The sequence below is a fragment of the Tabrizicola soli genome (assembly GCF_015999335.1).
GTDB lineage: Bacteria > Pseudomonadota > Alphaproteobacteria > Rhodobacterales > Rhodobacteraceae > Tabrizicola > Tabrizicola soli.
Window position 1 is genome coordinate 1 of record NZ_JAEACP010000010.1, and the last position, 111,996, is coordinate 111,996.

Genomic DNA, 111,996 nt, shown 5'->3' on the forward strand with positions numbered 1-111,996 from the left:
TCGACTGTAGACGGTAAGGCGGGCACCTTGGTGCGGGTTGTTCATCCTGCGGGGTCCTCGGCTGGAGTTTGGCGATTGCAGCCTAACCCCGCCTCGGGTGAACAACCTCCTGAGAATTCACAGCTAGCGACGCACCCCGCTCCGGGCCAGCCGGTCATCTCGCGCAATTCCATCCACCGCCTTCCGCCCGGCAGAACAAGCCGCTCAGGGGCGGCAACGTCAAGGTCCGGTCGGCAAACTGCAATTCCACCTCGCGCGGAGTGGCATTGTAGGCCACCAGCCCACTGGCAAAGAGCCGATACCCCACGCCGGGCGCGACCGGGGTCGCGCCGCTGGTCGGCTGCCCCAGATCGGTGCGGTAGATGTCATAGTAGAAATGGCCATGGTCGTCCGAGTCGCGGTCGCGGGCGTTGTCGGTGTAGATGACATAGCCGTTGCGCGGCACCACGGCCGCCATCGCCGCGAACAGCCCCGCCCAGCGGAGATTCGCCGCGGTCTTGCGGTCCGCCGCGCTCGATCGGCGGGTCTGGCGCCAGGGCTCGAACACAATCAGCTTCGGCTGGGCCAGCTTGCGGTCGTGGAGGGCCAGCAGGTCCTCCATCAGCAAAAGCTCCGCGCAACTGTAGCCGCGCTTGCTGGGCTGCTTCCACAGCTCGATGAACACGCCGTTGAGATAGGCATGGGTCGATGCATCGCGGCTCCAACCGACATTGCCCATGATGATCGCGCCGGGACCCACGCGCTCGCGGATCGTCTTGGCCAGCGCCACGCGGGCCTTGCGGACCCGCTCGGCCGGAAAGGCGGGCTGCTTGTCGATCCAGAGGTCCAGAAGGATGCCGTCCGCGCCGGTCTCGGCCAAGGTGCGTTCGACGGTATCGGCGATGTAGGTCGGGAAGTCCGGCCGTTCGAAGGCCATGCGGAAGGTCGGGCCGTATTCGGCCAGCGTCGGCCAGGGTTCGCTGGTCAGGTAGCGGTCGAGGTTCGGGCCGTGGAACCGGAACGCCTCGCTGCGGGGTTGCCAGGGCCTGTAGGCCCAGTAGACCTCGCGCAGGAAGATCACGTTTCCGCCGGGATGGCGCGGCAGGCTGTGCCAGACGATCCCGTAATCCGCCAGGGAATGCGCCGACTGGTCCAGCCACGGGCCGGCCACGTTGACGGTCTTGCGATGGCCCAGGGCAGTCTTGATCCGGCCTGTCGCCTGCGGCCTTTCCTCAAGCGGACGGGCGGGCGGGGCGTTCAGTTCCTGCCGCTTGCCCGCCGGCTCGCATGTCGCTTGCGGCAGGCCCGGCTCGGCCCGGGCCGGCGGGCTTGAGAAGGCCAGCGCGGCATAGAGAAAGGCCGGAAGGATCCCCCTGCCTTGCAGGCCCGACCGGCGACGTCCGGTCTCTGCCTGCAAATCCGGGCCCTGCCGAAGCTTCCAACGCATCTGAACGTGCCTGAATCAATCACCGATATGGCGGAAGGGGGCCCTTGATCGCCCCGCGGTGTCAAGCCGCTTTCACCACCTTCCCGGACCGCCTGCGATCTCTCGAAGCAAAGCAACGCGCCCTCACGCCTTCCGCGCCAACCTGCGGTAAAGCGCAGCAAGCCGCGCTGCGGTCACGTCGATGCTGTAGTTCTCCTCGACCTTCCTGCGCAGCGCCCGGCGGCGGTCGGGGCCGGACCCGGTGTCGGTCAGCGCCTCGGTCAGCGCCCGGATCAGCGCCGGCCCGTCATCGACCGGAACCAGCCAGCCGCGCCGGTCGCCCAACAGTTGCGGTGCCGCGCCCACCGCGGTCGCCACACAGCCCAGCCCGGACGCCATCGCCTCGAGCATCGCATTCGACAGCCCCTCGGCCTCGGAAGGCAGCACGAACAGATCAGCCGCCGCGAAGAGCCGGGGCATGTCGGTATGCCGGCCCAGGACCCGCACGCCCTCGCCCGCCGCGCGCCGCACCGCCGCTTCGCGCGCGCCGGTGCCCGCGATCAGCAGTTCTGCCCCCGGCGCCGCGGCGCGGACCTGGGGCCAGAGCGCAGCCAGCTGCTCCGCCCGCTTCTCGGGCTCCAGCCGCCCGGCGAACAGCGCGACCGGCCCCTCGCCCAGGCCCAGGGCGGCGCGGGCAGCGGCGCGCTCCCCGGCGGTGGCCGGGCGGTAGCGGTCGGTGTCCACCCCGTTCGGAATGAAATTCCGGCGCGCGTCCTCGACCCCGAAGGCGGCCAGTTCGCCGTCGATTTCGTCGCTGATCACCGCGAAGGCATCGATCGAGCGCAAGAGCCGGTTCAGCCGCAGCCGGCCCAGCCGGTTCCGCGACAGCGCCGCCACATCCCCCAGCGACCCGCCGCGCAGGACCTTGGCGACGACCGGCGTGCCGGTCAGCATCCGATAGGCGATCGCAGTGGTCGAGGGCGAACGCAGCTCGTGCGCGTGGACGACGTCGGGGCGAAAGCGCCGCAGGACCGGCAGAGCGCGCGCGGTATAGGTCAGCGAGGCCAGTTCGCGCGACGTGCCGACCGGAATCCGGTGCACCGGAATGCCGTTCACCACGTCGTCGACCGGGCTGCCGTCGTGCCGACGGGCGATGACCATCGCTTCGATCCCCAGCGCCGGAAGCCGTTCCAGAACCGAAGACAGCTGTTTTTCCGCCCCACCCAGGAAGGGCAGGTAAAGCTGGCTCAGCATTGCCACGCGCACAGGTTTCAATCAGCTTGTCCCTTCCGTGGGCAGCCAGGTCCGGGCCCAGGCATCCAGCACCAGCAACCGCCAGATCAGCTGGGCGGCATGGGTTCCCATCGCGCCCGCGTCCTGCAACAGCCGCTCCGCCCCCGGGCGCGACCAGAGGCCGGCGGTCAGCGCATTGCGCTCCAGCAGCCGCTCGCGGGCGAAGGCCAGGCCCCCCGGGGCGCGCAACCACTCCTTCAACGGCACCCCGAAGCCCTTCTTCCGCCCCGCCCAGACATCGCGCGGCAACCGCTCGCGCGCAAGGTCGCGCAGGATCAGCTTGCCCTGCCGGTCCGAGACCAGCAGCCGGTTCGGCAGCCGCGCCGCGAATTCGACAACCCGGTAGTCCAGGAAGGGCGACCGCAGTTCGGTGGAATGTGCCATCGAGGCCCGGTCGGACTTCACCAGCACATCGTCCGGCAGGTAGAGCCCATAGTCGAACTGCCGTTGCCGCGACAGGATGTCCCGGCCTCGGCTTGCCGACCAAAGCCGCGCGACCTCGGCCGGAACGTCGCCTGCGGTCCCGGCAAGATCCGACGGCAACAACGCCCGCACCCCGGACTCACGCAAGAGGCCAAGCCCGTCGAAGACCGCACCGATCAGCCCGTCGGGCAGGGTCGCCTTGGCCAGGCGGTATTGTCGCGACGGGCCAAGCCGGCCGCGCAGCCCCGTCCAGGCCGCCCTGCGCAGCCAGTTCGGCAGCATGAGCAGGGACTGGTGGCGCTGCATCTCGACATAGCGGCGATAGCCCCCGAAGGCCTCGTCCCCGCCATCGCCCGACAGAAGCACCGTCGCTTCACGCCGCGCCGCCTCGCAGATGCGGAACATCGGAATCGCCGAGGGGTCGGCAAAGGGCTCGTCATGGATCCGGGCCAGCTCGTCCACATCCGCCAGGCTGGCGGCATGGATCGGCAACTCGCGCAGCGTCAGGCCCAGGTGGCGCGCGACGGTCCGGGCGAGGGCGGTCTCGTCCTCGTCCGCCCCGGCAAAGCCCGCGGTCAGCGCGACCGGAGTCGCGCCCGATGCCTGCGCAAGGGCGGCGACCAGCGTGCTGTCCACCCCGCCCGACATCAGGATCGCCACCGGCACGTCGCTGCGCATCCGCAGCCTGACCGCATCGGCCAGCAGTGCCTGCAACTCCTCGCGCGTGGCGGCGTCGGTCTGCGGCGGGCGGTCGTCCGGCGCGACCGTCACCGACCAATAGCAGCGCGGCTCGGCCCGGCCGGCGTTGTCGAGGTCGCCCTCGAGGCAATGCCCGGCAGGAAGCTTGGCGTAGCCCTGGAAGATGCAGGTCGCATTCGGCAGATAGCCCAGCGACAGGAAATCCAGCAATGCCGGCCGATTCAGGCTCCGGCCCGCGCCCTGCCAGGCCAGCAGGGCCTTCAGTTCGGATGCGAAGCGCAGGCCGCCGCCCTGGCGGCAAAGGTACAGCGGCTTGACCCCCAGCCGGTCGCGCACGATCAGGAAGCGCCGCGCCAGCTTGTCGATGAAAACGAAGGCGAACATGCCGTTCAACCGTCCCAGGGCGGCCGCGCCCTCGCGCATCAAGAGGCGCAGCACGACCTCGGTATCCGTACCGCTGCGGAACCGTTCGCCCTGCGCCAGCAGTTCCTCGCGCAGTTCGAGGTAGTTGTAGACCTCGCCGTTGAAGGCGATGACATAGCGGCCGTCCTCGCTGTGCAATGGCTGGTGGCCCGCTGCCGACAGATCCAGGATCGCAAGCCTGCGGAACCCCAGCATCCAGCCCGGCCCCGTTTTGCTGCCGCCGTCATCCGGGCCACGGTGGTGGATGGTGCGCGAGATCGCCTCGATGTCCGCGGGATCGCGCAGCGCCTCCGGACCGAACTCACCGAACAGGCCGCACATGCGCCCGCCTTCCTCCCGACCCTGCGCTCCCCTGCGGACGCCCGGCGCCAGCTTGCTCCGGTCCGGTGCGGGTCGTCCGGCCGCCGGCGATGTTCTCGGCCGGCACCCCGACCAGAACCGCCCCATCGGGAAACGAGCGGTTGACCACCGCGCCGGCGCCGATCTTCACGTCATTGCCCAGAGTGATTCCGCCGATGATGCTGGCATTGGCCCCGATGAAGCAATTGTCTCCGATCACCGGCGACCGATCCTTCGACCGGCCGATCGTGACGCCCTGATGGATGCGGCAGTTCCGGCCGATGCGGGCCTGGCTGTCCACCGCGATCGTGCCCCAATGGGCGATGGACAGGCCTGGCCCGAAGGTGTGCAGCGGGATGCTGAACCCCAGCCGGATGCTGTTGCGCCGGTGCAGGTACTTCAGAAGATGGAAGATCACCTTCCGGACGCCGGTCTTCCGGCTGTGGTCCATCCGTTCCAGCTGCCGCTGCCGTCTCTGCCAGGCAAGGACCGGATATCGTACTGCATACCGCCACTTCCACGAGGACAGCGGCGGTTCATGGGTCTGCATGTCTGTCTGAAAGACCAGGTCGGGCATCCGATCGAGAAACCCTCTGCAGATTCTCCCGCTGACTCTCGCCCCAATCGCGGCGCAGGCCAAGCGGAAAGGAAGCGCCTGGCAGATCCGCAAGCGTCTCGCTGCGCCGGTCCGCACTGCCCCCGGACAGGCACCGCCGAATAGCGTCCGATGGCCATCCCGACCTCGGGCGACGCTTCAGGGTCTCGCCATTGTGCTTTGGGATCGGACGGATGGGGCGTACTCTTGGCGCTTCAGTTCAAAGGAGGACCCGATGAAACAGCTGAGGGACCGCATGACCGCGAAGGACTTCGCGCCTGAACTTCTTGAGCTTTACGATTTCTATGCGCACGGCAGGATCACCAAACGCGAGTTTCTGGATCGAGCCGGGAGATATGCGGTCGGCGGCCTCACGGCGACCGCGATCCTGGGGATGATGAGCCCCGACTATGCCCTGGCCGAACAGGTCAGCTTCAATGACCCGGACATATTGGCCGAATACGTCATGTACCCCAGCCCGAACGGCCATGGCGAGGTGCGGGGGTATCTTGTCCGTCCCGTTGCCGCGGACGGAAAGCTGCCGGCGGTAGTGGTGGTGCACGAGAACCGGGGACTGAATCCCTACATCGAGGATGTGGCGCGACGCCTTGCCAAGGCGGGTTTCCTCGCTCTTGCCCCCGACGGCCTGACCAGCGTCGGCGGTTATCCCGGGAATGACGAAGCGGGACGGGAGCTGCAGTCGACAGTGGACAGCGCCAAGCTCATGAACGACTTCTTTGCCGCCGTCGAATGGCTGATGGACCATGAGATGTCTACCGGAAGGGTGGGCATCACCGGGTTCTGCTATGGCGGAGGTGTCGCCAACGCTGCCGCAGTTGCCTATCCGGAACTGCGAGGCGCAGTCCCCTTCTATGGCCGCCAACCCGCATCGGAAGACGTCGCGAAGATCAAGGCGCCGCTCTTGATCCACTATGCCGAACTGGATCAGCGGGTGAATGAGGGCTGGCCGGCTTTCGAAGCGGCGCTCAAGGCGGCGGGCGTTCGGTATGAAGCATTCATCTATCCCGGCGTGAACCATGGTTTCCACAACGACAGCACGCCGCGTTACGATCAAGCGGCCGCGGAACTGGCCTGGGAGCGGACCATCGCGTTCTTCAAGGAAAATCTCGCCTAACCGACGCCACCATCAGCTGCGACAGGGCGGGCCGGCGCAGAGCCCGAGGTCACACCTTCGCCGCCCAGACGCGGAACCGCCCCTGCCCGGTGACCTCGCGCGCCGGGAGAGGAGCGGAATCGCATGAAGGCGAGCAAGTTTTAGGATGCCCAAAAGTCGTTCATCCTGAAGCAGGGCGAGGAGAGAACGCCGGCCACGGAGATCTGCCGCAAGACGGGAATCAGCCAGGCGACCTACTTCAGCTTGAAGAAGAAGTATGCGCTGGCGACGGGCAGGTTCTGACCGCCGTCGACACCTTCTCGCGCTTCGTTCCGGTGCTCGCTACAGTTACCGCGGCGAGGATGTGGTTGCGACGCTCGACCGGGTTTGCCGGAAGGTCGGCTATCCGCCGCACCACCGGGTGACTGCATGATCCGACCAATCTGCCTTGACCCGTTGCACTCTCCGAAACATAAGCGGGGCACAGGTCCACCGCCGCCCGAATGCCCAAGATCTTCTGGCGTGGACATGGATATCAGACGCCCGGTTGGAATTGCCCGTGCAGCCATGCATCGCCACAGTGTCGCTTTCGGGCGACCTCCAGCAGAAGATGACCGCCGCGGCGGCGGCTGGCTTCGAAGCCATAGAGTTGATCGAGCAGGACCTGCTTGCAAGCGGCTTGAACGTGACGAGCGTGCGGCAACTGGCGGCTGACCTCGGGATCGAGATCGCGGCGTTCCAGCCTTGTCGTGATATCGAAGGCATGCCGGAGCCGCACCGCAAGGCGGTGTTCGACCGGGTGGCCCGACAGCTGGACATTGCCGCATCGCTTGGCGCGAGGATGCTGCTGGTCTGTTCCGCGGTCTCGCCGGTGGCACTTGCGGATCAGGGACGCGCGGCCGCCGATCTTGCCGCGCTGGCGGATCTGACACAAGCACGGGGCTTGAAAGTGGGATACGAGGCCCTGTCCTGGGGGACGCATGTCGCAAGCCACAGCTCCGCCTGGCAGATCGTGCAGCGGGCCGACCATCCGGCCCTTGGCCTGGTGCTTGACAGCTTTCATTCCCTTGTCCTGGATATTCCGACGGATGATATCCCGGCCATCCCCGGAGACCGGATTTTCCTGGTCCAGATCGCAGACGCGCCGCGCCTGCAGATGGAGATCATCCGGCTGTCGCGCCACCATCGTCGCCTTCCGGGCCTTGGCGACCTTGACCTGACGCGGTTCATCGCCGCAGTCGAAGCCACCGGATACGCGGGGCCCCTTAGTGTCGAGGTCTTCTCCGACGAGCTGCGCGCAACCGAGCCGGTCGCAACTGCGCGCGATGCGATGCTGTCATTCGCCGGCCTGCGCGCCCGGCAGGCACCACAACGGCTTGGCACCAAAAGGATCGCGCTACCGGAAACCTTTCGCACCAGGCGGCCGGTTGAGGCCGCCCTGCGCTCTCTGCCAAGCGACCGGCTTCGGTCGCTTGGGGTCAGGCTTTCGATCGACCAGGCTCAAGGATCGGTCCGGATGATGCTGGATCCACAACCAGACCTGGCAATCAACGGCTCGAGACCAGCTGTGGAGGAGGTCCCACTACGGGGTCTGTTCCACAAGGCGGGGATCTCGGGCGTCGACCACCTGCTGGTGCAGGGCCCCCCGGGAGCATCACGCCGGGCAAAGCTGGGCTTGTCCGCAGCCCTGCGTCTTGGCTGGCGGGACCTGCCTGACCTGCCTGACCCTGATGGCCCCATTCACCTGTCGCGTCTGGACACCGAAGCCATCCGGTTCCTGATGGCCACGCCGGCGACCGAGCGTGCCGACGCCCATCTTCCGGCTGAACAACAGGACAGTCTGGACGCGGACCTGCTTTGCCTTGCAACTGCAGATATCCTTGCCGCCTCGGAAGCCCTGGTCGACGCCGGACATAAGCTCTTGCCGGTCCCGCAGGCGCATCTTGATGTTTCTGGGGCACAGTTGGGACTGTCCGACCTCCTTATGGCGAAGTTGGCAGCTGCAGAGGTCTTCCTTGATGCCGATGACAACGGCTGGTTTCAGCAGGTCTTTCTGGCGCGCCCATTTGACGGAACCGTGATTTCTGTGGCGCAGAGATGCGGAAGTTACGCGGGATACGGACTCGGCAACGCTGCGATCTGGCTTAGCCATCGGCGCCGGCTTGACCAAAACCGGCGCTGAGGAGCGCCATTGCCTAGAAGCGGATTTGGGGCCCGGTTGTATTCGCCTGGAAGCTGGACGAAACTGCCCCAGTCTGACCACCTTTGGACCTGACAGAGAGGACACGCATGACCCTCAAGGTGATCGGCGCCGGGTTCGGGCGCACCGGAACGTTGTCGCTGAAACTGGCGCTTGAGCAGTTGGGGTTCGGGCCCTGTTATCACCTGTATGAAATCCGGGAGCACCCCAGCTTTCTGGCACCCTGGATGGCGGCACTTGGCGGACAGACTCCGGACTGGTCAAAGGTTTTCGAAGGCTACGTCTCGCAGGTGGACTGGCCCGCCGCCGTCTACTGGAAGGAATTGCACGCAGCCTTTCCCGAAGCCAAGGTGATCCTTACCCTGCGCAACCCGGTGGCCTGGTTCGACAGCCTCCAGGCGACCATCGTGCCCTCGGTCACCATCGGCAGCGAGTACGGCGACAGCGAACATGCGCGGGCGGTGTCGGAAATGGTCTATCGACTCATCTACAAGGGCTTGTTCAAGGACCGGATGACCGACCGCGACTTCGTGCTCAAGGTCTGGCAGGACCATGTCGACGAGGTGCGCCGCACCGTTCCCCCGGAGCAACTGCTGGAATTCGACGTGCGGCAGGGTTGGGGGCCACTCTGCGATTTTCTTGGCGTGCCAGTCCCGGAGGCGCCGTTCCCGCGCACCAATTCGACCGAGGATTTCCTTGATCGCAAGCCCTACCTGCGCGAGCGGCTGGCTGGCGCTGCGAAACCGGGCTGAGCGCCGCGCGGAACGGAAAAGGCCGGACCATCGGGTCCGGCCTTTCGCTTCCCGGCAAGCCGGAAGATCAGAAGTGGAACGCACCGCGCAGCGAGACCTGCTGGTGATTGGTGGTGATGTCACCGTCCGAGCTGTCGTAGCTGTCGACGTTCCGGCCCATGAGCTCGAGGCCGATCGAGAACGCCTCGCTTACCTTCATTTCGGCGCCGAGGCCGTAGTTGTAGCCGGTGAAGCTGTAGTCGCCGTAATACATGGCGACGTTGCCCGAGCTCATCCCGGCGAAGCCGTAGAGAAGAATCGGCTTGCCGCCGGCGGCAACCTGGGTCCCGACCTTGGCCTTCAGGTCGATGACGTTCTTGATCGAGTAGGTGTCGTAGCTGGACCCGTCGTCGTCATCACCGCCCGTTTCGCCCTGGAAGGCAAGTTCGGCACCGACCACCAAGCCGCTGGCCATCGACTGGTTGTAGCCGACGAACATGCCCGGCGTGCCGTGCTTTTCAAGCTTGTACTGGTCGCTGGTGTAGCCGATCGGGGTATCGCCCGAGAGCATGCCGACCGACACACCCATGTAGAAGCCGTCGAAATCCTGCGCCTGTGCGGCCCCGGCCATCAAGGCAACGGCTGATGCCATGCCAGTCGTTGTAAGCGTTGCCTTTTCGAAAGTGTTCATGGTTCGCATTCTACAGATCCTTCAACTGTCCCAAGTTTCTTTTTTTGCCGACAAAGGTAGTCAGAGAGGGCGACTGAAACGGGATGGCCTTGGTAAACAGGCGATCCAGACTGTCCAGCCGCAAACTTCACTCGCCATCCTTTTGACCGCGACGCTGTTCTTCAAATGCCTTTGCGTCAAGTTCTATTGCGAAGCCGGCCGCTGGTGACGCTGAACCAGAAGAAGAAATCTGCACATAGTTGCATTCTTTCTACACTCGCCATGCGTCCGGCTTCTTGATTCCCAACAGCTTGCGGTATTAGTCAGCCGACTCCGCCGCGCGTGCGGCGGCCTCCAGGATCAGCGATTTGCAGGTTTCACGGTCGGGGGATCCATCGGGCAGTCTTGGCAGGTCTGCAATCGGTCGGATCACGGCCGGGGTCAGCCGGGCGCCCAGAACCTCGGTGCAGCGCTGACGGGCGCGCTCGACGACCTGCGGGCGGTTCACGTCCCCGTCGAACACGGCGAAGGCGATCAGCCTGCCCTCGGCCTCTGGCTTCGGGCTGGGAAAGACCACCGCCTCGCGGATGCCATCCACCGACGCAAGAACCCGGTCGATGCCGGGCAGGCCGATCTTGGAACCTTCGGCATTGACGAATTCGCCGGCGCGCGGCCGGATCACCAGCGCGCCGTCTTCACCCCACAGGCCGCGGTCGCCGGGGTGGAACCAGCTGTCGCGGAAGGCGCGGGCGGTCGCCTCGGGCGCGTCCAGGTAGCCGGTCGCCATATAGGCGTTGCGGATGCGCAGTTCGCCCTCTTCGTCGGGGCCTGCCGGCGTGCCGTCGGCGCGCAGAATCTGGATGATGCTGTCACGCGGATGGGGTGTGCTGACCACCTCGCCCGAGGAACTAAGCGTCTTGAAGTGGGAGAAGGTCTTGTTCGTCTCGGTGGCGCCGTAGGTATCGTCCACCCGTTCGAACGACCGCAGCAGCAGCGCTGCGTCGGCATCCGAAAGACGTGCGCCCGAAACCTCGATCTCGGGAATGCGCGGCACCAGAACGCGGTCGGTGCACAGCGCCTTGGCTTGGGCCAGAGATCCGGTCACGCGGGTGACGCCGGCGCGCGCCCAGACCTCGGGATCTCGGCTGTCGACCAGGGTGGCGCCGTTCCAGAACGTGGCCAGCATGCGGGCAAGGAAGGGACGGCTATCCGATGGAAACAGGGCGGCGATGCGTGCCTCATCGGGACGGAATTCGTCGGCCACGGCGGCCGAACGCCCGGCCATCATGCGCTGCGTCAGCGCGACGAACTTGGGCAGGCCGGTGGTGCCCGAGGTATAGACGATCAGCCACGGGGCATCGGGACAACGTGCGTCATCCTCGGGCGACCAGGCGAGCCCTTCGGCCCGCACGGTCGCAGGCGACCAGCTGGCGTCGATCGCGACCGCGTGTCCGCTGTCCTCAGCTGCATCCGGCCCACGCAGCGCATGGGTCACATGGGGCAGGCCGGTCTGGTCCAGCGTGCCGACATTCTGCAGGAACCTCGCGCCCAACAGGGCGGTCGCCAGCACGACCGGCACTACCACTGCGGTGTCACGGCTGTTCAGATGCACCGTCGCCTCTGGCCCGACGCCAAGACCGCGCAGGCGCAGGGCGAACGCCTCGGTCAGGGACATAAGCGCGCGGTAGGAAAACGCCTGGTCCGGGTAGACGATGGCCGGACGGTCGGGGGCCCGGGCGGCTATCGCGCGCAGCGCCGTTGCCGGATTGAGCGTGGACTCGAGCATGGTCTCTCTCTCCCTCTCCTGCCTACTGCGGTTAAGGTGCGTCAAGCCCGACCCCAGCCGCCTTGAGATAGAACTCCCGGCAGGCGCTGCGTCGGGGAACGCCATCGGCGGTCAAGGGCAGCGCCGCAACGACCATGATCTCGCGCGGGGTACTATCTGGTCCCAGCACCTGCACGCAGGAGACACGGGCACGGGCCACGATGGCATCCGCCGTCGCGATGTCGTGCACTTGCAGCAGCGCAGCAAGCTCGTCCTGCCGATCCTCGGCTGGATGGCGGAATGCCACGGCCTGCACCACCCCCGGAACTGCCGCAAGAAGCTGGTCCACATCGGTCAGCGAGACCTTGCGCCCGCCCAGGTTGACCACGTCGTTGGCCCGCCCGATCACGTCCAGCCGCCCGTCTGGTCCCCAGGTGGCAAGATCGCCGGGAAGGAACCAGCCATCCCGGAAGCTGCGCGCGGTCGCCGCGTCGTCGTCCACATAGCCGCTGGCCATGCAGGCCGTGCGGATGTGCACCGTCCCGATCTCGCCCTCGATGCAAGGTTGGCCATTCTCGTGCAGTATCTGGATCTCGGCCCCGGCGGGTTGGCCGCGGGTAACGACGGCGCGCCCCTCCAGTCTGCTGATGTTGACATGCGCCTTGATAGTCTCGCTGGAGCCGTAGACATCCTCGACCACGGTGAAGCTGTCGAGAAGCCGTCGGGTTTCCTCGGCCGAGAGCTTCGCCCCGCTGCACTGAAGGCGGGCGATTGGCGGGTCGATACGCCGGTTGCCCAGCCACTCACGCACCTGCCGCGGAGAGGCGCAGAGTAGCGTCACGTCCTGAGACTGCAGAAAGTCGATATCCATGCTGTCCACGATGGCGCAGCCGCTCAGAAGGGCAGCGGCGGCACGGATCAGGAAGGGCCGCGATCCGCTATGGAACAGCGCCGCCATGCGCGTTCGCTGGGGTTCGAACTCGGACATGACGGCGTGCACGCGGCGATGCACCAGCGCCTGTGACAAGCGCATGAACTTCGGCCGCCCGGTGGTACCCGATGATTGAACGATCCAGGCAGCAGCGTCGGGCCCAGCGTATCCCGACCAGGAAGCGCCGCCATGGGTAGAGCCGGAGCCCGAACGTGGCGACCAGGTTTCATCCAGTACCAGAAAGGGCATCCCGGGCATCCCTGCCGCCTCGGGCGAGCGCAGAAAATGCGTTGGCCGCAGCGCCGGAACCTGCATCAGATGGGGGTCCAGCGTCACAAACTCTGCCCCGACCAGGGCCGAAGCGAACATGGTGCAGATCGCAACTATTCGGTCAGTGGTTTCAAGAGCCACACGCGCGTGCTGATCGATGCCCGCCTCGGCCATGCGGCAGGCGAAGCAATCGACCAGTTGCCAGAGCTTGCCAAAGGGCAGGGTCAAGTCGGCGGCGATCAGCGCCGGCAAGTCGGGCGTGGCGGCAGCGCGAGCGCGCAGGTCGAGAGCGATATTTGCCTGCATGTTCAGCCCTGTTGCCGCTCCGCTGACAGAGTTGCGACCTTCTCAAGGATCATCTTCTGTGCGACCGCCCGCAACGGCTTGCCGTTCTCGTTGCGGGGAATGGCGTCGATGGCGTGGATATTCCGTATCGGAAGCATCACGCCAAACTTGTCGGTGATCGACTGGCGGATCCGCTCTATGCAGTCGGCACGATTGACCAGCGGGTCGAACTTGACAAAGGCCAGCAACTCATCAGCAGCACCGGCCTTAGGATTCTTGAAGCAGATCGCCTCCTGCACGCCGGGCACGACCGACATCATCAGGTCGATCAGAGTTGCATAGACCTTGACGCCGCCGACCGACATCAGATCGTCCTCGCGACCGATGACCTCGAGTGCGCCGCGCGGTGTCCAATGGCCGATATCGCCGGGATAAAACCAGCCGTCGCGGAAAACCTTCGCCGTCTGATCGGGCTGACCGATGTATCCCGGTACCATATAACCGTTGCGCACACGGACCGTGCCGGTCACTTCGACCGGACAGGGCTGTCCATTCCGGTCCACGACCTGTACCTCGCTGTCCAGTGGCCGCCCGATGCGCAGGATCGTCCCGTCCGGTCCGCGTTCGATCAACGTGGCGAATGTCTTGTTCGTCTCGCTGGCGCCATAGATGTCGATTACAGTCTTGAAATGGTCCAGGAGCACGGCGGCGTCCGGCTCCGATAGACGACCGCCGCTAGTTTCGATGCGTTGGAACTTGCGCGCGGGCTCGACGCTGCGGAAGAATTCCGCTGCCTGTAGCGGAGAACCGCAGATATAATTGACGCCGCATCGCCGCCACTGCGCAAGATCCGCTCCGGTCACGATGGTGCAGGCGTTCAGCAAGGCTCCAATCGCTCGGGCCTGGAAGGGCCTCGAGGTGGCGGAAAAGAGCATGGCAACGGTCGTGGCGGCATGCGGGAAGTCGCCCGCGATGGCAGCCGTGCGATTCAGGACTATCCGCTGGCTGAGAGACAGGTACTTGGGCGTTCCCGTCGTACCCGAGGTGTGCTGAGCCAGCCAGGGAGCATCCAGATCGACGGGCTCGAACTCAGCCACAGAGAAATCGGCCTCCTGCTCCGGCTCCGGCCACCATGTCTCATCGATCAGATGGTATGTTCTGCGCCGTCCCTCATCCATTTCGGCTGATCGGAGAAAGAGCGTCGGTTGAAGAGCCTTTGTACGAGCGAGATTGGGCCCCGCGACTACAAACTGACTGCCCAGTAGCGCGCTCGCCAAAAGCGCAGCGATCGAAACGAGAGGATCAGACGTGTTCAGAGCTACAATGCCGTGTCGATTCACGCCAAGTTCTTTCATCCGCAGCGCAAAACGCCGGACAACAGACCAGAGCTCTCGATAGCTTACACCTGCTCCCCGCAGCACGATGGCTGGAAACTCAGGATGCCGACGCGCCACCTCACAGAAGCAAGCGCCGATTCCTTTGTCCTTTTCCACTCTCAATCCTGATGTTGGCATCCGTTGCCGCCTGATGCGATGACCTTTCGAGACTGTCAGGTGGCATGTTGTCGACAGCTGAAACCAATTTTCGCAGATCATCACAGTGGTTGCAGAGTGTCAACGTGGCCTGCCCCTTACGGGTGGCGACGAAGGGCTTCCGTCTGCCCCGACAAGCCGGGCGTCAGACTGCGGCGCAGCCGGTCGTCGTAGAGGACCATCGTGCACGCGCCCCGCCCCGCCGCGGCGACGAGTTCGGCGCGCAGGGCATCGCCGGTTGCCACTTCGGTCACGGTCCAGCCGCAGGCGCGGGCGATCGCAGCAAGGTCGGGGGTCAGTATGTCCACACCGAGCGGAGGCACGTTCTGCGCCAGCATGGCCGACTTGATCTCGCCATAGCCCTTGTTGTCGTAAAGCATCAGGATGACCGGGGCCTTCGCCTCGATTGCGCTGGTCAGCTCGGCAAGCGAGAATTGCAGCCCGCCGTCGCCTGAAAGCGCGATCACCGGGCGGCCTTCGGCCAGGGCGGCGCCGATGGCGGCAGGCAGGCCATAGCCAAGTGTGCCGTATCCGGTGGCCGAGTTGAAATAGCCGCCCGGACGCGCGGCGGCAAAGCCCATGTTCCCGGCATAGACCGCCTGGGTCGAATCCCCCACGATCAGCGTGCCCGGCAGCGTGTCGCGCACAAGGCCCAACAACTCGAGGTCGTGGCGCAGCATCTCCGGCAGGGCCGCAAGCCCGGCTTGGGCCGCGGCGGCCCGCGCCGCACCGTCCCCCGGTGTCCGTGCCGGGATCGCAGCCCGGAGCGCCTCGGCCCCCAGGGCGGCATCCCCGACGATCCCGAGAGCCGGGACCGGGCCGCACATCACCTGCGCAGGGTCGATGTCCAAGCGGATAAAGGTGCCAGACAGGCGGAAACCGCCGTCCTCGTACATGTCGTAATCGGTCGGCCCCATCTCGGTGCCGATGGCGAGCACCACGTCCGCCCCGGCGACCAGCGCCCGGGTGGCGGGCATCGAGGCGGTCAGGGTCACGGCAAGCGGATGGCCCGGCGGCAGGATGCCGCGGCCGTTCGTCGTCATCACCAGCGGTGCGTCCAGCGCCTCGGCCAGCGCAGGCAGGGCGGACGCGCGGGTGGCGCCGCCCCCGGCCAGGATCACCGGCGCCTTCGCAGCCGACAGAAGCTCGACCGCCCTGGCGATCCGCGCGGGGTCGGGTGCCGGGCGCGACAGGCGGGCGGCGCGGTCCGGCAGCGGCAGGTGGCCGGCGGGCGCAAGCATCACGTCGATCGGCAGTTCCAGATGCACCGGACGCGGGCGGGCGCTGTCGAAGACGGCGAAAGCCTGCGCCAGGGCCGGGGCCAGTTCCTCGGGCCGGTGGATGGTGCGGCTGAAGGCGGCAACCCCCGCAACCATTGCCTGCTGGTTCGGCAGTTCGTGCAACCAGCCCTCGCCCGAGCCCATGCGGCCATGCGCGTTGACGGTCGAGATCACCAGCATCGGCACCGAATCGCCATAGGCCTGACCCATGGCGGTCAGGATATTGGTCATGCCGGGGCCGGAGATGATGAAGCAGACGCCGGGTCGGCCCGAGGCGCGGGCATAGCCGTCGGCCATGAAGCCCGCGCCCTGTTCGTGGCGCGGCGTGACATGGCGGATGCCGCTGCCGGAAAGCCCGCGGTAAAGCTCGATCGTATGGACGCCGGGAATGCCGAACACGCACTCCACGCCGTAGGCGCGCAGCAGATGGGTCAGATAGACCCCGGTCGAGATTTCAGTGGTCATCGGGCCTTCCTTCCGGTTGCGCGCCATTGCCAGAGGGTCTTGCCCAGGACGACCGTCACCACGATGACGATCAGCACGACCGAGATTGCGGCAATCGCCGGGTCGATATTGTCGCGCAGCCCCATCCACATCAGCCGCGGCAGGGTCACCGCATCGACCGAGGTGATGAACAGCGTCACGCCGATCTCCTCCCAGGACAGCACGAAGGTCAGGAACAGCGCGGTGAGCAGGGTGAATCGGATATTCGGCAGGATGATGCGGAAGACCCGCGTGCCGATCCCCGCCCCCATCGAGCGCGCGGCCAGGTCGATCCGTCGGTCGAGCTGCGACAGCGCGACCGAGATCAGCACCACCGCAAAGGGCGCGATCATCACCGCGTGGGCCAGCGCCACCCCGGCCCAGGTGTCATAGGCGACAAGGTCGTTCACCTTGCTGAGCGTGGTGAGGAAGAAATACAGCGTCAGCGCCGAGACCACCGGGGGCGCGACCATCGGCAGAAGCGCAAGCCCCATCAGCACCCCGGCAAAGCGCGGCTTCAGCATCCAGATCCCCAGGCTGAAAGCGGCGGCAAGCGCCGTGGCGACCAGCGAGGCGACGACGCCGATGCGGATCGACAGCCAGATACCCTGCGCCCAGGCGGGGTTCTCGATCAGCGCACGATAGTGACGCAGCGACCATTCGCCATCCGGAACCGCAAGATATCGGGTGGGCGTGAAGCTGACCGGGATCACGGCGACCAGTGGCATCAGCAGGAAGACCGCGATCAGCGCGGCCAGCGTGGTGGCCAGAAGGCCCGGACGAAGCTGGATCATCGCGCGGCCCCCCTGTTCTGCCGCATCATCACGCCCAGGAGCAGGCCGACCGTCACCATCAGGATGACGCTGATCGCCGCGCCAAGACCCCAGTCCGGACTTTGGAAGATGCGCAGGTAGATAAGCTCGGCCACCATCACGCTGCGTCCGCCACCAAGGATCGCCGGGGTCACGAAGAAGCCAAGCGCGAAGACGAAGACCAGCAGCGCCGCGCCGAGAACGCCGTTCTTCGTCATCGGCAGGAAGATCTGCCAGAAGATGCGCGTCCGCGATGCCCCCATGCCGCGCGCGGCCAGAAGCACGCGCTCGTCCACGCTGCGCATGGCGGTGGCCAACGGGAAGGCGGCGAAGGGGATCAGGAAATGCACCATGCCGACCACGACGCCGAATTCGTTGCGCACCAGCGTAAGCGGCTCGGACAGGAAGCCCAGCGATTGCAGCCAGCCGTTGATGATGCCCTTGTTCGACAGAAGCGCCAGCCAGCCGAAGGCGCGGGTCAGGACAGAGATCCAGAACGGGATCATGATGCAAAGCTCGACCAGGGTGCGCGCAGTCCTGCCGCCACGCACCCAGATCAGCGTCAGCGCGTAGGCGGCGGCCACTGCGATCACCGTCACGACCGCGCAGATCCGCACGGTGCGCCAGATCACCCCCAGCACCAGCGGATCGCTCAGTGCCGCGTGATACTGGCCGAAGCCGGGCTCAGGCAGGGTGACGCTCCAGCGCATCACGCCGAGAAAGGGCAGAAGATAGGCCGCGCCCAGAAGCATCAGAAGCGGGCCAAGCAGCAGGACATGGCGGGCGGTCATGCCGGAACTCCGGTCGGGTTGCCCCCCGACGGCACTCTGGCCGCAAGGGGGCAACGGATTGGTCAGGCCGAGATGATCTTCAGGTATTCATCCAGCGCGGCACCGTAGTTTTCCTCATACCACGGCATGTCGAGCGGGATCTGAAGCGCGAAATTCGCCGGATCCACCGGGTTGTAGCGCGCCTCTTCCGGCGGCAGCATGGCATCGGCGGCCGGGTTGGCGGGACCCTGCCCCAGCATCCGGAACATCACCAGCTGCTTTTCGGGATCCTGCGCCGAGGCGATGAACTGCATCGCCGCCTCCTTGCCGCCGGGGTTGCCCTTCAGCACGCCCAGGGCACCCGGCGCGATGAGGCCCTGATCCCAGATGAAGGCGATATCGCCGCCCGAATCCTGTTCGATCAGCTTGGCGCGGGTAGACCAGATCAGCGCCATCGACGCCTCGCCGTTCAGCAGGATCGACTGGCTTTCCGAGCCGCCGCCCCAATAGGCCACCACGTTGTCCTTGAACGCCGCGATCTTGTCATGCGCCCGCTTGAGGTCGAGCGGGTAAAGCTCGTCGGGTGCCACGCCATCGGCCAGAAGCGCGGCCTCCCACATGCCGGCGCCCCATTTGTAAAGCGAGCGTTTGCCGGGGAACTTCTCGACATCGAAGAAATCCGCCATGGATTTCGGCGGGTTGTCTTTGAACTTGGTCGCGTCATAGGCGATGATGTAGCTGTAGAAGTAGGACGAGGCGGAAAACTCCCAGCCGAAGCCTTCGCGCATCTTGGTCTTGTCGACCACGGCATAGTCGATCGGCTCCATCATGCCTTTCTTCCCAAGCGCCTCGGCCGAGAAGGGATCGACGTCGACGATGTCCCAGGCGGGCTTGCCGCTTTCGATCTGCGCGGCGATCGCACCTTCGGTCGGGCCCGAGCCGTCCTGCTTGACGGTAATGCCGGTGGCTTCCAGGAAGGCCTTGCAATAGGCCTCGTCATAGGCGGGTCCGGCGTCGCCACCCCAGTTGACCAGGACAAGCCCCTTGTCCTGTGCCATGGCGGGCGTGCTGCGCATCCCGATCGCCGAGGTGCCCAGAAGCAGGGCAAGGCCGGTGGTGAAGTCACGCCGCGAAATCTGGCCGCGCTTCAGCCTCGTATGAAGAATGTCAAGCGCATCGCGTTGGATGGGTCCGTTCATTGAAGCTCTCCCTATGGTCGTTTCATTATCGCGGCCCGATTGCCGTCGGCAGTCAAAGCAGAAATCCGCGCGCGGGGGCCCAGCCGGCCCAGACGGACGCGCCGGGGGCAAGCCCGTCGGGCAATGAGTTGGTGGGATGGTGCAGGATCAGTGGCACACCCCCCGCAGTCAGCAGGGTGAGCCGCGTCTCGGCGCCAAGATAGGTAAGATCGGTCAGCCGTGCGGGCAGGGCATTGCCCTCGGCGGGCTCGGTGACGGACAGCCCCATGTATTCCGGCCGGATCGCCAGATCGCCGGCGTTGCCGGTGCCGGGCAGGATGACCGGCCGCCCTTCGATCTTGCCACCGGCGACCGGCAGGATGTTGATGTCGCCCAGGAATTCCGCGACGAAGCGGTTGGCGGGGCGTTCATAGACTTCACGCGGCGGGGCCAGCTGTTGCAGGCGGCCCCTCTCGAAGATGGCGATCCGCGACGAGAGCGCAAGCGCCTCCTCCTGGTCATGGGTCACGAAGACGAAGGTGGTGCCGGTCTCGCGGTGGATGCGGCGCATCTCGTCCTGCATCTGCCCGCGCAGGTTCTTGTCCAGCGCCGAGAAGGGTTCGTCAAGCAGAAGGACCGGCGGCTCATAGGCCAGCGCGCGCGCCAGCGCCACACGCTGCTGCTGCCCGCCCGACAGGCCGGAGGGCAGCTTGTGGCCATGGCCGCCAAGCCCGACCATCTCGACCATCTCGGCCACGCGGGTTCTGATCTGCGCGGGGCTGCGGCGCTGCACCTTCAGCGGGAAGGCGATGTTCTCCTCGACCGTCAGGTGGGGAAACAGCGCATAGCCCTGAAAGACCATGCCGAAGCCGCGCGCCTCGGGTGGCTGGTCGGTCATGTCGCGGCCATCCAGTGTGAGGCGGCCGGTGGTCGGCGCCTCAAAGCCCGACAGGACCATCAGGAAGGTGGTCTTGCCCGATCCCGAAGGGCCGAGCAGCGTCAGGAACTCACCCCGCGCGATCGTCAAGGTGATGTCGGCCAGGGCCGTGAACTGCCCGAAAGTCTTGCCGATGGCTGTTGCGCCGATCTCTGCCGCCTGAATCAAAGGGACCGTCCTGCACAGGGATTACGGGACAGAGCCTAGGAACAGATGCGCCGTCGTGGCAATGGAAACTTATTCGCCCCGTCGGCAAATGCGATTTGTCAAAGATGCGACAGGACCTGTTCGGGGTGCAGCTCCGAGCGGATCCAGCCCCGGAAGGCGGCGCAGGCCGGATTTTCCGCCTTTTCAGGGGGAACGATCATGAAATAGGACCGCGCCGAGCGGATCGCCAGATCGAACGGCCGCACCAGTTGACCGGCCGCCATGGCGTCGTGGCAGATGAATTCATCCCCCATCGCCACGCCTTGCGAGCCAAGCGCCGCGGCATAGACAAGGTTCATGTCCGAAAAGACGATACCCGTGCGGCCGGTGCAGTCGCCAAGTCCGGCCAGCCGGAACCAGTTCTCCCAATCGTCGTGGTCGCCGAGGTGCAGAAGGACCGTCTCGCGCAGCATTGCGGGCTGGGGCAGACCGTCGAGCCGGAAAAGCAGCGCGGGGCTACACAGCGGGGTGAATTCCACCGCGCGCAGCAACTCCACCTCCATCTCTGGCTGGTTGCCGAATCCGAAAGTTATGAACACATCCACGTCGGGGTTGCTGACATCGTCAAGTCGGCGCGGGGTTTCGACCGACAGTGACACATCCGGGTAGGCCGCCACGAAAGCGCCGATCTTGGCGCAAAGCCAGCTTGAAGCAAAGCCGGGCGGGCAACTGACCCTCAGGCCGCCCGAGACGCCGCGCGCAGCATTGCGCGAGGCCGAGCCGGAAATCATCGCCAGTGCGCGCCGGACGTCGAGGGCATAGGCCAGGCCCTGCGGCGTCAGTTCCACCCGGGTGCCGATGCGCGAGGTAAGCCGGAAACCCAGGTCACGCTCCAGCAGGCGCAACTGGTGGCTGACTGCGCTGCGGGTCAGGTTCAGCTCGTCGGCCGCCTGCCAGACCGTGCCGTGGCGGGCAAAGCTTTCCAGCGCACGCAGCGCCTGGGTCGAGGGGATACGTGCCATCTGGGCCTCCGGTCCTGGCGAAAGCCTAGCGCAGCCGGATGGATTGTGACAGGGAAAGGTGAAATCCATTTCACGCTGAACGGAAAATGTTTCACTTTTCGCAACGGGGGCGGCGGCGCTAGCCCTGTTGGCAGAGACCCGAACCGAAAGGCGCGTCCTTGTCGCCCATTGCCCCCAACCCCGATCTGACGGCTGCGCAGCGCGACGCGCTGGCGGCGATCGCCGCGCGCCAAGGCGAGTTGTCGGACTGGTGCGCCACGATCTTCGACTTCGGCGAAACCGCATGGCGCGAGTACCGTTCTGCCGAATGGTATGTGGCGCGGCTTCGCGCCGAGGGCTTCACCGTCGAGGAAGGTTCCGGCGGCATGCCGACCGCCTTTTGCGCCGACTGGCGCAACGGCGACGGTCCGGTGATCGGGATGTATGCCGAATACGATGGCATCCCCGGCAACTGTCAGGCGGCCGACCCCCGGCGCGGACCGCGAAGCGGTCTGGGCTTTCAGGCGGGCGGGCATACCGACCCTCATTCCGGGCTCGGCATTGCCGGACTTGGCGCCGCGCTGGCGGTCAAGGCCGCAATGCAGAAGCATGGCATCCGCGGTGGCATCCGTTTCACCGGGGAACCGGCCGAGAAGGTGCGCGGATCGAAGCCGATCCATGCGGCCAAGGGCTATTACGACGGCCTGGCGGCGATCCTGTCCTTCCACCCGTTCTACATGCTGCCGATGTGCAACACGGTGCGCTGGGACACGCATTGCGGCGCCGGCTGGTCGATGATCTACCGCTTCATCTGCGACGCGCCCGAGGGTTGGGGCCGCCACGACGGCGCGCCCATCCCGCAATCGCACAGCGCGATCCGGGCTCCGGGCGGCAATGACGCGCTGAACCTGATGTTCATGACCTCGAAATCCCTGCGGGATTCGATGCTACCACATCAGGGCGGCTGGTCGATTTCCGAGGCGATCCTGACCGCCGGACAGGCCACGGCCGACAACCAGCCTGCGGGGCTGGCGGAAATCCAGTACATGATGCGGGTTCCGACGATCGCCATGGCCGAAGCGGTGACGGAGGCGCTGGACCGCAACGCCGCGGCCGCCGCGGCCATGACCGGCTGCCGCTGGGAGCGCCACTGGGTCTGCAAATCGCGCCCCGGTCTCGCCAATCACGCGATGGCGCGCGTCGTCTGGACCGAGTTGCAGCGGATGGGCGCGCCCGTCTGGGGCGAGGCGGCCTGTGCCGTGGCGCGCGAGATTCAGGCGAACCTGGGCCTTGCCCCGCTGGAAGATCCATTCATCCCCGAGATGTCGCGGTTGATCGACCCCGAGGAGGCCGAGGCGATCCTGCGGCGCGACCTTCCCCCCAGCCAGACACATTCGACCTCGGACGACTATACCGACATGTGCTGGCACGCGCCGACTGCGCGGTTCTATGTGGCCCGCCCGTCGCTGCGCGGGCCGGACGGCTATGCCTATCCTGCCTGGGTGATGAATGCGCTTGGCGGCATCCGGGCTACGATAGATCCGATGGTGGAACGTGCCGCACAGGTGCTGGCGCTGTCGGCGCTGCGGCTGATCGAGGACGGCTCCGCGCGCGAGGCCGCCTGGGCCGAGTTCCGCGAAAGGACCGGCGGCGGCGTGGGCGGCACGACCTGGACGCCGCCCCAGTGCGACTACGAACCGCCCATCCACTTCCGCTGGCCCGAATATGTCACGACACCGCGCGGGCGGGACTGGTGGATTCCCTCCGCCATGCCCGGCGCCTGATCGAAAAGGAGAGATCCGATGAACGCCCCCACCCGCCCCGAGCCCTTCAGCCTGCAACGCCGCGATCCGAAGGGCGGCACAAAGCCGCTGACAAGCTGGGGTTTCCGCAATGAAACCGACCGGCTGACCGACGTGCTGCTGGGCAGCCCGGCGCATCTGCGCCACCTGTCCACCTCCAGCCTGTCGCGCAAGCACCTGCGCGAGGCGCCCTGCAACATCCAGGTTGCGCAGGCCCAGCACAAGGAACTGGTGGCCGCCTATGAGCACTTCGGCGTCAAGGTGCACATGCACCAGCCCACGCCCGAACTTCCGATGCAGGTCTATGCCCGCGATTCCAGCGTGATGACCCCCTACGGCGCCTTCATCACCGCGATGGCCAACTGGTGGCGGCGCGGCGAGAACTATGCCGCCATCCGCACCTATGAACAGCTTGGCATCCCGATCTACGACATGGTGACCGCCGGCACCTTCGAGGGCGGCGATTTCAACGTGATCGAGGAAGGCTGCGTGCTGATCGGCTGTGGCGGCGCACGCACGCAGGAAGAGGGCGCGCTTCAGGTCAAGGACTGGTTCGACAAGGAAGGCTGGGAAACCCGTCTCGCCTTCATCGACGAATACTATGTCCACATCGACCTCATGGTGGTGCCGATCGCGCCCAGGCTGACCGCCGTCTGCCTGGCCTGCACCGACCCCGGCATCGTCGACTGGCTGAAGGCGAAAGGGCATGAGATCATCGATGTGCCGTTCCAGGACACGATGGCGCTCGGCTGCAACTTCATGTCGCTGGGCGGCGACCGGGTGATCGCGCCGACCTCCTCCAGGACGCTGATCGCCCAGCTCAAGGCGCGCGGCTTCGAAGTGGCGGCAGTCGACATGTCGGAGATATCGAAGACGGGCGGCGGCATCCACTGCATGGCGCAGGCGCTGAAGCGCGTGGCCTGACGGGGCCGCGCCATGCTTTCGGAACACGTGCTGGAGGAGTTGCGCGCGGCGCTCGGGCCACGCGGCTGCCTCACCGGGGCCGAGGTGCCCGAAGCCACCCGTTCGGACGCAAGCCGGACGGGACGCACCCTGCCCCAGGCGCTCTTGCGCCCGGCCACGGTCGAGGAGGTCTCGCAGGCCATGGCGATCTGCCACCGCCACGGCGTGCCCGTGGTGCCGCAGGGGGGCATGACCGGGCTTGCCGGCGGGGCCAATCCAGGCCCCGCTGCGGTGGCGCTGTCGCTTGCGCGGCTGACCGGAGTCGAGGAGATCGACCATGAGGCGATGGCCATGGTGCTGCGCGCCGGGACCGTGCTGGAAGTGGCGCAGAAGGCGGCCGAGGCCGAGGGACTGCTGTTCCCCATCGACCTTGGCGCGCGGGGATCGTGCCAGATCGGCGGCAACATCGCCACCAATGCCGGGGGCCTGCGGGTTCTGCGCGATGGCATGACACGCGACAATCTTCTGGGCATCGAGGTCATCCTGGCCGACGGCACGGTGCTCAGCCGACTGACGAAAGTGGTGAAGGACAACACCGGCTACGACCTGCGCCATCTGTTCGCAGGGTCCGAGGGAACGCTTGGCATCATCACCCGCGCGGTGATCCGGCTTCGCCCGCTGCCGGGGCCGCGTGCCACGGTGCTGGCGGCGCTGCCGGATTTCGCCGCCGTGCTGCGGCTTCTGGCGCTGGCGCGGAAAAGCCTGCCCGGCCTTTCCGCCTTCGAGGCGATGTGGGCCGATTATTTTGCCCTGAACCAGCGTCTGCTGGGCCAGACCTTCTTTGCCGACCCGCCCCCCTTCGCGGTGCTGATGGAAGCGGACGAGGGCGCGGCGCTGGAAGCCGTGCTGGAGGAAGCGCTGGTCGAAGGCATCGTCTCCGACGCGCTCCTTGCCCGATCGATGGCCGAGGCGCGACGGTTCTGGGACCTGCGCGAGGGCCATGCGATGGATGCGGCGCTTCCGGGGCTGATCAATCTCGACGTCAGCCTGGCCGTGGGGCAACTCGATGACTTCGCCACCGCCTGCCGGCAGGCGCTGCTGGCTCGGTTTGCGCAGGCGCATGTATCGTTCTTCGGCCACATTGCCGACAGCAACCTGCACGTTGCCGTCGCGCTTCCGGGTGGCGGCACCGAAGCCGAGGCGCATCAGGTGGACGACATCGCCTATGGGGTCGTACGCGATCTCGGCGGTTCCATCTCCGCCGAACATGGCATCGGGAACCTGAAGCGCGACTGGCTTGGCCATTCGCGCAGCCCGGCCGAACTGGCGGCGATGCGGGCGGTCAAGGCCGCACTTGACCCCAAAGGAGTGCTGAACCCCGGCAAGGTGCTGCCGACAGGCTGACCTTCAGGCCACCGATCCCCTGGCCGCGACGCAGCTCTGCCAGAGCCACCCGAGCGCGGCAGACCTGGGTGAGCCGGGGCACCTTCGCAAGGAACCAGGCGACCCTCGAGTGACCCGCCATAGCAAGCGTTGCGTTGCCGTGCGGCGATCAATCTCCTGACCGGAGACCAGGCCCTCGCAGCTGAATGCTTTTGCCCTGGACTTGCAGGGAAACCCAGCGCGCAGCCTTTTGGCTCCATGGTTGACTTCCGCCCGACGGCAACCAGTCACACCTTCGCCGCCCAGACGCGGAACCGCCCCTGCCCGGTGACCTCGCGCGCCAGACCGCGGGCTTCCAGCAGGTCGAGGTTGCGCTGCACCGCCGCCCGGCTGGCGCCAGTCTCGGCCTCGGCCTGCGCCGCGCCCAGCATGGGTTGCGCCGCCAGCGCCGCGATCAGCCGCGCGGGGGTGCGGCCTGACAGGTCCGCTGTTCCGGCCTCCGCCTTCGCCCGCCAGTCGGCCAACCGCTCCAGCCGCATCAGCGCCGCCAGCACCGCCCGCTGCGCGCCCTGGATCCAGCCCGCCAGCCGCCGCTCCGGCGGGCCCGCGGCGGTCAGCCCCCCGAAGCCGGTGAGGCTGAGCGGCAGGAAGGGCAAGGTCCCCTGCCCCGCTTCCCGCGCCCCCAGCACCGCCGCCTCCAGCCCGCGCAGATGCTCGGGCCGCTCGTCCAGGCTCTGCCAGAGATGAAAGAGCGCGCAGCCCCGGGTCGCCGCCGAAAGGCCCGCGACCGGCTGCAATGCCGCCTCCACCTCGCCGGCCAGAAACGGGTCGCCCCTGCCCTCGCCGCCCAGGACATCGGCCAGCGCCGCCTGCAGCGCGCGCCCGGCCGGAGCCATCAGCCGCCGCGCGGCCCAGGCGGTGCGGATCAGCCCGGCGCCATCCGCCTCGGCCGCGCCGATCCGGTACGAGGTCCAGAGCGCCAGCCGGTCGGCGGCGATCCGGTCCCCCGTCCACCAGCTGAGGGACGCCGCCTCCTCCAGCGCCAGCCGCTGCACCGCCCCCGGCCCGGCCATGCGCAGCCGCTCGGCCAGCCGCCCGGCATCGAAGCCAAGCTCGGCCAGCTCGCCCGCCAGCTCCGCCTCGGCCGCGCGCCAGGGGCCGGCCTCGACCAGACCGGCCGCAGGCGCGCGGGGCAGCGGGCCCTCCTCCTCCGGCCCTGCGGGCAGGAACCACGGCGCCTCCGCTTCCGCGCCGTCATAGGGGCCGGGCGGGACGAGGCACTCATCATCTGGCGCAGGGCATCGCTGCATAATATGTGCAGAATATCCGCATTTTGCACAGCACCCAAGCGGAAATCTTCCCTCCCCATCAATCACGATAAGTCCCGCTTATCATGGCTATTGAGTTTCCCCGCCTCCGCGCGCAGAATCCCCCGCGAAACCGCCTCGAAAAGGTCAGATCAATGGTCCGGATTCGCACCCAGAAGCCGCATTCCGGCGATGCCGGCGGCCTTGCGGTCGAAGGTCGCCGTTTCCCGGCAGCCCGCGCCCTGCCCGGCGAGCGAAATCATCTGATCGGCGAAGCCAGGCCCGCCCTTGCGATAGCGATCGGCCGCCACGGCCACCCGATCCGCGGCCTCCAGGGTCAACTCCCGCGCCTCCAGCAGCCCGTCCAGGGCCCGCACGATGTCGGCGCGGTCCAGGCCATAGGCGCGCTCCAGCACCCAGACCAGCTCGACCATCACCTCGCGGCAGACAAAGCCCGGCGCGGCTTCGGTCAGGCCGGAGATCAGCGCAGCCGCAGCGGCCGCCTGTTCGGGTTCATCCTGGACCAGGAAGCGCACCAGCACATTGGTATCCAGCCCGATCACTGCTCCGCCGCCCCTTCGGCGATCGCAGCCTCCATCTCCTCCAGGCTGACCACCCGCCGGGCCTTGTCCTTGAGAAGGCCGGCAAGCCCCGCCACCGGCTGCGAACGCACCAGCCGCACTTCGCCGCCATCCAGGATCAGGTACCGGACCCGGTCGCCGGGGTTGAGATGCAGAGCGGCCCGCACATCCCTGGGCAGGGTCGTCTGGCCCTTGATCGTCACCGTCGATTCCGGCATGACAGCCCCCAAGGTGAAAATACATCTTGCATTACATATAGGCAAAGCGCCTTGTTCTCGCAAGGCCCCCGGATGACCCTCCTCGCCCTGCCCGGCTATGCCCAGCTCTCCGAGGCCGACGAGGCCGCCCTGACCGAGCTCTACCGGCGCGGCACCCCGGCCAATACCCTGCGCGCCTGGGAGCGGGACCTGGCCTATGTCGCGGCCTGGAAGATGGCCGCCTTCGGCCAGCCCCTCGCCTGGCCCGAGGCCGAGAAGGTCGCGCTGCGCTTCATCCTGGACCATGCCCAAGACCTGACCGACAGGCCCGGCCCGGCGCAGGACGTGGCGCTCGAGCTCATCGCGATCGGCCTGCGCAACGCGCTTGCCTGCCCGGCCCCGGCCACGCTGGACCGGCGGATCGCCTCCTGGAAGGCATTCCACCGGATGCGCAACCTCGCCTCGCCCTTCACCTCTCCGCTGGTCCAGCAGGCCCGGCAAAAGGCCCGCCGCGCCAATGCACGGCCGCGCGTCCCGAAGTCGCCCAAGCCGGTCACCCGCGACATCCTCGAGGCGCTGCTTTCCACCTGCGACGACAGCAATCGCGGCATCCGGGACCGGGCGATGCTGATGCTGGCCTTTGCCAGCGGCGGGCGGCGGCGGTCCGAGGTCGCGGGCTTGAACGCCGAGGACATCGGACGCGACGACTTCAAGGCCAGGGGCCTGCTCTGGATCCGGCTCTTGGAGACCAAGACCACCCGCAAGGACCAGGCCCCGAGGCTGCCGCTGAAGGGCCGCGCCGCGCGGGCGGTGGTGCATTGGCTGGAGGTCACCGGCATCAGCCAGGGCCCGCTGTTCCGCCCGGTCTCCAAGGGCGACCGCCCCCTGCCCCGGCGCCTGGCTCCGGATGCGCTGCGGACGATCCTGCGCCACCGGCTGCGGCTGGCGGGACTGCCCGAGGATTTCGCCACCCCGCACGGCCTGCGCGCCGGCTTCCTGACCCAGGCCGCGCTGGACGGCGCCCCCCTGGCGGCGGCGATGAAGCTGAGCCTGCACCGCTCGGCCGTGCAGGCGCAGAAATACTATGCCGATGTCGAGATCAGCGAGAACCCGGCGACCGACCTGCTGGGAGACTGAAAACCTTCCCCGCGGGGAAGGTTCTAGCCGTCAAGCTGGTCCAGCATCAGCCGGACCGCCAGCTCCAGCTGGCGCCGGTCGATGGTGGTGAAGTCGCGGTCCAGCTGGATTTCCAGCTTGCCCACCGCCGCCACGCATTTGCCGCGCCCCTCGGCCCGGTCGAACTGAAAGCTCGTCCTGGCCCTCGCGGGCTTGCTGGGGCGGGCGGGCCGGGGGGCGGGCGCCTCCCCTGCCCCGGCCTCCTCGGCCGTCTCGCCGGCAAAGCGGCGCAGGACGGCAAGCTCGTCCATGATCGCGCGATTGTCCCAGCCCTTCAGCTCGGACTGGATCATCTGCACCAGGCCCGGCACCTCCTCCAGCCGCCGGGCAAGCGCCAGACCCAGCGCGCGCGGGATCTCCTGCGGGTAAAGCAGCGCGCCACCCAGCCGCTCCATCACCGCGATGAAGGCGCGGATGTAGCTGCGTTTCTGATAGCCGGCCGACTTGAACAGCAGCGCCACCGCCTTCTCGGGGTCGCTGACCCTTGTGCCGGGGTCGCGGGCATAGTCGAGCGCCAGGAGCGCCATCTCGGCAAAGGAGATGTCCTTCCGCACCAGGTTCTCGTCCACCATCTTGCGGTAGAGCGCGTCGAGGTCCTCGCCCGGCTGGCTGACGGCGGCGGGAATCCGGCCCCAGGTCTCGCTGTCGCCGGTCTCGGCCAGAAGCTCGCCAAAGGCGGCAAGGCGGCGGTAGCCCTGGATCAGCTCGAACCGGCCATCGGCGCGGGCCTCGAGCCGGATCGGGTTCGACAGGCCCAGGTCGGCGATCGAGGCCTTCAGCTCGGCCAGCTGGTCGTCGGGGCCGGGCTTGCGGTCGCGGACCAGCTTGTACATGTCGATCCGGTCCAGCGGCACCAGCTCCAGCACCAGGCCAAGGCGCTTCAGCCGGACATGCTCATGCGCGAGGTTGTCGTTCTCGGCCCGGATCCGCGCCTCGACCTCCTGCCGTTCGCGGGTGGCGTCGGCGGTCTCGGCGATCGCGGCGGCCATCGGGCCGCGCCGGGCCGGGGGATCGGAAACCTTCCCCGCGGGGAAGGTTTCGGGCACCGGCCCCTCGGGCAGGTCGATGTCGAACATGCGGCGCTTCCTGGACATGGCGGCCCCCTTCAGATCCGATCCCAGGCGGCGAGCACGCTGCCCCGGAATTCCTCATAGGCGCGGTCGAAGCTGGCGCGTGCGCGGCGCCAGGTCTCGCGCGTCATCTCGCGGTAGTCGATCTCGTAGACCGAGGAGAGGAAGCGGCCGGACTGTTCGACGGCGCGGGTCATCTCGATCGGGCTTTCGGCGACATGTGGGCCAAAGACCTTGCGGAAAGCTTCGAACATCGCGCGGTGCAGGTCGTTGCCGGGCTCGTAGCGCGTCATCAGGAAGCGGATGTCGGCGAAGGCCTTGGGCAGCGAAACCTTCCCCGCGGGGAAGGTCGGGCCGAAACCGGAGAGATCCTCCAGCGCCTCGGCGAGCTGGCCGATGAAGCTGGTGGTGGAATCGTATTCCCAGTAGCCGGGGCCGGAGGGGATGTAGAGCATGTCGGCCGCGAAGACCGCGTTCATCGACTGGTAGCCGATGGCGGGCGGGCAGTCGAAGAGGATGAGGTCGTAATCGTCGTCGCCGAGACCGTCGAGATAGCGCGAGACGGCGGCGAAGAAGGACCATTCGGGGTTCAGGTGGCGGTACTGGGCGCTGGCGAACTCCACGAAGGCGGCGTTGGCGCAGGAGGGGACGATGTCGATGGTGGACCAGGCGGTCGGCTTGATGAAGTCGCCGTGGCGCAGCTCGCCGAGGCCGAGGTCGCGGATCGAGCCCGGGATCTGGCGGCGGGGCAGGGCGGTCCCGCTGGCGGCCCCGGTGGCGGCGGCGTTCATCCGGTCGGTCTCGCGGATGAGGTCGCGGGCCATGATGCCCCAGACGGTATAGTCCTCGGCGACGTCGTTGAGGCCCATGGAATGCGAGAGCGTGGCCTGGGGGTCGAAGTCCACCAGGAGCACCCGATAGCCGTCCAGCGCGGCGGCATGGGCGAAGTGGAGCGCGACGGTCGACTTGCCGGCGCCGCCCTTGAAGTTGGCGACAGCCGCACGGAAGGCGCGCTTGCCCTGGGGGCGGGGGGGCATCAGGGTCTTGCGGTTGATCTTCATCTTGCGGCGCAGTTCGTTGATCTCGTCCAGGCTGAACCAGCGCTGGCGGCCGTCGGGCTCGACTTCCCCGCCGGGAAGGTCGGGCTCGGCCACGAGGCGGCCGCGGAAGGTGGACTGGTTGATGCGGAAGATCAGCTCGGCCACCTCCCACGAGGAGAATCGGCGCAGCGTCTTCTGGTTTTCGGGGCTGAAGGTCTGCTGGCGGATCCAGCTTTGCATCTTCAGCGACTGCGCCTGCAGGCGCGAGAGATCTTCGTGCGTGTACATGCCGCCTCTTGGAAACGTAAATTCCTGCCGCTTTCCGAAATACGCCGGATTTGCCAGAAATGCAAAAGCGAAGTTATCATCGGGCGAAACCTTCCCCGCGGGGAAGATTCCGGGCCGCGGGCAAGGGTTGCGCTGCGAATCGGCCGGGACGGGCGGGCAGGGGGTCGCGGGCGGGACGGGGCATAAAATGGGGGACATCCGGGGAGGCCCTACCGTATATTGGGGGACATTTCCCGGCAATTGGGGGACAGCCACAATGTCCCGCAATACCAGTGATACCCATTTTCTTCAAAATGGTTTCGGGTTGAACCGGCTTCCCGAGCCAGAGTGCTTGACAGAATCGGAAATGCGGACGCAAATGGCGATCATGCGCCAAAGAGCGTTGCGTTAACCGCTTGAGAACCCGATCACGGGCAGGATGACGAGGCAGGCCGGGACTTGAGGGAAGTCCTGGCGAGGGACAGGAGACGGTCATGCAGCTTCCCCGGCCGGTCGGGCGCGAGGCCGCATCGCGGAAATACGACATCCTGTCGGCGCTCATGGCCTTTGCCCTGTCGCAGGACAAGCATGTGCAGCGGCAGATCCTGCGGATCATGGCGCTGATCACGACGCGCTACAACTGGCAGCGCGACGAGCTGACCATGGGCCAGGCCGAGATCGCGCGGATGTGGTCGGTGGACGACCGGACGGTCAAGCGCGAGATGGCGCGGCTGCGGGCGCAGGGCTGGCTGGTGCTGAAGCGGCAGGGCGCGCGGGGGCGGGTGAGCGTCTATGGCATGGATCTGAACCGGATGCTGGAGGACACGCGGCCGGCCTGGCCGCTGATCGGCGAGGACTTCGTGGCACGGCTGGATCCGGCCGGGACGGCGCCGGCGGGGCAGGGGACCTCGAACGTGGTGCCGCTGCGGGCGGCGCCGTCGCCGGTGGCGGACGGCTCGGTCTGGGCGGCGGCGCAGGCCCGGCTGCATCAGGAGGATGCGGCGATCTACGGCGCCTGGTTCCACGCCCTGACCAGCGCGGGGCTGGAGGCCAATTGCCTGACGCTGGCCGCGCCGACGCGGTTCCACGCGACCTATGTCGCCACCAACCTGAAGGAGCGCCTTCTGCGGGCGCTGCGCCAGATCGACCCCAGCCTGCGCGACGTGCGGCTGCTGGGCTGAGCCGGGCGGTCGGGAAAGGCCCCTGGAAAGGCGGAAGGGCAGGATGCGGACGGCGACCAAGCCGGTCCAGCCGCCGGTCATCCGGGCAGGCGACTCGTGTGGTGCGGGCGGCGGGTGTGCGCCGCCCTTGGGGCTAGAGATACATGTGCCGGATCGTGTCGTCGCGCAGAAGGTCGGCGCTGGCCCCTTGCAGCGCGATCCGGCCGCGGACGAGGAGATAGCCCCGCTCGGCGATGGACAGCGCGGTCTCGGCGTTCTGCTCGATCAGGAGGACGGCCTTGCCCTGGTCGCGGATGCGGGCGACGATCTGGAAATACTCGTCGATCAGCTTGGGCGAGAGGCCGAGCGAGGGTTCGTCCATCACCACCAGCCGCGGCTCGCCGATCAGGGCGCGGGCGAGGGCCACCATGGCCTGCTCGCCGCCCGACATGGTACCGGAACGCTGGTCCAGACGCTCGCGGATGCGGGGAAAGAGCTGCGCCATCTTCTCGATCTGCGCCGCGAATTCCAGCGCGGGGGCGCGGGCGGCATCGAAGGCGAGGCGCAGGTTCTCGCGCACGGTGAGGGTGGGAAAGAGGCGGCGGCCCTCGGGGACGAAGCCGACGCCGAGACTGGCCAGCGCCTCGGTGCCGCAGTCGCGCACATCGCGCCCGGCGATGCGGACCTGCCCGCTTTCGGCGCGCAGAAGGCCGCAGATCGCGTTGAAGGTCGTGCTTTTCCCCGCCCCGTTCGGGCCGAGAAGGCAGACCATCTCGCCCTCGCCGACGCGCAGGGAGACCTCGCGCAGCATGGGCACGGTGCCGTAGCTGGTGTTGACCCGTTCCATCTCAAGCATGTTGTGCTGCCTTCTGACCAAGGTAGGCCTCCTGCACGCGCGGCATCAGCCGCACCTCGGCGAACTGGCCGTCGGCGATCTTGCGGCCGTAGTCGATGACGGCCACCCGGTCGGGCAAAGCGGCGACGAGGCGCATGTCGTGTTCGATGATCAGGAACGAGAGGCCCGGCCGTTCCGCCATCACGCGGCGGACATCGGCCATCAGCGCGTCGGTGTCGCGGTCGTCCATGCCCGAGGAGGGTTCGTCCAGCATGATGACCTTCGGTTCGGAGGCCAGCGCGCGGGCGATCTCCAGCCGGCGGCGGTCGGCCTGGGGCAGGGCGCCGGCGAGCATGTGGCGACGGGCGTAGAGATGCGGCGAGATTGAGCGGATCAGCTCGGTGGCGCGCTCGGCGGCCTCGGTGAGTTCCGCCCTGGCCTTGCGGGGGCGCAAAAGCGCGTCGAGCACGCCGGAGCGGGTGCGCGTATGCATCCCGATCACCACGTTGTCGACCAGCGTCAGGTCGTTGAACAGGCGGCTGGACTGGAAGGTCCGCGCGATCCCGGCCGCGGCGATCCTGTGCGCGGGCCAGCCGGTGATGTCGCGTCCGTCGAGTTCCACCTTGCCGGAGCTGGGCCGGTAGATGCCCGAGATCAGGTTGAAGAGCGTGGATTTCCCCGCCCCGTTCGGGCCGATGATGCACAAGACCTCGGACGGGTTCAGCGTCAGGTCGACATCGGCCACCGCGACCAGCCCGCCGAAGCGGATCGACAGGTTGGTGACCTGAAGGGCAGAGCGGGTCATTGCGGGCCTCCGTAATGGCGCGGACGCTGCGGGAACAGGCCCTGGGGCCGCAGGATGAGGAACAGGATCACGATGACGCCGACGAACAGGAGCCGGTAATCCGCGAAGATGCGCAGCTTTTCCGGCAGGAGCGTGAGCAGGAAGGCCCCGAGGATCACCCCCAGCGTGTTGTCCATGCCGCCGACGATCACCATGGTCATGATCGTGACCGAGACCAGGAAGGTGAAGTTGTCGGGCGAGATGTAGCTGACGTAGAAGGCGTAGATCGTGCCGGCGAAGGCGGCGAGGAAGGCGTCGACGCCGAAGGCCAGCATCTTGTACCAGACCACGTCGATCCCCTGGCAGCGCGCGGCCAAGGGGTCGGCCCGCAGGGCGTTCCAGGCCAGCCCGACCCGGCTGTCGTGCAGGCGCTTGGCCGAGAGGATCGAGAGCGCGACCAGGGCGGCCGAGAGGTAGTAGAAATTGGCCTGGCTGGGCAGGCGGAAGCCGAGAACCTCGATCGGCTGGGCGAAGGAATGGCCGAAGATCGTGGGCGCCGGGATGCCGACAAGGCCGTTCGGGCCGCCGGTCCAGCTGAAGTTGTTCAGAAGCTGGTGCACGACGATGCCGAAGGCGATGGTGACGAGGGCGAGGTAGCTTTCCCGCGTGCGCATCGAGGGAAAGCCGAGGAGGAAGCCGAAGATCGTGGCGACCACGGCGGCGACCGGCAGGGTCAGCCAGAACGAGACGCCGAAGTTCAGCGCCAAAAGCGCCGAGGTATAGGCGCCGATCCCGTAGGAGGCGCCGGTGGCGAAGTTCGGGATGTTGGCGCTGCCGAGCTGGAAGTTCAGCGCCAGCGCCAAGACGGAATAGAGAAGCGCGATGACCAGCAGGTGCAGGGCGTAGCTGGAGCCCTGCATGAAGAAGGGATAGGCCAGCACGATCCCCACGCCGAGGGCCAGGGCAGGGCGGCGTTGGGCGCGGAAGGCGGAGACGATGCGTTCCTCCAGCCCCGGGCGCAGTTGCAGCAGTGCGAAGATCGCGCCCATGACGGCGAGGAGGGCCACGACGACGGCGGTTTTCTCGCCCAGCAGGAAGGCGCCGAGCAGCGCCGCGCCGCCCAGCTGGACCCCGGCGACGATGGCGAGGTCAGGGCCGGTGGCCGGGCGCGGCTGGGCTAGCGAAAGCTCGTGGTTGGCCATGGTCACACCTTCTCGAACACGGGTTTGCCCAGGACGCCGCTGGGTTTCAGCACGAGGACGAGGATCACCAGGGCGAAGATGAACACCAGCCGGTAGGAGGCCCCGTCCGGGATCGTCATCTGCACCGTCGTGTCCACTCCGGCGATCAGCAGGCTGCCGAGGATCGCGCCCTGCATCGAGCCGAGCCCGCCGATGACGGCGGCGGAAAAGCCGATCAGGCCGAGCTGGACGCCGAAGTCGAAGCGGACCACGCCGGCGTGGCTGGCGAAGAACACCGCGCCGACCGCGCCGATGGCCGAGGCGATGAAGAAGGTGATGGCGAAGATCCGGTCGGGGCGGATCGCCATGAGGCGCGCCACGGCGCGGTCCTCGGCCACGGCGCGGATCCGCAGGCCGACGGGGGTGCGGTTCAAGAGCCAGAACAGCGCCGCGACCGTGGCCACCGAGACGAAGATCACGATCAGGCTGAAGACTGGGACCGCCACCTCGCCCAGGCGGAGGACCTCGGTCGTCAGCGCGGGGAAGGGCTTGGGGTTGGAGCCTTGCGGATAGAGCGTGCGGATCAGCTCGCGCACCACGGTGCCGAGGGCCACGGTCGCCACCAGCGCCATCATCGCGGGGGCGGCGCGGAAGCGGCGGATCACCAGCCAGTCGACCAGCACGCCGAAGAGGCCGACCACCAGCGTCGCGGCGAGGATCGCGAGGATCAGCGTCGCGGTGCCGCCGTCGGGCACCAAGGTCACGGTGACGGCCTGGATCACGGCCAGCGCCACGAAGGGCGCGGCCATCGACACGTCGCCATGCGAGAAGTGGATGACGTCCAGGACGCCGAACAGAAGACTGAAACCAAGGGCGACAAGGGTATAGATACTCCCGAGCACCAGCCAGTTGAGCAGGTGCTGCGCGACCAGTGCGTCCATCGGACTCCTCCCTGAATTTCGGTGGCGCGGTGCGTTCTGACCGGAATAGTCGGGCGGTCGTGTCCGGTGCAAAGGGAAAGCCCCCGACCTTGGCTAGGGTTTTCCGATGCATGATATCGGAAATTGCGACTTTCTGTCGCAGCGCGCTTCCAACAGCTTCCTTCTGGGCCCGGCACCCGCCGGCGGACCGCAAGAGAAGACTCAAAGGGAGTGATGGAATGAACGAACTGAAAACGCGGCGTCGTTCGGTGCTGGCCGGTCTCATGCTGGCCGGGGCGATGGCGGCCATGCCGGCGATGGCGCAGGACAAGCCCCTGATCAAGCTGGGTTTCATCGGCCCGATCTCGGGCGGGAACGCGGCGCAGGGCCTGGGCGCGCAGAACGGATTCCTGCTGGCGATCGAGCAGGCGAATGCGGGCGACTATCCCTACAAGGTCGAGCCGGTGGTGCTGGACGACGCCTCGGACCCGCAGACCGGCGTCGCGGCGGCGCTGAAGCTGGTCAACGATCCCGAGGTGATCGCGGCGACCGGCCACTGGAACAGCCCGGTGGCGCTGGCGACGATGCCGGTCTTCAACCGCTTCCAGATGCCGATGATCGTCTGGGGCGCGATCAGCCCGAAGATCACCGAGCAGAACCTGCCCGAGATCACCCGCGTCACGCCCACCCTCGTCACCGAGAACAAGCCCCTGGCGGAATGGGCGGCCACCGGCCTTGGCGCGAAGAAGATCGCGATCGTCGCCGATACTTCCGACTATGGCGTCGCCAATACCGAGGCCTTCCGCGGCTTCTTCACCGAGGCGGGCGGCGAGATCGTGTCCGAGGACCTGTTCCCGGTCGGCACCATCGACTTCCGCACCGCTCTGACCAAGCTGCGCGATGGCGGGGCCGAGGCGCTGTATTTCGGCGGCGTGATCGCCGAGGCGGGCATCCTGCGCAAGCAGATGGCCGAGGTCGGGCTGGACATCCCGATGATCGGGATCTCGGGCTTCTACGACCCCGAGTTCATCGCGCTGGCGGGCGACGCGGCCGAGGGCACGATGGTCAGCTATCCGGCGGCGCAGTCGAACCCGAAGCAGGATCAGCTGATGGCGGATTACGCCGCGCGCGGCTTTGCCGAGGAAAGCAGCCCCTATACGAAATACGCCTATGACGCGACCAACATCCTGCTGGAGTCGATCGCCGCGACGGGGATCGAGGACAAGGCGGCGCTGGCGGCGGCGATCCGGGGCATCAGCCATGACGGCGCCCTGGGCGTGACCACCTTCGACGCCAACGGCCAGACCCAGATCCCGGTCGAGATCGAGATCAAGGAGGTCAAGGACGGCGCCTGGGTGACCCGCGCCGAGTGACGCGCCTGCCGGTGCCGGGGGTGCGCCCGCGGCATCGGATTTCCTACGGCAGGGCCACGGAAACGCATATTTTCCCCGGCCCGCCGCAGCTTGCTACCAGCAGGGGACCCCGGGCCGCTGGCCTGACGGCAGAACCGAACATCCGAAACGAATGAGGGATCAGCGATGATCAGAACAGGTCAACAGTACAGGGATTCGATCCGGGATGGCCGGCGCATCTGGGTGAATGGCGAGCGGGTGGACGATGTCACCACCCATCCGCAGTTCAAGCCCCTGGTCGACATCCGCGCCCGCATCTTCGACATGCAGCACGAGGCCGCGCATCAGGAGCTGATGACCGTGGTCGAGGACGGCGAGCGCAACGCACTCGGCTCGGCCCTGCCTTACAGCCAGGACGACTGGTGGGCCAAGCGCCGGGCGACCGACCACATGCTGAACGAGATCGGCGGCGTCGTCACCCGCGTCGGCGACGAGACCGTGGGCGAGATGTGGTCGCTGTATGACGGCCAGGACGTGCTGAACGAGGTCGATCCGCAGTTCGGCAAGAACATCAAGGCGCATATCACCCGCGTCTTGCGCGAGGATCCGTTCCACGTCTCGGCCAATACCGACCCGAAGGGCGACCGTTCCAAGGCGCCGCAGGACCAGGACCCCGACATGCTGCTGCATGTGGTCAAGGAGACCGACGCCGGGATCGTGGTGCGCGGCGCGAAATACGAGACCGCGGCGGCCTATGCCAACCAGGCCTTCACCAAGCCGACCATCGCCAACTGGGGCAACAACGCGCTCTCGGACTATGCCGTGGGCTTCATCTGCGACCTGGGCAGCCCGAACCTGCGCTTCATCTGCCGCACCGGATTCGCCGGCCGGGCCGATGCGCGCGACTATCCGCTGGCGAACAAGTTCGACGAGGTCGACACCATCGTCATCTTCGACGACGTGCTGATCCCCTGGGAGAACGTGCTGTTCTACCGCCATACCAAGGCGGCGACCTTCATCCGCGCCACCCTGCACCGCTATTCGGCCTTCGCCTTCGTGCAGCGCAACCTGAAGCTCGCCGACATGATGATCGGCGCGGCGCTGTTCAACGCGCGGCAGACCGGCCTGGACAAGCAGCAGGCGGTGCAGGAGAAGCTGGCGCAGCTGGCGGTCTACCGCGAGGGGATCAACGCGCACCTCACCGCCGCCATCGCGCTGGGGGAGCGGTCCCCGGCCGGGCTGATGATGCCGAACCAGTCGCTGCTTTATACCGGGCGGGTGCTGGCCTGTTCGCAGCTGCACGAGATGATGCATATCGCGCGCGAGCTGTGCGGCGGGCAGATCTGCGTGACGCCGGATGTCGGGTCCTTCGAGAACCCCGAGACCAAGCCCTGGCTGGACAAGTACTATACCATCAACGACGAATGGCAGGCCGAGGATCGCCGCAAGCTTCTGGCCTTCGCGCGCGACATGCTGAACTCGGACTATGCCGGGCACCGGCTGACCTTCCAGCTGTTCGCCCAGTCCCCGCCCTTTGCGCATCTGGCGGCGGTCTACCGCAACTTCGGCTGGGACGGGCCCTTGGCTTTCGTCAAGGAAGCGGCCGGCCTGTCGGACCGGGTGATGGGCGGCAAGACCCTGTCCGCCGGCGACAGCGCGGTGTCGAGCTGGTTCTCGACCGACATCAGCACCCACGCCCGGCGCACCGCCGCCGAGTGAGCGAAACCGGCGGCGCCCGATGGGTGGCGCCGCCCGCCAATGGAAACGGAACGATGATTCACAAACGCCTTCGCCCCTTCAACACCAAAGAGACCTATCCCGAGCAGAAGCTGGACAACGACCTGAGCCAGGGCGTCGTCGCCCGCGGCACGATGGTCTTCCTGCGCGGCCAGGTCAGCCAGGACCTGGACACGCGCGCCTGCCTGCATGTCGGCGATGCCGGCAAGCAGACGGAAAAGACGATGCAGAACATCAAGATGCTGCTTGAGGAAGCGGGCAGCTGCATGGAGCACATCTGCCGCATCGTCGTCTACCTGACCGACATCCGCTATCGCGAGGCGGTCTATCAGGAGATGGGCAAGTGGATGAAGGGGGTGCATCCCTGCTCCACCGGGCTGGTCGTCCCGGCGCTGGCGCGGCCGGAATGGGTGGTCGAGATCGAGGTGACGGCCGTCATCCCCGATGCGGCCTGACGGGGGCACGCGATGACCTTCTCGATTTCGGCAAGATGCGAGCGGACGGGGATGCTGGGCATCGCCGTCTCGTCCTCCTCGCCCTGCGTCGCGGCGCGCTGCGCCCATGCCAGGGCCGGGGTGGGCGTGGTGGCGACGCAGAACATCACCGACCCGCGGCTGGGGCCGAAGGGCCTGGACCTGATGGAATCCGGCCTGTCGGCCGAAGCGGCGCTGGAGGTGCTGAAGCAGGATGCGCCGCATCTGGAGTATCGCCAGCTGGCGCTGGTCGATGCGCAGGGGCGGACGGCCTCGTTCTCGGGCGCGAACACGCTGGGCACGCATCGGGTGGTGACCGGACCGGGCGTCGCGGCGGCGGGGAACCTCCTGTCCAGCCGCGCCGTGCCCGAGGCCATGGTCGCGGCCTTTGCCGCCGCCGCGGGGCAGGGGCTGGGCGACCGGCTGCTGGCCGCGATGCGGGCGGCCGAGGAGGCCGGGGGCGAGGAAGGGCCGGTGCATTCCGTGGGGATGCTGCTGGTCCGCAAGGAAGCCTGGCCGATCGCCGACCTGCGGGTGGACTGGGCCGATGCGGACCCGATCGGCGCGCTGGCCGGGCTGTGGGAGCGGTGGAAGGGCGAGATGGAGGCCTATGTCTCGCGCGCGCTGAACCCGTCGCAGGCGCCGAGCTACGGCGTGCCGGGCGATCTGTGAGCCTGCCCCCGGCCGGGCGTTCCGGCCGGGGGATCGGGAAAGCCGAGGCCGAAGCTCTGAACTTGCGATTTTCCCGACGGGCCGAAAGGGCGCATGCTCGGGCCGCAACAACAAGGGAGCCATGCGATGAACGGGTTCGGACGTCTTGTGCGGCGTGTCATCGAGCGGGTCAGGATCGAGCGCGAGCTTGCCGCCCTGCCTGCGGAGGGGGCTGCGGATTTCGGCAGCACCGCGGGGGAACTGGCCGCGGCGTCGCGGATGAAGGCGGATGTGCCCGAGCGGATGGGCCGGATGGCCGAGAAGCTGGGCGCCGCCGGGGAATTTGCCGGGGTGGACCGCTACCGGGTGCTGGACATGGCGCGGGTATGCGACCGCTGCGGCGCGCGGCGGGTCTGCGGCCACGTGCTTTATGAGGACGGCGGGGCGGATCCCGCGGATTTCTGCCCGAACGCCGCGAATTACCGCGAACTGGTCGCAGGGCAGGCCTGAAGGCGGTCGCGCGCCTCCCTAACCTCGTGCAACATGGGGCCGGGGCCCCGCCCCGGTCAGGAGACGGCATGCGCTTTACCCTTCGCCAGTTGAGCTATTTCGTCGCCGCCGGCGAGACCGGCAGCGTCACCCGCGCCTCGGAGCAGGTGAACATCTCGCAGCCCTCGATCTCGGCCGCGATCTCGCATCTGGAGACGGAATTCGGCGTCCAGCTTTTCGTGCGCCACCATGCCCAGGGCCTGTCGCTGACCCCGGCGGGACAGCGGCTGATGGTGGCGGCCAAGGAGGCGCTGCGCAGCTCCTACAGCCTCTACGAGGTCGCGAGCTCGGCCATGGGCGCGGTGGCGGGGCCGATCAACGTGGGTTCGTTCCGCACCTTCGCGCCGCTGATCATGCCCGAGTTGTGGCGCGGCTTCGTGGCGCGCCATCCCGATGTGCGGATGCATGTGACCGAGGGCAGCGAGGCCGAGCTTCTGGAGGGCTTGCGCACCGCCCGCATCGACCTGGCGCTGACCTATGAGATCAGCATGACCCCGGAGATGGAATTCGTGCCGCTGGCGGAACTGCCGACCTATGTCCTGCTGGCGGCGGATCATCCGCTGGCCGGGCGGCCCAGCCTGAAGCTGGCGGATCTGGAGTCCGAGCCCTTCGTCCTGCTGGACCTGCCGCTGACCCGGCAGTATTTCCTGTCGCTGTTCGATCGTGCGGGCTGCGCCCCCCGGATCGCGGCCGAGACCAGCGCGCCCTCGGCGCTGCGGTCCTATGTGGCGGCGGGGATCGGCTATTCGCTGATGACGGTGCGGCCGAAGAACATGGCGGCCGAGAACGGCCTGCCGCTGGCCTATGTCGAGCTTCTGGAGGACTGCCCGCCGATGAAGGTGGGCCTGGCCTATCTGAAGGAGCTGCGCCGGTCGCGCGTGGCCGAGGAGTTCGAGACCTTCTGCCGCGAGCTGATCCGCGAGGGCGGGCTGCCGGGCATGGTTCCCGCCGGAGGGACCGCATAGCTTTTTCCGGTCCAAGGCAGCGGAAAAGCGTTCTTTCGCCGAAGCGGTCCCTGTTGGAAACATGGGCCGGAGGGGCGACGGGAGCCCCGGCGTGAAGGAGTCGCTATCGTGGACATGCAGCCCGACCAGGCCATCCGCAGCAAGTTCCTGGAAGGGATGAGCCACGCCGCCTGCACGGTGAACATCGTCACGACCGACGGGCCCGCCGGGCGGGCGGGGGTGACGGTCTCGGCCATGGCCTCGGTCTCGGCCGACAGCGCGCGGCCGACGCTGCTGGTCTGCGTCCACCACCTGAGCCCGGCGGCCGCGCGGATCGTCGAGAACGGGGTTCTCTGCGTGAACGTGCTGCGCGACGACCAGTCCTATATCTCGGACACTTTCGCGGGCCGCTTCAAGGACGAGGTGGGCGACAAGTTCGACTGCGCCGAATGGACCGCCATGCCGTCCGGCGCGCCGCGGATCGTCGATCCGCTGGTCGCCTTCGACTGCCGGCTGCTGTCGGCCGAACGGGTCGGCACGCACCACATCTTCCTGTGCGAGGTGCATGAGCTGCATGTGACGCGCGGCGGCTCGCCCCTGATCTATGCCAACCGGGCCTATGGCGCCTCGATGCGGATCGAGGGGGCGAGCAACCTTGCCGTGGGGCGGGCGCGGGCCGGGGCGGGGCTGACGGTGGGCTGTTTCCACACCTTCGCGCCCTATGTGATGCCCCGGCTGATCCGGCAGATGGAGACCACGCCCCTGCGCCTGATCGAGGGCGACCAGAGGCGGCTGCGGGAGAGCCTCGCCTCGGGGGAATGCGAGGTGGCGCTGCTGTATGACATCGACATCGAGCCGGAGTTCGAGCGTCTGCCGCTGGCCGAGCTGGAGCCCTATGTGCTTCTGCCCGACAATCACCGGCTTGCGCGGCAGTTCGAGGTGATGCCCGAGGACCTGGCCGAGGAGCCGATGGTGCTTCTGGATGCGCCGCCGAGCGCGGAGTATTTCCTGGGCCTGTTGCGCGCGGCGCGGGTCGAGCCGCTGGTGGCCTACCGCTCCGCCTCGTTCGAGATGGTGCGGGGCATGGTCGGGCATGGGCTGGGCTATGCGCTGCTGGTCACGAAGCCGGCGGCGGACATGACCTATGACGGGATGAAGCTGGTGACGCGGCCGCTGGTCGGGGGCAACGCGGCCTCGCGGATCGTGCTGGCCCATGCCAGGGGCGCGGAGCTTTCCCCGGCGGCCGCGCGGTTCGCCGCACTTTGCCGCCGGGTGTTCGGGCCGGAGATGCCGCAGGGCTGAGGGTCAGGCGGGCGCGACGGGGACCACCAGCGCGCGCGCCAGGGGGCCGGGCTTGGCCAGCACCTCGCCCGAGGCGATGGCGGTATCGCCCGGTTTCAGCGCCAGCGCCGCGGTGGCGCTGGCGAGGGTCCAGTCGCCGAGCGCATGGATCACCGTAAAGCCGCCGGGGTCGGGGCGGAGGGGGCCGGCGGCGTCCAGCATCCGGGCCGGGCCCGGCTGCCAGACCGCACGCGCGACCATCACGTTCAGCACCCGGACCATGCCGCCAAGCGGGGTGCCGACCGGGGTCAGGCCGGAATCGAAGCGGCAGGGTTCCCCGGGGGCCAAGAGCGTGGAATGGCCGGCGAAGTCCAGCCGCAGGCCGGCGCCTTCGATCACGGTGATGATCCGCTCCACCCCCGGAAAGGCCGAGAAGGGCGCCTCGGCGGCGATGGTGGCGCGGCTGATGCGCAGCTCGAACGCGTCGCGGTCGGCGGTCTCGGGCCTGAGGCAGATCTCGTCGGTGGTGCCGAGGCCGTTCTTCCAGGGCAGGGTGACATAGCCCGTGGCGGGCAGGGGATGCAGGGTCATGGCCGGTCTCCGTGGTCAGGGCCGCAGGCGGTTCGTTCAAGGCGGGCGAATTCGGCGGCGGACAGAAGCCCGGCCCCGGCCACCCGTTCGGCCAGCGGCGGCCCGCCCGCCAGCACCTCGGCGGCCAGCGCGGCGGCGCGGTCGTAGCCGATCACCGGGGCCAGCGGGGTGCACATGGCGGTCGAGGCGTCCAGATGCGCCCGGCAACGGTCGGGCCGGGCGGTGATGCCGGTCACGCAGCGGGTGGTGAGGGTGGTGATGCCGGCGGTCAGGAGTTTCAGCCCGTCCAGCAGGCTGTGTGCGATCACCGGCTCCATCGCGTTCAGCTGGAGCTGCCCGGCCTCGGCCGCCATGGTGACGGTGACGTCATGGCCGATCACGCGGTAGGCGATCTGGCTGACGACCTCGGGGATCACCGGATTGACCTTGCCCGGCATGATCGAGGAGCCGGCCTGCACCGGCGGGAGTTCGATCTCGCCCAGCCCGGCGCGGGGGCCGCTGGCCAGAAGCCGCAGGTCGTTGCCGGTCTTCGAGAGCCGGATCGCCAGCCGCCGCAGCGCCGCCGACAGGCCGACCAGGGCGCCCATGTCCGAGGAGGCGTCGATCAGGTCGGCAGCGCCCCGGATCGGCAGGCCCGAGATTTCGGCAAGATGCGCCAGGGCGGCGGCGCGATAGCCCGGAGGCGCGTTCAGCCCGGTCCCGATCGCGGTGCCGCCGAGGTTGACCGTGGCGAGGTCGGCCACCGCCTGCTGGAGGGCCAGCCGGTCCTGCTCCAGCCCGGCGGCAAAGCCCGCGAACTCGGCCCCGAGCGACATCGGCACCGCGTCCTGCAACTGGGTGCGGCCAAGCTTGATCACGCCCGCGAAAGCCTGTCCCCGCGCGCGCAGCGCGGCGGCAAGGGCGGCGATCGCCGTCAGCAGCGGGGCGGAGGCGAAGGTCAGCGCGAGGCGCAGCGCGGTGGGGTAGACGTCGTTGGTGGATTGCGAGCGGTTGACGTCGTTCAGCGGATGCAGCGCGGCATAATGGCCGCGCGGCTGGCCCATCGTGTCGAGGCCGAGGTTGGCGATGACCTCGTTCGCGTTCATGTTGGTCGAGGTTCCGGCCCCGCCCTGGATCATGTCCACCACGAAGGCGTCGAGATGCGCCCCGGAAAGAAGCCGGGCGCAGGCCGCCTCGATGGCGGCGTGGCGATCGGGGGGAAGGGCGTCGAGGTCGCGATTGGCCCGCGCCGCCGCAAGCTTGACCATTGCCAGGGCGCGGACAAGGTCGGGGAAGTCGCCCAGAACCACGCCCGAGATCGGGAAGTTCCGGACCGCGCGGAAGGTGTGGATGCCGTAGGGCAGATCGGCGGGAAGGGCCACCGCGCCCAGCATGTCGGTCTCGTGCCGCAGCGGGGCGGTCAGGGTCTTGTTCATCTGCGGTCAGCCTTTTGCGAGCAGGTGCCAGGGCGCCGGGCCTGGGATCTTCCGTCCCGGCAGGTGGAACTCTCCCGCCGCGCCGATGAGGACGGGAACCGGAGCCGTCCCCTCCTGCCGGGCAAGGTAGCGGCCGGGCCGCGGGCGGCAGAGGTCGGGGTGCAGGCCGGTGCCGTCGGCGGTGGTCTCGACCAGCCAGGGGGCGCCGAGAAGCCGGTTGGCCACCTGGATGTCGCCCGTGCGGATATGGTCGCGGATTGCGGTCGACGAGGCGCGAGCGCCGGCCAGCGTCACCTGCGCAAGGCTGCCCACGGCAAAGCCATGGGCGCGGCCAAGGGCGCGGAGCAGGGCCATGTCGCCGGAGCGGCGGTGACCGAAGCGGAAATCCGGCCCGGCATGGACCGCATGGATGCCAAGGCCCGCGACCAGCACCTGGTCCACGAAATCCTGCGGCGAGAGGCTGGCGAAGTCGCGGTCGAAGCGGGGGGCGAAGATGTAGTCGATGCCATGCGGCGTCAGCAGGAGGGGCTTGAGCCCGGCGGTGGTCAGGCGGAAGGGCCGGGACTCGCTGCCGAAAAAGCTGCGGGGATGCGGTTCGCAGGACATGACTGCCACGGGCCGCCCTCTGGCCTGGCGCCGCGCCGCGCGCAGCAGCGCCTGGTGGCCCAGGTGGAAGCCGTCGAAATTCCCCAAAAGGAGGACGGCCCCCCGCAGCGGATGCCCCAAAGGCAATGCCCCGGAAACCACTTGCGGCAGAAACGGGCCACAGGCGACCGGGGACGGGGCAGGCAGGGACATGGGCTGGACGCTCCTGGACAGGATCGCCCGACCCTAGGCGGCTTCCGGCGCGCGCCATAATCGGATGTTGCGTGGCAGTGGATCAGGAAGTCCGATCCGCCGCCAGCCAGTCCGGGAGCGTCCGGGACGCATGGCCGGTCAGGGCCGCCTCGGCGCAGGCGGCAAGGCCGCCGAAGCGGACGGCGCGGCCGGAGAGTCCGGGGCCGTAATGCGCGTATTTGCCCGAATTGGTCATCAGGGCGCGGGTTCCGGGGGGAAAGACGGGCTCGGAGATCGAGCACCAGCAGAGATCGGGGAGGACCTGCACGCCTGCCTCGGTCAGCCGGGCGAGGATGCCGTCGGCCTGCGCCTGCTGCATCACCGCGCGGCCGGCGGTGACGATGGTGGCAACCGCCACCTTGCGCCCGGCCAGGGCATCGGCCAGCGCGCGGCATTCCAGGATCGAGGCATGCGGGCTGCCGATCGCGATCAGTTCCACCTTCTCCGGCCCGTCGTTCAGGGTGCGCCAGCCCGCGGCCATGTCGGCGCGGGTGATGCGGGCATGGTCGGCATCCGGGGCGATGCGCCGCGCCTCGGGGGTGACGCCTTCGACATGCAGCATCGGCGCGGCGGACGTGGTGCCGAAGGCGGCGCAGAGTGCCTTGAGGTTTTCCGGTGAGGGCTGCGCCCCTGCCAGCCCGCGCAAGAGCGGGATGCGGTCGGGCGCGGCCTTGCCGGCCAGCCAGCCGATCAGGGGCCAGAAGGCGTCGTCGATCCCATCGGGCAGGTCGATGTCGAGGATCCGTGTGGCCTGCCGGTTCTCGTCCAGATAGACGCCGGACAAGGGCGCCCGGCCGGTCATCGCGCTGCAGAGGTCGAGGAAATCCGGGTGCTTGGCGGTACGGGCGCCAAGGACGCTGTTGGCATAGATCACCGCGTTGGATTCCGACCAGGCGATGGCCTCGCCCTCCGCAGGCGCGGTGTCGAGGAGATAGGGCGAGCAGGTGAAGGTCGGCTGGCAGCCCATGCGCACATAGGCGTCGGCCAGGCGCTGCGCCGGGCCGCCGAAGCTGGGCGGCACGCCCTGGACGCGCCAGTTGGCGTGATCGACCGAAATGGCGTTCATCGTGGTCGGGATGCGGACGCGGGCGCCCATGTCTGCCATCTTCTCGGCGAAGGTCAGGTTGGCGGGGCTGGCGTAGATGCAGCCGTCGATATGGCCCTGGGTCACGTCGATCAGCCGCGTCGCGCCCTGGTTCACCGCCATGGCGCAGAGAATGCGCATGGCCTGCGCCGTTGCCTCGCCCTGGGCGCCGTCCAGCATGGCGCGGTCATGCCCGGTCAGCGTGAGCGCCCCGGTGGCCGGGGGGGCGATGGCGAGGGTCATTCCGTCGGCTTCCAGCTCCGTCTCGGTGATGCGGGCGGTTTTCGCCGTGGCCAGCCGGGCATGGGCCTCGGGCGAGAGGCGCAGCACGGGCAGGGGCTTGCCGAACATCCCGGCCGCGATCAGCGCGCCGAGGGTCACCACATCCTCGGGCTCGCTGAAGACCAGCGCCGCCGGGGCCTTGCCGTTCAGCGCCATGTCGAGAAGGACGCCCGAGCCGGTGCAGGAGCCGCGGGTGCCCGGCATCACCAGGATGCGCCCGGCCATGCTTTGCCCGGCCAGCGGGTGATGCACGTCGATGACCTGGCCCGTCGCCGGATCGACCCCGCCCCAGAAGCTGAGGGGTTCGGTGGTGGCGAGGATTCCGGCCTCGGCCTGACCGGAGAGGATGAAGCGGGCGGAGAGGGTCATTTGACGACAAACCCGTGGGCGAAGGGGTCGCGGTCGTCGATGAAGATCGTGTTGTAGCCGGTCATCCGGGCCCAGCCGGCGACCGAGGGGATGATCGCATCGCGGCCCGCGACGGAGGCCGCCGCCTCGACCCGGCCCTTGAAGATCGAGCCGATGATGGATTCGTGGTGGAAGTCGTCGCCGACCTTCAGCCTGCCCCTGGCGGCAAGCTGTGCCATCCGGGCCGAGGTGCCGGTGCCGCAGGGGCTGCGGTCGATGGCCTTGTCACCGTAGAAGACGGCATTGCGGGCATGGGCGCCCTCGACCGTGGGCTTGCCGGTCCACAGGATATGGCTGAGGCCGGTGATCGCGGCATGTTCGGGATGGGTGAAGTCGTATTTCGCGTTCAGCGCCGCGCGGAGTTTCGGCGACCAGCCGATCAGCTCTCCCGCCGTGTGGTCGGCCATGTCGCGGAAATTCTTCTGCGGCTCGACGATGGCGTAGAAGTTGCCGCCATAGGCCACGTCGACCACGATCTCGCCCAGGCCCTCGACCTCGGCGGTCAGGCCTTCGGCGTAGAGGAAGGCGGGGACGTTGGTCAGGCGCACCTCCTCGACGAAGCGGCCTTCCTGGCGGTATTCGATGTCCACCTTGCCGGCCGGCGCGTCGATCGACAGGCGGCCGGGGGTGCGCGGGGTGATCAGGCCGTTCTCGATCCCCATGGTGATGGTGCCGATGGTGCCGTGGCCGCACATCGGCAGGCAGCCCGAGGTCTCGATGAAGAGGACGGCGACGTCGCAGTCGGGGCGCGTGGGTGGGTAGAGGATCGAGCCGGACATCATGTCATGCCCGCGCGGTTCGAACATCAGGCCGGTGCGGATCCAGTCGAACTCGCGCAGGAAATGGGCGCGGCGCTCCAGCATGGTCGCGCCCTCCAGCCGGGGGCCGCCGCCCGAGACGAGGCGCACGGGGTTGCCGCAGGTGTGACCGTCGATGCAGGAGAAGGTATGCGTTGCCATGGGGGCCTCAGAAGCGTTGCGGCGAGAAGGGGGTCAGGTCGATGGCGGGCGGCGCGCCGGTGACGAGGTCGGCGACCAGCCGGGCGGTCGCGGTGGCCTGCGTCAGGCCGAGGTGGCCGTGGCCGAAGGCATAGGTGACGCGCGGCGTGGCGCGGGCGGGGCCGATGGCGGGCAGCGTGTCGGGCAGCGAGGGGCGGAAACCCATCCACTGCTTGCCGCCGGTGGGCTTGAGGCCGGGCAGGAAGGCCTGCGCCTTCTTCAGCATCGCTTCGGCCCGGGCGAAGTTCGGCGGCAGCTTCAGCCCGCCGAGTTCCACGGCGCCGCCGATGCGGATGCCGCTGGTCAGGCGGGTGACGACAAAGCCGTGGCCGCCGAAGGTGACCTGGGTGCGCAGGTCGAAGGCATCGGGGGGCAGCGTCGTGTTGTAGCCGCGTTCCGTTTCCAGGGGGATGCGGTCGCCGAGGCCGCGCGCCAGATGGTGCGAATGGGCGCCGGCGGCAAGGACGACATGCCCGGCGGTGCGGGTTTCGCCGCCGGAAAGGGCGAGCGTCACGCCGTCGCCGGCGGGGGCGAGGGCCAGAACCTCGGCCCGGTGGATCTGGCCGCCGTTGGCCCGGAAGCGGTCGGACAGGGCCAGGGTGAAATCCTTCGGCTCGGTGACCGACTGCCAACCCGGCGTGAAGGTGCCGCGCAGGAAGCGGGGCGCGAGGCCGGGTTGCAGCGCGTCCATTTCGGCGCGGCCCATGTGGCGGACCTCGATCCCGTGGTCCAGGCGCACCTGCCAGCCGGGCAGGGCGGCGCGGAACTCGGCCTCGGATTCGTAGACCTGGAGGTTGCCCTCCTTGCGCAGCATCGGCAGGGTTCCGGTGGCGGCGAGAAAGGGTTCCAGCTCGGCGCGCGACAGGTCCATCAGCGCGGTCTGCGCCACGGTGGAGCGCCGCACCTGCGCCGGCGAACAGGCCCGCCAGAAGCGCAGCATCCAGGGTGCGATCCGCAGCGCATAGGCGGGCGGGACGCTGAGCGGGCCGAGCGGGTCCAGCAGCCATTTCGGCGCCTTGCGCAGGATGCCGGGCGAGGCGAGCGGCAGGATGTCGGAGAAGGCCAGCGCCCCGGCATTTCCCGCCGATGCGCCCGCCGCCGGGCCCTCGCGGTCGACGACCGTGACCGCAAGGCCGCGCATCTGCAGGGCCAGCGCGGCGGAGAGGCCGACGACACCGGCGCCGACGACGATCACTTCGGAGTTGGGAGACATGATCGGCCTAATGCGTGGCGGCGAGGAACTTCTGCAGCTCGGGGTCCTTCGGCGCGTCGAAGAGCTGCTCGGGCGCGGCGATCTCGGCCATGATGCCCTGATGGAAGAAGGCGACGCGGTCCGAGACCTCGCGCGCGAACTTCATCTCGTGCGTGACGCAGATCATCGTCATGCCTTCGGAGGCCAGCATCCGCAGCGTGTCCAGAACCTCGCCCACGAGCTGCGGGTCCAGCGCCGACGTCACCTCGTCGAAGAGCATGTAGTCGGGCGACATCGCCAGGGCGCGGGCGATCGCCATGCGCTGCTGCTGGCCGCCCGACAGGCGCGAGGGATAGACCTTGAGCTTGTCGCCGAGGCCGACGTGGTTCAGCTGTTTCGCCGCCTCGGCCTCGGCCTGGGCTTTCGACCGCTTCAGCACCTTGACCTGGGCCAGCATCACGTTCTCCAGCACGGTCAGGTGCGGGAAGGCGTTCCATTGCTGGAAGACGATGCCGATCTTCTGGCGCAGCTTGTTCAGGTCGGTGGACTTGGCGTGGACCTCGATCCCGTCCACCAGGATGCGGCCGGAATCGATCGGCTCCAGCCCGTTGATGCAGGTCAGTAGCGTCGACTTGCCCGAGCCCGAGCCGCCGATCACGGTCAGCACCTCGCCCTTGGCCACGGTCAGGTCGATCCCCTTGAGGACCTTCAGGTTGCCGAAGGACTTGTGGACGTTTTCGATTTCAATCATTGGACCACCGTTTCTCCAGATAGCCGCCGAAGCGGGCGATCGGGAAGGAGATGAGGAAGTAGAACAGGCCGCAGATCATCAGCAGGAACAGCGGTTCCTGCAGGCGGGTGATCAGGATCTGGGTGGATTTCAGCAGTTCGACCACCTGCACGATGAAGACCAGCGCGGAATCCTTCATCACGCCGAGCGCGAGCCCGATCCAGGAAGGCAGGGCGACACGGGTCGCCAGCGGCAGCACGATCGAGGTCATGTCCTGGCCCCAGGTCATGCCCAGCGACCGCGCGGCCCGGCGCAGGGTCTGCGGCACCGATTCGATCCCGCCGCGGACGATCTCGGCGCAATAGGCGGCGGTGTAGAGCGACAGGACCCCGCAGGCGACGGTGAAGCCGGAGATGCGCCAGCCGATGATCGTGGTGACGAAGGCATTGGCCAGCACCAGCTGGATCAGGAGTGGGATCGACCGGAAGATGTCCAGCACGAAGGTCAGCGGCGCGGCCCACCAGGGGCCGACCTGATAGCGGAAGACGCCGAAGACGATGCCCAGGATCGTGCCGAAGAAGACCGAGATGCCGGTGACGATCAGCGTCATCCCGGCACCCTTGGCCAGGAAGATCAGGTCGTTCGTGGTGAGGGCGGTATCGAACATCATTGCCCCCTCAGTAGCGGAAGAGCCGGGCCGCGAGCAGCCGGGCCGAGATGGTGATGACCTTGGTGATCACATAGAAGATCACCGCGGCGATGGCGAAAAGCTCGAAGGTGCGGAAGCTGCGCGCGTTCAGGTCGCTGGTCACGCCGTAGAGGTCGGTGTTCATCGCCACCACGGCCCCGAGCGAGGTCATCAGGATCGCCCAGACCATCTGGTTCGTCATCGGCAGGAAGGAAATCCGCAGCATCTGCGGCATGATCACGTTCTGGAAGGCCTGGATCGGGGTCATCCCCAGCGACCGGGCGGCGCGGGTCTGGGTGTCGGGGATGGCCTTCAGCGCGCCGCGGAAGTTCTCGGTCAGGTAGCCCGCGTTGTTGAAGGCGATGCCGATCAGCAGCGACAGGTAAGGCGAGAGATGGACGCCGAAGCCGCCCAGACCGAAATGCACCATGTAGATCTGGAACAGGGCGGGCGTGTTGCGCGCGATCTCGACCCAGGTGGTGGCGATGGCGGACAGGATGCGGTTGCCGGACAGCCGGAACAGGGTCAGCAGGATGGCGACGCCGATGCCGATGGCCATCGACAGGATCGCGATCTCCATGGTGACCAGCGCGCCCTCCAGCATCTGGGGCAGCGAGCTCAGCGCCTGGTTCCAGCGGAAGTTGTAATTGAACATGGCCGCCCCGGAGAGGATGCTGGAATGCGTGATGCGGGGAGTGCCCCCGCATCACGTCACGTCCGTATCAGCGGTAGACGCCGTCGATCGTCAGCTTGGCCGGCTCGCCCTCGCCGACCCATTTCTTGTAGAGCTCGGCATAGCGGCCGGTGCGGACCTGCTGGTTGATGAACAGGTTCATGTAGTTGATCAGGCCGTATTCCTCGCGCAGGGTGATCAGCGCGACATAGTCGGGCACCATCGGGGCCTTGTCGACGATCTTGATGCCGGGGAAGTTGCCGGATTTCACGTTGGCCTCGGCCACCTCGACGGTGGAGACGGTGGCGTCGAGCTGGCCCTGGCTGAGGGCGAGGAAGACGTCGGCCTGGTTCTGGTAGGGCCGGAATTCGCCTTCGCCCCATTCCTTGACCTTGCCTTCCAGCCAGATCGCCTCGTAGGTGCCGGCGGTGGCGCCCACGACCTTGCCCTTCATGCCTTCCCAATCCGCCATCTCGACGCCCTCGCTGGCGACGACGGCGTTCTCGAAGGCGTAGTAGGGGATGGAGAAGCCCACGGTCTTGGCCCGCTCCAGCGTGTCGGAGGTCGAGGCCACGGCCACGTCGACCGAACCGGACATCAGGGCCGGGATACGTTCGGGGAAGGTGGTTTCCACGACTTCGGCGGTCACGCCAAGGGCGGCGGCCAGGTCGTTGCAGTAGTCGACATCGAAGCCGATCGGGTTGTTGTCGGCATCGCGCGAGCCCATCGGCGGGAAGTCCAGCACCACCGCGCAGCGCAGGGTTCCGGCGGCGATGATGTCGTCCAGCTTGTCCGCCTGTGCGGGCATGGCCAGCGCGGCGGCCGCCAAGAGACCAGTCGTGAAGAGTGCCGGTTTCATGTTCTTCCTCCCATGGATGACGTTCTGATTCCAGTTGTTGCAACAATCGGGTCGCTACGCAAACAAATCAATCACAAAATACAGGCAATATACAAGACTTATTCAAGATTCCGGATTGCGGATCGGATCGGGCCGAAGGGGCTGGACCTCCCTGCCCTTTTGCATTCTTGTTGTATGCAGATATTCCGCCACATACCAGACAGGAGGCAGGCGCCATGGGCATGACATTCTCCGTCGCAACCCTTCAGGCCCGAGTCGAGGCCATCTTCCGCCGGGCCGGACTGAACCAGGTTCAGGCCGCGGCGCTTTCGCGGGTGATCGTCGCGGGCGAGCGCGACGCCTGCACCTCGCACGGGATCTATCGCATCGAGGGCGTCCTGCGGACGGTCAAGGCCGGGAAGGTCAAGGCGGATGCGCTGCCGGTGCTGGACCGGGGCGAGGGGGCGATCCTGCGGGTGGACGCGGGCGGCGGGTTCTCCAACCCGGCCTTCGAGCTTGGCCTGCCGGTGCTGGCGGAGCGGGCGCGCGAACTGGGGCTTGCGGCGCTGGCGGTGAACGATTGCACGCATTTCGCGGCCCTCTGGCCCGAGGTCGAGGCGATCACGGAACAGGGTCTGGCCGCGCTGGTCATGTGCCCGAGCTATGCCACGGTGGCCCCGGCGGGGGGCACGCGGCCGCTGCTGGGGACGAACCCGCTGGCCTTCGGCTGGCCCCGGCCGGGACGCGATCCCTATGTCTTCGACTTTGCCACCTCGGTGGCCGCGCGCGGCGAGATCGAGCTGCACCGGCGGGCGGGCAAGCCCCTGCCCGAGGGCTGGGCCATCGACGCGGAGGGGGAGCCGACCACCGATCCGGTTGCGGCGCTTGGCGGGGCGATGCTGACCTTCGGCGGGCACAAGGGCTCGGCGATCAGCACGATGGTCGAGCTTCTGGCGGGGGTGATGATCGGCGACCTGACCAGCCCCGAGGCGCTGGAGGCGCTGGGGACCACGACCCTCGCCCCCCGGCATGGCGAGCTGATCCTGGCGCTGTCGCCGGAGATGTTCGCCGCGGGCCGTCCGGGAGATCCGTTCGCGCGGGCCGAGGTGCTGCTGCAGGCGATCACGGGACAGGGCGCGCGCCTGCCCTCGGCGCGGCGCTATGCCGCACGGGCGAAGTCGGTGGCCGAGGGCATCGCGCTGATGGCGGCGGAGGTCGAGCTTCTGGACCGGCTGCAGGAGCAGGGCCTGGACGGGGTGGCCTGACGGGCCGGAGGAGCGGGGAAAGGCTTGCTTTCAATCGGGCCGGGTGTATATATTGATGTATATCCACGGAGGCGTGTCATGTTTGAAACCAGAATCCGAAAGGTCGGAAACTCGGCCGTCATGACCCTGACGACGGACATGCTCGCCATCCTCGACGTGAGGGAAGGGGACACGCTCTTCGTCTTGCGCGGAGACGACGGCAGTCTGAAAATCACGCCGCACGATCCGGCGGTCGCCGCCGCGCTGGCCGCAGCGGAGATCGTGATGGATGAAAACCGCGACCTGCTTCAGGCGTTGGCGTGAGGGAACCCGTCTGGGTTCCGCTTGCCGCCGTCCTTGCCATCCATGATCGACAGATCGCCCGGCATGGCGGCGCGTCCGGGATGCGTGACCGGGCCCTTCTGGAGATGGGCTGCGCCCGCGCGATGAACCTTGCGGCCTATACCGACCCGGGGCTTGCGGGGATCGCCGCGGCCTATGCCTTTGGGATATCGAAGGCGCATGCCTTCGTGGATGGCAACAAGCGCACGGGGTTCGTGACGGCGCTCACCTTCCTGCGGCTGAATGGCTACTCTTTCCGCCCCGATACCATCGAAGGCGTCAGGATGATGGAGAACCTGGCGGCCGGGGAGGTCAGCGAGGCGGATTTCGCCAGGTGGCTGGCGACCGGCATGAGCGCGGTCTGATTTCCACGAAGCGGAGATCAGGGCCCCGCTGGATCGCCAGCGGGGCCTTTCGTAATAGGCTCAGACCTTGCAGGCCTGCACGGCGCCGGGCAGCTTGCTCCATTCGGCATACCAGGTCTTGAACTGCGCCAGTTGCGCCTCGGCCCAGCCGCGCTGGCTGGGGGTCAGGGCGTCGGTCGGGTTCAGGTGCAGCGCATATTCGGCATCGCCCTGCAGGACCATCATGTGCTTGTAGTAGAGCACGAGATCGCCGCCCTCGTCCCAGGTGGACAGGACCTCCAGCGCCTCGCCCAGCTCCTGCGCGCGCTGGCGGGCATCGACGTCGCCCGCCGCGGCCGCCTTGGCCAGCGCAACGAAATGCAGGATCTCCTTCGGGATCACGTTGCCGATGCCGGTGATCGTGCCCGTCGCCCCGCATTTGACATAGCCGTGATAGACGCCGGTATCGACGCCGGCCATCAGGATCACGTCGTCATCGGCGCTGGTGATATGCTCGGCCGCATAGCTCATCGCCTTGGCGCCGCCGAACTCCTTGAAGCCGAGGAGGTTCGGATGCTCGGCCCGCAGCGCGAAGAACAGGTCGGCCCGGGTCTCGAAACCGTAGTGCGGGCTGTTGTAGATCACCGCCGGAAGCTCGGGCGCGGCGGCGAGCAGGGCCTTGAAATGGTTGCGCTGCGCCACGGGCGAGGAGCCGCGCGACAAGACGCGGGGGATCAGCATCAGCCCCGCCGCGCCGACCTTCTGGGCATGGGCGGCATGGGCCACGGCGGTGGCGGAGTTCACCGCGCCCGTGCCCACGATCACCGGGACGCCGGCCTTGACCAGGCGCTCCACGCCCTCCATCCGCTGGGCGTCGGTCAGGAGGGGCCAGTCCCCCATCGAGCCGCAATAGACCACGCCGGTCATGCCGGCGGCCATCAGCTCCTGCCCCTTGCGCACCAGCGCGTCGAAATCGGGGGTGCGGTCCGCCTTGCAGGGCGTCATCAGCGCGGGGATCACGCCCCGGAAAATCGCCGTATCCATATCGGAACTCCTTGTCATGCGCGTTGACCATGCGTCGGCCGGGGCCGAATCTCCCCGCCATGATAGCTTTTGCATTTTTCTTGTCGACAAGAATCCGCGGCGCTAGAGCGGAACCCTCTGGCGTTCGTCGCGGGCGAAGAGCTTCTGGATCTGGCGCACGATCTGGTCGGCATGGGCGCTGGCGATCCGGTCGCAAAGCGCCACGTCCCGCGCGGCGATGGCGGCGATCATCGCCTCGTGCTCGTCGACATATTCCTGGGGCAGGCGGTCGTCGAAGGATTGGTAATAGAGCCGCAGGATCCGCCGCCCCTCGTTCAGGAGCCGCAGCGTGAGGGTGGTGAAATAGGGATTGCGCCCCGCCTCGGCGATGGCGGCGTGAAGCTCGCGGTTGATGGCGATCATCGCCAGCGCGTCCTGCGCGGCGACGGCGGCGGCATAGTCGGCCTGGTGGGCGCGGATCCTCACAAGGTCTTCCGGCCGGTGATACTGGGCCGCGAGGCGGGTCGTGACCCGATACATCAGCGTGATCGCGTCATAGAAGGTGTGCAGGTTCAGCACGTCGATGGTCGCCACCATGGCCGAGCGGTTGGGCAACGTCTCGACCAGCCCTTCCCCTGCCAGGCGGACCAGCGCCTCGCGGATCGGGGTGCGCGACATGCCGAAACGCTCGGCCAGCTGGACCTCGTCGATATGGGTGCCGGGCGCGAGCTTCAGATTCAGGATCTCGTCGCGCAGCATCTCGTAGACGACTTTCACCCCCGAGCCGCGCTTGCGCTCGGGAAGGCCGCCCTCACCACCGTCAGTCGTCATGCGAACACCCAAGGCCGGGAAACATTTTGTCGACGCGGAAAATACAGCGTTGCCGGGTGGGTGGCAACCGCCGCCCCTCGGGTGGAGGACAGGGCCGTCAGCGCGGTTCGGCGGCCAGGCGTTCGGCCACGACCTCGTTGACGATGAGGACGGTGGGGCGCAGGAGCTTCATCGCGGCGCGGATCACGGTCAGCTTGTGCCAGCCGCCCGAGGCCAGCACGATCTGCCTTGTGCCGCGCAGCGACAGGGGATCGACGGCCAGCACGCGCCTGTTGACCGGATGGTCGATCACATTGCCCTCGGCGTCGATGAAATGGCACAGAAGGTCACCCACCGCGCCGGCGGCTTCCAGCGAGGCGATCTCGTCGCGGGTGAGAAGGCCGTATTCCGAAAAGACCGAATGGGGGGTCAGGTCGCCGACGGACAGCACGGCCATGTCCAGCGATTGCGCGCGGGTGAAGACCTCGGCGATGCCGGGATGGGCCATCAGCGCCTCACGCGTGCGGGGGTCGGGGGCGTAGACGGGCGCGGCGAGCATGTAACATTCGGCGGACAGCCGGTCGGCGACGCGCCAGGCGAATTCGGAGGGGTTGATCGCGCTGACCCGGGTCAGGCCGCCCAGCATCGACAGGACCTTCACCCCGTCCGCCGGGCGCGGCTCGATCGCGGGGACGCCGGAGGTGAGCGTCTTGCCCCAGCCGAGGCCCACGGTCATGTTCGCGGTCACGGCCTGAGACATGTAGGCGCCGACCTCGGCCCCGATGATCTCGCGCAGGCGGTTCGGATCCTGCGGCTCGGGGACGACGATGGCGCGGGTCAGGCTCCAGCGGCTTTCCAGCTCGCGCTCAAGCTCCACGCAGCGCGACATGCGGGTGGTGACGCGGATCTGCACGGTGCCGTCCTGGCGCGCGGCGGCAAGGGTGCGCAGGACGCGGGAACGGTTCATGCCGACGAGGTTCGCCACCTCGTCCTGGGTCATGCCTTCGACGTAGTAGAGCCAGGCGATCCGGGTTTTCACGTCGTCGTTCACGTCTGCCGTCGTCACTTTGGGCCTCCACGCGCAAGCCGGCGGCCAGCGGGGCCGCACATTTGTCGCAACATGGAAGGTTATGTCACGCGCCGCAAGGGCGCAGGGGATCAGGCCGCCTTGACCGAGCAGGCGCGCATGAAGGCGATGGTGTCGGCCAGCGAGACCACGCCCGCCTGGCTGCCGAGCCCGGTCGCGTTCAGCGCCGAGGAGGCCTGGGCAAGGCGGACCGAATCCTGCGGACTGAAGCCGTTCAGCAGGCCCGCCGCGAAGCCCGCGTTGAACACGTCGCCGCAGCCGCAGGTGCAGCGGACATCGACGGCGAAGGCGGGGATGCGGAAGCTCAGGCCGGTCTTGTCGCGGTAATAGGCGCCGTCGCCGCCCAGGGTGAAGATGCAGGCCCCGGCGCCGCGCTCCATGAAGAAGGCGGCCATGGCGTCGAGATCGGTCAGGCCGGTCAGGGCCTGCGCCTCCTCGACCGAGGGGATGAAATAGTCGGTATGGGGCAAGACGGCCGCGACATCGGGCAGGTCGGCGGGAGAGCCGGCGAAGATGTCCACGGTGGTGATGCAGCCGCGCGCCCTGGCATGGGCCATCAGCGCGGCGTTGGGCGCCCCGTCCATCGCATCCATCAGCCCGACGCCGCCAAGGTGGAAGACGCGGGTGTCGGTGACGCGGTCGAACTCCGCTTCCGGGACCACGAAATGCCCGGTCGCGCCCTTGAGGTGCAGTGCCGGGCGCGAGCCGTCGGTGCGGGTCAGCACGATGGAGGAAGAGGTCGGGATCCCCTCCAGCCGCTGCAGTCCCGAGGTGTCGATGCCGAAGCTTTCCAGCCGCGCCACGGCCCAGTCGCCCATCATGTCGCGGCCGTAGCCGCCGACGGCCAGCGTCTTCAGGCCAAGCTTCGCGCCGACGATGGCGGCGGTGCCCGCCGCGCCCGAGACGGCGAGGGTCAGGTCCTGGATGAAGCTGGTGCCACCGCCGGGCGGAATCCCGGACACCGGCCAACCCAGGCAGTCGAAGGTGTAGAACCCGACCGAGACGTAATCGTAGCGCATGGCAATTCCCCCCTTGGCCGCGCCAGTATTCTGAACATTTGCGATATTGTCAATAATTATGTGCAGCGATACCCGGGGAGGGTCGGCGGTTTCGATTGGCTGTGCGGGCCTTCGCGCGCAAGGGTCCGGAGTGGAGGGAAGGCTTTTGAAGTTTGGTGTTGCGCAAAAGTAAAATCTATGTGCATATTGTGCAAACCATGCAGGAGGCCGATGTGAAGGCTGCAATACTCCATGCCCCGAACCGGATGCTTCTGGACGTGGCGGCCGATCCGGTCACCGAAGCCGGAGACCTGGTGCTGCGGGTCAAGGCGGCGACGATCTGCGGCACCGACATCCGCGTCTTTCGCGGCCGCAAGACTGCCGGGATCCGCTATCCCTCGATCATCGGGCACGAGTTTTCCGGCGAGGTCGTCTCGGGCCCCTCGCCCTTCCGGCCCGGCCAGCGCGTCGGCGTCTGCCCGGCGATTCCCTGCGGCCGCTGCCCGCAATGCCTGCGCGGGCGCGAGAACCTGTGCCCGGAGCTGCAGGCCATCGGCTATGAGATCGACGGGGCCTTCGCCGAGTTCATCCGCATCCCGGCCCGCGCGGTGGAGCTGGGCAATGTGCATCTCCTGCCCGATCGGGTGAGCCATGACGAGGCGGCGCTGATCGAGCCCCTGGCCTGCGTGCTGAACGGGCAGAACAAGGTGGGGCTGCGGCAGGGCGATACGGTGGCGATCCTGGGGGCGGGGCCGATCGGGACGCTGCATGTCAAGCTTGCGCGGCTGCGCGGGGCGGGGCGGGTGATCGTCTCGGAGCCCAACGCGGCGCGGCGGGCGGCGGCGCTGGCGGCGGGGGCGGACGTGATGCTGGACCCGACGGCGGGCGACCTGAGCGCGGCCGTCCGGGCCGAGACGCGGGGGCTGGGGGCGGATGTGGTGATCTGCGCCATCGGGATCCCGGCGCTGGCCTCGCAGGCGGTGGGCCTGGCGGCGAAGGGCGGGCGGGTCAGCCTGTTCGCGGGATTCTCCAAGGGCGAAATGGGCAACCTGGACGTCAATGCGATCCATTATGAGGAATTGCGCCTGACCGGGGCCTTCGGCCTGTCGCGCAAGGACTACGAGGATGCGCTGCACATGATCGCCGATGGCCGGATCGAGGTGCGGGACATGATCACGCATCGCTATGGGCTGGATGAGGTCGGGGCCGCCTTCGACATGGCGGAAAGCGGGGCGGCGATGAAGGTGGCGATTGCCGATGGCTGAGGATTTCGACGTCATCATCCTGGGCGCGGGGATCAACGGCTGCGGCACCTTCCGCGACCTGGCGCTGCAGGGCCTGCGGGTGCTGATGCTGGAGCGGGGCGATTTCTGCCAGGGGGCCTCGGCGGCCTCGTCCCGGTTGATGCATGGCGGGCTGAAATATCTGGAGACGGGCGAGTTCCGGCTGGTGCGGGAATCGCTGACCGAGCGGAACATGCTGCTGGCGACCGCGCCGCATTATGTGCAGCCCCTGGAGTGCATCGTGCCGGTGCGGTCGACCTGGGGCGGGATCGCGGGCTCGGTCCTGCGGTTCTTCGGGGTGAAGGCGCGGCTGAACGACCGGGGGTTCCTGATCACCGCGCTGGGGCTGCGGCTTTACGACCTTTACGGCCGGGCGCTGCGGTCGATGCCGGCCTCGCGGATGCTGCGGCGGCGGGCGCTGCGGCGGCTGATGCCGGGGCTTGCGCCGGGGATCAGCGGGGCGGGCGTCTATCACGAGGGCCAGATCACCCATGCCGAGCGGCTGGGGCTGGAGCTGGTGCTGGACGCCGAGGCCGCCAATCCGGGCGCGCGGGCCGAGACGCATGTCGAGCTGCTGGGAGTCGAGGGGGATGTGCTGCGCTGGCGGCGGCCCTCGGGCGGGGTGGCCGAGGCGCGGGCGCGGGTCATCGTCAACGCGGGCGGGGCCTGGATCGACGCGGTGAACGCGCGGCTGGGGATCGAGAGCCGGGTGATGGGGGGCAGCCGCGGCTCGCATCTCATCGTGGAGAACCCGGAGCTGTTGCAGGCGCTGGATGGGCGGATGGTCTATTTCGGCACGCCGGACGGGCGGGTGAACCTGCTTTATCCGTTCCAGGGCAAGGTGCTGGTCGGCTCGACCGATCTGGCGCAGGACGACCCCGATCAGGCGCAGTGCAGCGCGGAGGAGGAGGATTATCTCCGCGCGGCGGTGGCCGAGGTGTTTCCGGGGATTCCCGTCACCCCGGGGCAGATCCTGCATCGGTTCTGCGGGGTGCGGCCCCTGCCGCGGGCGGGGGGCGACGTGGGGGCGGTGACGCGGGACCATTCCATCGTGACGCTGGCCCTGCCGGGCGCTTCGGTGCCGGTGCATTGCCTGGTCGGCGGGAAATGGACGACCTTCCGGGCGTTTGCGGAACTGGCGGCCGAACGGGTGCTGGCCGACCTGGGCCGGGAGCGGACGGTTTCCACCGCCGGGCTGGCCATCGGCGGCGGGCGCGATTTCCCGCGCGATCCGGTGGCGCGGCGGGCGCTGGCCGAGGCGCTGGCCCGGCGCGGCGGGATCACGCCGGGGCGGGCAGGGGTGCTGCTGGCACGCTATGGCACCAGGGCGGGCATCTATGTCGAGGCGCTGGCGGGGCAGGGCGAGACGATGCTGGCCAGCGCGCCGGATTATGCCCGCGAGGAGATCCGCCATATCGCCGCGACGGAACGGGTCGGCGGGCTGGAGGACATCCTGTACCGCCGCACGCTCCTGGCGCTGACCGGGCGCGACCGGCCCGAGGTGCGGGCGGAACTCTCGGCCCTGCTGGAGGCGCGCGCCCTGCGCGAAAGCGCGTGAACCTGCGCGGGCAGGGCTTTGCCGCCGAGGCCGATGGCGCGCGCCGCCGCTCCTCGCGCCTCAGGCTGCGGGTGGCCTGGATGTATTATGCCGAGGACATGACCCAGGGCGCGATCGCCGAGAAGCTGGGCATCGGCCGGGTGACGGTGACGCGGCTTCTGGCCGATGCCCGCGCGCTGCACGAGGTGTCGATCACGCTGTCGCGCGAGATCTCGGACCTGCCCCGGCTGGAGATCGGGCTGGAGCGGCGGTTCGGCCTGCGCGAGGCGATCGTGACCCCGCTGTCTTCGCCCGAGGCCGACCCGACCGTGGCGATCGGGGCGGCGACGGGGGCCTTCCTGTCGGGTTTCCTGCAGCCCGAGACCCGGATCGGGGTGGGCTGGGGGCGCACGCTCTACAGCTCGCTGGATTTCGTCGGGGGCGGTCAGGCGGATACCGTGGTCTCGCTTCTGGGCGGCGTCTCGGCGGTCGAGCATTACAACCCGGCCGAGTTCGCCTGGGCCTTCGCGCGGCTGTGGAAGGCGCGCTGCTATCTGGTGGCGGCCCCCGCCATCGTGGACGATGCCGACACCCGCCGGCGCCTGATCGAACGCTGCGGCATCGGCGAGACCTTCGCGATGACCGAGGCGCTGGATGCGGTGCTTCTGTCGGTGGGCGGCCTGCCGATGGGAAGCGCGGAGGACCGGCTGAACCCGTTCTCGCCCGCCACCCTGGCCGAGCTTGCGGCGCTGGGGGCGGTGGGCAACGTGCTTTACAATTGTTTCGACGCCTCGGGTCAGCTGGTGGACCACCCGCTGAACGACCGGATCATGAGCGCGCCGATTGCCGACCTGGCCAGGGCGCCCGAGCGGATCGTCGCCTCGGGCGGGGTGGCGAAGGTGGCGGCGATGCGCGGCGCAATGGCGCTGATCCGGCCCACGGTGTTGATCACCGACGAGGTGACGGCGGCGGCGCTGCTGGCGCAATGACCCCTTTCCCATGCGCGGAAGGCGGAGCCTCGCGGCGGCGGGCGGCTGCTTTCTGGCTGTTACATCGAAGATGAACATTTAGCATTTGTATTTGACAAAAGATCAGAACTGGAGCTAGATCGCCCCATGCCCTGTCGGCCCTGCGACTCATGCTCGCCCGGCCCGGCCCCGGATCCAGAGGAGGACCACCATGCCCATCAACGTCGCCCCCACCGGCCTTGCCCGCGACCTGCGCGCCCGCGCCGAGACCGGCCGTCCGGTCCGCATCGGCCTGATCGGCTCGGGCGAGATGGGGACGGATATCGTGGCCCGGGTCGCGCATATGGAGGGGATCGAGATCGGCGCGATCTCGGAGCTGAACCCGGCGGCGGCGGCCAGGGCGGTGGACATCGCCTTCCGCGAGAAGGGCCACGCCAGGGAGGCCGGCGGCACCGACAGCGTCAACGCGGCGATCGAGGCGGGGAAGGTCGCGATCACCGCGGATGCCGATGCGATCCTGAACTCGGGCCTGATCGACGTGGTGGTGGATGCGACCGGGGTTCCGGCGGTGGGGGCCGAGATCGGCCTGCGCGCGATGGAACATGGCAAGCACCTGGTGATGATGAACGTCGAGGCCGACGTGACCATCGGGGCCTATCTGAAATCGGAAGCCGACCGGCTGGGCGTGACCTATTCGCTGGGCGCGGGGGACGAGCCGTCCTCCTGCATGGAGCTGATCGAGTTCGTCTCGGCCATGGGTCACCGGATCGTGGCCGCGGGCAAGGGCAAGAACAACCCGCTGAACGTGGACGCGACGCCCCCGGCCTATGAGGAGGAAGCGGCGCGGCGGCACATGAACGTGCGGATGCTGGTCGAGTTCGTGGATGGCTCGAAGACGATGGTGGAAATGGCCGCCATCGCCAATGCCACCGGCCTGGTGCCGGATGTGGCGGGGATGCACGGCCCGGCGGCGGTGCTGGACGAGCTGAACAAGGTGCTGGTGCCCAAGGCGGATGGCGGGGTGCTGGATCGGGTGGGTGTCGTCGATTACTCCATCGGCAAGGGCGTGGCCCCCGGCGTCTTCGTGGTGGCCGAGATGGACCACCCCCGGATCTGGGAGCGGATGGAGGACCTGAAGATGGGCAAGGGCCCGTACTTCACCTTCCACCGGCCCTATCACCTGACCAGCCTGGAGGTGCCGCTGACCTGCGCCCGGGTGGTGCTGTACGGCAAGCCCGACATGGTGCCGCTGGCCAGGCCCGTGGCCGAGGTCTGCGCGGTGGCGAAGAAGGACATGGCCGTGGGCGAGAAGCTGGACCAGATCGGCGAGTATTGCTACCGCGCCTGGATCATGGAGGCTTCGGCCGCGCGGTCGGACAAGGCGATCCCCTGCGGCCTGCTGGCGGGCGGCACGGTGACGGCCCCGATCCGCAAGGGCGAGCTGATCACCTGGGCCAACGCGAAGCCCGCCGAAGGCAGCCGCATCGCCGCGCTGCGCGCCCGGCAGGACGCGCTGGTGCTGGGGCTGGAGGTGGCATGATGCGCGACAGCCAGGAGAATATCCCCTTCGCCCTGCGCCAGTTCACCCCGGCGCAACTGCGCGAGGCGCTGCGGAAGATGCACCTGATCCGGCTTTTCGAGGAGGGGGCCGAGGAAAGCTACATGCGCGGGCTGATCCACGGCACGATGCACCTGTCCATCGGCCAGGAGGCCAGCGCGGTCGCCACCTGCATGGAGCTGACCGACGCCGACAAGATCACCTCGACCCACCGGGGGCACGGGCATTGCATCGCCAAGGGCGCGGATGTGGGCCGGATGTTCGCCGAGTTCTTCGGCAAGGAGACCGGCTATTGCCACGGCCGCGGCGGGTCGATGCATATCGCGGACGTCAAGACCGGGAACCTGGGCGCGAACGGGATCGTGGGCGGGGGCCTGCCCATCGCGGTGGGCGCGGCGCTGACGGCCAAGCGGCTGGGCCGCGAAGAGGTGACGGTCTGTTTCTTCGGCGACGGGGCCAACAACGAGGGCGCCTTCCACGAGGCGCTGAACATGGCGGCGATCTGGAAGCTGCCGGTGATCTTCGTCTGCGAGAACAACAGGTACGGCATGTCGACCTCGGCGGCCTATGCGACGGCGGTGAAGAACATCGCCGACCGGGCCCCGGCCTATGCCATGCCGGGGGTGACGGTGGACGGCAACGACTTCTCGGCGGTGGCCGAGGCGCTGCATGAGGCGATCGCACGGGCGCGGGCGGGGGAGGGGCCGTCGCTGGTCGAAAACCTGACCTACCGCTGGCGGGGTCATTCCAAGTCGGACCGCAACCGCTATCGCACCAAAGACGAGATCGAGGAGTGGATGGGCCGCGATCCCATCGCCCGCTTCCGCGCCGAGCTGATCGCGCATGGCGTGCTGGACGAGGCCGGGGCCGAGGCGGTCGAGGCCGAGGCCAGGGCGGCGGTGGCGGCGGGGATCGAGTTCGCCCGCCAGAGCCCGGCGCCGGGGGTCGGCGACGTCACGAAATTCGTCCATGCGGAGGCAGCGGCATGAACGCGCAAGTGCAGATCGACGCGCAGCTGCGCGAGCTGAGCTATGCCGAGGCGATCCGCGAGGCGATGGCCATCGCGCTGGAAAGCGACCCGGCGGTGGTGCTGATGGGCGAGGATATCGGCACCTATGGCGGGGCCTTCCAGGTGACGGGCGACCTGATCGACCGTTTCGGGCCGGAACGGGTGATGGATACCCCGATCTCGGAGCTGGGGGGCGCGGGTGTCGCGGTGGGCGCGGCGCTGACGGGGCTGAAACCGATCTTCGAATTCCAGTTCAGCGACTTCGCCGCGCTGGCGATGGAGCAGATCGTGAACCAGGCCGCCAAGTTGCGCTACATGCTGGGCGGCGAGGCCGAGGTGCCGGTGGTGTTCCGGATGCCTTCGGGCTCGGGCACCGGGGCGGCGGCGCAACATTCGCAAAGCTTCGAGGCCTGGTTCGGCCATGTGCCGGGGCTGAAGGTGGTGCAGCCTTCGACGCCCGCCGAGGCGAAGGGCCTTCTTCTGGCGGCGCTGGCGGACCCGGACCCGGTGGTCGTCTTCGAGCACAAGCTGCTTTACAAGATGAAGGGGCCGGTGCCGGCAGGGCATTACATCACGCCGATCGGCAAGGCGGCGGTTGTGCGGCCGGGTAATGCGGTGACCATCGTCGCCAGCGCCATCATGGTGCACCGCGCGCTGGAGGCGGCGGCGAAGCTGGCGGCCGAGGGGATCGAGGCCGAGGTCATCGACCTGCGCACCGTGCGCCCGCTGGACCGCGAGACGATCATCGCCTCGGTCAAGAAGACGGGCAAGCTTCTCTGCGTCTACGAGGGGGTGCGCACGCTGGGCGTGGGTGCGGAAATCAGCGCGCTGGTCGCGGAAAGCGAGGCCTTCGACTATCTCGACGCGCCGATCCAGCGTCTGGGCGGGGCCGAGGCGCCGATCCCCTACAACCCCGACCTGGAACGCGCCGCCGTCCCGCAATCGCCGGACATCGAGCGGGTCGCGCGCCAGCTGGCGAAGGGCGAGGTCTGAGATGCCGGTCGAAGTGATCATGCCGAAGGTCGACATGGACATGGCCAGCGGCAAGCTGGCGGTCTGGCATGTGGCCGAGGGCGAGGTGGTGAAGAAGGGGGCGGCGCTCTTCGACATCGAGACCGACAAGGCGGCGATGGAGGTGGAGGCCCCGGCGACGGGGCGGCTGCATCACGTCCTGGCCGCGCCGGGCGAGACCGTCGCGGTGGGCCGTCCGGTGGCCTTCATCTATGCCGAGGGCGAGGCGGTGGGCGCCTCGCCGGTCGCGGTGGAGGCACCGAAGACCGAAGCCCCGGCGCCGCTGGCCGGGGCGGCCCCTGTCGTCGTCGCGACAATCATTGCGCCTGACAGCGCGGACCTGCGGGCGACCCCGGTGGCGCGGCGGCTGGCGCGCGAGGCGGGGCTGGAGCTGGCGGCGATCGCCGGGACCGGGCCGCGCGGGCGCATCCAGCGCGCCGATGTCGAGGCGGCCGTGGCGCGGGCGCAACCGGCCCCGGCCGTGGCCGAAGCCCCGGTGACGGCCCCCGCCGCGCCGATCAGCTGGGAGCCGCATCCGGGCGACCTGAACGTCACCACCCGCAAGGGCGTGGGCGTGCCGCTGGTGATGATCCACGGCTTTGCGGCGGACAGCCATGGCTGGCGCCCGCTGGAAGAGGCGCTGCCGAAGGAGCAGGCGCTGATCCGCATCGACCTGCCCTCGCACGGACGTTCTCCCCTGAAACGGGTCGGCGGCTTTGCCGAGCTGGCCAGGCTGATGGTGCAGGTCTTCGACAAGGTCGCGGAGGGGCCGGTGCATCTGCTGGGCCATTCGCTGGGCGGGGGGCTGGCTCTGGCCTTGGCCGACATCCGGCCGCGTCAGGTGAGGACGCTGTCGCTGATCGCCCCGGCCGGTCTGGGGCCGGAGATCGACGGGGCGGCGCTGAACGGGATCGCGCGGGCGTCCAGCGTGGACAGTCTGGCCCCCTGGCTGAAGCGGCTGACCGCGCGGCCCGGGGGGATCAGCCACGACTTCGCCAAGGCCGCGATGCTGGCCCGTCTGGACCCCGCCCTGCGCGAGGCGCAGCAGGAGATGGCGCGGGCGCTGTTCCCGGATGGGGTGCAGGCCTTCGACCTGACGGCGGCGCTGGAGCGGGTCGCGATGCCGGCCTTGATGATCTGGGGTCGCGATGACCATATCCTGCCCTGGAAGCAGGCGCTGGCGGCACCCGGCGAGGTGGCGCTGCACCTGCTGCGGGGCATCGGCCACGTGCCGCAGATGGAGGACCCGGCGACGGTCGGGGCGCTTGTCGGGCGGCATCTGCGGGGCTGACTCCCTCTCGGGGCCGGTGCTAGACTGAAGTCAGGAGGGCCAGAGCCATGCCGTCGCGCCTGCCATTGCCACCGATCGACGCCGCGCCCATCAAGGATGTGGCGCGGTCCTTGCGGTTTGCGGTCGAGCAGGGGGGCAGAAGCCTGAAGAAGGGGCTGCCGCTGGAGGCGCTGCCGGAACCGGCGGCGCGGCTGGCCGATGCGGCCCTTGCCACCGCGCGGCGGCTGGGGGACCGGGCGGGCTCGCTGGCGCATGTGCTGCTGGATGGCGACGACACCCCGCCGCCCCTGTCGCATCCCGAGGAGGCCGAGGCCGAGGCGCGCTTTGCCGCCGCCGCGCATGACGGCTTGCGCGCGGCGCTGAAGCGGCTGGGGGCGGAAAGCTGCCTGGTCGGCGAGGCGGCGGCGGCGGCGGCCTGGCGGCGGGCGACGCGGGCCTCGGGTGGCAGCGACGGCGCGACCGCGGCGGCGCTGTATCTGGCGCTTCTCGATCCGCCTGCGATCCGCGAGGTGGTCTGGCCCGAGGGGGCGACGCCCCCGGCCGAGGCGGGCCGGGTGGTGGTCTTCGCCGTGCTCCTGGCGATGCTGGCCGATCCGGCGGGCTACCGCGACCTGATTCCCGCCGCCACCGATCTTGCGCTGGCGCTGGCCGGCGACCTCTCCGCGGCCGATGCGCCCGCGCTGCACGCCCTGTTCGACGAATTCCGCAACCATGTCTGACGCGCCCGAACTGCACCTGCCCGCGACCTCGGAGCCCCTGCGCGTGGCGATCCGCCGCCTGCGCTGGTTCCGCCAGGCCTTTGCCCGCCAGCTGGACGAGCTTGCCGCCGAGACCGGGCTGAGCTTTGCCGTCGATGACCGCCGGCTGGCGCAGGTCTTCGTCGCCTGGCTGCGCGACGTGGATGCGCAGAATCCGCATGATCCCGGCCAGCGCCGGGCCTATTTCGACTTCGTCTCGGCCCTGATGCTGCGCAACCTGCTGCGCGACATGCCGCTGGAGGCCGGGCCGCTGCCGCCCGGCGCCGACCCCTCGCGGGCCGAGTATTTCTGGCCCGAGGGCTTTGCCTGCACCGTCTTCTGCCTGAACGTGCGGGCGGCGGTGCTGGAGCAGGAGTTTGACGCCGAAACCTCGCTGACGCCGGAGTTCTTCAGCCTGCGGCAGTGGTGGTCGTTCCGCGAGAATGCCGCCAGCGATCCGAACACGGCGATGGGGTTCTTCGACGTCTTCGCCGGGAACAACCCGGAATGGAAACTGCCCGACAGCTTCCGGCAGCGGCTGAACCGGAGCCTTGCCGCCCCCGAGGCGCAGGGCAGGCTGGGCTAGGAAGGGGCTGGTCGTCCCGCCCCTTCGCCGGGGCTCAGTCGCGGCGGCGCAGGAGATCCACCAGCACCGCGACCAGCACCACGCCGCCGACGATGACCCGCTGCCAGAAGCCCGAGACGTTCATCAGCACGGTCCCGTTCGCCAGCACCGCCAAGAGCAGCGCGCCAAGCACGGTGCCGACGATGGAGCCCTGTCCGCCGCGCAGGCTGGTGCCGCCGAGGATCGCGGCGGTGATCGCGCCCATCAGCCAGCCCTCGCCGACCGAGGGCTGGCCCGCGTCCATCCGGCTGGCGTAGAGAATGCCGGCCAGCGCGGCGAGCATCCCGGCCAGGCCATAGGCCAGGAACTCGACCCGGCGCACCCGGATCCCCGCCAGCACCGCCGCGTCGCGGTTGCCGCCGACGGCGAAGATGTTCCGTCCGAAGCGGGTCTGCGCCAGGACCCAGACCAGCACCAGCGCCACCAGGGCGAAGATCGCCACCGGCAGCGGCACGCCGAGGAGGTCGCCCTGGCCGAACCAGGTGAAGGGCGCGCCCAGCGGGCGGATCGGGTAGCCCTGGGTGATGACCAGGGTCATGCCGGCGAAGATCTCCCAGGTCGCCAGCGTGACGATGAAGGGATTGAGCCGGAGCCCCGCCACCAGCATGCCGTTCAGTGCGCCGAGGGCGAAGCCGAAGCCCATGGTGAAGGGGATGATCAGGAACGGGTTCAGCCCCCATTGCGTCAGCGCGATCGAGCCGACGATGGCCGACAACCCCGCCGCCGCCCCGACCGAGAGGTCGATGCCGCCCACCAGAAGGACCAGCGTCTGCCCCAGCGCGACCAGGCCGACGAAGGCCGCCTGCCGGGCCACGACCGACATGTTGTAGGCCGACAGGAAGTTGTCGGTCGCCAGCGCCAGCGCGGCGAACAGGATCGCAAGGGCGATCAGGATGCCGCTGGCTTCCCAGCGGAAGAAGCGGCGGAGAAGGGCGCGGGCGCTGCCGTTCTGGCGCACCCGTGTCGCCGTGGTGAAATCGGTGTCCTGCATCATTGGCTCGCGCTCCTCAGCTCATGGCCAGTTCGAGAAGGCCTTCCTGCGTGGCCTCGCTGCGGTTCTTCACGCCCTTCACACGGCCCTCGTGCATCACCAGGATGCGGTCGGCGACGTCGAAGAGCTCCTCCATCTCGGACGAGATCAGCACGATCGAAAGGCCGCGCTCGTCGGTCAGCCGCCGCAGGACGGACTGGATCTCCTGCTTGGCGTTCACGTCGATGCCGCGGGTGGGCTCGTCCATGATCAGGACGCGCGCCTCGCGCATCAGCCAGCGGGCGATGATGAACTTCTGCTGGTTCCCGCCCGAGAGGCTGGAGATCGGATCGCCCAGGCTGGAGAACTTGGCCTTGAGCTGGCGGGCCAGCTTGCCCACCTCGTCCAGCATCTCGCGATTGCGCATCCGCAGCGCGCCGGTGAAGCGGTCGAGCGAGGGCAGCGCGGTGTTCTCGGCGATGGAGAGGAGGGGGAAGATGCCCTCGGCCTTGCGCTCCTCGGGCAGGTAGGCGAGGCCCGAGCCGATGGCGTCGAGCGGGCTGCGGAACCGTGTTTCCTCGCCGTCCAGCAGGACCTTGCCGCTTTGGGCGCGGGTGAGGCCGAAGATGCATTTCGCAAGCTCGGTCCGGCCGGAGCCGATCAGGCCGGACAGGCCCAGGATCTCGCCCTTGCGCAGGGTGAAGGAGATGTCCTGGAACTCGTGCTCGCGGGTGAGGTTCCGGACCTCGAGCACCGGCGGCCGGGTCGAGAGGTCGCGCGGCGCGGCGATATTCGGCCGTGCCGGCCGGCCGGCCATCATGGTGACCATGCGCTCGCGGCTGGCTTCCTCTGGCCCGATGCAGCCGACCGGCGCCCCGTCGCGCAGCGCGGTGATGCGGTGCGACAGCTCGCGCACCTCGTCCAGGCGGTGCGAGATGTAGAAAGCCGAACGTCCCTCGGCCGTCATGCGGCGGATGTAGCCCATCAGCTTGTCGGTCTCGCGGTAGGTCAGCGTGGCCGTGGGTTCGTCGAAGATGATGACGCGGGCGCGGGTGGCGGCGGCGCGGGCGATCTGCACCAGCTGCTGCTGGGCGCGGGAAAGCTGCGAGACGCGGGCCCGGGGATCGACGCCGTCGTCGACCTCGTGCAGGTGGCGCGTCGCCTCGGCCAGGGTGGCCTTCCAGTCGATATGCGCCGCCGATCCGCGATGGGCGCCGAGCAGGATGTTCTCGGCCACGGTCAGGTGCGGCACCAGGTTGATCTCCTGGGGCGCGATGGCGATGCCATGGGCCTGCGCGTCCTGGGGCGAGTGGAAATGGACCTCGGCCCCGTTGACCAGGAGCGTGCCCTGCGTCGGGCGGATGCGGCCGCAGAGGATGCCCATCAGGGTGGATTTCCCGGCGCCGTTCTCGCCGATCACGGAATGGACCTCGCCGGGGGCCAGGGTGATCGAGACATCGGTCAGGGCATGCACCGCTCCGAAGGTCTTGGAGATGTGGCGGGCGTCGATCAGGGGGGGTGCCTCGGACATCGGGGGCTCCTGCAGGAAGGGGGGCGGCGCGGTCACGCCGCCCCGGTTGGATCACGAGGTGCAGTCGCTCTTGGTCAGGAAGCGCGAGCCGGTGTTGTGGAACATCGGGATCGTGTGGTTCTGGTTCATCGCGACCATGTACTTGACCGCCCAGTAGCCCATGTCCCACTGGCGCTGCGCCTTGAGTGCCGAGATCGTGCCGTCGCAGACGAAGTCCACCGCTTCCGGCAGGTCGTCCATGCCGACGATCACCACCTTGCCGGCCAGGCCCGCGTTCTTCACCGCCCGCGCCGCGCCGATCGGGTTCGAGGCGTTGGAACCGAAGATGCCGGCGACGTCGGGATGGGCCTGCAGCATGTTCTCGGTCAGGGCGACGGCGTTTTCCAGGATGTCGTCGTCGGGTTGCTCGAAGACGATCTCCATCTCGGGGAAGTCGGCCAGCGCCTTCTTGAACCCGGTGATGCGCTCCACATGGTCCGAGGCGGTCAGGCTGCCGGACAGGATCGCGATCTTGCCCTTGCCGCCCAGTTGCTCGGCCAGGTACTTGCCGAGGTCATAGCCGTCCTGCTCGCTGGATTTCGGGCCGATGAAGGGGAAGGCGTCGTCGCAGAACGAGTTGAAGTTGATGACGTTGATCCCGGCGTTCACCGCCTCGTTCATCAGCTGCACGTTGGTCGCGCGGTCCAGGCAGGCGACGGCGAGGCCGTCGGGATGGCGGCCGATGTTGGCCTCGATCCGGGCGTTCTGGTCGCCCACGTCGGCCTGCGGCGGCTGGTCCCAGATCACGTTGACCTTGATGCCCTGGGTGGCCAGTTCCTCGACCGCGAAGGCGGCGCCCTGCGCCACGACGTCGTACCAGGGGTGGATGACCTTCGGCACGAAGACGAAGGTCAGTTCCTTGTCCACCGGCTTGATCAGCGCCGCCTGATCCTGCGCCTGCGCCGCTGCGGCGCCCAGCACCGTGGCAAGCGTCGCCGCGGCGAATGCCGTCTTGAGACCGTATCCCATTCTGTTCCTCCAAGGTTTCAGTGGCCTGCCCGCCCCGAAACGGTGCCTGGAGGCAGCCGGCAACCTTCGCCGCAACTGCAGCGGCATCCCGGACTTCGGCCTTCCAAGGCGACTCCTCTCCGGGCCTGCCCACGAGGCGAGAGTGACTCGGGCCGCGCTTTACGTCAACACTTTTGTATTGCACAAAAGACAAATGCGCAGATTAGTTTGGGCTGCTGTGCCGCCGACCAACAGAAAGGGGACGAAGGTTTCCCCCGTCCCCTGCGGATGGCGCCGCGAGGTCTGGCGTGGTCAGGCCTGGCCGGGTTTCTTGCCGAAGGCCACGGCCACGATGATGATGGCCCCGGAGATCATCATCTGCTCGCTGACGTCGAGGCCCATGATGATCAGCCCGTTGTTGATCGTCCCGATCAGGAGCGAGCCCGCGAAGGTGCCCAGGATCGTGCCCTTGCCGCCGAAAAGGCTGGTCCCGCCCAGGATCACCGCGGCGATGGCCATCAGCTCGGCCCCCTCGCCGAAGTTGAAGCGGGCGGTCTGCATCATGCCGGTGTAGAGCATGCCGGCCAGCGCGGCGGCGGCGCCGGTCAGGAGGAACCCGTAGAACTTCACCCGCCGGGTCTTGACGCCCGAATATTCCGCCGCCTGCCGGTTGCCGCCGGTCGCCAGGATCTCGCGTCCGAAGCCGGTGTATTTCAGCACGACATGGCCGATCAGGGCGACGACGACGGACCAGATCAGCAAGGACGGGATGCCGAACAGCTTGCCCGAGCCAAACAGACTGTTGAACGTCTGGTTCGTGACCGAGACGGGGTTGGTATAGGTCACCCGCATGTCGACGCCGCGGATGAACTGCATCATGCCCAGCGTCACCAGGAAGGACGGGATGCCGATCACGGTGACGAAGAACCCGTTCAGGCAGCCGACCAGCAGGCCCGCGCCGATGGCGGCGGCGAAGGCCAGGGGCCAGGGATAACCGGCCTGGATCACCAGCGCGCAGACCAGCGCGGCAAGCGCGGTGGTCGAGCCGACGGAGAGGTCAAGCTCGCCGGCAGAGATGATGAAGGTCATCGCCACGGCGATCACCGTGATCATCGCGGTGGTGCGGGCGATGTTGAACAGGTTGGTGACCGACAGGAACCCCTTGTCGCCGATGGTGACGGCGAAGAAGCCCAGCACGATGACGAAGAAGATGTAGACGACGTAGTTCTGCCACTGGATGCTAGGCAGCGACATCGTCGGACGGCCCGATATGGTGACCTTGGATTGCATGGTGGAGCTCCTCCTCTGAGGTCAGGTCGCGACGGTTCATGTCCTGGACGATGCGGCCGCCGTGCAAGACGAGGATGCGGTCGCTGATCGCCATGAGTTCTTCGAGTTCGGACGAGATCACGAGCACGGCCATGCCCTTGTCGGCCATGGCGCGGACGGTGGCGACGATCTCGGATTTGGCGCCGATGTCGACGCCGATGGTGGGTTCGTCCAGGATCAGGAGGCGCGGGTCGCGCGCCAGCCACTTGCCCAGCACGATCTTCTGCTGGTTGCCGCCCGACAGCAGGCGCGCCAGCTTGTCCGGGCCGTCGGTCTTGATCCGCAGCTCGCGGATGGTGCGGGTGACGGTCTGCAGCGCCTCGGCGTCCTGCACCAGGAAGTTGCGGGTGAAGCGGGCGAGGTTGGGCAGGAGCACGTTGTCGCGCACCGAATGGTCCAGCACGAGGCCCATCTTGCGCCGGTCCTCGGGCACCAGCGCGATGCCGCGGTCGATGGCGTCCGCCTGGTTGCGGACGGGCCTGCCGTCGAAGATCACCTCGCCCGAGACCGGCGCGCGGCGGCCGAAGATCGTCTCGGCGATCTCGGTCCGGCCCGAGCCCATCAGGCCCGCGAGGCCCAGGATCTCGCCCGGGCGCAGGTCGAAGCTGACATCGTTGACGCGGGCGGGCAGGCGCAGGCTGCGCAGCGACAGGATCGGCGGGGCCTCGGGCCTTGGGCCGCGGTCGTGCCATTCGAAGCTGGCGGCGTTCCCCGCGCCCAGCATCGCCTCGACGATGCGGTCGACGGTCAGCCCGGCGCAGTCCTCGGTCATCACCGCCTCGCCGTCGCGCATCACGGTGACGCGGTCGCAGATCGCCAGGATCTCGGCCATCCGGTGCGAGATGTAGACGATGGAGATGCCGCTGGCCTTGAGCCGGGCGACCAGTTCGAACAGGGCCTCGGTCTCGGCCTCGGAAAGCGAGGAGGTCGGCTCGTCCATCACCAGGATGCGGGCGTTCTTCGACAGCGCCTTGGCGATCTCGACGATCTGCATGTAGCCGACCGGCAGCGCGCCCACCGGGGTTTCCGGGTCGATGTCGACGCCCAATTCATGCAGCAGCGCGCGCGACCGGCGCACCATCTCGGCATTGTCGATGAAGATTCCGGCGCGGCGCGGCTCGCGCTTCAGCCAGATGTTCTGCGCGACCGTGAGGGTGGGAACCAGCGAGAACTCCTGGAAGATCATCGCGATCCCGGCGCGCTCGGCGGCGGCGGTGCCGTGGATCTCGACCGGCTGGCCGTCGACCAGGATGGTCCCGTCATCCTTGCTGTAGACCCCGGTCAGGATCTTCATCAGCGTGGACTTGCCCGCGCCGTTGCCGCCCATCAGGGCATGGACCTCGCCCTTGCGAAGCGTGAACGAGACCCGTTTCAGGACCGGAATGCTGGCGAAGCTTTTCCGGATGTCAATCATCTGAAGAACGTCTGCGGCGGGCATGGCGAACCTCGCGGGGAGAGGGGAGGGGGCGCGGCGGGCTGGCCGCGCCCCGGTGCCGTTTACTGCGACAGCGCGGTGGTCATTTCCGCGGGCAGGTCGATCCGGTAGATCGTCTTGTAGGCCTCGGGCAGGGTGTCGCGGGTCACCTTCAGCGGCGGCACGACGACATAGGACGGGGTCTCCTCGCCGATCAGCGCCAGCGCGCCCACGGTCGCCTCGGCCACGCCCTGGTCATAGGGGCGCTGCGAGGAGATGCCGGCGATGAAGCCGTTCTGCGCCATGTTCAGCGCGACGATCTGGTCGAAGTTCTCGTTGACGATCTTGAAGTCGTCCGGCGTGCGGCCGGCGGTGATCGCGGCGGTCACGGCGCCCATGGCCGGGATCGACCACGAGGCATACATGCCGTTCAGCGTCGGATAGCGGGCAAGGACGCCCTGCGCCACTTCCTGGCCCTTGTTCGGGTCGTTGTGGCCGGCGGCGGCGACGACGTTGATCTCGGGATACCTGGCCATCACCCGGGCGATGAAGCCCTCGTAGCGCAGGTTGGTGACGTAGAAGTCGTTGGCGAAATACATCGCCGCCACGTCGCCCTTGCCGCCCAGCGATTCCGCCAGCGCGTCGGCGAGATACATCCCCAGCGCCAGGTTGTCCGAGGAGATGATCGCGGCATAGTCCTCGCCGGGCTCCATCCCCTCGACGGCCTGGTCGATGAACACCACCTTGGTCCCGGCTTCCTCGATCGCCTTGTAGGCCGAGGCGGTGGTCTGGCCGTTCAGCGGGATCGAGACCAGCAGGTCGGGCTTCAGCACCGAGATGGCTTCCAGGTCGGCGATCTGCTTGGCGTCGTCCCAGTTGGCGTTGGTTTCGGCGACGACCTCGATGCCCAGCTTCTCGAAGGTTTCCTTCAGGCCGATCAGCTGCTGGCTGGCCCAGTCGTCGCCCAGCCACCCCATCGAGATGGCGACGGTGAACTTGCCGGCCTTGACCTTGGCGATCTGCTCTTCGGTCAGCTTCAGCTCGGCGGCGGGGAAGCCCGGCTCGCCGCGCTGGCCGTCCGAGACGACGACGCCGTCGATGCTGTCCATCGCGGCGATTTCCATCGTCTTGGCCGAGGGCTCCTTGTACCACAGCGGGTGCTGGATGTCGGCGGCGATCTCGGCCATGGCGAAGCCGGGCACGAGGGCCACGGACAGCGCCAGCGCGAAGGACTTGGAATTCAGGGTTTTCATCGGGTCTCCTCCTGGGTTTTGGGTGCAGCCGACCCTCCCCCTCCGGAGGATCGGCCGTATCTTCGGGTCTTCGGGGGTGGATCAGCGCGCCGCGAAGGCGGGCTGCTTCCGGTCAAGCATGAACTCGCGCAGGGTCTGCGCCAGGCGTTCGGGGGCTTCCAGCGCCAGGCTGTGGCCACATTCCTGGAACACTTCCGACCGCTCGACGCCGGTCGCGACCTTTTCCATCTGGCCCTGGACCAGCTCGCCGAAGAATTCCGGCGCGCCGATGGTCAGGATCGGCAGGGTCAGCTTCTGCTGCTTCAGCTCCTTGTTGATCCGGGCGTTCTTCAGGCCCGCCCGGTAGGTCTCCAGGCAGCCGCGCAGGCCGCCGGGGGCCGAGAGGCGCGCGATCCATTCGTCGATCGCCTCGTTGGTGATGGCGTTGGGGTTCCAGGTCTCGGCCTTGATCCAGAATTCCCAGAACTCGCGCTCGCGGCCGGTGATCAGCATCTCGGGCAGGTGGGGGATCCAGAAGAACGGGATGTGCCAGACCCAGACGCCCTTGAGGTTGAACTGGCTGGAGATGTTCTCGGGCGTGAAGTTCGACCATTCCTCCAGCCCCTCGCCGGACAGGAGCATTTCCGAGAAGGACAGCGTCTTCACCCGGTCGCGCTGGGTGGCGGCCAGGGCATAGGCGAACTCGGCGCCGCGATCCTCGCCATGCAGGTGGAAGGTCTCGTGGCCGAGATGCGTCATCAGCGCGGCCATGTCCCTGGCGTTGGTCAGGCTGTCATAGCCTTCCTCGGCCGGGGGCTTGTCGGTGTCGCCGAAGCCGCGCAGGTCGGGGGCGACCACGGTGAAATGCGGGGTCAAGAGCGGGATCAGCTTGTACCAGTAGAAATGCGTCTTCGGCGTGCCGTGCAGCAGCAGAAGCGCAGGGCCCTGGCCGGCGGTGACGTAATGCATGCGGATGCCGTTCACGCGGGCCCGGCCGTGCTTCACCGGCGCGCCGGTATGATCGAAAATCTCGGCCATGCAGTCCTCCTCTCAAGCTGCACATTTTTCAAATCTGTTTACACAATGTGCAGAACATATGTCAACTGGCAACTGGATTTGTTCAACGGGGGTATGTTCATGAATTCGTTGCCTTAGTTCGGAAGCATAGTGAAACTGGTCAGGAAACCGGACCGAACCGCCCGAATCGTGCCGGGCGATCCATATGCCGGAACGGCCCCCGGACGGTTCCGGGGGCCGTTCTGTGCCGGGTTCAGACGATGTCCGGGATGCCGCCGCGGAGTTCGGCAGCGCCGGTCCTGCGGCAGGCTAGAGCAACTCTGCCGTGAGCGTGATCTTGATGGCGGCAAGTGCGCGCGAGACGGGGCAGGCGTCCTTTGCCTTCTCGGCCAGCTCCTTGAAGCGCCCTTCGGCGATGCCGGGCACCTTTGCCCGGAGGGTGAGGGCGCTGCCTGTGATCCCGGTACCGGGGACCAACTCGACCTCGGCCTTCACTTCAAGGTTCTCGGCCGGCGTGCCGTTCTCGGCCAGGAAATGTGCAAGCTGCATGGCAAAGCAGCCGGAATGTGCAGCAGCGATCAGTTCTTCCGGGTTGGTCCCGGACTGGCCGGCCTCGTCCACGAAGCGCCCCTTGTGGGTATAGGGCTGCTTGCGGAAAACCCCGCTCAGCATGTCGAGCGTACCTTGTCCGTCGACCAGCGAGCCCTGCCAAAGGGCGGTTGCCGAACGTTTCATGTGATGCTCCTTCGCAGTTGATGATGCTGTCCCGTGGAATGGTGTAGCCGGGCGCCCTGCTGTCCGGCGCGCCTGATTGACCAGAGGCATGGCGGCCGCTGATGGCGGGATCATCGCGCATCGGGGCGATGGTTTCCAGTAACATGTGGCGGGCGCGCGGACGGTCCGTTCGTCGGTCTCGGGTCGAAGTGCGTCGAGAGGGCAGCCTCGGGCCGTTCACATCCGTCCGGCAAGCCAAGATCAGCCTTGACATCCGGGGGCACCAGTGTGCGATATAGAATGTATGATATATCAAACTAACGGGGACGGGGCGATGGTCACCATCAACTGCGACATGGGTGAGGCCTTTGGCATCTACCGCTTCGGCGATGACACGGCCTGCATGCCCTTTGTCACCCATGCGAATGTCGCCTGCGGGTTCCATGCCTCGGATCCGAACGTGATGTGGAGCACGGTCCGCGCGGCGAAGGCGGCGGGGATCAGGGTCGGCTCGCACCCCGGCTTGCCGGATCGCGAGGGCTTTGGCCGGCGGCTGATGCGGATGACGCGGGCGGAAGTGGCCGCCCTGACCATCTACCAGACGGGCGCGCTGGCCGGTTTTCTGAGGGCCGAGGGGATGGAGCTGTCCCATATCAAGCCGCATGGCGCGCTGTTCGGCATGGCCCAGAACGACCCGGAGGTGGCCGAAGGAATCGCGGATGCGGCCGAGATCTTCGGCGTTCCGGTCATCGCCTTTTCGGATTGCTGCATGTCCGAGGTCTTTGCCCGGCGCGGGATTCCGTTCAGCTGCGAGTTCTATGTCGATCTGGATTACGGCGACGATGGCCGCCAGGTCATCTCGCGCGAGCATCCGCCGATCGCCGCCGAGGCGGTGGCGGAGAAGGTCCGACGCGCGGTCGAGGACGGCGTGACCCGCGCGATGAGCGGCAAGGATGTCCGCGTGGTGGCCGAGTCGATCTGCGTCCATTCCGACACGCCCAACGCCATCGTCGTCGCCCGCGCCGTGCATGAAGAACTGGGCCGGCGCGGCCTTCTGCCCTCGGGCTGACGATGTTCCGCGCGATCGGGGGCCATGCATTGCAGGAGGATCTGGCTGGGGCGCTTGTCCCGGCCTTTCGCGCGATCGGCGCCTCGATCGGGCCGGACGGCCGGCATGTGATCTATTCGACCGGCAACCGGGTGGCGACCGCCGTCTCGGGCAGCGAGATCGCGCGGCGGGTCTGCTCGGACCATTTCGCGGCGCGGCTGCTGAAGGAAACGCTGGTCGACGCCGAGCGCGACCTGGGCGACGGGACGGCGCGGCTGGCAGTGATGGCCGGCGCGGCGCTGGCGGCGGCGCGGCGGGGGATCGCGGCAGGCGCGGTGCCGGAACAGGTGATCGCGGCGCTGGTGGCGCTGCGGCCGGTGCTGGACGAGGCCTTTGCCGCCGAGCGTGCCGAGGCGGTCGATCTGGTCGCGGTCGCGCTGGCCGCCGGGGCAGAGGCAGAACTGGCGCAGCGGCTGGCCGAGGCCTGCGCCGCGGTGGGAACGGCGGGTCTGGTCGAGGTGGCGGAAGGCCACGAGCCGGGGCTGAGACTGGACATCCGGCAGGGCTTCGGTTTCGAGGCAAGGCCGGTGGGAAGCGCCGGGCTGGAGGCGATGGGGCCGGTCCATCTGATCGTCGCCAACGAGGTGATCCGGGATTTCCGTACGCTTGCCCCGGTGATCGAAGGCTTTGCCCGCAGCGACAAGTCGCTGGTGATCGCCGCGCGCGGGCTGGAGGATCAGGCGCTGCATCTGATCGAGCGCAACCGGCAGGCCGGGGTGCTGAAGGTCGCGGCGCTGCTGCCGCGCGATGCGGGGCCGCGCGCGGCCGAGATCCTGGAGGACCTGGCCATCGCGACCGGCGCGGTGCTGGTCTCGGAGCACGCGGGGGTCTCGCTTGACGCGCTGAAACCCGCGATGCTGGGCCGGGCGGAAACCTATCGGCGCGAGGGATCGCTGGTCGTCCTGACCGGGGTCGCCGGGGACCCGGCGCGGATCGCCCCCCGGCTGCGCGGGATCGAGGCCGAGATTGCCGCCAAACGCTATCTGCCGCTGGACCGGGAACATGCCCGGCAGCGCCATGCCCGGCTGTCCGGGCACTGGGCGGAACTGCGGATCGGCGCGCGCGGCGGGGCGGGCGATGCCGTGGCGCAGGCCCGGCGGGCGCTGGCCTCGATCCGCTCGGCCCGCGATGGCGGCGTGATCGACGGCGGCGGGCGCGGGCTGGACCGGATCGCGGCCCGGCTGGAGGCCCGCCCCGCCGGGACGGGATCGGACGCCACGGCGCAGGCGATGCTTCTGGCCGCCCTGCGCGCGCCGGGGATCTGCCTGCGGCGGAATTCCGGTGAGGCCGGACCCTTCAGGGCCGCCCCGGTCACCGATCCGGCCGGGCTGTCCCGCAGCCTTCTGGATGTCGCGCTTTCGCTGGCCGGCCGTCTTGCCGGTCTTGAAGGCGCGGTCATCCGCCACTGAGACACCGACAGAAAGAAGCGAAAGCCCGATGACAGACAGCAGCAGGGAGCCGATGCTCGAGGTGGAGGACGTCGTGCACCGTTACGGCATGGTGACGGCCCTTTCGCATGTCTCGCTTTCGGCGGGACGCGGCGAGTTCCTGACCATCCTCGGCTCCAGCGGCTCGGGCAAGACGACGATGCTGCGGGTGATCTCGGGGCTGGAGATGCCGACCTCGGTCAAGGTGCTGCGCATCGGCGGGGCCGATGTGGCGAACCTTCCGGCGGCCAAGCGCAACTGCACGACCGTGTTCCAGAACTATGCGCTGTTTCCGCATATGAGCGTGGTGGAAAACGTGGCCTACGGGCTGCGCATCCGCAAGATGAACGCGGCGGACGCCCTGCGCGAGGCGCGGCGCGCGCTGGCAATGGTGCAGCTCGAGGCGAAGGCCGACCGCCGGATCAGCCAGCTTTCGGGCGGCGAGAAGCAGCGCGTGGCGCTGGCCCGCGCGGTCGTGACCCAGCCGGCGATCCTGCTCCTGGACGAACCCCTTGGCGCGCTGGACGAAAAGCTGCGGCAGGACATGCAGATCGAGCTGATGGAGCTGCAACGCTCGCTGGGGATGACCTTCGTCTACATCACCCACAGCCAGGAAGAGGCGCTGACGATGAGCGACCGCGTGGTGCTGATGAGCCATGGCCGCATCGTGCAGAGCGGCGGGCCGCTGGATCTGTTCGACCGCCCGGAAAGCCGTTTCGCGGCCGAGTTCATGGGGTACGAGAACATCCTGCCCGCCCGCCTGATCGGCCGCGAGGGGACCGCGGGCATTGTGGAGTTCCCCGGCGGCGCGCGCACCAGGGGCGTGGTCACGGTGGAGGGGCTGAAGGCGGGCGACGCCGTCTGCGTGGCCCTGCGCGCCGAGCGGATCGCACCGGCGACGGAAGGCGCGACCGATGCGCTGAAGGCCGAGGTCACGAACCGGGTCTACCGGGGCAAGTACATCGACATCGCGCTGGCGACCGATGCGGGGCCGCTGCGTCTGCGCAGCTGGCACGGCTCGCATGTCGAAAGCGAGGATATCCGGCGGATTGGCTGGAACACGAACGACGCGGTGATCTTCGCCGCCGAGTAGGAACCGGGACGCAACACGGAACCAACAGGAGAGAAGCAATGAAGGACAAATTCTCGACCTACAGCCAGGCGCAGCTGACCCGGCGCAGCCTGATGCAGGGAATGAGCGCCATCGCGGGCCTTGCCGCCTTTGGCGCGGCGGGACGGGCGGCGGCGCAGGACATGCCGCTGGTCAAGGCCTATGGCGTGCCGACGGCGGCGCTGAAGGACTGGGCGCCCATGGAGAAATCCATCGGCGTCCGCTGCGAGCTGAGCGGCGCCAGCAACGACGTCGGCGTCTTCATGCGCGACGTCATGGGCGCGAACATGGGCGACAGCGTCGACCTGTTCATCTTCGAATCCGGCACCGAGGACATCCTGGGGCCGCAGGGCCTCTATGCCCCGCTGGACGAGAAGCACCCCGAGCTGACCCTGTGGGAGCGGACCTCGGACGACTGGAAACGCTCGGCCGTGGTGCAGGACACCGAGGGCAACCAGTGGGGCGTTCCGGTCATCGGCAACGCCGACAGCTTCGGCTACTTCCCCGAGAAGCTGGGCCTTGCGCCCGACAGCGAGGAAGAGCTGTCCTGGTCGCTGATGTTCGAGGACGAGAACACCCGCGGCCGCGTGGCCTATGGCAATGCCTATACCTATTCGATGGGCCCGGCGGCGCTGTATCTGCAGGCCAAGGGCGCGGCGCAGATCGGCAATGTCGCCGACATGACCCCCGAAGAGGCAAAGGTCGTCGCCGACTTCCTGATCGAGCGCAAGAAGGCGGGCCAGTTCCGCACCCTCTACGGCGCCTTCGAGGAGCAGATCCAGCTGCTGACCAACAAGGAAGTGGACGTGATCAACTGCTGGGAACCGGCCGTGCGCGAGGCGAACCTCGTGCTGGGCCCGGACGCGACCCGCTATGCCTATACCAAGGAAGGCTATTTCAAGTGGGGCCACGGCGCCTATATCGCCGCGCAGGCGGTCGATCGCGGCAATCTGGACGCGATCTACAAGGTGCTGAACTACTTCCTCAGCGGCGAATACCGCGCGCTTCAGGCCCGCGACCGCGGCTATGCCGGCCCGAACATGGACCTGGGCGTGGAATATGCCGAAGCGAACGGCTGGACCGCCGAGGAGGTCGCCGCGCTGAAGGCGACCGAGGCCAAGGTCAACAAGAAGTTCGCCAAGCCCTATGTCTCGACCACCACGCCGAACAACGCGAGCGCGATGGAAGAGGAATGGCAGCGTTTCCTCAACGCCTGAGGCAATGACAGTTCCGGGCGCGCGCCTGGCGCGCCCGGCTTTCCGCGGAACGGATCACGAATATGCAGCAAAGCACTGGCACCGCCGGCCGGGCGGGAGTCCTTTCGGGCGTCATCCGAAGGCTTGCGACGATGAAGGTCGCGGTCTGGCTGATCGTGCTGGCCTGGTTCGTCCTGGTGATCGTGCCGATCATCGTGCTCTTCGCCTTCAGCTTCTTCACGACCGAGCAGTTCCGCACCGTCTATACGCCCACGACGACGACCTGGGTGGAGCTGTTCTCCTCGGGCCGGTGGGAGGTGACGCTGCGCACCCTGCGCATCGCGATGACCGTGACGCTGATCGAACTTGCCGTGGGCTTTCCCTTCGCGCTGTGGCTGGCCAAGGGCCGGGTCGGCAAGGTCGGGCGCGCGGTCTGCCTGGCGATGCTGACGATCCCGTTCTTCCTTGACGTCTCGTCGCGGACCATCGTCTGGCGGGCGATCCTGGGGCAGTCGGGGCTGGTCAACACCGTGCTGATGGGGCTTGGCCTGACCGACGCGCCGCTGGACTGGCTGCTCTATTCCGAAGTCGCGGTGCTGTTCGGGATGGTGGTGACGCTGTTCCCGCCCATGGTGATGCCGATCTACCTGGCGATCAGCCTGATCGACGACACGCTGCTCGAGGCCAGCAACGACCTTGGCGCCTCGCCCTGGCAGACGCTGTCCCGTGTCATCATCCCGCTGTCGCTGCCCGGCGTGATGGCCGGCATCGTCTTCAGCCTGGGGCCGGCGCTGGCCGCCTGGGTCGAGCCGGGGATGCTGGGCGGCGGCTTCGTCAACCTGATCTCGAACTCCATCGAAAGCGCCTATTCGGCCCTGCGCTATCCGGTCGTCGCGGCGCTGTCGGCTTTCGTGATCCTGCTTCTGCTTCTCATGCTGGGGGCCATGTACCTGATCGCGCGCCGGTTCGGCGATCCGGCCTCCTCGTTCCGCGTCCTGAGGGGGTGACCATGGAAAACCGCATCGCCTTCGCCAGGGTCGCCCCGATCTCGCCGAAGCTCGAGATCAGCCATGCGCCGGTCTGGAAGCGGCTGGGCAAGTGGGGCGGCTTCGCGATGCTGGGGCTGATCTATTTCCCGCTCCTGTGGCTGATCCTTCTGTCGATCAGCCGCAATCCGCTGGGCGGGATTCCCGGCGACTTCTCGCTGGAGCATTATCGCGCGCTGTTCGCCAATTCCGAATGGCACATGCCGATGCTGGCCAGCCTGGTGATCGGCGTGATCGTGGGGCTGATCTGCGCGGTGGCCGCGACGATCATCGGCCGGGCGCTGCCCGCGCTGAACAGCCCCGGCAAGGTGCTGTTCCTGTTCGTGATTCCGTTGTTCGTGCCGGGCATGTCGATGGGGGCGGCGCTGTTGATCTTCACCCGGGCGGTGCTGGGGCTGAAGCTGGGGTTCTGGTCGGTGGCGCTGGGACATTTCGTCTGGGCCTTCCCCTTCGCGCTGCTGATCATCCTGGTCGTGACCACCCGCTTCGACCACCGCCTGGTCGAGGCCGGCCGCGATCTTGGCGCCAGCAACTGGCGGGTGTTCTGGGACATAGAGTTCCCGATCCTGATGCCGGGCATCGTCAGTTCGGCGCTGTTCGGGTTCCTGATGTCCTTCAACGAGGTGATGCGCTCGATCTTCCTGCGTGGCACGACCGAGACCATGCCGGTCTGGAGCTGGGTCCAGGCGGCGGCCCAGCAAAGCCAGGTGCCGATCATCTTCTCGCTGGCGTCGATCGTGCTGCTGATCACCCTGCCGCTTCTCTGCGCGGCCTTCTGGCTGTTGTTCGTCAAGCTCGACAAATCGTGAGCCCGGAGATGTATCCCTCAGGGTGCTGCCGAGGCCAGGCGCGGCATCAGCGACCTGGCCGCGAGGGTCAGGTCGCGCTCCATGCAGGCGCGCGCGGCCGCCGCGTCGCCGCGCTCCAGCGCAGCGACGATATGGACATGCTCGTCGTTGGCGTGCTGGCGGAAATGGTCGCTGTCGAAAAGCCCGGTGAAGACCGGCCCGACCTTCAGCCACAGGCCCTGGATCACGTGCAGAAGTTCCTCGTTCCCGGACTTCTCGTAGATGCGGAAGTGGAATTCCCGGTTCAGCTGCAGATAGGCCCGCGCGTCGAAGGTCTTGGCCGTGGCGGCGATCCGGTCGAGGATCCCGCGCAGCTGGGCGATGTCATCGGGCACAAGGCGCGGCACGGCCAGTTCGGTCGCCATCCCCTCCAGCGCCACGCGCACCGGCAGAAGCTGTGCGAATTTCTCGCGCGTCATCTGCGGCACCACGATCGAGCGGTTCGGCAGCACGACCAGCAGGCGTTCGGCCACCAGCCGTTGCAGCGCCTCGCGGATCGGCGTCGCCGAGATGCCGTAGTTTTCCGCAAGTGTACGGATCACCAGCGGCTGCATCGGTGCGAAGATGCCGTTGGTCAGGCCCGTCAGGATCTCCTGGTAGGCGCGGTCGTTCAGCGGCTGATATTCGATCTTGGTCATGCCCATCTTCCTGCATTCACGACGCTTTTAAGACCATGCGCCAGATTTTGCACTTCTTATCACGTTGACGCTGTATTGTATATGATATATCAAATAGCAGGCGCAGGACGGCTCGGGGGGAGGGCGACATGCTGCACGATGAGCTGAGGTTCTATCCCGGCGGGGACCGTGCCATCGAGGTCGAGCTGGGCGACGGCATGGACTTCACGCTGAACTTCACGGTTCACCGGCTGGTCGCGGCCGTGCGCGAAGCCCGGATCGCCGCGATCGAGGATCTGATCCCGGAGCTGGCCTCGTTCCAGGTGAACTATGACCCGGATCGGATCTCGTATGAGGATCTGACGGCCGAGATCGCGCGGATCTACGCCCGCATCGGCGCCGGCGCCTCGGGGTCGCTGCCCAGCCGGCTGATCACCATGCCGGTCTGGTACTCCGACGACCAGACCGCCGCCTGCATCGAGGACTACCGCAAGACCTATCCCGACAAGCGCACCGACCCGGACCTGGTCTGCGAGATGAACGGCCTTGCGGACCGTGCGGCGCTGGCGCGGCTGCATTCGGGGACGGAATACTGGGTGGCGGCGCTGGGGTTCTGGCCGGGGCTCTGCTCGCTGTTGCCGCTGCGGCCCAGGGCGCGGATCTTCGCGCCGAAATACAACCCGCCGCGCACCTGGACGCCGAAGGGCGCCATCGGGATCGGCGGGGCGCTGACCTGCATCTACCCGGACCGCACGCCCGGCGGATACCAGCTGATCGGCCGCAGCCCGGCGCCGATCTATGACGGAGCACAGCGCCTGCCCGCCTTCCGCGACAGTCTGGCCCTGTTCCGTGCCGGGGACCGCGTCCGGTTCCGCCCGGTCACGCAAGAGGAATGTGCGCAGATCGAGGCCGAGGTCGCCGCCGGCCGCTACGAACATGACATCGTCGAATATCAGGTCTTCTCGGTCGACCGCTATCTCGACTGGGCCAAGGGACAGGGGGGCCGGGGATGAGCCAGCGCAGCATCAGCGTCGTCAAGCCGGGGCTCGAGACCACGGTCCAGGAACTGCCCGGCCGCATCGGCTTTCTCGAACAGGGGTTCCCGGTCTCGGGCCCGTTCGACGCCTGGTCCTTCCGGCAGGCCAACCTTCTGGTCGGCAACGACCGCGACACCGCCGCGCTGGAGTGCCAATTCCTGGGACCGACGCTGCGGTTCGACTGCAATGCCGTCGTGGCGGTGACGGGCGCGGACATGCGGCCGAGCCTCGACGGCGTGCCGGTGGCGATGTGGTCCAGCCATGTGGTGCGCGCCGGGCAGGTCCTGGCGCTGGGGCCGGCCTACAGCGGGGCGCGCGCCTATGTCGCGATCTCGGGCGGGGTGGATACCCCGGTCGTCCTGGGCTCGCGCGCGGTGTTCCACATGGCCGGGGTGGGCGGCCGGGCGCTGGTGGCGGAGCAGGTGCTGCCGCTGGGTGTTGCCGGCCCGACAACGCTGGATGCGCCCGCACTGACGATCCCCGAGGCCCTGCGCCCCAGGTTCGCCACCGACCGCCGCTGGGACATCGAGGCCCTCGCCGGGCCGAACGACGACTGGCTCTCTCCCGAGGCGGTTGAGATGTTCTTCTCCTCCGACTGGGCGGTGCAGGCCAAGAGCAACCGCACCGGAATCCGCCTGACCGGCCCGGAGTTCGGCTTTGCCCATCGCGCGATCCACAAGAACAGCGACCACGGGCAAGAGCCGTCGAACATCATCGACCATGGCTATCCGCTTGGCGCGGTGAACCTGGCGGGACAGACGCCGATCATCCTTGTCAACGACGCCCCCAGCACGGGCGGTTTCATCAACCCCTTCACGGTGGCCAGCGCCGCATTCTGGAAGCTGGCCCAGGCCAAGCCCGGCGACATCCTGCGCTTCCGCCGCATCGACCGGGCCGAGGCCGGACGCCTGCGCGCCGAACTGGGCCGTGTCACCAGCCCCGGAGTGACCGCACTTGCCTGAATCCATTGCCGAAGCCGCCAGCGCCACCCTGGGAGAGACGCTGGAAAGCCCGCCGCCGCTGATCGACGAGACCGCCGCCGCGGAACTGGTGCGCCGTCACTACGGCCTTGCGACCGAAGCCCGGACGATCGCCTGCGAGCGCGACGCGAATTTCCAGATGACCGCCGAGGATGGACGGAACTTCACCCTGAAGGTGTCCAATCCGGGCGAGCCGGCGGTCAACACGAACTTCCAGACCGAGGCGATCCTGTGGCTGGAGCGGGTCGATCCCGGCCTGCCGGTGCCCAAGGTGGTGCGGGCGCTGGACGAGCAGAGCGAGTTTCCCCTGCGGATGGCCGACGGGCGGACCAGCATCGTGCGGATGCTGACCTGGCTGGATGGCGTCCCGGTGGTCAGGGTCGGCGTCTCGGCCGCGCTGCGCCGCGACATGGGGCGGACCCTGGCGCGGCTGGGGGCGGCGCTGCGCGACTTCGACCATCCCGGCGCGTCGCATGACATCCAGTGGGACATCAAGCACGCCGGACGGCTGCGCCCGCTGCTCGTCTCGCTGCCCGACAACGCGCTGCGTCGGCAGTTGCTGGCCGAGCTGGACCATTTCGATGCCGTGGTCCAGCCCGTGCTGGCGGGATTGCGGCAGCAGGTGGTGCACAACGACCTGAACCACCACAACGTCCTGCTGGACCCGCACAATCCCGACCGGGTGTCGGGCGTGCTGGACTTCGGGGACATGGTGAAGACGCCGCTGGTCGCGGATCTGGGCGTCGCCGCCTCGTACATGACGCATCAGGAGGACGGCGCGCTGCGCTGCGTGTCCGAGATGGTGGCGGCCTATCATGCGGTCGTGCCGCTGACCCATCAGGAGATCGGGCTTCTGCGCGACCTCACGGTGGCCCGGCTGGTGACCTCGATCGCCATCACCGAATGGCGCGCGGCCCGCTATCCGCAGAACGCCGACTACATCCTGCGCAACAACGGACCGGCGCGGATCGGGATGGAGCGTTTTGCGACCCTTCCGCGCGAGGACGTCACTGCCGCGCTCTTGCGCGCCTGCAACATGGAGTGAAAGCGATGGTAACCGACACCGGCATGGTCAACGCCTTTGTGGAAGGCGCGGCCGAACTGGACGCGGCGACGGCGGCGATGATCGCGGACCGCAAGAAGCTGTTGGGGCCGGCCTATCGGCTGTTCTACCAGCGGCCCGTGCATTTCGTGCGGGGCGAGGGCGCCTGGCTTTACGACCCCGAGGGGAACGCCTATCTGGACGCCTACAACAACGTCACCTCGATCGGCCATTGCCATCCGAAGGTGGTCGAGGCCGTCAGCCGCCAGATGGCGACGCTGACCACCAACACGCGCTACCTGCACGACTCGGTCCTGCGCTATGCCGACCGGCTGCTGGCGACGATGCCGGAGGGGATCGGGCATTTCATGTTCACCTGCACCGGCTCGGACGCGAACGACCTCGCGGTGCGGATCGCCCAGTCCTATACCGGCGGGCAGGGTATCATCGTGACCGAGACCGCCTATCACGGCATCACGCAGACGGTGGCGGCCTTCTCGCCCTCGCTGGGCGAGAACGTGCCGCTGGGGGCGCATGTGCGGACGGTGCCGGCGCCGGATTCCTATCGCAGCGCGACCGGCGATGTCGGGGCCGAGTTCGCGGCCGGCGTCCAGGCGGCGATCCGCGACCTGCAGCGCCACGGGATCAAGCCCGCGCTCTTCATCTGCGACGGCATCTTCTCCAGCGACGGGGTGTTCGACGGCCCGGCCGGGTTCCTGAAAGGCGCGGTCGAGGCGATCCGCGTGGCGGGCGGCATCTATATCGCGGACGAGGTGCAGTCGGGATTTGGCCGTACCGGCGATGCGATGTGGGGCTTCCAGCGCCACGGCGTGGTGCCGGACCTGGTGACCATGGGCAAGCCGATGGGCAACGGCTATCCGGTGGCCGGTGTCGCCGGGCGGCCCGAGGTCCTGGCGGAGTTCGGCCGGAAGGCGCGGTATTTCAACACCTTCGGCGGCAATGCCGTGGCGGCCGAGGCGGCCATGGCGGTGCTTGAGGCGATCCAGTCCGAGGGGCTGGTCGAGAACGCCCGCGAGACCGGCCGCTATCTGAAGGACGGGATCCAGGCGCTGGCCTCGCTGCATCCCTGCATCGGCGACGTGCGCGGCGCGGGGCTGTTCCTGGGGGTGGAGATCGTCTCGGACCGCGTCGCGAAGACGCCCGACGCGGCCATGACCACCCGCATCGTCAACGGCCTGCGCGACGAGCGGGTGCTGATCTCGGCCTGCGCCAAGGCGGCGAACGTGCTGAAGATCCGGCCGCCGCTGATCTTCACCCGCGACCAGGCCGACATTCTGGTCGAACGGCTTGACCGCGTGCTGTCGCGCTGCGCCTGAGCCATGCCAACCCGTCACATGATCCGAGGATAACCAATGGCCACCAAACGCATCGAGTCGCCGCTGCCCGGCGTGATCTACCTCTCGCCCGCCCCGGGGGAGCCCGTGTTCAAGGCCCCGGGCGACAGCGTCGCGGTGGGCGACACCCTGGCGTTGGTCGAGGTGATGAAGTCCTACATGCCGGTCGAGGCCGACCAGGCGGGCATCTTCAGGGGCTATCTTGTCGAAACCGAAACGGTGCTGGAGCCCGGCGAGCCGCTTTGCGAGCTTGAGGTCTGAGCATGGCCCCGATCCGGAAGCTGCTGATCGCCAACCGGGGCGAGATCGCCGTGCGCATCCAGCGCGCGGCGCGCGACCTCGGGATCCGCACCGTGCAGGTGGTCAGCGAGGCCGACCGCGACATGCTGGCGGCCCGCATGGCCGACGAGGTCATCGTGCTTGGCCCGCCCGCCGCGTCGAAGTCCTATCTCGCGGTCGACCGCCTGCTGGATGCCCTGCGCGACAGCGGGGCGGACGCGGTGCATCCCGGCTATGGCTTCCTGTCCGAGAACGCGGATTTCGCCCGCGCCGTCACCGCGATGGGCCGGATCTTCGTCGGCCCCGACGCGGACACGATCGAGCGCATGGGCGACAAGGTGAATGCCCGGCAGGCCGCGATCGCGGCGGGCGTGCCCGTCGTGCCCGGCAGCGAAGGGCGGATCAAGGGTCTGGAGCAGGCCCTCTCCCTGGCGGGGGAGATCGGCTATCCGGTCATGGTGAAAGCCGCCGCCGGCGGGGGCGGGCGCGGCATCCGCGTCTCGCACACGGCCGAGGAACTGGCCGCCGCCATTCCCACCGCCATGGCCGAGGCGAAGGCGGGTTTCGGCGATCCCGGCCTGTATCTGGAGGCCTATATCGAGAAGGCCCGCCACATCGAGGTGCAGGTCCTGGGCGACGGCGAGGACGTGATCCACCTGCACGAGCGCGAATGTTCCCTGCAACGCCGCCGCCAGAAGGTCTGGGAGGAAGCCCCGGCCGCGATGCTGGACCCCGGCCTGCGGGCGGAGCTCTGCGCCTCGGCCGTGCGGCTGTCCAGGGCGGTCCGCTATCGCGGCGCGGGCACGATGGAATACCTTTACGACCCCGGCCGGCAGGCGTTCTACTTCATCGAGATGAACACCCGCATCCAGGTCGAGCATCCCGTGACCGAGATGATCACCGGGATCGATCTGGTGCGCGAGATGCTGCTGATCGCCGGGGGCGGCAGGCTGCGGATGTCGCAAGAGGATGTCCGGTGCACCGGACATGCCATCGAGGTCAGGATCAACGCCGAGGACCCGGCCCGCAACTTCATGCCGAATCCGGGCCATGTCGAGACCTTGCGCCTTCCCGAAGGCCCCGGAATCCGCTTCGACGAGGGCATCTATGCCGGTTACCGGGTTCCGCCTTTCTACGACTCGCTTTTGGGCAAGCTGATCGTGGCGGGCGCGTCGCGGGAGGAGGCGCTGGACCGGATGGCCGCGGCGCTGGACGGGCTGGAGATCGGCCCGATCGCGACGACAACCGCCCTGCACCGCGCCCTGGTGCAGGACCCTGCCCTGCGCGCCGGCGAGGTTTCGACCCGATGGCTGGAGACCTGGCTGGAAGGACCGGGAGTTGCGGCCATCAAGACCGCGAGCGGAACCTGACCGGGGCGCGTCAGCTCAGGTAATGGTTCACCGGCTGCAGGGGTTCGGGCGGTTCCTCGCCCAGATGCGGGGCCAGGCTGATCTCGGCGGCGCGGCAGATGGCATCCAGGGCGATGCCGTTCAGGCTGGTGGCGAAGGGATGGCTCAGCTCCTCGGTCACTTCTGCCAGGCCAAGGAACATGTAGGCCACGACCGCCACGAAGACGGGGGTCATCCAGCCCGTGGTGCCGATCAGCGCCAGCGGCAGGAGCAGGCAGTAGAGATAGGTCGTGCGGTAGATCAGCAGGGAATAGACGAAGGGCAGCGGGCTGTTGGCGATGCGTTCGCAGCCCGCCTGTTGCAGCGCCATGCCGGCCAGACGGGCGGACAGCGCCCGTGCGCCGAAGCCGTCCAGCCGCCCGTCCCGATGCGCCGCCGCAAGGGTGGCGTTCACCAGGTCGAGGGCCGCATCCGGCGGGTGGGCGGCCGTTGCCACCTCCTCCTGCCCCGGCGCGCGGGGCGACAGGCGGCGCAGGTTCAGGCGGTGGGCATGGAGGAAGACCAGCGCCTCGCGCAGGACCTGTTCGCGCGTGGGCCTGTCCGCCAGGAAGACCTCGACCTCGCGCGCCAGGCTGCGCATGTCGGCCAAGAGCCCGCCCCAGAGCCGCCGCGCCTCCCACCAGCGGTCATAGGCGGCGTTGTTGCGAAAACCCAGGAAGAGCGACAGGCCGATACCGAAGACGGCGAAGCTGGACCCGTCCAGATGCGGGGCAAGCCCGGTCATCCGGTCCAGGAGCACGACCAGCGCCGCGACGATGCCGAGGATGAGGACCGGCCCGACGACGCGCGGCACGATGGAGCCGCGCAGGGCGGTCAAGAGGTCCCAGAGGCCCGGTTTTTCCCTGACGATCATGCGTGCCTCTTGCCTGCCCTTGCGCCCATGGTGTCCTGCCCGGCCCGAACAGTCAAATGCCGGGCAGGTCAGGGAAGTCGCGATGGCCCTGGCTCCAGCCCTGCCACTTCCCGGCGGAACCGCGGACTGTCGCCGCGGTCGTCGGGTGTATCCAGCTCCTCGGCGAAGCGGCGGCCGGCGTAGGTGGCCCAGGCGATGGGGCCGGGCGCGGCGGCGTCCCCGATCAGCCTGACCGAGCGGAGGCCGGCGGCCTCCCATTCGCCCCGCCGCGCGGCGAGGTCGTGGTAGAGGGTGTCGTGCGGTATGCGCGAGGTCACCATGACCACGGCATCGGCGGGCAGGGTGAAGGGGGCGCCGGTCCAGCAGCAGGCAAGGCCGACCTCGGCCGCGCCAATCGCCTCGGGCGCTTTCGACAGGTGGATGCGGACGCCGAGTTCCATCAGGCGGCGCATGATGATCGCCTGCTCCAGCGTGTTTTCCGCCCATTCGGCGACCTTGGCGGCGGGCGTCACGAAATCCACCATGCAGCCGCGCGCGACCAGGACCTCGGCCATCAGCGAGCCCATGTAGAAATGGTCGTCGTCATAGACCGCGACGCGCCCGCCCGCGGGCCCCTGCCCCGCCATCAGGTCGTCGGGCGAGAAGACCGGCATCGCCGGATTGGTCGGGATCGGCAAGAGATGCAGCCGGGCGACCGCATCGCGCCGCCAGCTGGCCCCGGTGGCGATGGCGACATGCTCGGCCCCCATCGCCAGCACGTCGTCGGCGGTCAGGCGGCTGTCGCGGTAGATCTCGGCGTTGGTCAAGGGCGCAAGCTGGCCGATGCGGTAATCCGCCACCCGGCCCCAGGCCGAGAGGCCCGGCAGGCCGCGTTCGCGGGCGACCCGGCCGCCCAGCACGGTCGTCGCCTCGGCCAGCGTCACCTGATAGCCCCGCCGCGCCGATTGCAGCGCGGCCTCCAGCCCCGTCGGCCCGGCGCCGACCACCAGCACACTGGAGGACGGCCCCTTCGGCCGCGCCCGTTCGGGGTGCCAGCCCTTGCGCCATTCCTCCATGAAGGCGGTGTTCTGGGTGCAGCGGCTGATCCCGCCGGTCATGTCGCCCGAGACGCAGATGTTGCAGCCGATGCATTCGCGGATGTCCTCGAAGCGGCCCTCCTCGATCTTCTTCGGCAGGAACGGGTCGGCGATGGAAGGCCGCGCCGCGCCGATGAAATCCAGGATCCCCTGGCGGATCTGCCGCACCATGGCGTCGGCGCTGGTGAAGCGCCCCACCCCCACGACGGGGCGCGAGGTCAGCTCCTTGATCCCGCGCACCAGATCCTCTTGCGCGCCCTCGGGCTTGAAGCGCGAGGTGCCGGAGCAGGCGTCCCAGGTGCCATGGGCCAGATCCCAGAGGTCGGGCAGGTCGCCATGCATCGCGATGAAATCGCGCACCTCGGTGTTGGAGAAGCCATGGGTCCCGGCCTCGTGCAGCGACATGCGGTAGGTGATCCCAAGCTCTCCCTTCGTCACCTCGCGCGCGTCCTCGATCACCTCGCGCAGGAAGCGGCCGCGGTTTTCAAGGCTGCCGCCGTATTCGTCGGTCCGGTGGTTCGTGGCGCGCGAAAGGAAGTGCTGGAAGATGCCGAAGCCATGCGCGCCGTAAAGGCAGATCAGGTCGAAGCCCGCCTGCTGGCTGCGGCGGACGGCGTTGCGGAACCAGCGGCGCAGGTCGCGGATATCCTCGCGGTCCAGGGTGCGGGCCTGCACCGGGTCGGAGGTGAAGGTCAGGATCGGCCCGCCCGTCACCGCCAGCGGCACGTCGCGGGAATACAGGTTCGGCCCGTTGATCCCGGAATAGGCCAGCTGGATCCCCGCCAGCGCGCCGTGGCTTTTCATCGCCTCGGCCATGGCGGCGAGGGCAGGGATGTCCTTGTCCTCCCACAGGTGTTGCTCGATGAAGGGGGTGATCTCGGAGGAGGGGTGGATCTCGGTCTGTTCGGTGAAGATCACGCCCCAGCCGCCCTCGGCCTTGGTGCGGCGCATCTCGGCGGCGGCGGAGGGGTCGCGGTAGCCGCCGCCGTTGCAATGCGGGACCTGGTAGAAACGGTTCTTCGCCAGCTTCGGCCCGATCCGCAGCGGTTCGAACAGGATGTCGTAGCGGCTGTCGCGGGGCATGACGTCAGACTTTCCGGAAATCGGTGATCTGGGTGGAGACGCGGGCCGGATCGACGGCGGGCACGTCGGCGACCAGCAGCGCCGGATGCTCGCCCGCCTGCGCCAGGACCTCGCCATGCGGGCCGGCGATCAGGCTGCCGCCGGCATAGGTCAGGTCGCCCTCGCTGCCGCAGTAATTGGCATAGGCGATGGCCAGCCCGTGATTGGCCGCCATGGCGGGCACGGTGTGGCGCACGACATGGGTGAAGGGCATCATGTTGGCGGTGGGGACGAGGATCGCCTCGACCCCCTGCCCGGCCAGCGCCGCGACATGGGGGGCGAATTCGATGTCGTAGCAGATCAGCAGGGCCAGCTTGCGGCCGGCGAGGTCGAAGGTGACGTAGGCATCGCCGGCAGTGAAGATCGCCTTCTCACGCGGGCCATAAGGCTGGATCTTGCGGTAATGGGCCAGGACCCCGCCATCCGGGCCAAGGCACAGCGCCGCGTTCCAGACCTTCCCCCCGGCCGCCTCGGCATAGCCGAAGACCAGCGCGGTTCCCGCACTTCGCGCCGCCTCGGAGAGACGGGTCAGCGGCGCGGACCCCTCTCCGAGGGCGAGTTCGGCGATCCGGGGATGGTTGTAGCCCGGCAGGAAGACCTCGGGCGCGACCAGCAGATCGGCGCCGGCGGCCGAAGCCGCCTGAAGGGCGGTCGTAAGCGCGGCGCAGGCCGCGTTGATGTCGCCTGCGGGCGAGGGGGTTTGCAGGACGGAAAGGCGCATGGGAATACCGGGGCTTCAGGCCCCGCGCCAAGGCGGCGCGGGGCGGGCTGTCGTCATTTCTTCAGGTTGATCCAGATCGCATCGTAAAGCTTCTGGGTCGCCTCGTCGCAGACCAGGACGAAGCTGCCCGTCGGGGCCGATGCCGGGGGGTTGGTCTCGGGGCTGGACTTGATCGCCTCGTCCAGGAAGGGCTCCACCCCGATGACGCCCGAGGTATAGGCGGCATAGTTGGTCACGGCGGCGGCATTCTCGGGCTCCAGCAGGAAGTTCATGAACTTCAGCGCGTTCTCGCGGTTCGGCGCGTCCTTCAGCAGCACCATGTTGTCCATCCAGACCACCATGCCCTCCTTCGGATAGGCATATTCGACATTCGCCCCCTCGGCCCGCGCCTTGGCGGAAAAGCCGTTGTAGATCATCCCCGCCGCCGCATCGCCCGAGACCAGCACGTCCTTGGCCGTGTCCGAACCGAAGCTGGCCCAGTTCGCCTTGGCCGCCACCAGCATGTCGGACAGCGCCTTGAGCTGCGTCTTGTCGGTCGAGCATTGCGGGAGGCCCATGTAGATCGAGGCCAGCGCCAGAACCTCGCCCTGGCTGTCCAGCACGTTGATCCTGCCCTTCAGCTCTTCCGGCGGGTCGAAGATGATGGCAAGGCTGCCGATGTCGCCCTGATAGACGTCGCGGTTCACGCTGAAGGCGGTCGTGCCCCACTGGTAGGGGATCGAGGACTGGCGGCCCGGATCGAAGGGCACGTCGATCCATTTCGGGTCGATGTTGGCGAAATTCGGCAGTTCCTCGCGGGCGAAGCTGTCCAGAAGTCCCTCGGCTGCCATGATCTGCACCATGTAGTCGCCGGGAACGGCCACGTCATACTGGCCCAGCTTGCCGGCCTTGAGCGAGGCGAGCATCGCCTCGTTGCTGTCGTAGGTGTCGATGGTGACGGCGATGCCGGTCTCGGCGGTGAACTTGTCCACCAGCTCCTGCGGGATGTATTCGAACCAGTGGTAGACCTTCAATTCGCCCTCGGCGAAGGCGGGGCCGGCCAGAAGCAGGGCCAGCGTGGTCAGGCGGAAATTCATCGGTGCGTCTCCTTGTCGGTTACGGGCTTCTGCGGCCCTTGCGGTTGATCAGGTAGGACAGGGTCACGAACAGGACCGAAACCGCCAGCATCAGGGTCGAGATCGCCATGATGTTCGGCTTGATCCCCTGCTTGACCGAGCCGAAGATGGCGGTTGGCAGCGTCTCCATTCCCGCGCCCTTGACGAAGTTGGTGATGATGAAATCGTCCAGCGAGATGATGAAGGCCAGGAGTAAACCCGACACCACCCCCGGCGCCAGAAGCGGCAGCAGGATCAGGCGGAAGGCCTGCCAGCGGCTGGCGTAAAGGTCGCGGGCGGCCTGCTCGTAATGGCCCTCGATCCCCTGCAGGCGCGCGGCGATGGGCAGGTAGGCGAAGGGGATGCAGAAGGTGACATGGGCGATCAGCACCGTCAGGTAGCCGGTGGTCAGGCCGATCATGGCGAAGAAGATCAGCGTGGCGACGGCGGTGACGATCTCGGGCACCATCAGCGGCACGTTGATCAGGGCGAAGGTCGCGCGCTTGCCCCGGAACGCCCCGCCCCGGACCATCGCCACCGCCGCCGCCGTGGCGATCATGGTGGAGAGAGAGGCCGCGATCACGGCGATGGTCAGCGAGTTCCACGCCGCCTGACCGAAGCGCGCCGACTCGGGCCCGGTGAAGACATCGGCGTACCAGCGCAGCGAAAAGCCGCCCCAGCTGGTGATCGAGGTCGAGCCGTTGAAGGAATAGGCCATGATCACCAGAAGCGGCGCATACAGCACCACAAGGCACAGGACGGTGATGGCCAGGAAGCCGGGGTAATGCCGCACGCCCCTCATGCCGCGCCCCCTTTCGCGGCCGAGCGCGCGTAGAGCAGAAGCGCGATCATCACCAGCGTCATCAGGATCATCGAGACCGCCGCGCCGAAGGGCCAGTTGCCGAGGCTGCCCTTGAACTGCTCGTCGATCAGCGAGCCGATCATGAAATTCTTCGCCCCGCCCAGCAGGTCGGGCGCGAGGAAGGCCCCCAGCGAGGGGATGAAGACCAGCAGGCAGCCCGCGACGATGCCCGGCTTGACGATGGGCAGGACGATCTCGCGCAGGGTGACCCAGCGGCTGGCGTAAAGGTCCGCCGCAGCCTCGGACAGGGCGAAGTTGTAGCGTTCCACGGCGGCATAGATCGGCAGCACCATGAAGGGCAGGTAGCTGTAGAACAGGCCCAACTGCACCGCGAGGTTGGTGTTGACCAGGGGCAGCGGCCCGTCGATCAGGCCGATGCCCAGCAGCGCCTCGTTCAGCGGGCCGTTGTCGCGGATCAGGAATTTCAGGCTGACGGTGCGGATCAGAAGGTTGACCCAGTAGGGAATGGTGATCAGGAACAGCCAGACCCCCCGGCTGTGCGCGGGCCGCGTGGCGATGAACCAGGCGGTCGGGAAGCCGATCGCCAGACAGAGCAGCGTCGCCACCACCGCCTGCCAGATCGAGCGCCAGAAGATCGTGATGTAGGTCCATTCCAGGACCGGCGGCTCGTCCCCGAAGAGGCCCCGGTTCAGGAAGAACTGGTCATAGGCGGCCAGCGAGAACTGCCAGTCGACGCCGCCGCGGAACTCCTTGGTCAGGAAGGAATAGACCGCCATCAGCCCGACCGGCAGGACCAGGAAGATCCCGATCACCGCCCAGGTCGGCAGCAGCAGCGGCGCGACGATGCGGCGATAGCTGTCGTCGCCGGTGGCCGGGGTCTGGTCCGCGATCCCCGCCATCAGTCGGCCAGAAGGCGCGCGGCGCCCTCCTCGATCCGCAGGCCCAGCCGGTCGCCGGGCTGCGGAACCCGTGCCCGGGCCGAATTCTGGACGCGGACCTGCATTTCGGCCCCGCCCTCCAGCCGGGTCAGCAGCTGCAGGTCGGTGCCGAGATAGACCACCCGCTCCACCGTCGCCTTCAGATCGCCGCCCGCTTCCACCAGCGACAGCCGCTCGGGCCGGATCGACAGGGCGTGCCGGCCGAGGGTATCGCTGGCCGAGGGGCAGGTCAGCGCCTGCCCGCCCGGCAAGACCACCCGCGCCTGCCCGCCCGCGACCGAGGCGACCTCGACCTCCAGCAGGTTGGTCTCGCCGATGAAATCGGCAACGAAGCGGTTGACCGGGGCCTCGTAGATCTCGCGCGCGGTGCCGATCTGCTGGACATGGCCCGCGCTCATCACGGCGATGCGGTCGGACATGGTCAGTGCTTCTTCCTGGTCATGGGTCACGAAGATGAAGGTGATGCCGGTGTCTTCCTGCAACTGCTTCAGTTCCACCCGCATCGCCTGCCGCAGCTTCAGGTCCAGCGCCGACAGCGGCTCGTCCAGGAGCAGCACCCGCGGCTCGGGCGCCAGGGCACGGGCCAGCGCCACCCGCTGTTGCTGGCCACCGGAAAGCTGCGACGGCAGCCGGTCGGCAAAGGCCGACAGATGCACCATCTCCAGCATCCGGCCCGCTCGTGCCCGCCGCGCATCGGCCGCCACGCCCTTCATCTTCAGCCCGAAGGCCACGTTGTCCAGCACCGACATATGCGGGAACAGGGCATAGTTCTGGAACACCGTGTTGACCGGCCGCCGGTCCGGCTCCAGCCCGGCGATGTTCTGGCCGAACAGCAGGATCTCGCCCTGGGTCACATCCTCGAACCCCGCGATCATCCGCAGAAGCGTGGTCTTGCCGCAGCCCGAGGGGCCGAGCAGGGTGAAGAACTCGTTGTCCCGGATCGCCAGCGAGACGCCGTGTAGGGCGGTGAAGGTGCCATAGCGCTTGACCACGCGGCGGATCTCGATGGCGTCGCTCATCTGGCTGGATCATACCCCCGGATTCTGTACATTCAGCATGGTCGCCGAAAAAGCGGGGGTATATACCCCCAGAGAGGTATCGCCATGCCGCCGCTGCCGAACCTGGCCGAGGTGCGGATCGCCACGGTGATCCGTGCCCTGCACCAGCCGGAATTCGAGGCGGCGCTGGCCCTTCTGTTCCAGACCCTCGCCGCGCCGGACAATCTGATCTGCCTGGCCTATCGCGACGCCGGGCCGCCGCAGGTGCTGCATCGCGAGACCAGGGATCCGACCGTCTTCACCCAGTTGGAAAGCACCTACCTGCCGGGGGCCTATCGCCTGGACCCTTTCTTCGAGCTGCACCTGAACCGGGTCGCCGCAGGGGCCTACCGCCTGACCGACATCGCTCCCGACGCCTTCCACCGCAGCCGCTACTTCAGCGAATATTACGAGCAGACCACGCTGGTGGACGAGATCACCTTCGTCGCCTATCCCGCCCCCGGCGTCACGCTGAACCTCTGCCTCGGCCGCGACATCTCCTCCGGCCGGCTGTTCTCGATCCGCGAGGTGGAGACCTGCCAGCGCCTTGCCCCGGTGATCGCCGCCCTGTCCGAGGCGCATTGGGCCGGCCTCTCCCGCGCCTCCGGCCCGGCCGAGGATACCGCCGCCCTCCTGGCCCTGGCCGCGCGGCGCCAGCACGGCATCCAGCTTTCCGCCCGCCAGGCCGAGGTGGCGCTGCTGATCCTGCGCGGCCATTCCACGGTCTCGATCGGCCTCCGCCTCGGCCTGTCGCCGCAGACGGTGAAGGTCTTCCGCAAGCAGCTTTACAGCCGCTGTGCGATCAGCTCCCAGGCCGAGCTTTTCGCGCTGATGCTTCCGCTCTTGCGGGATCACGCGCCGCCAGCCTCCGGTCAGGCCTTTCAATCCGGGCTTGTCGATTGACAGGCTTTCTTGCCTGACCTTCCATCGGAAACCAGCTTAGATAAGGCGTTTTGGGAAAGGACGAGGCGATGACCGACATCAAGCGCAACTTCATCGGCGGCGAATGGCAGGCGGCGACAGAAGCCAGCGAGAACCGCAATCCCGCCAACCCGGAGGATCTGATCGGCCTTTATGCCCGCGGAACCGCGGCGGATGTCGCGGCGGCGGTGGCTGCGGCCGGCGCGGCGCAGCCCGGCTGGGGCCGCGGGTCGCCGCAGCTGCGGGCCGATGTGCTGCGGCGGGCGGGCGACCTGCTTCTGGCCCGGAATGACGAGCTTGGCCGGCTTCTGGCGCGCGAGGAGGGCAAGACCCTGGCCGAGGCGAAGGGCGAGGCGATGCGGGCGGCGCAGTTGTTCCATTTCTACGCGGGCGAGGCGGTCCGGCATCCGGGCGAGAAGCTGGACTCGATCCGCGAGGGCGTCGAGGTCGACGTGATGCGCGAGCCCTTGGGCGTGGTCGGCCTGATCACGCCCTGGAATTTCCCGATCGCCATTCCGGCCTGGAAGTCCGCCCCGGCGCTGGCCGCCGGAAACGCCGTGGTGCTGAAGCCCGCCGACCTGACCCCGGCCTGCGCGCATCTGCTGGCCGAGGTGCTGCAGGAGGCGGGCTGCCCGGCGGGGGTGTTCAACCTGGTCATGGGGCGCGGCTCGGAGATCGGGGCGGCGCTGGTGCAGAACCCGGATGTGGCGGCGATCTCCTTCACCGGGTCCGAGCGCGTGGGCCGTGGCATCGCGGCCGGCTGCGCGGCGGGGATGAAGAAGGTCCAGCTGGAGATGGGCGGCAAGAACCCGATGGTGGTCATGGCCGACGCCGACCTGGACCTGGCGGTCAATGCCTGCCTGAACGGGGCCTTCTTCTCGACCGGGCAACGCTGCACCGCCTCCTCCCGGCTGATCGTCGAGGACGCGATCCATGACGCCTTCGTCGAACGCCTGTCCGCCGCTATGGGCGCGCTGCGGGTGGGCGATCCGCTGGAGGCCGGTACGCAGATGGGTCCGGTGGTGTCGGAAAGCCAGCTGGCGGGCAACCTCGACTATGTGCGGCTGGCGGGCGAGGAAGGCTGCGAGGTTCTGGGCGGCCAGCGGCTGAACCGGCCGGGCAGCTTCCAGGCCCCTGCCCTGTTCCTGGGCGCCCGCAACGACATGCGCACCAGCCGCGAGGAGATCTTCGGCCCCTGCGCCAGCGTGATCCGCGTGGCCGATTTCGACGAGGCGCTGGCGGTGGCGAACGACACGCCCTTCGGCCTGTCCTCGGGCATCTGCACCGGCGCGCTGAAACACGCCACCGCCTTCCGGCGCGGGTCGAAGGCGGGGATGGTGATGGTCAACCTGCCGACGGCGGGGGTGGATTACCATGTGCCCTTCGGCGGGCGCGGCGGCTCCAGCCTTGGCGGGAGGGAGCAGGGACGGATGGCGATGGAGTTCTACACCAGCGTCAAGACCGCCTATAGCTTCGCGGGGTGAGCATGGACCTCGCGGCAGGGCTTGCGTCGATCCTGGGGCCGAAGGGCTGGGTGCCTGGGGCCGACGCCCGGCCCTGGTCGCGCGACTGGCTGGACCGGCATGGCGAGGCCCCGTTGGGCGTCGCCCGGCCCGGGACGACCGACGAGGTCTCGCGCGTGATGGCGGCCTGCCATGCGGCGGGGGTCGGTGTGGTGCCACAGGGCGGCAACACCGGGCTTTGCAGCGCGGCGGTGGCGGGCAGGCCGGGGGCGGTGATCCTGTCGCTGTCCCGGATGGCGGGGATCGCCGCCCCGGACCTTGCCAGCGGCAGCGTGACGGTCGAGGCGGGGGTGATCCTCGCCAACCTCCATGCCGCGCTGGAAGGGACGGAGATGGTCTTCCCCCTCCACCTTGGCGCCGAGGGCAGCGCGCAGATCGGCGGGCTGATCGGGACCAATGCGGGGGGCAGCCATGCCTTCCGCCACGGGATGATGTCCGACCTGGTCCTGGGGCTGGAGGTCGTCCTGCCCGACGGCCGGGTCTGGAACGGGATGCGGGCGGTGCAGAAGGACAATGCGGGCTATGCGCTGCGCAAGCTCTTCTGCGGGGCGGAGGGGACGCTGGGCGTGGTGACGCGCGCGGTCCTGCGCCTGGCCCCCCGGCCCCGCGCGAAGGCGACGGCGCTGCTCGCCCTGCCCGACATGGGCGCGGCGGTGGCTTTCGGCAGCCGGCTTCGCGCCGATCTGGGCGATGTGCTGACGGGGATGGAGTTCTTCTCGGACCTCGGTCTGGACCTTGCGCTGCGGCATGTGCCGGGGCTGGCCTGGCCCCTTGGCAGCCGCGCCGGGGCCTATCTGCTGGTCGAGGTCGCCAGCACCTCGCCCCTTGTGCCGCTGGACGAGATGCTGTCCGGCACTCTGGAATGGGGCATGGCCGAGGGGCTGGTGACCGACGGCGCCCTCGCCGCGAACGAGGCGCAACGCGCGGCCTTCTGGCGCTTGCGCGAGGAACAGCCCGAGGGGCAGCGGCTGGAAGGGGTGCAGCTCAAGCACGACATCTCGGTCCCGCCGGGCCGGATCGCCGAGTTCGTGGAGCGGGGGGCCGGGCTTTGCCAGCGTCTGCTGCCGGGGGTGCGGATCAATCCCTTCGGGCATCTGGGCGACGGCAATATCCACTACAACCTCTCGCCCCCGGCCGGGCAGGCGGATTTCGCGGGGCTCGGCCCGGAGATCGGCCTCGAACTCGCCCGGCTGGCCGATAGAATGGGCGGCAGTTTCGCGGCCGAGCATGGGTTGGGCCGGGCCAAGATCGCGCTGGCCGACGCGCTGCGCAGGCCGGTGGAGCGTGGTTTGATGGCAAGCCTGAAACGCGCGCTGGACCCGGCCGGAGGGATGAATCCGGGCGTGATCCTGCGCGAGGATCGGCAAGAATAACTTGTCGATTGCCCGTCCTTCTTGCTTCCGCTCCGGCGCGGAAGGGCACAGGATGAACTTCAAGGCAGATTGGGAAGACGCATGATGCGAAACGGCGGTCGGCTACTGGTGGAAAGCCTTGCGGCGCTTGGGGCGACCAAGGCCTTCGGGGTTCCGGGCGAAAGCTATCTGGCGGTGCTGGACGCGCTGCACGACACGGGCGGGCGGCTGGACTTCGTCCTCTGCCGGAACGAGGGCGGGGCCGCCTTCATGGCCGCCGCCTGGGGCAAGCTGACGGGCAGCCCCGGCATCTGCATGGTGACGCGGGGTCCGGGGGTGACGAACGCCTCGATCGGCATCCACACCGCGATGCAGGATTCGGCGCCGATGCTGTGCTTCGTGGGCCAGGTCGGCACCGACATGAAGGGCCGCGAGGCATTCCAGGAGATCGACTATCGCGCGGTCTTCGGGACGATGGCGAAATGGGCGGTCGAGATCGACCGGGTCGAACGCATCCCGGAAATCCTTGCCCGCGCCTGGGTCACCGCGACCACCGGCCGCCCCGGCCCCGTGGTCATCGCCCTGCCCGAGGACATGCTGACCGCACTCACCGCTGCCGCCCCGCTGGCTGGCCCGGCCCGGATCGCCGAAGCCGCGCCGGCCCCCGCCGCGGTGGAGGAGGCGCTGGCGCTCTTGGCCGGGGCCTCGCGACCCCTCATCTTGATCGGCGGCTGCAACTGGACCGGGCAGGGCCGCACGGATCTGCAAACCTTTGCCGAGGCCTCGGACATCCCCGTCATCGCCGCCTTCCGTTATCAGGACCAGTTCGACAACCACTCCCCGGTCTATGCGGGCGAGGCGGGCGTGGGGATGCCCGCGAACGTCAAGCGGCTGGTCCGCGAGGCGGATGTGATCCTGGCGATCAACACCCGCTTCGGCGAGATGACGACGGACGGCTATACGCTGCTGTCGGTGCCGGTGCCGTCGCAGACCCTGATCCATGTGCACGGGTCCGACCGCGAGATTGGCAAGGTCTATCAACCTGCGCTTGGGGTTCCTGCCGGACCGAACGCCTTTGCCGCCGCGCTGCGCCCGGTCAGGGGCGGCTGGTCCGACTGGCGCAAGCAGGCGCGGGCCGAGTGGGAGGCGGGGTTCGAGCTTGGGCCCCAGCCCTCGCCCGTGGACATGGGGCTGGTGACGGCGCATCTGCGCGAGGTCCTGCCCGAGGACGCGATCCTGACCAACGGGGCGGGCAATTTCACCGTCTGGCCGAACAAGTTCTTCAAGTTCGGCCCGAAGGCACGGCTTCTGGCGCCGCAGTCGGGGGCCATGGGCTATGGCCTGCCCGCCGCCGTGGCCGCCAAGGTCGCCCACCCCGAGCGGACGGTCGTCTGCTTTGCGGGCGACGGCGATTTCCAGATGAACTGCCAGGAGCTGGGCACGGCGATGCAGGCCGGGGCGCAGCCGATCGTCCTGATCCTGAACAACGGCATCTACGGCACGATCCGCGCGCATCAGGAGCGCACCTATCCCGCCCGCGTCTCCGGCACCTCCTTGGAGAACCCGGATTTCACGATGCTCGCCCGCGCCTATGGCTACCATGCCGAGCGGGTGGAGCGGACCGAGGACTTCCCCGCCGCCTTCGCCCGCGCGCTTGCCTCGCGCACGGGGGCGGTGCTGGACCTCGACATCAGCCCCGAGGCGCTGACCCCGCGCCAGACGCTTTCGCAGATGCGCGCGGCGGCGCTTGCGGCAAAGGACAGGAAATGAACCCCCAGATCCGAAGCCAGATCCGATTGGGCGCCGATATCGGCGGCACCTTCACCGACATCGCGCTGGACGTGCGGGGGCGCATGCACTCGACCAAGGTGCTGACCAATTACGCGGCGCCCGAGCAGGCGATCCTGGACGGGATCGACCTGGTGTTGGCCGAGGCGGGGCTGTCCTGCGCCGACCTCGACATCGTGATCCACGGCACGACGCTGGCCACCAATGCGCTGATCGAGCGGCGCGGCGCACGGACGGCCTTCGTGACGACCGAGGGCTTTCGCGACGTGATCGAGATGCGGACCGAAAGCCGGTTCGAGCAATACGACCTGAACCTGCGCCTCCCCGCTCCGCTGGTCCCGCGCGAGGACCGTTTTCCCGTCGCCGGACGGATCGGCGCGCAGGGGCAGGAGTTGCAGCCGCTGGACGAGGCCGCGCTTCAGGCCATCGCCGACCGGATCGCGGCGGGGGGCTATGGTGCGGTCGCCATCGGCTTTATCCATTCCTACATGAACCCCGCGCATGAGGAACGCGCCCGCGCGATCATCGCGGCCAGGGTGGACCTGCCGATCTCGATCTCGTCCGAAGTCTCGCCGCAGATGCGCGAGTTCGAGAGGTTCAACACCGTCTGCGCCAATGCCTATGTCCGGCCGCAGATGGCCGATTACCTGGGCCGGCTTCAGGTGCGGCTGGCCGAGAAGGGCGCGGGTTGCCCGGTCTTCATGATCCATTCCGGCGGCGGGTTGATCAGCGTCGAGACGGCGGCGGAATTTCCGGTGCGGCTGGTCGAATCCGGCCCGGCGGGGGGCGCGATCTTCGCCGCCGACGTGGCCCGGCGCTTCGGGCTGGAGAAGGTGGTCAGCTACGACATGGGCGGCACCACGGCCAAGATCTGCCTGATCGAGGATTTCGCGCCCAAGACCGCCCGCACCTTCGAGGTCGCGCGCACCACCCGTTTCGCCAAGGGCTCGGGGATGCCGATTTCCATCCCGGTGATCGAGATGATCGAGATCGGCGCGGGCGGCGGCTCGATCGCCTGGGTCGATGCGATGGGCCGGATCCAGACCGGGCCGGAGAGCGCGGCCTCGGAACCCGGTCCGGCCTGCTATCAGCGCGGCGGCGAGCGCCCGGCGATCACCGATGCCGATCTGGTGCTGGGCAAGATCGACCCCGAGAACTTCGCGGGCGGGGCGATCCGGCTGTCGGTCGAAAAGGCAAAGGCCGCGATCGCCCGTGAGGTGGGCGACCGGCTGGGCCTGGTCCCGGAAGCCGCCGCCTTCGGCATCTGCGAGGTGGTGGACGAGAACATGGCCAATGCCGCCCGCGTCCATGCGGTCGAGAACGGCAAGAACATCTCGGACAACCTGATGATCGCCTTCGGCGGCGCCGCGCCCTTGCATGCCGCGCGGCTGTGCGAGAAACTGGGGATCGACCGCTGCCTGATCCCGCCCGGCGCGGGCGTGGGGTCGGCCATCGGCTTCCTGAGGGCACCCTTCGGCTATGAGGCGCTGGCCTCCAAGATCATCCGGCTTTCGGATTTCGATGCAACTGCCGTGAATACGCTGCTGGACGGGCTGAAATCCACCGCCGAAGGCTTTGTCCGCGCCGGCGCCGAAGGCCCGATCCGGCGCGAGATCACCGCCTTCATGCGCTATGTCGGCCAGGGCTGGGAGATCCCGGTCCCCCTGCCCGACCGCCCCTTCACCGCCGCGGACGCCCGGCTTCTGCGTGACGGGTTCCGCCAGGACTACGCCCGCTTCTTCGGCCGCGCCATCGACGGGCTGGATGGTCTGGAAATCGAGATCGTCACCTTCTCGGTCAAGGCAGAGGACATCCGTCCCGCCCCCGACCGGCACGAGCTTGCCCTGGGCCGGGAGGCGGCGGGTGACCCGCTCTCACGCCCGGTCTTCGACCCGGCCCGGGGTGAGGCCCTGACTTCTGCCATCGTGGTCCGCGACAGCCTGCGGGCCGGGCAGCGTGTCGCCGGCCCCGCCGTGGTGGTCGAACGCGAGACCGCGACCGTGGTGACCTCGCCCTTCGATGTGGTGATGCAGTCCGACGGCTCGCTGCTGCTGCTGCGCAAGGAGGCCGCGCGATGAGTGACGCAACCCTGGAAATCCGCATGCAGGTGATGTGGAACCGCCTGATCTCGGTGGTCGAGGAACAGGCGATGACGCTGTTGCGCACCGCCTTTTCCACCAGCGTGCGCGAGGCGGGCGACCTGTCGGCCGGCGTCTTCGATCCCGAGGGGCGGATGCTGGCCCAAGCGGTCACCGGCACGCCGGGCCATGTCAACACCATGGCCGAGGCGGTGCTGCATTTCATCGCCGGGATCGGGCGCGAGAACATGTTCCCCGGCGACACCTATGTCACCAACGACCCCTGGAAGGGCACCGGGCACCTGCACGACATCACCATGGTCTCGCCCAGCTTCAAGGGCGAGCGGCTGGTCGGCTTCTTCGCCTGCACCGCGCATGTGGTCGACGTCGGCGGGCGCGGCTTCGGGGCGGACGGCAAGTCGGTCTATGAGGAAGGGATCCAGATCCCGATCATGAAGTTCGCCGAGCGCGGCCGGGTGAATGCCGACCTGATCCGCATCCTGCGCGCCAACGTGCGCGAGCCCAACCAGGTGGTGGGCGACTTCTACTCGCTGGCCGCCTGCAACGACGTGGGCCATGAGCGCCTGATCGCGATGATGCAGGAAATCGGGCTGGAGAGCCTGGATGCGCTGGGGGAGTTCATCTTCACCCGGACCCGCGCGGCGATGCTGGAGCGGATCCGCGCCCTGCCCAGGGGGCGGTGGGAGAATGATCTCCTGACCGACGGCTACGACCGCCCGGTGCGGCTGGCCTGCTCGGTCGAGATCGGGGAGGATGTGGTGAACGTCGATTTCACCGGCACCGACCCGATCAGCACGCACGGCATCAACGTGCCGATCATCTATACCAAGGCCTATGCCTCCTACGCGCTGAAATGCGTGGTGGCGCCGGACATCCCGAACAACTGGGCCTCGCTGGAGGCCTTCACCATCTCCTCGCCCGAGAACATCCTGAACGCCCCCCGCCCCGCGCCGGTCTCGGTACGCCATGTGATCGGGCATCTGGTGCCGGACCTCGTGCTGGGGGCGCTGGCCAGGGCGCTGCCGGGACAGGTCCTGGCCGAGGGCGCGGCGGCCTTGTGGAACATCCACATGTCGGTGCGCCCGGTCGCCGGGCAGGCGGGGCGGCGGGCCGAGATCCTGATGTTCAACTCCGGCGGCATGGGCGCGCGGCCGGGCCTGGACGGGTTGTCGGCGACGGCCTTCCCCTCGGGCGTGATGACCATGCCGATCGAGGCGACCGAGCATACCGGCCCGGTCGTGGTCTGGCGCAAGGAACTGCGGCCCGACAGCGGCGGCGACGGCCAGTATCGCGGCGGCCTCGGCCAGGTGATCGAGATCGAGGCCCTGCCGGGGCATGAGTTCGACTTCTCGGCCATGTTCGACCGGATGAACCATCCGGCACGGGGACGCGACGGGGGCGCTCCGGGCGCTCCGGGCCGGGCCGCGCTGGACGATGGCACGGTGCTGAAGCCGAAGGGCTGGCAGCATGTCCCGGCCGGTCGGCGGCTGGTGCTGCACCTGCCGGGCGGCGGCGGGTTCGGCGATCCGGCCCGGCGCGACCCTGCCGCGCGGGCGGACGACATCTCGAAAGGCTATGTGGGCAAATGAGCTATCTCGCAACGCGCCTCGCGGCGGTGAAACCCTCGGCCTCGATGGCCGCGTCCATGGCGGCCAGGGCCCTGCGGGCCAAGGGCCTCGACGTGATCGACCTGGGCCTGGGCGAGCCCGACTTCCCGACGCCCCCGCATGTGGCCGAGGCGGCGCACAAGGCGGCGCTGGCGGGCGAGACGCTCTATACCCCCGCAGCCGGAACCCCTGCCCTGCGTACCGCCGTGGCCGGGAAGTTCCGGCGCGAGAATGGTCTGGACCATTCGGCGGACGAGATCGTGGTGGCGAACGGCGCCAAGCAGATCATCTTCAACGCCCTGATGGCGACCCTGAACGACGGCGACGAGGCGATCCTGCCCGCGCCCTGTTTCGTCAGCTATCCCGAGATGGTGAAGCTTCTCGGCGGTGTCCCGGTCACCCCGGTCTGCGGGGCGGACACCGGCTTTCGCCTGACGCCCGAGGCGCTGGAGGCCGCGATCACGCCCCGCACCAAGTGGCTGTTCCTGAACACCCCAGGCAATCCCTCGGGTGCGGTCTATTCCGGGGCCGACCTCAAGGCGCTCGGCGCGGTGCTGGTCCGTCATCCGCAGGTGCTGGTCCTGTCGGACGAGATCTATGAGCATATCCTCTTCGACGGCCGCGAATTCGTCTCTTTCGGCAAGGCCTGCCCGGACCTGCGCGACCGCACGCTGATCGTGAACGGCGTGGCCAAGGCCTATGCGATGACCGGCTGGCGGGTGGGCTATGCCGCCGGTCCCGCGCCGCTCTTGAAGGCGATGAACACGGTGCAAAGCCAGTCCGTCACCTCGGTCGCGGCCCCGATGCAGGCGGCGGCGCTGGCCGCGCTGACCGGGCCGCAGGACTGCATCGCGCAGTTCCGCGAGGCGTTCCAGCGCCGTCGCGATCTGGTCGTCGCCGGGATCGCGCAGATTCCCGGCCTGACGCTTTCCCCGCCCGAAGGGGCCTTCTACGCCTATATCGGCTGCGAAGGGCTGATCGGCCGCACCACGCCCGAGGGCAGGGTTCTGACCGACGATGCCGCCGTCACCGATTACCTGCTGAACCACGCCCATGTCGGCGCGGTGCCGGGCGCGGCCTATGGCCTGTCACCCTTCTTCCGCATCTCGACCGCCACCTCGGACGCGATCCTGACCGAGGCCATCGCCCGCATCGCCCGGGCGGTGGCCGCCCTTTCCCCCGCAAAGGCCGCATGATGAGCAATCCTCGCTTCGACCGCATCCTGCTGACCGGGGCCGCCGGCCGCCTGGGCACGGAACTCCGCCGGGGCCTCGCGCCGCTGTGCCGCCAGCTGCGCCTGGCGGACGTGGTCCGGATCACCGACCTCGCCCCGAACGAGGAGGCCCTGCGCTTCGACCTTGCCGACATGGAGGCCACCATCGCCGCCTGCGAAGGGGTGGACGCTATCGTCCATTTCGGCGGCGTCCCGCTGGAGCGGCCCTGGGACCAGATCCTGAACGGCAATATCCGGGGCAGCTATCACATCTACGAGGGCGCGCGGAAACATGGGGTCGGCCGGGTGGTCTATGCCAGTTCGGTCCACGCGATCGGCTATCACCGGCTTGAGGACCGGATCGACGCCGACGCGCCCCACCGCCCCGACGGGCTTTACGGGTTGTCGAAATGCTTCGTCGAGGATCTTGGCCGGCTTTACTGGGACAAGTTCGGGATCGAGACCGCCGCGCTGCGCATCTTCTCCAGCTTCCCCGAGCCCGCCGATCGCCGGATGCTCTGGTCCTGGCTGTCCTTCGACGATTGCAACCGCCTGGTCACTGCTGCCCTGACCGCCCCGCGCGTGGGTTTCACCCTGTCGTTCGGGCTGTCGGGCAATGCGGTCAAGCCGGTGGACAACCGGCTGGCCGGGCACCTCGGCTATATCCCGCAGGACAACACCGAAGCCTTCCGCGCCGTGGTCGAGGCGAAGCACCCGGTCCCCGACCCGAAAGCCCCCGCCGTGCAGCATCTGGGCGGCTGGTTCGTCGATCTCGGCCACCCCGACGACGCCGACAAGGGTGGGGCCGCGAAATGAAGACCAGCTATGACGTGGTGATCGTGGGCGGCGCGGTCATCGGATCGGCCGTCGCCTATTTCCTCAAGACCAACCCGGATTTCACCGGGTCCGTGCTGGTGGTCGAACGCGACCCAACCTATCGCTTCGCCTCGACCTCGCTGTCGTCCTCCTCGATCCGGCTCCAGTTCTCGAACCCGATCAACGTGCGGATCAGCCAGTTCGGCTCGGCCTTCATCAAGGACTTCGCCCGCACGATGCAGGTCGCCGGAGAGGCCCCGCCCGAGCTGAACTTCCACCAGGGCGGCTACCTGTTCCTGGCCGATACCGGGGACGGTGTCCGTACCCTGCGCGAGAACCACGAGGTCCAGCGCGCCTGCGGGGCGGATGTCGTGCTCTGGGGGCAAGAGGAGCTGGCCCGCGCCTTCCCGCATCTGCGGGTGAAGGACATCCTGCTGGCCAGCTACGGCCGGTCGGGCGAGGGCTGGTTCTCCAACACCGGGCTGATGAACGGCTTCAAGGCCAAGGCGCGCGCGCTCGGGGCGGAGTATGTCGCCGACGAGGTGGTGGCGATCGGCCGCGACGGTGCGCGGGTGACCTCGGTCACGCTGCAATCCGGCGCCACGGTCCAGGCCGGAACCATTGTCAACGCCTCGGGCCCCCGTGCCGCGCTCACCGCCCGGATGGCCGGGCTGGACGTGCCGGTCGAGCCGAGGAAGCGCACGCTCTTCGTCTTCGACTGCGCGGCCACGCCGGAAGGCAGCGCCATGGTCAACCGGGGCCGCCTGCCGCTGATGATCGACCCCTCGGGCGTCTTCTGCCGCCCCGAGGGCCGCTTCTTCCTGTCCGGCGCGCCGCCGGTCGAGGATCCGGCGGTGGACTGGGACGATTTCGAACCCCGCTGGGAGGAATTCGAGGACCTGATCTGGCCCGCCCTTGCCACCCGCTCGCCCGCCTTCGAGGCGATCAAGGTGGTGAACCAATGGGCCGGGCACTACGACTTCAACACGCTGGACCACAACCTGATCGTGGGCGCGCATCCCGAGGTGGGGAATTTCATCTACGCCAACGGCTTCTCGGGCCACGGGTTGCAGCAGGGTCCCGCGGCGGGGCGGGGAGTGTCCGAACTGATCACCTACGGCGGTTTCCGCACGCTGGACCTGTCCGAGGTGGGCTACGAGCGCATCCTGCAGAACCGCCCCTTCCTGGAAAAGGCGGTGATCTGACGCCATGGCACGGGGTCCGACATGAGCAACGCCCCTGCCCGGCTGCCGCCGCTGAACGCGCTGCGCGTGTTCCATACCGTCGTGCGGCATCGGTCGTTCCGGGCGGCGGCGGACGAACTCAGCGTGACACCCCAGGCGGTGAGCCAGCAGATCAAGCTTCTGGAAGACACGCTGGGCGCCGAGTTGTTCGAGCGCCGGGGCCGCGCGATCGAGCCGAACGAGAAGGCGATCCTGCTGGCGCATTTCGTGCAGGCGGCCTTCGACGAGCTGGCCGAAGGCGTGCGCCGGGTGGCGAAGTCCGACACCCGCAACCGGATCAACGTGAACGCCAGCCCCTATTTCGCGACGCGCTACCTCCTCGACCGGATCACCCGCTTCCGCGAGACCTCCCCGGATGCCGACCTGCGCCTGACCACGATGGTGGAACTGCCGGATTTCGTCGCCGACGACGTCGATGTGGCGATCCAGTGGGGCTATGGCAGCTGGAAGGGCTGCGAGGCGACGCTCCTGTTGCGCGACTACAAGGTGATCTGCTGCACGCCCGACCTGGCCCGCCGGATCGCCGGCCCGGAAACCCTGCGCGACATGCCGCTGCTGCACCCGGTCCTGTCGCCCGAGCTTTGGCCGAACGTCCTGCGCCACCTTGGCGTCGCCGAGCGGGCCGGCAAGGCGGACATGCA

Annotated in this window: 103 protein-coding genes and 2 pseudogenes (1 of these 105 only partly in view); 52 read left to right on the forward strand and 53 right to left on the reverse strand. The window is 68.3% G+C overall.

The window, feature by feature from the left end; translation table 11 throughout:
• Window positions 1-154: 154 nt before the first annotated feature.
• The 4 genes from I7S92_RS10405 to I7S92_RS10420 all read right to left on the reverse strand — a co-directional run bounded on the left by I7S92_RS10405 (window position 155) and on the right by I7S92_RS10420 (window position 5,159).
• A complete protein-coding gene (locus I7S92_RS10405; protein WP_197643693.1) occupies window positions 155-1,426 on the reverse strand; it encodes a putative glycoside hydrolase in 1,272 nt (423 codons plus the stop codon).
• Window positions 1,427-1,549: 123 nt separating this feature from the next.
• Complete coding sequence (locus I7S92_RS10410; protein WP_354001326.1) at window positions 1,550-2,671, reverse strand: glycosyltransferase family 4 protein; 1,122 nt, start codon at window positions 2,669-2,671, stop codon at window positions 1,550-1,552.
• A gap of 9 nt (window positions 2,672-2,680) precedes the next feature.
• Window positions 2,681-4,564 carry an asparagine synthase (glutamine-hydrolyzing) gene (asnB, locus tag I7S92_RS10415; RefSeq protein WP_197643697.1) on the reverse strand — a complete coding sequence of 628 codons (1,884 nt, stop codon included), beginning with the start codon at window positions 4,562-4,564 and terminating at the stop codon, window positions 2,681-2,683.
• Entirely contained in the window at window positions 4,545-5,159 is a 615-nt protein-coding gene (locus tag I7S92_RS10420) for a serine O-acetyltransferase (RefSeq protein WP_197643699.1), read from the reverse strand. Before I7S92_RS10420 ends, asnB begins: the two co-directional genes overlap by 20 nt.
• Window positions 5,160-5,412: 253 nt before the next feature.
• Here I7S92_RS10420 and yghX point away from each other — a divergent pair, with 253 nt between their 5' ends.
• The 5 genes and pseudogenes from yghX (at window position 5,413) to I7S92_RS10445 (ending at window position 9,243) form a co-directional block, all read left to right on the forward strand.
• Window positions 5,413-6,312, forward strand: coding sequence for a YghX family hydrolase (gene yghX, locus I7S92_RS10425; protein WP_197643701.1), 900 nt, complete (start codon window positions 5,413-5,415; stop codon window positions 6,310-6,312).
• A 123-nt stretch (window positions 6,313-6,435) separates the two neighbouring features.
• Window positions 6,436-6,573, forward strand: a pseudogene (locus I7S92_RS23470) (transposase); the annotation flags it as partial.
• 11 nt (window positions 6,574-6,584) lie between these two features.
• Window positions 6,585-6,715 (forward strand): annotated as a pseudogene (locus I7S92_RS23570) (IS3 family transposase); the annotation flags it as partial.
• A 123-nt stretch (window positions 6,716-6,838) separates the two neighbouring features.
• Window positions 6,839-8,473 (forward strand): sugar phosphate isomerase/epimerase and 4-hydroxyphenylpyruvate domain-containing protein, encoded by a 1,635-nt coding sequence (locus I7S92_RS10440; RefSeq protein WP_197643703.1) that lies wholly within the window; start codon window positions 6,839-6,841, stop codon window positions 8,471-8,473.
• A 107-nt stretch (window positions 8,474-8,580) separates the two neighbouring features.
• Complete coding sequence (locus I7S92_RS10445) at window positions 8,581-9,243, forward strand: sulfotransferase family protein (RefSeq protein ID WP_197643705.1); 663 nt, start codon at window positions 8,581-8,583, stop codon at window positions 9,241-9,243.
• Window positions 9,244-9,310: 67 nt separating this feature from the next.
• On the opposite strand, the gene I7S92_RS10450 is transcribed toward I7S92_RS10445, so the two are convergent.
• On the reverse strand, window positions 9,311-9,874 hold the full coding sequence (locus I7S92_RS10450) for an outer membrane beta-barrel protein (RefSeq protein ID WP_197643707.1): 564 nt from the start codon (window positions 9,872-9,874) through the stop codon (window positions 9,311-9,313).
• A gap of 37 nt (window positions 9,875-9,911) precedes the next feature.
• Between I7S92_RS10450 and I7S92_RS10455 the strand changes: the two genes are divergently transcribed.
• Window positions 9,912-10,121, forward strand: a complete 210-nt coding sequence (locus tag I7S92_RS10455; protein ID WP_197643709.1) for a hypothetical protein — start codon at window positions 9,912-9,914, stop codon at window positions 10,119-10,121.
• A gap of 90 nt (window positions 10,122-10,211) precedes the next feature.
• On the opposite strand, the gene I7S92_RS10460 is transcribed toward I7S92_RS10455, so the two are convergent.
• From I7S92_RS10460 to I7S92_RS10500, 9 genes are all read right to left on the reverse strand, one after another.
• Window positions 10,212-11,678 (reverse strand): class I adenylate-forming enzyme family protein, encoded by a 1,467-nt coding sequence (locus I7S92_RS10460; protein WP_197643711.1) that lies wholly within the window; start codon window positions 11,676-11,678, stop codon window positions 10,212-10,214.
• A 31-nt stretch (window positions 11,679-11,709) separates the two neighbouring features.
• Window positions 11,710-13,164 (reverse strand): class I adenylate-forming enzyme family protein, encoded by a 1,455-nt coding sequence (locus I7S92_RS10465; RefSeq protein ID WP_197643713.1) that lies wholly within the window; start codon window positions 13,162-13,164, stop codon window positions 11,710-11,712.
• 2 nt (window positions 13,165-13,166) lie between these two features.
• The gene (locus I7S92_RS10470; RefSeq protein WP_197643715.1) at window positions 13,167-14,636 is read right to left on the reverse strand and encodes a class I adenylate-forming enzyme family protein; all 1,470 of its coding nucleotides are present in this window, start codon (window positions 14,634-14,636) and stop codon (window positions 13,167-13,169) included.
• 137 nt (window positions 14,637-14,773) lie between these two features.
• Window positions 14,774-16,420 (reverse strand): 5-guanidino-2-oxopentanoate decarboxylase, encoded by a 1,647-nt coding sequence (locus tag I7S92_RS10475; protein WP_197643717.1) that lies wholly within the window; start codon window positions 16,418-16,420, stop codon window positions 14,774-14,776.
• Window positions 16,417-17,232 carry an ABC transporter permease gene (locus I7S92_RS10480; RefSeq protein WP_197643719.1) on the reverse strand — a complete coding sequence of 272 codons (816 nt, stop codon included), beginning with the start codon at window positions 17,230-17,232 and terminating at the stop codon, window positions 16,417-16,419. Before I7S92_RS10480 ends, I7S92_RS10475 begins: the two co-directional genes overlap by 4 nt.
• Window positions 17,229-18,041, reverse strand: coding sequence for an ABC transporter permease (locus I7S92_RS10485; protein WP_197643721.1), 813 nt, complete (start codon window positions 18,039-18,041; stop codon window positions 17,229-17,231). Before I7S92_RS10485 ends, I7S92_RS10480 begins: the two co-directional genes overlap by 4 nt.
• A 62-nt stretch (window positions 18,042-18,103) precedes the next feature.
• Complete coding sequence (locus I7S92_RS10490) at window positions 18,104-19,219, reverse strand: ABC transporter substrate-binding protein (RefSeq protein WP_197643723.1); 1,116 nt, start codon at window positions 19,217-19,219, stop codon at window positions 18,104-18,106.
• Between the two features lie 52 nt (window positions 19,220-19,271).
• The gene (locus tag I7S92_RS10495) at window positions 19,272-20,303 is read right to left on the reverse strand and encodes an ABC transporter ATP-binding protein (RefSeq protein ID WP_242070157.1); all 1,032 of its coding nucleotides are present in this window, start codon (window positions 20,301-20,303) and stop codon (window positions 19,272-19,274) included.
• Window positions 20,304-20,401: 98 nt separating this feature from the next.
• A complete protein-coding gene (locus I7S92_RS10500) occupies window positions 20,402-21,304 on the reverse strand; it encodes a LysR substrate-binding domain-containing protein (protein WP_197643725.1) in 903 nt (300 codons plus the stop codon).
• A 158-nt stretch (window positions 21,305-21,462) separates the two neighbouring features.
• Here I7S92_RS10500 and I7S92_RS10505 point away from each other — a divergent pair, with 158 nt between their 5' ends.
• From I7S92_RS10505 to I7S92_RS10515, 3 genes are read left to right on the forward strand one after another with little or no spacing between them, the layout of a single operon-like run.
• Window positions 21,463-23,067 (forward strand): zinc-binding metallopeptidase family protein, encoded by a 1,605-nt coding sequence (locus I7S92_RS10505; RefSeq protein ID WP_242070158.1) that lies wholly within the window; start codon window positions 21,463-21,465, stop codon window positions 23,065-23,067.
• A gap of 18 nt (window positions 23,068-23,085) precedes the next feature.
• Window positions 23,086-24,009 carry a dimethylarginine dimethylaminohydrolase family protein gene (locus I7S92_RS10510; RefSeq protein ID WP_197643727.1) on the forward strand — a complete coding sequence of 308 codons (924 nt, stop codon included), beginning with the start codon at window positions 23,086-23,088 and terminating at the stop codon, window positions 24,007-24,009.
• A 12-nt stretch (window positions 24,010-24,021) separates the two neighbouring features.
• Window positions 24,022-25,392, forward strand: a complete 1,371-nt coding sequence (locus I7S92_RS10515) for an FAD-binding oxidoreductase (RefSeq protein WP_197643729.1) — start codon at window positions 24,022-24,024, stop codon at window positions 25,390-25,392.
• Between the two features lie 266 nt (window positions 25,393-25,658).
• Here I7S92_RS10515 and I7S92_RS10520 read toward each other — a convergent pair whose 3' ends face one another.
• The 3 genes from I7S92_RS10520 to I7S92_RS10530 all read right to left on the reverse strand — a co-directional run bounded on the left by I7S92_RS10520 (window position 25,659) and on the right by I7S92_RS10530 (window position 27,477).
• On the reverse strand, window positions 25,659-26,681 hold the full coding sequence (locus I7S92_RS10520; protein ID WP_197643731.1) for a MarR family transcriptional regulator: 1,023 nt from the start codon (window positions 26,679-26,681) through the stop codon (window positions 25,659-25,661).
• A 149-nt stretch (window positions 26,682-26,830) separates the two neighbouring features.
• Complete coding sequence (locus tag I7S92_RS10525) at window positions 26,831-27,241, reverse strand: type II toxin-antitoxin system VapC family toxin (RefSeq protein ID WP_197643733.1); 411 nt, start codon at window positions 27,239-27,241, stop codon at window positions 26,831-26,833.
• Window positions 27,238-27,477 (reverse strand): AbrB/MazE/SpoVT family DNA-binding domain-containing protein, encoded by a 240-nt coding sequence (locus I7S92_RS10530; protein ID WP_197643735.1) that lies wholly within the window; start codon window positions 27,475-27,477, stop codon window positions 27,238-27,240. Before I7S92_RS10530 ends, I7S92_RS10525 begins: the two co-directional genes overlap by 4 nt.
• Before the next feature lie 72 nt (window positions 27,478-27,549).
• Between I7S92_RS10530 and I7S92_RS10535 the strand changes: the two genes are divergently transcribed.
• Window positions 27,550-28,593 carry a tyrosine-type recombinase/integrase gene (locus I7S92_RS10535; RefSeq protein WP_197643737.1) on the forward strand — a complete coding sequence of 348 codons (1,044 nt, stop codon included), beginning with the start codon at window positions 27,550-27,552 and terminating at the stop codon, window positions 28,591-28,593.
• Window positions 28,594-28,616: 23 nt separating this feature from the next.
• Here the strand turns inward: I7S92_RS10535 and I7S92_RS10540 are convergent, their stop codons facing one another.
• The gene (locus tag I7S92_RS10540; RefSeq protein ID WP_197643739.1) at window positions 28,617-29,726 is read right to left on the reverse strand and encodes a ParB/RepB/Spo0J family partition protein; all 1,110 of its coding nucleotides are present in this window, start codon (window positions 29,724-29,726) and stop codon (window positions 28,617-28,619) included.
• 11 nt (window positions 29,727-29,737) lie between these two features.
• The gene (locus tag I7S92_RS10545) at window positions 29,738-31,030 is read right to left on the reverse strand and encodes an AAA family ATPase (protein WP_197643741.1); all 1,293 of its coding nucleotides are present in this window, start codon (window positions 31,028-31,030) and stop codon (window positions 29,738-29,740) included.
• A gap of 473 nt (window positions 31,031-31,503) precedes the next feature.
• Between I7S92_RS10545 and I7S92_RS10550 the strand changes: the two genes are divergently transcribed.
• A complete protein-coding gene (locus I7S92_RS10550; RefSeq protein WP_197643743.1) occupies window positions 31,504-32,190 on the forward strand; it encodes a DnaA N-terminal domain-containing protein in 687 nt (228 codons plus the stop codon).
• 133 nt (window positions 32,191-32,323) lie between these two features.
• Here the strand turns inward: I7S92_RS10550 and I7S92_RS10555 are convergent, their stop codons facing one another.
• Genes I7S92_RS10555 through I7S92_RS10570 form a run of 4 tightly spaced genes read right to left on the reverse strand, consistent with a single transcriptional unit; the run spans window position 32,324 to window position 35,910 of the window.
• The gene (locus tag I7S92_RS10555) at window positions 32,324-33,025 is read right to left on the reverse strand and encodes an ABC transporter ATP-binding protein (protein WP_197643745.1); all 702 of its coding nucleotides are present in this window, start codon (window positions 33,023-33,025) and stop codon (window positions 32,324-32,326) included.
• A complete protein-coding gene (locus I7S92_RS10560; RefSeq protein WP_197643748.1) occupies window positions 33,018-33,809 on the reverse strand; it encodes an ABC transporter ATP-binding protein in 792 nt (263 codons plus the stop codon). The genes I7S92_RS10555 and I7S92_RS10560 overlap by 8 nt, the downstream gene beginning before the upstream one ends.
• On the reverse strand, window positions 33,806-34,990 hold the full coding sequence (locus I7S92_RS10565; RefSeq protein WP_197643750.1) for a branched-chain amino acid ABC transporter permease: 1,185 nt from the start codon (window positions 34,988-34,990) through the stop codon (window positions 33,806-33,808). Before I7S92_RS10565 ends, I7S92_RS10560 begins: the two co-directional genes overlap by 4 nt.
• 2 nt (window positions 34,991-34,992) lie before the next feature.
• A complete protein-coding gene (locus tag I7S92_RS10570; protein WP_197643752.1) occupies window positions 34,993-35,910 on the reverse strand; it encodes a branched-chain amino acid ABC transporter permease in 918 nt (305 codons plus the stop codon).
• Window positions 35,911-36,128: 218 nt separating this feature from the next.
• Between I7S92_RS10570 and I7S92_RS10575 the strand changes: the two genes are divergently transcribed.
• The 7 genes from I7S92_RS10575 (at window position 36,129) to I7S92_RS10605 (ending at window position 42,897) form a co-directional block, all read left to right on the forward strand.
• The gene (locus I7S92_RS10575) at window positions 36,129-37,262 is read left to right on the forward strand and encodes a branched-chain amino acid ABC transporter substrate-binding protein (protein WP_197643754.1); all 1,134 of its coding nucleotides are present in this window, start codon (window positions 36,129-36,131) and stop codon (window positions 37,260-37,262) included.
• A 165-nt stretch (window positions 37,263-37,427) separates the two neighbouring features.
• On the forward strand, window positions 37,428-38,960 hold the full coding sequence (locus I7S92_RS10580; RefSeq protein ID WP_197643756.1) for a 4-hydroxyphenylacetate 3-hydroxylase family protein: 1,533 nt from the start codon (window positions 37,428-37,430) through the stop codon (window positions 38,958-38,960).
• Between the two features lie 53 nt (window positions 38,961-39,013).
• Window positions 39,014-39,433, forward strand: a complete 420-nt coding sequence (locus I7S92_RS10585; RefSeq protein WP_197643758.1) for a RidA family protein — start codon at window positions 39,014-39,016, stop codon at window positions 39,431-39,433.
• Between the two features lie 12 nt (window positions 39,434-39,445).
• Entirely contained in the window at window positions 39,446-40,123 is a 678-nt protein-coding gene (locus tag I7S92_RS10590) for a DUF1028 domain-containing protein (RefSeq protein WP_197643760.1), read from the forward strand.
• 126 nt (window positions 40,124-40,249) lie between these two features.
• Entirely contained in the window at window positions 40,250-40,612 is a 363-nt protein-coding gene (locus tag I7S92_RS10595) for a hypothetical protein (protein WP_197643762.1), read from the forward strand.
• A gap of 68 nt (window positions 40,613-40,680) precedes the next feature.
• Window positions 40,681-41,616 (forward strand): LysR family transcriptional regulator, encoded by a 936-nt coding sequence (locus I7S92_RS10600; protein ID WP_197643764.1) that lies wholly within the window; start codon window positions 40,681-40,683, stop codon window positions 41,614-41,616.
• 114 nt (window positions 41,617-41,730) lie between these two features.
• Window positions 41,731-42,897, forward strand: a complete 1,167-nt coding sequence (locus I7S92_RS10605; protein WP_242070169.1) for a LysR substrate-binding domain-containing protein — start codon at window positions 41,731-41,733, stop codon at window positions 42,895-42,897.
• Between the two features lie 3 nt (window positions 42,898-42,900).
• Here I7S92_RS10605 and I7S92_RS10610 read toward each other — a convergent pair whose 3' ends face one another.
• From I7S92_RS10610 to I7S92_RS10655, 10 genes are all read right to left on the reverse strand, one after another.
• A complete protein-coding gene (locus I7S92_RS10610; protein ID WP_197643767.1) occupies window positions 42,901-43,467 on the reverse strand; it encodes a HutD/Ves family protein in 567 nt (188 codons plus the stop codon).
• On the reverse strand, window positions 43,464-44,882 hold the full coding sequence (locus I7S92_RS10615) for an aspartate ammonia-lyase (protein WP_197643769.1): 1,419 nt from the start codon (window positions 44,880-44,882) through the stop codon (window positions 43,464-43,466). Before I7S92_RS10615 ends, I7S92_RS10610 begins: the two co-directional genes overlap by 4 nt.
• Window positions 44,883-44,888: 6 nt before the next feature.
• A complete protein-coding gene (locus I7S92_RS10620) occupies window positions 44,889-45,680 on the reverse strand; it encodes a hypothetical protein (RefSeq protein ID WP_197643771.1) in 792 nt (263 codons plus the stop codon).
• A gap of 82 nt (window positions 45,681-45,762) precedes the next feature.
• Complete coding sequence (lhpI, locus tag I7S92_RS10625; protein ID WP_197643774.1) at window positions 45,763-47,454, reverse strand: cis-3-hydroxy-L-proline dehydratase; 1,692 nt, start codon at window positions 47,452-47,454, stop codon at window positions 45,763-45,765.
• Window positions 47,451-48,452 carry a 4-hydroxyproline epimerase gene (locus tag I7S92_RS10630; protein WP_197643775.1) on the reverse strand — a complete coding sequence of 334 codons (1,002 nt, stop codon included), beginning with the start codon at window positions 48,450-48,452 and terminating at the stop codon, window positions 47,451-47,453. Before I7S92_RS10630 ends, lhpI begins: the two co-directional genes overlap by 4 nt.
• A 7-nt stretch (window positions 48,453-48,459) precedes the next feature.
• Window positions 48,460-49,704 carry an NAD(P)/FAD-dependent oxidoreductase gene (locus I7S92_RS10635; RefSeq protein ID WP_197643777.1) on the reverse strand — a complete coding sequence of 415 codons (1,245 nt, stop codon included), beginning with the start codon at window positions 49,702-49,704 and terminating at the stop codon, window positions 48,460-48,462.
• A 7-nt stretch (window positions 49,705-49,711) separates the two neighbouring features.
• On the reverse strand, window positions 49,712-50,434 hold the full coding sequence (locus I7S92_RS10640) for an amino acid ABC transporter ATP-binding protein (RefSeq protein ID WP_197643779.1): 723 nt from the start codon (window positions 50,432-50,434) through the stop codon (window positions 49,712-49,714).
• Entirely contained in the window at window positions 50,427-51,080 is a 654-nt protein-coding gene (locus I7S92_RS10645; RefSeq protein WP_197643781.1) for an amino acid ABC transporter permease, read from the reverse strand. The genes I7S92_RS10640 and I7S92_RS10645 overlap by 8 nt, the downstream gene beginning before the upstream one ends.
• Window positions 51,081-51,090: 10 nt before the next feature.
• Window positions 51,091-51,756, reverse strand: coding sequence for an amino acid ABC transporter permease (locus I7S92_RS10650; protein ID WP_197643783.1), 666 nt, complete (start codon window positions 51,754-51,756; stop codon window positions 51,091-51,093).
• 67 nt (window positions 51,757-51,823) lie between these two features.
• Complete coding sequence (locus I7S92_RS10655; protein WP_197643786.1) at window positions 51,824-52,633, reverse strand: transporter substrate-binding domain-containing protein; 810 nt, start codon at window positions 52,631-52,633, stop codon at window positions 51,824-51,826.
• A gap of 221 nt (window positions 52,634-52,854) precedes the next feature.
• Here I7S92_RS10655 and I7S92_RS10660 point away from each other — a divergent pair, with 221 nt between their 5' ends.
• The 3 genes from I7S92_RS10660 to I7S92_RS10670 all read left to right on the forward strand — a co-directional run bounded on the left by I7S92_RS10660 (window position 52,855) and on the right by I7S92_RS10670 (window position 54,563).
• Complete coding sequence (locus tag I7S92_RS10660) at window positions 52,855-53,877, forward strand: Ldh family oxidoreductase (RefSeq protein ID WP_242070159.1); 1,023 nt, start codon at window positions 52,855-52,857, stop codon at window positions 53,875-53,877.
• A 78-nt stretch (window positions 53,878-53,955) separates the two neighbouring features.
• Complete coding sequence (locus I7S92_RS10665; protein ID WP_197643789.1) at window positions 53,956-54,180, forward strand: AbrB/MazE/SpoVT family DNA-binding domain-containing protein; 225 nt, start codon at window positions 53,956-53,958, stop codon at window positions 54,178-54,180.
• Complete coding sequence (locus I7S92_RS10670; RefSeq protein ID WP_197643791.1) at window positions 54,177-54,563, forward strand: type II toxin-antitoxin system death-on-curing family toxin; 387 nt, start codon at window positions 54,177-54,179, stop codon at window positions 54,561-54,563. The genes I7S92_RS10665 and I7S92_RS10670 overlap by 4 nt, the downstream gene beginning before the upstream one ends.
• A gap of 60 nt (window positions 54,564-54,623) precedes the next feature.
• Here I7S92_RS10670 and I7S92_RS10675 read toward each other — a convergent pair whose 3' ends face one another.
• The 4 genes from I7S92_RS10675 to I7S92_RS10690 form a co-directional block, all read right to left on the reverse strand.
• Complete coding sequence (locus I7S92_RS10675) at window positions 54,624-55,586, reverse strand: dihydrodipicolinate synthase family protein (RefSeq protein ID WP_197643793.1); 963 nt, start codon at window positions 55,584-55,586, stop codon at window positions 54,624-54,626.
• A gap of 102 nt (window positions 55,587-55,688) precedes the next feature.
• Window positions 55,689-56,396, reverse strand: a complete 708-nt coding sequence (locus I7S92_RS10680) for a GntR family transcriptional regulator (protein ID WP_197643795.1) — start codon at window positions 56,394-56,396, stop codon at window positions 55,689-55,691.
• A gap of 97 nt (window positions 56,397-56,493) precedes the next feature.
• A complete protein-coding gene (locus tag I7S92_RS10685) occupies window positions 56,494-57,441 on the reverse strand; it encodes a sugar-binding transcriptional regulator (RefSeq protein WP_287864014.1) in 948 nt (315 codons plus the stop codon).
• Between the two features lie 92 nt (window positions 57,442-57,533).
• Entirely contained in the window at window positions 57,534-58,481 is a 948-nt protein-coding gene (locus I7S92_RS10690) for a carbohydrate kinase family protein (RefSeq protein WP_197643797.1), read from the reverse strand.
• Window positions 58,482-58,678: 197 nt separating this feature from the next.
• Between I7S92_RS10690 and I7S92_RS10695 the strand changes: the two genes are divergently transcribed.
• The 9 genes from I7S92_RS10695 (at window position 58,679) to I7S92_RS10735 (ending at window position 68,440) form a co-directional block, all read left to right on the forward strand.
• Window positions 58,679-59,725, forward strand: a complete 1,047-nt coding sequence (locus I7S92_RS10695) for a zinc-dependent dehydrogenase (protein ID WP_197643799.1) — start codon at window positions 58,679-58,681, stop codon at window positions 59,723-59,725.
• Window positions 59,718-61,301, forward strand: coding sequence for a glycerol-3-phosphate dehydrogenase/oxidase (locus tag I7S92_RS10700; protein WP_197643802.1), 1,584 nt, complete (start codon window positions 59,718-59,720; stop codon window positions 61,299-61,301). Before I7S92_RS10695 ends, I7S92_RS10700 begins: the two co-directional genes overlap by 8 nt.
• A complete protein-coding gene (locus I7S92_RS10705; RefSeq protein WP_197643804.1) occupies window positions 61,298-62,269 on the forward strand; it encodes a sugar-binding transcriptional regulator in 972 nt (323 codons plus the stop codon). The genes I7S92_RS10700 and I7S92_RS10705 overlap by 4 nt, the downstream gene beginning before the upstream one ends.
• 190 nt (window positions 62,270-62,459) lie before the next feature.
• Window positions 62,460-63,788, forward strand: a complete 1,329-nt coding sequence (locus I7S92_RS10710; RefSeq protein WP_197643806.1) for an NAD(P)H-dependent oxidoreductase — start codon at window positions 62,460-62,462, stop codon at window positions 63,786-63,788.
• Window positions 63,788-64,795 carry a thiamine pyrophosphate-dependent dehydrogenase E1 component subunit alpha gene (locus I7S92_RS10715; RefSeq protein WP_197643808.1) on the forward strand — a complete coding sequence of 336 codons (1,008 nt, stop codon included), beginning with the start codon at window positions 63,788-63,790 and terminating at the stop codon, window positions 64,793-64,795. Before I7S92_RS10710 ends, I7S92_RS10715 begins: the two co-directional genes overlap by 1 nt.
• A complete protein-coding gene (locus I7S92_RS10720; RefSeq protein ID WP_197643810.1) occupies window positions 64,792-65,808 on the forward strand; it encodes an alpha-ketoacid dehydrogenase subunit beta in 1,017 nt (338 codons plus the stop codon). Before I7S92_RS10715 ends, I7S92_RS10720 begins: the two co-directional genes overlap by 4 nt.
• A 1-nt stretch (window position 65,809) precedes the next feature.
• The gene (locus tag I7S92_RS10725; RefSeq protein ID WP_197643812.1) at window positions 65,810-67,117 is read left to right on the forward strand and encodes an acetoin dehydrogenase dihydrolipoyllysine-residue acetyltransferase subunit; all 1,308 of its coding nucleotides are present in this window, start codon (window positions 65,810-65,812) and stop codon (window positions 67,115-67,117) included.
• Between the two features lie 47 nt (window positions 67,118-67,164).
• Complete coding sequence (locus tag I7S92_RS10730) at window positions 67,165-67,836, forward strand: hypothetical protein (RefSeq protein ID WP_197643814.1); 672 nt, start codon at window positions 67,165-67,167, stop codon at window positions 67,834-67,836.
• A complete protein-coding gene (locus tag I7S92_RS10735) occupies window positions 67,829-68,440 on the forward strand; it encodes a hypothetical protein (RefSeq protein ID WP_197643816.1) in 612 nt (203 codons plus the stop codon). The genes I7S92_RS10730 and I7S92_RS10735 overlap by 8 nt, the downstream gene beginning before the upstream one ends.
• A 34-nt stretch (window positions 68,441-68,474) precedes the next feature.
• Here I7S92_RS10735 and I7S92_RS10740 read toward each other — a convergent pair whose 3' ends face one another.
• The 8 genes from I7S92_RS10740 to I7S92_RS10775 all read right to left on the reverse strand — a co-directional run bounded on the left by I7S92_RS10740 (window position 68,475) and on the right by I7S92_RS10775 (window position 77,694).
• Entirely contained in the window at window positions 68,475-69,473 is a 999-nt protein-coding gene (locus tag I7S92_RS10740; RefSeq protein ID WP_242070161.1) for an ABC transporter permease, read from the reverse strand.
• 13 nt (window positions 69,474-69,486) lie between these two features.
• Window positions 69,487-70,980 (reverse strand): sugar ABC transporter ATP-binding protein, encoded by a 1,494-nt coding sequence (locus I7S92_RS10745; protein WP_197643818.1) that lies wholly within the window; start codon window positions 70,978-70,980, stop codon window positions 69,487-69,489.
• Window positions 70,981-71,031: 51 nt separating this feature from the next.
• Window positions 71,032-71,988 (reverse strand): substrate-binding domain-containing protein, encoded by a 957-nt coding sequence (locus I7S92_RS10750; RefSeq protein ID WP_197643820.1) that lies wholly within the window; start codon window positions 71,986-71,988, stop codon window positions 71,032-71,034.
• 291 nt (window positions 71,989-72,279) lie between these two features.
• On the reverse strand, window positions 72,280-73,221 hold the full coding sequence (locus I7S92_RS10755) for an ABC transporter permease (RefSeq protein ID WP_242070162.1): 942 nt from the start codon (window positions 73,219-73,221) through the stop codon (window positions 72,280-72,282).
• Window positions 73,208-74,710 (reverse strand): sugar ABC transporter ATP-binding protein, encoded by a 1,503-nt coding sequence (locus tag I7S92_RS10760; protein WP_242070163.1) that lies wholly within the window; start codon window positions 74,708-74,710, stop codon window positions 73,208-73,210. The genes I7S92_RS10755 and I7S92_RS10760 overlap by 14 nt, the downstream gene beginning before the upstream one ends.
• An 83-nt stretch (window positions 74,711-74,793) precedes the next feature.
• Window positions 74,794-75,963 (reverse strand): substrate-binding domain-containing protein, encoded by a 1,170-nt coding sequence (locus tag I7S92_RS10765; RefSeq protein ID WP_197643826.1) that lies wholly within the window; start codon window positions 75,961-75,963, stop codon window positions 74,794-74,796.
• 81 nt (window positions 75,964-76,044) lie between these two features.
• The gene (locus I7S92_RS10770; protein ID WP_197643828.1) at window positions 76,045-76,980 is read right to left on the reverse strand and encodes an alpha/beta fold hydrolase; all 936 of its coding nucleotides are present in this window, start codon (window positions 76,978-76,980) and stop codon (window positions 76,045-76,047) included.
• Between the two features lie 288 nt (window positions 76,981-77,268).
• The gene (locus tag I7S92_RS10775; RefSeq protein WP_197643830.1) at window positions 77,269-77,694 is read right to left on the reverse strand and encodes an OsmC family protein; all 426 of its coding nucleotides are present in this window, start codon (window positions 77,692-77,694) and stop codon (window positions 77,269-77,271) included.
• A 313-nt stretch (window positions 77,695-78,007) separates the two neighbouring features.
• Between I7S92_RS10775 and pxpA the strand changes: the two genes are divergently transcribed.
• From pxpA to I7S92_RS10805, 6 genes are all read left to right on the forward strand, one after another.
• Window positions 78,008-78,742 (forward strand): 5-oxoprolinase subunit PxpA, encoded by a 735-nt coding sequence (gene pxpA / locus I7S92_RS10780; protein ID WP_206761060.1) that lies wholly within the window; start codon window positions 78,008-78,010, stop codon window positions 78,740-78,742.
• A 2-nt stretch (window positions 78,743-78,744) separates the two neighbouring features.
• Entirely contained in the window at window positions 78,745-80,190 is a 1,446-nt protein-coding gene (locus tag I7S92_RS10785) for a hypothetical protein (protein ID WP_197643834.1), read from the forward strand.
• Between the two features lie 28 nt (window positions 80,191-80,218).
• The gene (locus tag I7S92_RS10790; protein WP_197643836.1) at window positions 80,219-81,301 is read left to right on the forward strand and encodes an ABC transporter ATP-binding protein; all 1,083 of its coding nucleotides are present in this window, start codon (window positions 80,219-80,221) and stop codon (window positions 81,299-81,301) included.
• Between the two features lie 38 nt (window positions 81,302-81,339).
• On the forward strand, window positions 81,340-82,536 hold the full coding sequence (locus I7S92_RS10795) for an ABC transporter substrate-binding protein (RefSeq protein WP_197643838.1): 1,197 nt from the start codon (window positions 81,340-81,342) through the stop codon (window positions 82,534-82,536).
• A 62-nt stretch (window positions 82,537-82,598) separates the two neighbouring features.
• Window positions 82,599-83,522, forward strand: coding sequence for an ABC transporter permease (locus I7S92_RS10800; RefSeq protein ID WP_197643840.1), 924 nt, complete (start codon window positions 82,599-82,601; stop codon window positions 83,520-83,522).
• A gap of 2 nt (window positions 83,523-83,524) precedes the next feature.
• Entirely contained in the window at window positions 83,525-84,370 is an 846-nt protein-coding gene (locus I7S92_RS10805; protein ID WP_197643842.1) for an ABC transporter permease, read from the forward strand.
• Between the two features lie 17 nt (window positions 84,371-84,387).
• Here I7S92_RS10805 and I7S92_RS10810 read toward each other — a convergent pair whose 3' ends face one another.
• On the reverse strand, window positions 84,388-85,047 hold the full coding sequence (locus tag I7S92_RS10810; RefSeq protein ID WP_197643844.1) for a GntR family transcriptional regulator: 660 nt from the start codon (window positions 85,045-85,047) through the stop codon (window positions 84,388-84,390).
• Between the two features lie 128 nt (window positions 85,048-85,175).
• Here I7S92_RS10810 and I7S92_RS10815 point away from each other — a divergent pair, with 128 nt between their 5' ends.
• Genes I7S92_RS10815 through I7S92_RS10840 form a run of 6 tightly spaced genes read left to right on the forward strand, consistent with a single transcriptional unit; the run spans window position 85,176 to window position 91,089 of the window.
• Window positions 85,176-86,039, forward strand: coding sequence for a 5-oxoprolinase subunit B family protein (locus I7S92_RS10815; protein ID WP_197643846.1), 864 nt, complete (start codon window positions 85,176-85,178; stop codon window positions 86,037-86,039).
• Window positions 86,036-87,025: a 5-oxoprolinase subunit C family protein gene (locus tag I7S92_RS10820; RefSeq protein ID WP_197643848.1), complete on the forward strand. Its 990-nt coding sequence runs from the start codon at window positions 86,036-86,038 to the stop codon at window positions 87,023-87,025. The genes I7S92_RS10815 and I7S92_RS10820 overlap by 4 nt, the downstream gene beginning before the upstream one ends.
• A complete protein-coding gene (locus I7S92_RS10825; protein WP_197643851.1) occupies window positions 87,018-88,088 on the forward strand; it encodes a phosphotransferase in 1,071 nt (356 codons plus the stop codon). Before I7S92_RS10820 ends, I7S92_RS10825 begins: the two co-directional genes overlap by 8 nt.
• A gap of 5 nt (window positions 88,089-88,093) precedes the next feature.
• Complete coding sequence (locus I7S92_RS10830; protein ID WP_197643853.1) at window positions 88,094-89,422, forward strand: aspartate aminotransferase family protein; 1,329 nt, start codon at window positions 88,094-88,096, stop codon at window positions 89,420-89,422.
• A gap of 36 nt (window positions 89,423-89,458) precedes the next feature.
• The gene (locus I7S92_RS10835) at window positions 89,459-89,701 is read left to right on the forward strand and encodes a biotin/lipoyl-containing protein (RefSeq protein WP_197643855.1); all 243 of its coding nucleotides are present in this window, start codon (window positions 89,459-89,461) and stop codon (window positions 89,699-89,701) included.
• A gap of 2 nt (window positions 89,702-89,703) precedes the next feature.
• Window positions 89,704-91,089 carry an acetyl-CoA carboxylase biotin carboxylase subunit gene (locus I7S92_RS10840; RefSeq protein ID WP_197643857.1) on the forward strand — a complete coding sequence of 462 codons (1,386 nt, stop codon included), beginning with the start codon at window positions 89,704-89,706 and terminating at the stop codon, window positions 91,087-91,089.
• Window positions 91,090-91,099: 10 nt separating this feature from the next.
• On the opposite strand, the gene I7S92_RS10845 is transcribed toward I7S92_RS10840, so the two are convergent.
• From I7S92_RS10845 to I7S92_RS10875, 7 genes are all read right to left on the reverse strand, one after another.
• Window positions 91,100-91,981 (reverse strand): bestrophin family protein, encoded by an 882-nt coding sequence (locus tag I7S92_RS10845; protein ID WP_197643859.1) that lies wholly within the window; start codon window positions 91,979-91,981, stop codon window positions 91,100-91,102.
• Window positions 91,982-92,049: 68 nt separating this feature from the next.
• Window positions 92,050-94,140: an oxidoreductase gene (locus tag I7S92_RS10850; RefSeq protein ID WP_197643861.1), complete on the reverse strand. Its 2,091-nt coding sequence runs from the start codon at window positions 94,138-94,140 to the stop codon at window positions 92,050-92,052.
• Window positions 94,141-94,144: 4 nt separating this feature from the next.
• Window positions 94,145-94,900, reverse strand: coding sequence for a nitrilase-related carbon-nitrogen hydrolase (locus tag I7S92_RS10855; protein WP_197643863.1), 756 nt, complete (start codon window positions 94,898-94,900; stop codon window positions 94,145-94,147).
• 53 nt (window positions 94,901-94,953) lie between these two features.
• Complete coding sequence (locus I7S92_RS10860) at window positions 94,954-95,976, reverse strand: extracellular solute-binding protein (protein WP_197643865.1); 1,023 nt, start codon at window positions 95,974-95,976, stop codon at window positions 94,954-94,956.
• A gap of 19 nt (window positions 95,977-95,995) precedes the next feature.
• Window positions 95,996-96,796 (reverse strand): ABC transporter permease, encoded by an 801-nt coding sequence (locus I7S92_RS10865; protein WP_197643867.1) that lies wholly within the window; start codon window positions 96,794-96,796, stop codon window positions 95,996-95,998.
• On the reverse strand, window positions 96,793-97,716 hold the full coding sequence (locus I7S92_RS10870) for an ABC transporter permease (protein WP_197643869.1): 924 nt from the start codon (window positions 97,714-97,716) through the stop codon (window positions 96,793-96,795). The genes I7S92_RS10865 and I7S92_RS10870 overlap by 4 nt, the downstream gene beginning before the upstream one ends.
• The gene (locus tag I7S92_RS10875) at window positions 97,716-98,774 is read right to left on the reverse strand and encodes an ABC transporter ATP-binding protein (protein ID WP_197643871.1); all 1,059 of its coding nucleotides are present in this window, start codon (window positions 98,772-98,774) and stop codon (window positions 97,716-97,718) included. The genes I7S92_RS10870 and I7S92_RS10875 overlap by 1 nt, the downstream gene beginning before the upstream one ends.
• An 84-nt stretch (window positions 98,775-98,858) precedes the next feature.
• Between I7S92_RS10875 and I7S92_RS10880 the strand changes: the two genes are divergently transcribed.
• The 10 genes from I7S92_RS10880 to I7S92_RS10925 all read left to right on the forward strand — a co-directional run.
• Entirely contained in the window at window positions 98,859-99,695 is an 837-nt protein-coding gene (locus tag I7S92_RS10880; RefSeq protein ID WP_197643872.1) for a helix-turn-helix transcriptional regulator, read from the forward strand.
• 68 nt (window positions 99,696-99,763) lie between these two features.
• On the forward strand, window positions 99,764-101,197 hold the full coding sequence (locus I7S92_RS10885) for an aldehyde dehydrogenase family protein (protein ID WP_197643873.1): 1,434 nt from the start codon (window positions 99,764-99,766) through the stop codon (window positions 101,195-101,197).
• A gap of 2 nt (window positions 101,198-101,199) precedes the next feature.
• Window positions 101,200-102,609: an FAD-binding oxidoreductase gene (locus I7S92_RS10890; RefSeq protein ID WP_197643874.1), complete on the forward strand. Its 1,410-nt coding sequence runs from the start codon at window positions 101,200-101,202 to the stop codon at window positions 102,607-102,609.
• Window positions 102,610-102,690: 81 nt separating this feature from the next.
• The gene (locus I7S92_RS10895; RefSeq protein WP_197643875.1) at window positions 102,691-104,358 is read left to right on the forward strand and encodes a thiamine pyrophosphate-dependent enzyme; all 1,668 of its coding nucleotides are present in this window, start codon (window positions 102,691-102,693) and stop codon (window positions 104,356-104,358) included.
• Window positions 104,355-106,454: a hydantoinase/oxoprolinase family protein gene (locus tag I7S92_RS10900; RefSeq protein ID WP_197643876.1), complete on the forward strand. Its 2,100-nt coding sequence runs from the start codon at window positions 104,355-104,357 to the stop codon at window positions 106,452-106,454. The genes I7S92_RS10895 and I7S92_RS10900 overlap by 4 nt, the downstream gene beginning before the upstream one ends.
• Window positions 106,451-108,064 (forward strand): hydantoinase B/oxoprolinase family protein, encoded by a 1,614-nt coding sequence (locus I7S92_RS10905; RefSeq protein WP_197643877.1) that lies wholly within the window; start codon window positions 106,451-106,453, stop codon window positions 108,062-108,064. The genes I7S92_RS10900 and I7S92_RS10905 overlap by 4 nt, the downstream gene beginning before the upstream one ends.
• Window positions 108,061-109,278 carry a pyridoxal phosphate-dependent aminotransferase gene (locus I7S92_RS10910; RefSeq protein WP_197643878.1) on the forward strand — a complete coding sequence of 406 codons (1,218 nt, stop codon included), beginning with the start codon at window positions 108,061-108,063 and terminating at the stop codon, window positions 109,276-109,278. Before I7S92_RS10905 ends, I7S92_RS10910 begins: the two co-directional genes overlap by 4 nt.
• The gene (locus I7S92_RS10915) at window positions 109,278-110,111 is read left to right on the forward strand and encodes an NAD-dependent epimerase/dehydratase family protein (RefSeq protein WP_197643880.1); all 834 of its coding nucleotides are present in this window, start codon (window positions 109,278-109,280) and stop codon (window positions 110,109-110,111) included. The genes I7S92_RS10910 and I7S92_RS10915 overlap by 1 nt, the downstream gene beginning before the upstream one ends.
• Window positions 110,108-111,316 carry an NAD(P)/FAD-dependent oxidoreductase gene (locus I7S92_RS10920; protein ID WP_197643882.1) on the forward strand — a complete coding sequence of 403 codons (1,209 nt, stop codon included), beginning with the start codon at window positions 110,108-110,110 and terminating at the stop codon, window positions 111,314-111,316. The genes I7S92_RS10915 and I7S92_RS10920 overlap by 4 nt, the downstream gene beginning before the upstream one ends.
• 21 nt (window positions 111,317-111,337) lie before the next feature.
• Window positions 111,338-111,996, forward strand: partial view of a LysR substrate-binding domain-containing protein gene (locus tag I7S92_RS10925; RefSeq protein ID WP_197643884.1) — the 5' portion only. Its footprint extends 298 nt past the window's final position; only the first 659 of its 957 coding nucleotides appear in the window; it begins with the start codon at window positions 111,338-111,340; its stop codon lies off the right edge, out of view.

Coding starts and splice junctions, on each gene's coding strand:
- I7S92_RS10805 (WP_197643842.1), top strand. CDS start 83,525: ATGGAAAACCGCATCGCCTTCGCCAGGGTCGCCCCGATCTCGCCGAAG.
- pxpA (WP_206761060.1), top strand. CDS start 78,008: ATGGTCACCATCAACTGCGACATGGGTGAGGCCTTTGGCATCTACCGC.
- I7S92_RS10460 (WP_197643711.1), bottom strand. CDS start 11,678: ATGCTCGAGTCCACGCTCAATCCGGCAACGGCGCTGCGCGCGATAGCC.
- yghX (WP_197643701.1), top strand. CDS start 5,413: ATGAAACAGCTGAGGGACCGCATGACCGCGAAGGACTTCGCGCCTGAA.
- I7S92_RS10445 (WP_197643705.1), top strand. CDS start 8,581: ATGACCCTCAAGGTGATCGGCGCCGGGTTCGGGCGCACCGGAACGTTG.
- I7S92_RS10715 (WP_197643808.1), top strand. CDS start 63,788: ATGCGCGACAGCCAGGAGAATATCCCCTTCGCCCTGCGCCAGTTCACC.
- I7S92_RS10645 (WP_197643781.1), bottom strand. CDS start 51,080: ATGTTCGATACCGCCCTCACCACGAACGACCTGATCTTCCTGGCCAAG.
- I7S92_RS10500 (WP_197643725.1), bottom strand. CDS start 21,304: ATGGCACGTATCCCCTCGACCCAGGCGCTGCGTGCGCTGGAAAGCTTT.
- I7S92_RS10515 (WP_197643729.1), top strand. CDS start 24,022: ATGCTTTCGGAACACGTGCTGGAGGAGTTGCGCGCGGCGCTCGGGCCA.
- I7S92_RS10485 (WP_197643721.1), bottom strand. CDS start 18,041: ATGACCGCCCGCCATGTCCTGCTGCTTGGCCCGCTTCTGATGCTTCTG.
- I7S92_RS10530 (WP_197643735.1), bottom strand. CDS start 27,477: ATGCCGGAATCGACGGTGACGATCAAGGGCCAGACGACCCTGCCCAGG.
- I7S92_RS10510 (WP_197643727.1), top strand. CDS start 23,086: ATGAACGCCCCCACCCGCCCCGAGCCCTTCAGCCTGCAACGCCGCGAT.
- I7S92_RS10910 (WP_197643878.1), top strand. CDS start 108,061: ATGAGCTATCTCGCAACGCGCCTCGCGGCGGTGAAACCCTCGGCCTCG.
- I7S92_RS10635 (WP_197643777.1), bottom strand. CDS start 49,704: ATGTCTCCCAACTCCGAAGTGATCGTCGTCGGCGCCGGTGTCGTCGGC.
- I7S92_RS10765 (WP_197643826.1), bottom strand. CDS start 75,963: ATGAAAACCCTGAATTCCAAGTCCTTCGCGCTGGCGCTGTCCGTGGCC.
- I7S92_RS10905 (WP_197643877.1), top strand. CDS start 106,451: ATGAGTGACGCAACCCTGGAAATCCGCATGCAGGTGATGTGGAACCGC.
- I7S92_RS10770 (WP_197643828.1), bottom strand. CDS start 76,980: ATGGCCGAGATTTTCGATCATACCGGCGCGCCGGTGAAGCACGGCCGG.
- I7S92_RS10690 (WP_197643797.1), bottom strand. CDS start 58,481: ATGCGCTACGATTACGTCTCGGTCGGGTTCTACACCTTCGACTGCCTG.
- I7S92_RS10895 (WP_197643875.1), top strand. CDS start 102,691: ATGATGCGAAACGGCGGTCGGCTACTGGTGGAAAGCCTTGCGGCGCTT.
- I7S92_RS10730 (WP_197643814.1), top strand. CDS start 67,165: ATGCCGTCGCGCCTGCCATTGCCACCGATCGACGCCGCGCCCATCAAG.
- I7S92_RS10565 (WP_197643750.1), bottom strand. CDS start 34,990: ATGGCCAACCACGAGCTTTCGCTAGCCCAGCCGCGCCCGGCCACCGGC.
- I7S92_RS10580 (WP_197643756.1), top strand. CDS start 37,428: ATGATCAGAACAGGTCAACAGTACAGGGATTCGATCCGGGATGGCCGG.
- I7S92_RS10660 (WP_242070159.1), top strand. CDS start 52,855: ATGACATTCTCCGTCGCAACCCTTCAGGCCCGAGTCGAGGCCATCTTC.
- I7S92_RS10640 (WP_197643779.1), bottom strand. CDS start 50,434: ATGATTGAAATCGAAAACGTCCACAAGTCCTTCGGCAACCTGAAGGTC.
- I7S92_RS10610 (WP_197643767.1), bottom strand. CDS start 43,467: ATGACCCTGCATCCCCTGCCCGCCACGGGCTATGTCACCCTGCCCTGG.
- I7S92_RS10590 (WP_197643760.1), top strand. CDS start 39,446: ATGACCTTCTCGATTTCGGCAAGATGCGAGCGGACGGGGATGCTGGGC.
- I7S92_RS10725 (WP_197643812.1), top strand. CDS start 65,810: ATGCCGGTCGAAGTGATCATGCCGAAGGTCGACATGGACATGGCCAGC.
- I7S92_RS10775 (WP_197643830.1), bottom strand. CDS start 77,694: ATGAAACGTTCGGCAACCGCCCTTTGGCAGGGCTCGCTGGTCGACGGA.
- I7S92_RS10800 (WP_197643840.1), top strand. CDS start 82,599: ATGCAGCAAAGCACTGGCACCGCCGGCCGGGCGGGAGTCCTTTCGGGC.
- I7S92_RS10475 (WP_197643717.1), bottom strand. CDS start 16,420: ATGACCACTGAAATCTCGACCGGGGTCTATCTGACCCATCTGCTGCGC.
- I7S92_RS10755 (WP_242070162.1), bottom strand. CDS start 73,221: ATGTCGCTGCCTAGCATCCAGTGGCAGAACTACGTCGTCTACATCTTC.
- I7S92_RS10850 (WP_197643861.1), bottom strand. CDS start 94,140: ATGCCCCGCGACAGCCGCTACGACATCCTGTTCGAACCGCTGCGGATC.
- I7S92_RS10655 (WP_197643786.1), bottom strand. CDS start 52,633: ATGAAACCGGCACTCTTCACGACTGGTCTCTTGGCGGCCGCCGCGCTG.
- I7S92_RS10595 (WP_197643762.1), top strand. CDS start 40,250: ATGAACGGGTTCGGACGTCTTGTGCGGCGTGTCATCGAGCGGGTCAGG.
- I7S92_RS10695 (WP_197643799.1), top strand. CDS start 58,679: ATGCAGGAGGCCGATGTGAAGGCTGCAATACTCCATGCCCCGAACCGG.
- I7S92_RS10480 (WP_197643719.1), bottom strand. CDS start 17,232: ATGATCCAGCTTCGTCCGGGCCTTCTGGCCACCACGCTGGCCGCGCTG.
- I7S92_RS10870 (WP_197643869.1), bottom strand. CDS start 97,716: ATGGCGGGGATCGCGGACCAGACCCCGGCCACCGGCGACGACAGCTAT.
- I7S92_RS10820 (WP_197643848.1), top strand. CDS start 86,036: ATGAGCCAGCGCAGCATCAGCGTCGTCAAGCCGGGGCTCGAGACCACG.
- I7S92_RS10760 (WP_242070163.1), bottom strand. CDS start 74,710: ATGATTGACATCCGGAAAAGCTTCGCCAGCATTCCGGTCCTGAAACGG.
- I7S92_RS10815 (WP_197643846.1), top strand. CDS start 85,176: ATGCTGCACGATGAGCTGAGGTTCTATCCCGGCGGGGACCGTGCCATC.
- I7S92_RS10455 (WP_197643709.1), top strand. CDS start 9,912: ATGGTTCGCATTCTACAGATCCTTCAACTGTCCCAAGTTTCTTTTTTT.
- I7S92_RS10520 (WP_197643731.1), bottom strand. CDS start 26,681: ATGCAGCGATGCCCTGCGCCAGATGATGAGTGCCTCGTCCCGCCCGGC.
- I7S92_RS10540 (WP_197643739.1), bottom strand. CDS start 29,726: ATGTCCAGGAAGCGCCGCATGTTCGACATCGACCTGCCCGAGGGGCCG.
- I7S92_RS10745 (WP_197643818.1), bottom strand. CDS start 70,980: ATGTCCGAGGCACCCCCCCTGATCGACGCCCGCCACATCTCCAAGACC.
- I7S92_RS10890 (WP_197643874.1), top strand. CDS start 101,200: ATGGACCTCGCGGCAGGGCTTGCGTCGATCCTGGGGCCGAAGGGCTGG.
- I7S92_RS10630 (WP_197643775.1), bottom strand. CDS start 48,452: ATGGCAACGCATACCTTCTCCTGCATCGACGGTCACACCTGCGGCAAC.
- I7S92_RS10720 (WP_197643810.1), top strand. CDS start 64,792: ATGAACGCGCAAGTGCAGATCGACGCGCAGCTGCGCGAGCTGAGCTAT.
- I7S92_RS10605 (WP_242070169.1), top strand. CDS start 41,731: ATGCAGCCCGACCAGGCCATCCGCAGCAAGTTCCTGGAAGGGATGAGC.
- I7S92_RS10920 (WP_197643882.1), top strand. CDS start 110,108: ATGAAGACCAGCTATGACGTGGTGATCGTGGGCGGCGCGGTCATCGGA.
- I7S92_RS10860 (WP_197643865.1), bottom strand. CDS start 95,976: ATGAATTTCCGCCTGACCACGCTGGCCCTGCTTCTGGCCGGCCCCGCC.
- I7S92_RS10575 (WP_197643754.1), top strand. CDS start 36,129: ATGAACGAACTGAAAACGCGGCGTCGTTCGGTGCTGGCCGGTCTCATG.
- I7S92_RS10700 (WP_197643802.1), top strand. CDS start 59,718: ATGGCTGAGGATTTCGACGTCATCATCCTGGGCGCGGGGATCAACGGC.
- I7S92_RS10570 (WP_197643752.1), bottom strand. CDS start 35,910: ATGGACGCACTGGTCGCGCAGCACCTGCTCAACTGGCTGGTGCTCGGG.
- I7S92_RS10650 (WP_197643783.1), bottom strand. CDS start 51,756: ATGTTCAATTACAACTTCCGCTGGAACCAGGCGCTGAGCTCGCTGCCC.
- I7S92_RS10735 (WP_197643816.1), top strand. CDS start 67,829: ATGTCTGACGCGCCCGAACTGCACCTGCCCGCGACCTCGGAGCCCCTG.
- I7S92_RS10865 (WP_197643867.1), bottom strand. CDS start 96,796: ATGAGGGGCGTGCGGCATTACCCCGGCTTCCTGGCCATCACCGTCCTG.
- I7S92_RS10420 (WP_197643699.1), bottom strand. CDS start 5,159: ATGCCCGACCTGGTCTTTCAGACAGACATGCAGACCCATGAACCGCCG.
- I7S92_RS10855 (WP_197643863.1), bottom strand. CDS start 94,900: ATGCGCCTTTCCGTCCTGCAAACCCCCTCGCCCGCAGGCGACATCAAC.
- I7S92_RS10405 (WP_197643693.1), bottom strand. CDS start 1,426: ATGCGTTGGAAGCTTCGGCAGGGCCCGGATTTGCAGGCAGAGACCGGA.
- I7S92_RS10620 (WP_197643771.1), bottom strand. CDS start 45,680: ATGTCCCTGCCTGCCCCGTCCCCGGTCGCCTGTGGCCCGTTTCTGCCG.
- I7S92_RS10740 (WP_242070161.1), bottom strand. CDS start 69,473: ATGATGCAGGACACCGATTTCACCACGGCGACACGGGTGCGCCAGAAC.
- I7S92_RS10560 (WP_197643748.1), bottom strand. CDS start 33,809: ATGACCCGCTCTGCCCTTCAGGTCACCAACCTGTCGATCCGCTTCGGC.
- I7S92_RS10875 (WP_197643871.1), bottom strand. CDS start 98,774: ATGAGCGACGCCATCGAGATCCGCCGCGTGGTCAAGCGCTATGGCACC.
- I7S92_RS10555 (WP_197643745.1), bottom strand. CDS start 33,025: ATGCTTGAGATGGAACGGGTCAACACCAGCTACGGCACCGTGCCCATG.
- I7S92_RS10545 (WP_197643741.1), bottom strand. CDS start 31,030: ATGTACACGCACGAAGATCTCTCGCGCCTGCAGGCGCAGTCGCTGAAG.
- I7S92_RS10885 (WP_197643873.1), top strand. CDS start 99,764: ATGACCGACATCAAGCGCAACTTCATCGGCGGCGAATGGCAGGCGGCG.
- lhpI (WP_197643774.1), bottom strand. CDS start 47,454: ATGACCCTCTCCGCCCGCTTCATCCTCTCCGGTCAGGCCGAGGCCGGA.
- I7S92_RS10600 (WP_197643764.1), top strand. CDS start 40,681: ATGCGCTTTACCCTTCGCCAGTTGAGCTATTTCGTCGCCGCCGGCGAG.
- I7S92_RS10810 (WP_197643844.1), bottom strand. CDS start 85,047: ATGACCAAGATCGAATATCAGCCGCTGAACGACCGCGCCTACCAGGAG.
- I7S92_RS10750 (WP_197643820.1), bottom strand. CDS start 71,988: ATGGGATACGGTCTCAAGACGGCATTCGCCGCGGCGACGCTTGCCACG.
- I7S92_RS10490 (WP_197643723.1), bottom strand. CDS start 19,219: ATGAACGGACCCATCCAACGCGATGCGCTTGACATTCTTCATACGAGG.
- I7S92_RS10710 (WP_197643806.1), top strand. CDS start 62,460: ATGCCCATCAACGTCGCCCCCACCGGCCTTGCCCGCGACCTGCGCGCC.
- I7S92_RS10880 (WP_197643872.1), top strand. CDS start 98,859: ATGCCGCCGCTGCCGAACCTGGCCGAGGTGCGGATCGCCACGGTGATC.
- I7S92_RS10535 (WP_197643737.1), top strand. CDS start 27,550: ATGACCCTCCTCGCCCTGCCCGGCTATGCCCAGCTCTCCGAGGCCGAC.
- I7S92_RS10840 (WP_197643857.1), top strand. CDS start 89,704: ATGGCCCCGATCCGGAAGCTGCTGATCGCCAACCGGGGCGAGATCGCC.
- I7S92_RS10680 (WP_197643795.1), bottom strand. CDS start 56,396: ATGACGACTGACGGTGGTGAGGGCGGCCTTCCCGAGCGCAAGCGCGGC.
- I7S92_RS10615 (WP_197643769.1), bottom strand. CDS start 44,882: ATGAACAAGACCCTGACCGCCCCGCTGCGGCACGAGACCGACATGCTG.
- I7S92_RS10450 (WP_197643707.1), bottom strand. CDS start 9,874: ATGGCATCAGCCGTTGCCTTGATGGCCGGGGCCGCACAGGCGCAGGAT.
- I7S92_RS10785 (WP_197643834.1), top strand. CDS start 78,745: ATGTTCCGCGCGATCGGGGGCCATGCATTGCAGGAGGATCTGGCTGGG.
- I7S92_RS10835 (WP_197643855.1), top strand. CDS start 89,459: ATGGCCACCAAACGCATCGAGTCGCCGCTGCCCGGCGTGATCTACCTC.
- I7S92_RS10465 (WP_197643713.1), bottom strand. CDS start 13,164: ATGCAGGCAAATATCGCTCTCGACCTGCGCGCTCGCGCTGCCGCCACG.
- I7S92_RS10665 (WP_197643789.1), top strand. CDS start 53,956: ATGTTTGAAACCAGAATCCGAAAGGTCGGAAACTCGGCCGTCATGACC.
- I7S92_RS10900 (WP_197643876.1), top strand. CDS start 104,355: ATGAACCCCCAGATCCGAAGCCAGATCCGATTGGGCGCCGATATCGGC.
- I7S92_RS10675 (WP_197643793.1), bottom strand. CDS start 55,586: ATGGATACGGCGATTTTCCGGGGCGTGATCCCCGCGCTGATGACGCCC.
- I7S92_RS10585 (WP_197643758.1), top strand. CDS start 39,014: ATGATTCACAAACGCCTTCGCCCCTTCAACACCAAAGAGACCTATCCC.
- I7S92_RS10845 (WP_197643859.1), bottom strand. CDS start 91,981: ATGATCGTCAGGGAAAAACCGGGCCTCTGGGACCTCTTGACCGCCCTG.
- I7S92_RS10830 (WP_197643853.1), top strand. CDS start 88,094: ATGGTAACCGACACCGGCATGGTCAACGCCTTTGTGGAAGGCGCGGCC.
- I7S92_RS10550 (WP_197643743.1), top strand. CDS start 31,504: ATGCAGCTTCCCCGGCCGGTCGGGCGCGAGGCCGCATCGCGGAAATAC.
- asnB (WP_197643697.1), bottom strand. CDS start 4,564: ATGTGCGGCCTGTTCGGTGAGTTCGGTCCGGAGGCGCTGCGCGATCCC.
- I7S92_RS10790 (WP_197643836.1), top strand. CDS start 80,219: ATGACAGACAGCAGCAGGGAGCCGATGCTCGAGGTGGAGGACGTCGTG.
- I7S92_RS10915 (WP_197643880.1), top strand. CDS start 109,278: ATGAGCAATCCTCGCTTCGACCGCATCCTGCTGACCGGGGCCGCCGGC.
- I7S92_RS10795 (WP_197643838.1), top strand. CDS start 81,340: ATGAAGGACAAATTCTCGACCTACAGCCAGGCGCAGCTGACCCGGCGC.